Below are 113,285 nucleotides of genomic sequence, written 5' to 3'. Positions count from 1 at the left end.
GTCATGTTGCGATCGTAATGTCGTGCACGCCACCATCCGATTTATCCACACCCCTCGCTGCACGTGTTCCGGCGACGCACACGCGCAGCGAGGCCACTCGGGATATCGTGCGTTCATGCCTGAGGACGCCCGCAATCGCTTCGCGGAGGATGTGTTCGGCCACGTCGTCACCAAGGACGGCAAGGTCCTGATCTCGTGGCAGGGCAGGACCGTCACGACGGTCGCCGGCAAGGCCACCGACAAGCTCACCGCCCGGCTCGCGACCGCCGACCGACGCGAGGTGCAGCATCTGCTCGCCCGCGCCACCGGGCACTTCAAGCACTAGAGCCTCACCCACCGCCCCCGGCGCCCGACCTGCGAAGACGGCGGGTCGACGCTAACGTAGGCGCCCATGACGACCACTCGGGGGCGTTACAGCTCGGGGGAGCAGACCCGTATCCGGCTCGTGGAAGCCGCCGAACGTCTCTTCGCGCGTCACGGCTACGACGGCGTGACCCTCGCGGACATCCGTAAGGCCGCCGGCCAATACAACTCGTCGGTGATCGGCTACTACTTCGGCACCAAGGAAGGGCTGTTGCTGGCGGTCTTCAACCATCGCCTGCCCGCGGTGGACTCCGATCGCGACGCGCTGCTGACCGAATTGCTCGCAGCGAAGGGCAGATTGTCGACGCGGGATGCGTTGTGGGCGATCGTGAAACCGCTCGCCGGGACGATCGGACGTAACAATCATTACGTCGCCCTCCTGGACCGGCTGATGCACAGCGACCGGTTGCACGTTCCCGGAGCACATCCCGCGTCGGGGGAGACGGGACAGGACGCCGATCTCGCACTGCGCACGTCGATCGGGCACCTGCCGACCGACATCGGAAACCAGCGGCTCGACCTGGTGTACGCCAGCATCCTCGGGCGTCTCGCGCACTACGACCGCGGTGGACTTCCGCCGACACGCACCGAATTGATCGCTCTCGTCGACGCGTGGGAGGCGTTGCTTCTCGCACCGGTTTCGGCGGAGACGCACGATGCCCGTCGTGCTTCGTGAATGCCAGACCTGCTCCGCAACTGGACACCCGCGCGTTCTGGCGTTAAGTTTGCCCTCATGTCGGTCGGCCCCACCTCCACTCCGCGCGTCACGTATGTGACCGCCGCGCTGGGATCACGGCTGCCTCTGGCGCGCGAACTCTGTTGTCGCTGCTGCGGAAAGTAACTCCGCGCCGATTCTGATCCGGTTCCACGGATCTTCGTCCGGACGTGTCCACACGTCGTCGGTATTCGGTGCGTCGACCTCGTCTTTCGCCTTCCCGGATGTCGATCACTCCCCGGGGTCAGCAGCAAGGAACAGCCGTGAGCGCTCCCACTCTCTCTCCGTCCGCACTTCTCTCCCCGAGGTCTGCTCCGCGCGGTGTGGCGCGGACCGCCGCACCTGCCCGCGGCCGGACCCCGGCTCGCACCACGTCGTCGCAGGTCAGGATCGTTCCGCCCGATCTCCGGATCGCCGACGGTACGGGCGCCTCGGTCTTCCGTGTCGTTTCCAATCGTGGTCCCATCTCCCGCGATGTGATCGCAAAGGTGACCGGCGCGAGCGTTGCCACCGTCAACCGGCAGGTCACCGCGCTCCTCACCGCGGGTCTGCTCCGTGAACGCGCCGATCTCGCCGAATCCGGTGCGATCGGCCGGCCCCGGGTACCGGTCGAGGTCGATCACGAGCGGTACCTCACCGTCGGTATCCATATCGGAGCCGTGACCACCGGCATCGTGGCGAGCGATCTGCGCGGGCGCATCATCGGTGCCGTCGAGGTGCCCACACCGTCCGGCGACCAGAACATCGCCCTGGCCTCGATCACGGCCAGCGCCAGAGCTTTTGCCGCCCGCTGGCATCGCCGAACCCCGCTGTGGGTCGGAGTCGCGCTGGGAGGGCGCGTCGATTCGGTCACCGGACTCGCAGACCATCCCCGGCTGGGGTGGTCCGGTGCGCGTGTCGGTGCCGTCATCGGTGGTGGTTTCGGCCTGCCGATCTCCGTCTCCGCACACGTGGAGGCGATGGCGGCGTCCGAACTCCTCCTCACCCCCGAGCGGGACGCCACCGACCCCAAGGGCACGAGCCTGTACTTCTATGCACGTGAAACGGTCGGCGTCGCCCTCACATTCGACGGCAAGGTACACACGCCGACCGGCGGTCCGGGCTCGATTTCACACCTACCCACCGGGTCGTCCGCCGCGTGCACATGCGGGGCGGTCGGCTGCCTCGAGACGACGGTCAGCGACCGGGCGGTGGCGCTGCGTGCGCGCGCCGAAGGGGTCCTCGCCGACGGCGACGAGACGACCGTTCAGGCCGTGTATCGCCTCGCGCGGGCAGGGTCCGCACCGGCTCACGACCTGCTCGTCGAGCGGGCCACCGTCTTGGGGCGCACCGTCGGGATGCTCCGGGATCTGTTCAACCCGGACCGCGTGATCCTCGGTGGTCAGGCGTTCACCGAATACCCGGCCGCGGTGCCGCACGTCGCCGACGCATTCACGCGGTCGTCGACCTTGCCCCGCAAAGATATCCGCATCACGGGGTTCGGAAACCGGGTGCAGGCACACGCGGCAGGGGTGGTGTCGCTGAGTTCGCTGTACTCCGATCCGCTCGCCGCGATGCGACGAGCAGCAGCGGGGTAGGTGCCGGCGCGGCGCCGGTCAGACGAGGGGAGGTCCGTCCGTGGCGGCGGAGTCCGCTCCCCGCCGGTCGAGTTCGGCCCGGGCCCGGTCGAGACCACCGTGTTCGAGTGCGGCAAGACGGGACTCGCCGGACCACACCGTCTTTCCGCGTTCGCGCACGGTAACGGACATCGTTCCCGCGAGGTGTTCGATCGCGCCGGGGACGTTGCGCCTCTCGGCGGGCAGCGGGACCGGCAGGACGTGGGCCGATCCGATGGGTGAGGTCGCCTCGATCTCTATGCTCCATCGGCGGTTCCGTCCCTGCAACGACCAGGTCTCGTCGGTGACGTCGGCGCGCACCGGTGAGGTCACGGGGTTACCCAAGCGCACGACGCGCCCGTCCGGCAGGGCCACCACGACGGCGGTCACCTCGGTGCGCAGGGGGCCGGAATGCACCTGGCCGCCGGCGAACGCCACACACGCCTCGGAATCGGCGAACCCCTGCGCCTGTCCCCACCACCACGATTCGGGGAATCCGCCCTTGCCCCAGTTCTTCTCGCCGTAGACCTGGGCACCGTCGAGGTCCCACTTCTCGTCCCCGAGCACCGCGTACCCTTCGGCGCGGGCCCCGAGAAGCCACGGATGCCAATACTGGTTCAACGCCGGCACGGACTGGAACACGCTCGACCCGCCGAAACGGCGCCGGGGCCAGGGAAGCGTGGGAACGATCCGGACGTCGATTCGCCCGTCCTCACCGAGGTCCATCAGGACGCGGTCCGGGTCACCGCGGAACGCCGATCCTGCCGTCGCTCCCAGTTGCCCGACGTCCGCTGCCGCTTCGGGATGCGTAGTCGTACGCAGGAATCCGTTGGGATGCGCGGCGAGGCCCAGAGTGGCCCAATGCCCGTCGTCGGAACGGTTGACGCCGCACAGCGCGATGATCACCCGCCCGGTGTCGGGCTGGGTGAACCGCCAGAAGTAACCCTCCATCGCGACGCCGTGTGCGACGAGGGGATTGCCGAACGGAAGATCCGCGCCGGTCGCGCGATAGCGCTCGAGCAGAGACCTGTTGTTGCTCTCACGTGTCGCTCGGCGTCCTCGATGGTCCATCGGTTCTCCTTCTCGTCGGGTACGGCACGTCGTATCTCTAGAGTGGAAGCGAAGTTTCGTGGAGACCGGGCGGAGCCCCCCGCCGCCGGAACCATTCGGTGCCGAACGCGGCCCTCAACTCTTCGTCGCTCATACCCAGCATGGGGCCGAAATCGCCGATCTGCGACTCGTGTGCGTGCATCGCCGCGCGTTTGGCGGCGATGGCCGCGGACACGTCGACCGCGGTGGTCAATTCGCTCTCCGGCAAACCGAACGTGTCGAGGTCCGGCGGACGGGCGCCCTCCACCATCTCCGGGACCGCCGCGAACAGACGTTTCAGGTGATCGCGGTTCATGGAGGACTCGTATACGGCGTCGTGACCTGTCCGCGCCTCGGCGCGGACACCGACACGGTGCACCTGCACGTGGTCGGGGTGTCCGTATCCGCCGTTCGGGTCGTAGATCGTGACGGCGTCGGCTCCCTCCTCGTCGATCACGGCAGCGAGACGCGCGGCCGCCTCGTCGATGTCGACGTTCGCGAATGCACCCGGAGCGTTGTTGGCCGGTGTGCCCGCCATCCCGGAGTCGGCGTACCCGAAAGTCACCAGCCGCGACACCCCGAGGGCATCGGCGGAACGCTCGAGTTCGCGCAGCCTGCGCTCGGCAAGGGATTCACCGGGGGCGAGTAACCCGTCCGGGTGCTCGCCCTGCGCGCCGTCGGTGGCCACGACGAGTACGACCCGGTGCCCGGCGTCGGCCGCGAGCCGCATCGCACCGCCGGTGGTGAACACCTCGTCGTCGGGGTGAGCGTGAAAGCATAAGAGGACGCCCATACCGTGAATGCTGGCACGGAAAACTGATCCGTGGGGTTACCCGAGGTCGGAGGCGACCCGGGAGAGCGAAGAGAACGAGAGCACACGTGTCACAGAGGCTGGGCGGCTCGTACCGCGAGTTGTTCACCGCGCCGGGATCGGTCGCGTTCTGCGCTGCCGGATTCGTGGCGCGGTTGCCGATCGCGATGGTCGGGATCGGAATCGTCACCATGTTTTCGCAACTGCGAGGCAACTACGGACTCGGCGGTGCGTTGTCCGCGGTGTTCGCCTTGTCGTATGCGTTGTTCACACCGCTGGTGTCGCGGGCCGTCGACAGGCACGGGCAGCGACGGGTCCTGCCCGCCGCCGCGATCGTCAGCGCCACGGCGATCGTCGCGATGCTCGCGGGCGTACGACTCGAGGCTCCCGTCGCGTTGCTGTTCGTGTGTGCGCTTCCCGCGGGCCTGATGCCCACGATCGGGGCGATGGTCCGTGCCCGATGGACCGAGCTGTACGGCGGTACAGCCCAACTCCGGACGGCGTTCGCGCTCGAAGCGGTGATCGACGAGGTGTGCTTCATCGTCGGCCCGGTGCTGTCGGTGGGGCTCGGTGTGGCGCTGTTCCCCGAAGCCGGTCCGCTGCTCGCCGCGGTCCTGCTGCTCGTCGGCACGTTCACCCTCGCAGGTTTGCGGAAGACCGAACCGCCCGTGCACCGGCACCGCTCGGACACCCCCGGCGTCAAGCTGCTCCGCTTGCCCGCACTGCTGGCGATCATCGCGATGATGGTTGCGATCGGTGTGGTCTTCGCGGTGATCGACGTCGTGGCGGTCGCGTTCACCGCCGAGCGGGACGCCCCCGGCGCTGCGACCTTCGTGATCGCGTTGTTCGCGACGGGCTCGGCCCTGAGCGGTCTGGTGTTCGGCTCACGGGTGGCGAACTCCGCGCCGGCCCGCCAGTTGCTGATCGCGACGGCCGCGCTGTCGGTGTTGCTGTGGCCGCTGCTGCTCGCCGATGCGGTGCCCGTCCTCGCGGTGCTCTATCTGATCGCGGGTTGCGCGATCTCGCCCGCGATGATCGTCGCGACCTCCCTCACTCAGCAGATCGTGCCCGCGAGACAGCTCACCGAGTCCATCACGTGGACGGTGGCCGGGCTCGGGGTCGGAGTGGCCCTGGGATCGGCCGCGGTGGGCCAGGTCATCGATCACATCGGCGTCACTGCGGGGTTCGGTGTCGGCATCGCCGCCGGGCTGGTCGCGACGGGTTGCGCCGCGGGGATCCATCTTCGCTCCCGGATACAGTGACGCGCATGACAGTCCGCGAAGTTCTCAGCGCCGACGGCACCACCCTCGTCTACCGGGCATTCGGCCCGACGGCCGCTCAACCGCTCGTGCTCCTCCACGGCTGGGCGCAGTCCTCGAAATGCTGGGGGGATGGGGTTCTCGACGCGCTCGCCCAGAGCTTCCGGGTGATCGCCGTGGACCTGCGCGGCCACGGTTACTCCGGGGTGCCCGAGAGCGGCTACGACGACAGCAAGGCCTGGGCCGCGGACGTCGACGCGGTGTTCGTCGCGGAGGGCGTGTCCGAGCGCAACCCGGCCGTCCTGCTCGGATGGTCCTACGGCGGACTCGTGATCTGCGATTACCTCGCCACCCACGGTTCCGGCGCGGTGAGCGCAGTGATCCTGGTCGGCGCCGTTACGAGCCTCGGACGGGGAGAGAAGGGCGGACGGGTCGGCGCGGCGATGCGTGCCGCGATTCCCGCCGCGATGTCGGAGGACCCGCGCGAGGCGGTCCGCGCCCTGGGTTCGTTCGGGGACGCGCTGACCGGTCCGCCCGAAGGGAAGGGCGTCGTCTCCCAGGCCCTGTTCGGCACGAGCCTGACAACACCGCCGCGCGTGCGGGCCGCGCTGTTCGCCCGCACGGTGAGCAACGACGAGTTGCTGTCGGCTCTGGAGGTTCCCGTCCTCGTGCTCCACGGATCCGACGATTCGGTGGTCGACGTGTCGGCTGCGCACCATGTGGCATCGCTGGCACCGCGCGTCACACTCTCCATCTGGGACGGGGTCGACCACGGACCGTTCGTCGAGGATCCGAACCGGTTCGCCGACGAGGTCGCGCGATTCGTGTCGTCCGTCTAGCGGCAGCGCGCGGGGTGGCACCGGAGCCCGGTACGCGAGAGGTCGCTGCTCGCGCCGAACACCCGCAGGGCAGTATGGAGGGGTGACCTCCCAGCCCAGCCGTCCGCATCGCGTGGCCGTGATTTCGGTCCACACCTCACCGCTGGCACAGCCCGGCACCGGGGACGCGGGAGGCATGAACGTGTACGTGCTGCAGACCGCGATCGAGCTCGCACGTCGCGGAATCGAGGTGGAGATCTTCACCAGGGCGACCTCCTCGTCGGACCCGGCGGTGCAGCACGCCGCACCCGGCGTTCTGGTCCGCAATATCGCGGCGGGACCGTTCGAAGGGCTCGACAAACACGACCTGCCCACCCAGCTGTGCGCGTTCGCAGCGGGTGTTCTGCGCGAGGAAGCACGCCATCCCCAGGGGTACTACGACCTGGTCCATTCCCACTACTGGCTTTCCGGCCAGGTCGGCTGGCTCGCGCGCGACCGCTGGGGAGTGCCGCTCGTCCACACCGCCCACACCCTCGCCGCGGTGAAGAACGCGTCCCTCGCCGCAGGCGACACCCCGGAACCGGCAGCCCGCCAGATCGGCGAACAGCAGGTCGTCGCGGAGGCGGACCGGATGGTTGCGAACACCACCGACGAAGCTGCCCAGCTCGTGCGGATCTACGGTGCCGACCCGTCACGGATCGACGTGGTGGCGCCGGGAGCCGACCTGTCGCGCTACCGTCCGGGCGACCGCGACACGGCGCGCGCGGAACTCGGTCTCGATCCCCGTGAAACCGTCGTCACCTTCGTCGGCAGGATCCAGCCGCTCAAGGCTCCGGACGTGCTGCTGCGGGCGGCTGCTCAGGCCGTCGCCGACGCTCCGGATCTGCCGCTGCGGGTGCTCGTCGTCGGAGGACCCTCCGGCACCGGACTCGAGCGTCCGGACGCATTGATCGAACTCGCATCCGAACTGGGCATTGCGCCTCGCGTCACCTTCATGCCGCCGCAGCCGGCCGACCGTCTCGCCCAGGTGTATCGCGCGTCGGACCTGGTGGCCGTACCGAGCTATTCGGAGTCGTTCGGACTCGTCGCCATCGAAGCGCAGGCGTGCGGCACGCCGGTGCTCGCGGCGAACGTCGGCGGACTGGGCGTCGCTGTCCGGGACGGACAGACCGGCGTGCTCGTCGACGGGCACCGTATCGACGACTGGGCTGCGGCGCTGCGGTCGCTGGTCGGTGACCCCGCACGGTTGAAGACTCTCGCGGCGGCAGCGCCGAAGCATGCCGAGGGCTTTTCGTGGGAACACACCGCAGACGGATTGATCGACAGTTACCGGAAGGCAGGCATGAGGCGAAATCGTGCGTTCGGGACGAGTGAGCATGCACTTCGGCGGCAGCGCGGACTGTGGAAGCTTCGGCGCACCGGGGGAGTGAAGGCATGACCGCACGACTCGTCGAACTCATCGAGGCCACCCTTCGCGACCGGGAAATCGAGTACTCCCTCAAAGAGGGCGGGCACGTCGTCGTCGACCTGCCGGGTGAGAACAAGCTCAAGACCACCGTGCTGCTCTCGGCAGGTAACCACGGTGTTCGCGTCGAAGCGTTCGTATGCCGCAAACCCGACGAGAACTTCGAAGACGTCTTCAGGTACCTGCTGCGGCGCAATCGTCGCCTCTACGGCGTGGCGTACACGCTCGACAAAGCGGGCGACATCTATCTCGTGGGCCGGATTGCCGAGCACGCCGTGACTCCCGAGGAACTCGACGCAGTGCTCGGGCAGGTCCTCGAAGCGGCCGATTACGACTTCAACATCATTGTCGGTATCGGATTCATCTCGTCGATCAAGCGGGAGTGGGAATGGCGGGTCTCGCGCGGTGAACCGCTGCGAAATCTGGAGCCTTTCCGGCACCTCATCGAGGAGCAAACCGGGGTCGCATTCGACCCCGAAATCGGCGACAGCGAACCCGGAGAAGGAGTTTCGCGGGCGTAAGCCCTGCCCGGTTTGCGAGGCATACTCCGGTTGAGATTGTGACGCTGCTCACATAAAGCGGAGAGATTTACGGTCCCCAATCGACTCGGTTCTTCCGGTCGAACTGGGGATTTTCCGTATCACGGCCAGATTTCCTGGACGGGTGTGCAAGAAAACTTTGCCGTGACCGCTCCGTAACGAGCGCCTATCGTCGTTGTAGTCCCGAAATGAACGGGCGTTACCAACCGGCCCCGCCGCGCCGCCATCTCTGCCCCGCGGGTTGTTCGGAAATCACATGAAGTCAGGGCAGAGCGAGATCTGCGATCACCGGTTCGGAAACACGTCGACCGGGTCGCCGGGCGTAAGCCGTCTCGTACGCAGCAGGAGAGGATTCACCCCACATGGCCAAGTTCGACATCAAGCGCACCCTCGGCACCGTCGCTGCCACCGCAGCCCTCGTTGCCACCCCCTTCGCTCTGGGAACCGGTACTGCGAACGCAGCGTCCGGGAACTGGGACGCGGTCGCTCAATGCGAGAGCGGCGGCAACTGGGCTATCAACACCGGTAACGGCTACTACGGCGGTCTGCAGTTCTCGCAGAGCACCTGGGAGGCCTACGGCGGTACGGGCTACGCGCACAACGCGTCCCGTGAGGAGCAGATCCGTATCGCCGAGAACGTGCTGGCGGGCCAGGGCCCGGGCGCGTGGCCAACCTGCGGTCAGTACCTCTGATCCTTCGGGTCGAGAGTTCCGACCTTCGGTCGACCGGAGCCCTGTGCGCGACATCGTTCGCGCACAGGGCTTTTCGGTGTTCCGAGCCGTTCCGACCCTCCGGCGGGGACTGTGACGAGCATGCTGTGATCGCCCTCACATCCTTGCGGTATGGTTGCGCGCGACCCAACGGCACGCGTGCCGACGCAGCACGGAGGAGAAAACATGAGTTTCCGCAGCCCTTTTCCCGACGTCGACATACCTGCGCTGAGTGTGTACGACTTCCTGTTCGGCTCGATCGAGGAAGCCGACCTCGACAGACCGGCGCTGATCGACGGCCCGACCGGGGCTGTGACCGACTATCGGACGCTCATCGCACAGGTGGACGGGATCGCCGGAGCGCTTGCGGCACGAGGAATCGGTGTGGGGGACGTCGTCGGCCTTCTCTCGCCCAACGTTCCGGCGTTTGCCGCGGTGTTCCACGGCATCCTGCGGTCCGGCGCGACCGCCACCACGATCAACGCGCTGTACACCGCCGCGGACATCGTCAAGCAACTCGAAGACTCGGGCGCAAAAGCCCTCCTGACGGTCTCGCCGTTGCTCCCACAAGCGGCAGAGGCGGCAGCGGCGGTGGGGATCCCCGCCGACCTGCTCATCGTTCTCGACGGCGCCGAGGGCCATCCGTCGCTGCGTGACCTGCTCGCCGAGGGTGCACATGCGCCCGACGTGAGCTTCGACCCGGCGACGCACCTTGCGGTGCTGCCGTATTCGTCGGGTACCACCGGCCGCCCCAAGGGCGTGATGCTGACGCATCGCAACCTCGTCGCGAATGTGTGCCAGATCAATCCCCGGATGGGCATCGGACGCGACGACCGGGTGCTCGCGGTGTTGCCCTTCTTCCACATCTACGGCATGACCGTGCTTCTCAATGCGGCACTGTCGAAGCGGGCGACGCTGGTGACGATGCCGAAATTCGACCTCGTCGAGTTCCTCACCCTGATCTCCGAACGCAAGTGCACGTACATCTTCATCGCTCCGCCGGTCGCGGTGGCGCTCGCGAAGCACCCGCTCGTCGATCAGTACGACCTTTCGAGCATCCACACCGTGTTCTCGGGGGCGGCGCCGCTCGACAAGGTGCTGGGCGGTGCGGTCGCGGCGCGCCTCGGGTGCAATGTTCGTCAGGGTTACGGAATGTCCGAAATGAGCCCGGTGTCCCACGCGATCCCGTTCTACGACAACGACACCGAGTTGGATTCCGTCGGGTTCACGGTGCCGAACATGGAATGCAAGATCGTGGATCCGGCCACCGGTGAGGAAGTCGAGTATCCCACCGGGGACGGGGTCTCCGAGCCGGGCGAACTGTGGTGCAAGGGGCCGAACATCATGGCCGGATACCTCGGAAACGACGCGGCGACCGCCGAAACGCTCGACGCCGACGGCTACCTGCACACCGGGGACATCGCCACCGTGGATGCGCACGGAGTGGTCCGGATCGTGGACCGACTGAAGGAACTGATCAAGTACAAGGGTTATCAGGTGCCGCCCGCGGAACTCGAGGCGCTGTTGCTGACCCATCCGCAGATCGCAGATGCGGCCGTGATCGGTGTCTCCGACGAGGACGGGGAAGAAGTTCCGAAGGCATTCGTTGTGCGACAGCCCGATTCGTCGCTGACCGAGGACGAGGTGATCGGGTTCGTCGCCGAACGGGTCTCCCCGTACAAGAAGGTCCGGCAGGTGCAGTTCATCGACATCGTCCCGAAGTCGGCTGCGGGCAAGATTCTCCGCAAGGATCTGCGGACGCCGACCGCGTAGGCGCCGGGGAATCGAACCGGGTCCGGCCGCGAAATCGCTCGCGGCCGGACCCGCATTCATGGGGTGGGCCCGCGGAATCAGCCCGCCAGAATGTGGGGCAATCCGGCGCGATACCGGTCGGCGTCGACGCGCCGGAACGGTTCGAGTTCGGGTGGCTCGTGGAGGCGATACATCGCCGGGGGCGCAGCGGGGGAACCCGCGACGGCGAGCAGGGCCGACACGGCGGCCCGCGCCGACTCGTTCGCGGATTCCATTGTGGCCAGGTCGATATCGGTCCGGACGTAGTCACCGGCGAGAAAAAGGTTGGGAATCGCCGTGTGTGCCTCCGGCCTGTTCTTCCGCGACCCGGCGGTGTTGATGAGCAGCGGCGTGTCGTTGGTGTTCCGCCCGGTCGCGGCGTTCCAGCGCACCCCGGGGTCGAGGAACCACGACACGAGGTCCTCGTCCCGGAGCACGGGTTCGCCCACGTCGTTGAGGCACTTCTGCATCTGTACCCAGGTCTCGCGTGCAATCTCCTCGGGTGTGCATTCCTTGGCGATCTTCCCGTAGAGGATGCCCGGGGTGTCCCAGTCGGAGATGTCGACCGACAGGCAGTCGTGGGCACTTCCGTCTCCGTAGCGCGCCGCGAAGTCGCCTCTCCAGAACTGTGCCTGGCTGATCGAGGTCAATGCCCACGGAGTGCCCAGATAGGCCACGTGTCCCTGCGCGATCCGAGTGGGTGTGCGGAGGAAGTACTGGACACCCACCATCCAGTCGGTGACCAGATTGCGCATGAGTTCGAGCCGCGGGTCGGCGTCGCGGATGCTCGGCGACCACAGCGGCACCGCGCGCTCGACCGGCATGGCGGATACGAACCAGTCGGCGTCGGCCACCGCCCGGGTTCCCGAACCGTGCGCCATGCGGGCGCCGGTGATACGGCCTCCGGAGTAATCGAACGCTTCGGCGCGCCAACCCATTTCGATCTTCACCCCGTGGTCTTGCAGGAGTTGCGCCCAGGGGTCGATCCAGGCTTCGTTCGTGGGGGCGGAGAGCAACCTGTCGAGGTGCCCGTAGGCGGGGACGGTACCGAGAGCGTTCCAGACGAATGCCTGACCCATGACGCCGATGGTGCGGGTGGAGGCGGACTGTGGCCGTGCCGCGACGAGTTGTCGTGTGAGCGCCGAGACGAGAATGTCGCGGTAGCCCTGCGACTTGCCCTCCGCTTCGAGAGTCTGTGACCACGTCTGGTTCTCCCACTCGTCGTCGCGCCGTTCGAGGCAACTCGTCAGGAACATCACGAGTTTGCGTGCGAACAGGGCGAGTTCGTGGGGTGGAATGGCGCCGCCCAGGGAGAAGGCGGCGCCGAGGGACTGCTGCAGCGAGTCGAGGTCGTAGACGTCGAGTCGCAGCGGCGAAATCGAGGCGGGGGCGGTGAGGTCCGGCCCTCCCGCAATCGACATCCGGAAAGCCGGTCCGGCAACGAGATTGTCGAACACGCCGTTCGCGTTGCCGGGAAAGGGTATACGCCGCATCGTATCCGGGATGTGCTGGTAGAAGCCGGGAAAGAAGCGGAACCCGTGTTCTCCCGGGAGGTCGAGACGCCCGCCGGCGCTCGTGTCGGGCGACGGGATGCTGCGCGCCTTTCCGCCGAGTGCGGTCGGCTCGTAGACCGTGACATCGAACCCGCGCTCGACGAGTTCGTGAGCGGCCGCGAGCCCGGCCATTCCGCCGCCCAGGATCGCGACGCGGCGGCCCGTGGAGTGGACCGCCGGTGCCCGTCGTCCCGGGCGGGTCGCCGCGCCCGGCGGACGGGCCCCGGCGGCGGCCGGGAGCGCCGCGGCGGCGCCGAGGGCGCCCAGCGCGGTGAGGACGGAGCGACGGGACAGGCGTGCGTCTGACATGGAACCCCCCAGGTCGGCAATGACGACGATGACCGAACCGTGCGTCCCCCGGTCGATAGTGGCAACGCACGTTGTCGAATATGGCCGATAATTGCCCCTCCCGTGGGCGAAATCGCTGTCGCAGCGTGTCAGGATTGGACCATGAGTATCGGAACACTGGTTCTGCTCCGCCACGGCGAGAGCGAATGGAACGCGATGAACCTGTTCACCGGCTGGGTGGACGTGCATCTCACCGACAAGGGCGTCGCCGAGGGCAAGCGCGCCGGCGCGCTGCTCGCGGAGCAGGGCGTGCTGCCCGACATCGTCTACACCTCGCTGCTGCGCCGTGCCATCAGCACGGCGAACTTCGCGCTCGACGCCGCCGACCGGCACTGGATCCCCGTGGTCCGCGACTGGCGGCTCAACGAGCGTCACTACGGCGCGCTGCAGGGCAAGAACAAGTCCGAGATCAAGGACGAGTTCGGTGAGGAACAGTTCATGCTGTGGCGCCGCAGCTACGACACCCCGCCGCCGCCGATCGAGCCCGGCTCGAAGTACAGCCAGGACACCGACGTCCGGTACTCGAACCTCGACGAGGTTCCGCTCACCGAGTGCCTGAAGGATGTCGTCGAGCGTTTCGTTCCCTACTGGGAGTCGACGATCTCGCAGGATCTGCGGGCGGGAAAGACGGTGCTGATCACCGCGCACGGCAACTCGCTGCGCGCGCTCGTCAAGCACCTCGACGGCATCTCCGACGAGGACATCGCCGGGTTGAACATTCCCACCGGTATTCCGCTCCGGTACGACCTGGACGAGAACCTGCGCCCGCTGAACCCGGGTGGCACCTACCTCGACCCCGAGGCCGCAGCGGCCGGCGCCGCGGCAGTGGCCAACCAGGGCGCGAAGAAGTAATGCCGTCGCCGCGCCCGCGCGACGCTTTCGTACGGGCGCGGCAAACGGTGGATGAACAACCGGACAATGCCCGCAAAATAGGGTGTGACGTGCGGTGAACGTCGTCGACCCGGTGTCGTCCGCCGTGCAGGTGTTACTACGATTCTCATCGTGAGTGTTACGCAGGCGGTCCTGCTGGCAATCGTTGCCGCGGTCCTCGGCGCCGTTCTCGCCCTGACGGTGTCGCGGTCCACCCGGCGACGCCGCGCCGCCGAGCGCACCGAAGCCGGGCCCACCATGGCGGACGTCCTGGATCGCGTGGTCTACAGATCCTCGACCGGAATCGCCGTGGTCGACAAGTTCCACGACGTGATTCTCTTCAATCCCCGGGCCGAAGAACTCGGCCTCGTCCGCAACCGCCTCATCGAGGATCGTGCCTGGGCGGTGGCAAACCGGGTCCTCGAGACGGGCGCGCCCCTCGAACTCGACCTCAGCCCCAAGACTCCCCACGGACGCGACCACATCTCGGTGCGCTGCACGGCGCGGATCCTGCTCGAGGACGACCGCCGGTTCGTCGTTCTCTACGCACAGGACGACTCCGAACACGTGCGGATGGAAGCGACCCGCCGTGACTTCGTCGCCAACGTCAGTCACGAGTTGAAGACCCCGGTCGGCGCGATGGGCCTCCTGGCCGAAGCACTCCTCGAGTCCGCCGACGATCCCGACAGCGTCCGGCACTTCGGCCGGCGGGTGCAGAGCGAGGCGGTGCGCCTCGGCAACCTGGTCACCGAACTGATCGCCCTGTCGAAGCTCCAGGGGGCGGAGAAACTGCCCGACCTCGAGGTCGTCGACGTGGACGCGGTGATCGAGGAGTCGCTCGCGCGTACGCGGCTCACCGCGGAGAACGCCGACATCGACATCACCACCGACAAGCCCTGCGGATACGAGGTGCTGGGCGACCGGACCCTTCTCGTGACGGCGCTGACCAACCTGATCGCGAACGCAATCGCCTACTCGCCTCCGGGCTCGCCCGTGTCCGTGAGCCGCTCACTGCGCGACGGAAAGGTCGCGATCGCCGTCACCGACCGGGGGATCGGCATCGAGAAGGACTATCAGGAGCGCGTGTTCGAACGGTTCTTCCGCGTCGACGCGGCACGCTCGCGTGCCACCGGCGGTACCGGACTTGGCCTGGCGATCGTCAAGCACGTCGCCGCGAACCACAACGGCGAGATCACTCTCTGGAGCAAACCGGGGACCGGGTCCACGTTCACGCTGCAAATCCCCGCCCACTTCGAGGGGCCGGACGACGAGAATGCTCTGGCGGACCGAGAAGTCGGAGCCGGCCAGTGACAACCGACGCCGCCCCGCAACCGGGACGGCTCCGAGGAAAACCATGGAGGGCAAGGCAGTGACCCGTGTGCTGATCGTCGAGGACGAGGAATCGCTGGCGGATCCGCTCGCCTTCCTGCTGCGCAAGGAAGGGTTCGAGGCGACGATCGTGGGCGACGGACCTTCCGCGCTCGCGGAGTTCGATCGTGTGGGCGCCGACATCGTCCTGCTGGATCTGATGCTGCCGGGGATGAGCGGAACCGACGTGTGCAAGCAGTTGCGCAGTCGCTCGGGTGTCCCGGTGATCATGGTGACCGCCCGCGACAGCGAAATCGACAAGGTGGTGGGCCTCGAACTCGGAGCCGACGACTACGTCACCAAGCCGTACTCGGCGCGCGAACTCATCGCCCGCATCAGGGCGGTGCTGCGACGTGGCGCCGACACGGAGACCGAGAGCGCGCAGCCCGACGGGGTTCTCCAGGCCGGCCCGGTGCGCATGGACGTCGACCGCCACGTCGTGCTCGTCAACGGCGAACAGGTGTCGTTGCCGCTCAAGGAATTCGACCTGCTCGAATACCTGCTGAGAAACTCCGGGCGGGTCCTCACACGAGGTCAGCTCATCGACCGCGTCTGGGGTGCCGACTACGTGGGCGACACCAAGACGCTCGACGTCCACGTCAAGAGACTCCGATCGAAGATCGAAGCCGATCCGGCCAACCCGCAGCATCTCGTCACCGTGCGAGGACTCGGCTACAAACTCGAGGAGTGACGCCCGCCCCGCGCGACGTCACGAATGGTTGTGCGCGGCGGTGGTTGCCGGGTGGACCGCGACGAGTCCGAGCCCCTGGCGGCGACGGCACAGGCGTGCCAGTTCGTCGTAGGCGGCGGCGCCGAGCAACTCGGTGAGTTCGGGCGCGTACGACTGCCACACCGGGCGCTGACCGACGTGGGCGTCGGGGGAGCCGGAGCAGTACCAGTCGAGGTCGTGCCCGCCCTCGCCCCAGCCGCGACGGTCGTACTCGGTGATGACGGTCCGCAGGATGTCGGTTCCGTCGGGACGTTCGATCCAGTCCTGGGTGCGGCGGATCGGAAGCTGCCAGCACACGTCCGGCTTCATCTCGAGCGGTTCGATGCCGCGACGCAGAGCCATCTTGTGCAGTGCGCATCCGACCCCGCCCTCGAAGCCGGGCCGGTTGAGGAAGATGCACGCACCCTTGTATCGGCGTGTGCGCAGCGCGGGCTCGTCCTCGAGTTCGTCCTCTTCGACGAAACCCTTCTTCCCGAGGCCCTTGTCCATGAACTGCCAGTCGTCGGGCGTGAGATGTTTCACTGCCTCCACGAGCTTGACGCGATCGTCCTCGTCGGAGAGGAAAGCGCCGTGCGAGCAGCACCCGTCGTCGGGTCTCCCGGCGATGATGCCCTGGCAGGCAGGCGTGCCGAACACGCAGGTCCACCGGGAGAGCAACCACGTCATGTCGGCTGCGATGAGGTGCTCGTCGTTGTCGGGGTCGTAGAACTCGACCCACTCACGCGGGAAGTCGAGGGGAACTTCCGGGGCCGGGTCGAGCTTGCGGGCGGCGCCGGGCATACCTGCTGTCACAAGTCCCGACGGTAGACCCAGTAACGTGTTGATGTGCGCTTAGGGGTACTCGACGTCGGAAGCAACACCGTTCACCTACTGGTGGTGGACGCCCATCGTGGCGGCCATCCCACACCCATGAGTTCGACCAAGGCGACATTGCAGCTGTCGGAGAACATCGACGACAACGGCGACATCACCGTGAAGGGCGCAGACCGGCTGGTGGAGACGGTCGCAGAGTTCGCCAGCATCGCCCGGACATCGGGATGTGGCGAGCTCATGGCGTTCGCGACCTCTGCGGTCCGCGACGCCGGAAACTCCGACGACGTGCTCGACCGGGTACGCGGCGAGGCTGGGGTCTCTCTCGATGTGCTGTCGGGCGAGGACGAGGCGCGACTGACGTTCCTCGCGGTCCGCCGTTGGTACGGGTGGAGCGCCGGGCGCATCCTGAACCTCGACATCGGAGGCGGTTCGCTCGAGCTGTCGTTCGGTGGGGACGAGGATCCCGATGTCGCCTACTCGCTCCAGATGGGCGCCGGCCGACTCACCCGCGACTGGTTCCGTGAGGATCCGCCCGGGAAGCGCCGGATCGCGGCGCTCCGCGACTGGCTCGACGCCGAACTCGTCGATCCCACCAAGCACCTGCGCCACGCCGGTGAACCGGATCTGTGCGTCGGGACGTCGAAGACGTTCCGGACTCTCGCACGGCTCACGGGTGCCGCACCGTCGTCGGCGGGCATGCGGGTGAAGCGCACTCTGACCGCGAGCGGCCTCCGGCAGCTCATCGCATTCATCTCCCGGATGACCACCGCCGACCGTGCCGAACTCGAGGGTGTGAGCTCGGATCGGTCGCAGCAGCTCGTCGCCGGGGCGCTGGTCGCCGAGGCCAGCATGCGGGCGCTCGGCGTGGAAACACTGCAGATCTGCCCGTGGGCATTGCGCGAAGGCCTGATTCTGCGGAAGCTCGATACCGACATGGGGGGCGAACTGGTGGTGACTGCCGGATGACCGAGAACCACAGAAGCGACACGGGGCAGGTCTCCGTCGCGGAATTGCTGGCCCGTAACGGCCAGAAGGTGAATTCGCGCAGCGGCGGACGCCGGCGGCGCGGAACGAGCGGCGGAATCTCCGTCGCGGAACTGACCGGCGAAATCCCGATCACCCGCAACTCCGATCCCGCGCCCACGCCAGCGCGATCGGTCGACGAGGCACCGCCTCAGGTCCCGAAGGTCGAGCCCGTCGCGCCGTCGGTTCCGCAGGTGGAATTCGTCGTTCCCGAAACCCCGCGCGTCGAGCCGGTCGTGCCGGTGACTCCCCGCGTCGAGGTGCCGGAACTCGTCACCCCGGCTCCGCCGTCGGCGACGGAGCTGACCACCGTCACCGTGCGGCCCGATTTCGGCACCCCCGCGACTCCGGCGAGCGGCTCCGGTGCCAAACCCACGATCGCGTCCCGCTCGACGTCCTCTCCGCGCAGGAATTCGGCGAGTTCGCTCAGCGCGACGCCTGCCTCGCGAGGTGCTGTCGCGTCGGCGGCTCCCGTCCGTGAGGCCCCGGTCCGCGAGGCTAAAGTTCGTGAGGCCAAAGTCCGTGAGGCCCCGAAGGTCGAATCACCCACGGAGGTGATCCGGCCCGCCGCCCTTCCGCGTCGTGCCCGCGCCCACGTCGGGCTTCCTGCCTCGGAGCCGCAGAGCGCGCCGGTACCCGTGTCGCGCGACAGGGACGTCGCCGAGCCTCGGTTGCTCTCGGGCCCCGCGAGCGACCTGCAAGGTACCGGCACCGAGGACGAGAACGAAGCGACCGACGCCCACGGCTTCTCCGGACCGGTCGAGGCACCCGGGAAGGGCGCGCCGGCGTCGTCCGGTGAGGACGCCGACGGCACCGCACGGGGTGGGAAACGTCGGCGCAAGAGTCGCGACGACGCGAGCGACGCGGTCTCGCCTCGTAGAGCTTCGCCCGTGAAGGTGGGCGCGCCGGACGATTCCCAGCGCGAGCACGACACCCGTGACGGCGAGACGCACGACGGTGCGGACGCCGCGGACGGTGGCAGCAGCCTCAAGCAGTGGGCTCTGCTCATCGCCGAGAGTGTCGGGGCGGTGGCCGCCGGTGCGCTGCTGTTCAAGGGTTTCGAGAAGTTGTGGGACATGATGCCCTGGGTGGCATTCGGTCTCGCGCTGCTGGTGATCGTCGGTCTTGTTGCGCTGGTGCGGATCCTGCGCCGTACCGACGACATCGCCAGCCAGCTCATTGCCTTGGCAGTGGGCGCGTTCGTCGCGTTCGGTCCGCTTCTGTTCCTGATGCCCAACGGGTGACCGGATGGCGACGGCGAACGGTATTCCGGTAGGACTGTCGAGCGCGTCCGTCTATCCGGAGAACACGGAATCGGCGTTCCGGTTCGCAGCGGACCTCGGCTACGACGGTGTCGAACTGATGGTGTGGGCGGATCCGGTCAGCCAGGATCTCGGTGCGGTGCAGCGTCTGACGCACAAGTACGGCGTGCCCGTCCTGGCGATACACGCACCGTGCCTGCTCATCTCCCAGCGCGTGTGGGGCGCCGACCCCGCCGCCAAACTGGAGCGGTCGGTGCGGGCTGCAGAAATCATGGGGGCGGCGACGGTGGTGATCCATCCACCGTTCCGCTGGCAGCGCCGCTACGCGGACGGCTTCGCCGACCAGGTCGCGGAACTCGAGGACACCAGCCACGTGGCCGTCGCCGTGGAGAACATGTACCCGATGCGGGCCGACGTCCTGTTGGGCGGTCGCGAGCGTGGGGTCGAGCGGCTTCGTAGCCGCGGGCCGGGCCGGGCTGTCTCCACCTTCCGGCCCTCCCTCGATCCCACCGACACCGGATTTCCGCACTACACACTCGATCTGTCGCACACCGCGACCGCCGGGATGGACCCGCTGGCGCTCGCCGATCGGATGGGCGACGGACTCACCCACCTGCACCTCGCGGACGGTCGCGGATCGCCGGTGGACGAGCATCTCGTTCCGGGTGACGGCACCCAGCCGTGCGCGGACATGTGCCGCAGGCTCGCGGAGAGCGATTTCTCCGGACAGGTCGTGCTCGAGGTGAGCACCCAGAGCGCCCGCACCAGGGCGGAACGTTCCGCGATGCTCGCGCGGTCGCTCGCATTCGCGCGCCGTCACCTGGACCGGTCCGCGCGTCGTGCGACTCCGTCGGACCCGGAGCGCTCGGCGCCGGGCGGGATCACGCGGGTTCCCTCGCCACCGGACAGCGTCGACGCCGACGACCGGCACGACGACCAGCACTGACGACGCCCGGCCCGGCTCCTGAGCGGCGGCGGAACTGCGCGGCGCCCCTGATGGTGTCGCCACACCGTATTGGATAGCTGTAGTATCCGTTTTCTGGAACGGAGGAGCTCATCGTGCGCATTTCGGAACTCGCGTCGCGCACCCGCGTGCCTCTGCCAACTGTGAAGTACTACCTGCGAGAAGGGCTGCTGATGCCCGGCCGGGCAACCAGTGCCACGCAGGCGCAGTACGACGACCGGCACGTCCGCAGGCTCGGCCTCGTCCGTGCCCTCGCATCCCAAGGACTTCCCCTCGACCGGATCAAAGCAGTCGTCGCACTCGTGGACCATCCGGGCGACGACCTGTTCGAAGTCCTCGGACGAGCGATCGCCGCATTGCCGCCCTATGTCGAAGAGCAGCCCGGCAGCGAAGACGCGACCGGGACCGGCGACCCCGAATACCCCCGCGCACGACGGCTGCTCGACCGGCTCGGACAGCTCTACGACCCCCGGTTCGCCGCCGTCGCGCAACTCGAGCACGCCCTCGCCGCCCTCGACGCCGCCGGCCTCACGATGTCCGAGCGCCGCATCGACGCGTACGGGCAGCACATCCGCGAGATCGCACGGTTCGAGGTCGACGTGCTGCCCACCACCTCGCCGCACACGACCGTCGAGGCCGCGGTGCTCGGCACCGCCCTCTACGAACCGGTCCTCACGGCGATGCGCCGTCTCGCACACCAGCACCTCGCGGCGGGCATGTTCGTGCCGCCGCGCGAACCCCACCGAAATCCCACCGGCAAGTCGAACACCCAGGAGAACCCGTGAGCACGGCCCATTCCCACCCCTTCCGCGACCTCGTCGCCGTCACCTCGACCGGCGAGAACACCTGGCAGGCTCATATCGATCCTCTGTGGACGATCGGCCCGAAGGTGCACGGCGGCTGCATGGTCGCGGTGTGTGCCGCGGCTGCCCGCCGCGCGATCCTCGACGCCGGGGCGGACGCCGCGATGCAACCCCTCGCCGTCAGCGCGTCGTTCGTCTCGGCGCCCGATCCGGGCGAGGTGGAGCTGACCACCACTCTGCGTAAGAAGGGCAGACAGGTCGGAGTCGTCGACGTCGAACTCTCCCAGGGCGGACGTGTCGCGGTGCGCGCGAGCGTGACCCTGGGGACCCCGGACGCCGGCGAGCCGCTCCACACCGTGCCGCACCGCACCGTGTCGATGCCGGTGGAGCCCGTGGCGGATGCGGTGGCGGTCACGCCCGACCATCCGATGGGCAAGATCGTGAACTTCGCCGGGGCCGCGAGCCTGCACATCGACGGGTCCACGGCCCACTTCCTGTCCGGTAGGGAAGGAGAACCGGCGGTGTCGATGTGGACGCGCCCCCACGCCGGCGACGAGACCGACGTCGACACCGCTGTGTTGTTCGCGCTCATGGCAGGCGACATCTCCGCACCCGTCACCATGAACCGCGGCCTGTTCGGCTGGGCGCCCACCGTGCAGCTCACCGTGTACCTGCGGCGCGTGCCCGCCCCGGGGTGGCTGCGGGTGACGGCGGAGAGCAGCGTGCTGGGCAACACCTGGTTCGAGGAGGACCACACCGTCGTCGACTCGACGGGCGCGGTTGTCGCGCAGTCGCGGCAGCTGGCGATGATGCCGCGCTGAGACGGCAACCGCCGGTGGCCGTCGACACCCGACCTGCGATACCGGCCGGGCGACGGGTCGTGGCAGGCTGTCACCCATGACGAGAATTGCTGTGATCGGTGGCGGAAAGATCGGCGAGGCCCTGATCTCGGGACTGCTGCACAACGGCTACGCGACGAAGGATCTCGTCGTGGCCGAGAAGTACCCCGAGCGCGCGGCGGAACTGGCTGCGGAGTACTCCATTCGCGTCACGGACAACACGGCCGACGCTGTGGAGGGCGCGGACGTCGTGGTGGTGGCCGTGAAGCCGAACGATGTGGACGCGGTCGTCACGGCGCTTGCGTCGGCCGACCTCGACAGTGAGAACGAGCAGATCCTCGTTTCCCTCGCGGCCGGGGTCACCACCGCGCGGTACGAGAAGAAACTTCCGGCCGGTTTCCCCGTCGTCCGCGTGATGCCGAATACGCCGATGCTCGTCGGCCAGGGTGCGAGCGTGCTGGCCGCCGGCCGGCACGCACGGCCGCAGCATCTCGACACCGTTCGCGAGATCCTCGCGTCGGTGGGAACGGTGTCGGTCGTGCCGGAAGCGCAGATCGACGCGGTCACCGCCGTCTCGGGATCGGGACCGGCGTACTTCTTCCTGGTTGCCGAGGCCATGATCGACGCCGGTGTGGCAGTCGGGCTCACGCGCGCGGTCGCCACCGAACTCGTCGTCCAGACGATGACGGGTTCGGCGGCAATGCTCGCGCAGTCGGGGGAAAACGCCCCGGACCTGCGGGCGGCCGTCACGTCGCCGGGTGGGACCACCGCCGCAGCAGTCCGTGAACTCGAGCGCGGCGGCGTCCGAACCGCGTTCTACGAAGCGATCGAGGCGGCGCGCGCCCGCTCGGCACAGATCGGCAGCATCGCGGAACCGAGCCCGGGCACCGCGTAGAAACCCTTCAATATGGGGTGTACCTGATTCGCCGTCCTGGAAAATACCGGCCGTCATCGTCGCACAGGAACCATTCGTCACGCTAAGCTCGAATCAGCACGTGCGTGTCTGTTCCGCCGGAGGGGAAGCCGGCGGCGCGGACGTGCCGGAGGTGTGTAATGGTGACAGGAAACACGCCGTCGAAGGGGCAACCCCAAGACGGACAATCGGTTCTCGCCGGTACCCAATTCCTGACCGTCGCCGAAGTGGCGGCGTTGATGCGGGTTTCGAAGATGACCGTATACAGGTTGGTTCACAGCGGTGAACTGCCGGCTGTGCGCGTCGGACGCTCGTTCCGCGTGCATGCGAAGGCTGTTCACGACTACCTGGAGACATCGTATTTCGACGTCGGGTGACCGGACGTCGAAGGCAGTCGAGTCACGGAGCGGACCTCGGTTTCACCAAGGCGTACCCGCCCCGGTACGATTGCTTTTCGTCGTACCGGCGGCCGGTGTCGTGAGGCGCTGAACTCAACGAGGGCCAGCGTCGACTACATCAGGCGTACGTCACCGGCGTGCGTGAACGCTACAAGAAACGTGAGGGATGCCCACATGGGTTCTGTGATCAAGAAGCGCCGCAAGCGCATGTCCAAGAAGAAGCACCGCAAGTTGCTCCGTCGCACTCGCGTGCAGCGTCGCAAACTCGGCAAGTAGATCTGAGCTTGCCGATGCCCGCCTCCTTCCCGGTGGCGGGCATCGCTCGTTTCTGCGTCCATCCGGTCGGCCGCGGCTCCCGGGATCACCCAGCGTGTAATGCGCACTTGCCGAACGAGCCGTATTGTGACCGCATACCGTGAGGACCGCGACAGCGTGAGAGCTCGCTGGTGTCACAGGCAGGGGTGGATGTGAGTTCGCAGGGGCGGGAAACAGAGCAGTCACGCGTGGTGCTGGTAACCGGCGCCAGCCGCTTTCTCGGTGGCTACCTCGTGACGCGACTCGCCCAGAACCCGGACATCGAACGGGTCATCGCCGTCGATACGCAATCGCCGACCAAGAACATGCACCGCCGGATGGGCCGCGCGGAATTCGTTCTCGCCGACATCCGGAACCCGCTTCTCGGCAAGGTCATCCGCAACATGGACGTCGACACGGTCGTGCATGCGTCGGCCGTCGCCAAAGCACCCAAGTCCGGTAGTCGCACGGCGATGAAGGACATGAACATTCTCGGCGCCATGCAACTGTTCGCGGTCTGCCAGAAAGCGCCCTCGGTGCGCAAGGTCGTTCTGCGCTCGTCGTCGGTCGTGTACGGGTCGAGCGCGAAGGACCCGGCGAAATTCACCGAAGAGATGAGCGCCCGGCGCCGCCCCACCGGCCCCTTCGCCCGGGACATGATCGAAATCGAAGGTTACCTGCGAGGGCTGGCGCGCCGCCGCAGCGACATCGCGACGACGATTCTCCGGCTCGCCCCGACGGTCGGCAACCGGTTACCGGGTTCGGTGTCGAGCTACCTCACATCACCGCTCGTCCCGACCGTGCTCGGACGCGACGCGCGGCTGCAACTCCTGCACGAGGAAGATGCGCTCGGCGCACTCGAACGCGCCGTCGTCGGCGGTCCGGCCGGGACGTTCAACATCGCCGGCGACGGAATCGTCATGATGTCGCAGGCCGTCCGCCGGGCCGGGGGCGTGACGGTGCCGATGCCGTACGGACTGTTCCGCACCGCCGGGCACGCCCTCATGGGTTCGGTGATGAAGTCGTTCACCAAGGAAGAACTCGACTATTTCCACTTCGGTTGCGGGCTCGACACCACGCGCATGCGCACCGAGCTGGGATTCGAACCGCGCTGGACGACGCGGGACGCACTCGACGACTTCGCGCGCGGTATCGACCTCACCCGGGTGATGAGAACCGAGTGGGTGGACAAAGCCGAATCGATGGTGCTCTCCGCTCTGGGCGAGCGAACGGAGGTTCGATGACACAGGTAGCCAAGGTGATCCCGCTGCACGCGGGTACACGTCGTCCGGCGGGTGGGCGCGCGCCGGAACCGACCGCTCCACGTCCGGCCGAACGATCCGCGACGCCACAGACCGGGACGAAACACCCCCTCGACAGCGGGGGAGTGCTCGACGGACTCCGCGATGCGCTGATCTCCCAGGTGATCGGGACCGCCGAATTCGTGCGCCGGCGCATGGTCGGCGACTACGAGGTCGACGATTTCGGTTTCGACCCCCATTTCGCCGACAACGTCGTCCAGCCGGTCCTGCGTCCGCTGTTCGAGAAGTGGTTCCGCGTGGAGGTGCGGGGCGCCGAGAACATCCCCGCCGACGGACGCGCACTCATCGTCGCCAACCACGCGGGCACGTTGCCCCTCGATGCGCTCATGACGTCGGTCGCGGTCCGGGACCGCGCGGGCCGGCCGCTGCGGATGCTCGCCGCCGACCTGGCGTTCGACCTGCCCGTGGTCGGAACCGTCGCGCGCAAGGCCGGTCATACCCTCGCGTGCCATCCCGACGCCGAACGCCTGCTGCGCGAGGACCAGGTGGTCGCCGTCTTCCCCGAGGGTTACAAGGGTCTCGGCAAGCCGTTCAAGGAGCGCTACAAGCTGCAGCGATTCGGCCGCGGCGGGTTCGTGTCGGCGGCGCTCAAGACCCACGCTCCGATCGTGCCGTGCTCGATCGTGGGCTCGGAGGAGATCTACCCCAACATCGCCGACCTGTCGTCGCTCGCGCGACTGCTCGGGCTGCCGTACTTCCCGGTCACGCCGCTGTTCCCCGCGTTCGGTCCGCTCGGGCTCGTGCCGCTGCCGTCCAAGTGGTACATCGAATTCGGCACACCGATCACCACCGACGTCTACGACGAGGTCGCCGCCGACGATCCGATGGTGTTGTTCGAGGTCACCGACCATGTGCGGGAGACCATCCAGCAGACGCTCTACAAACTGTTGACGCGTCGCCGCAACGTCTTCCTCGGTTAGCGCCGGTCAGCTGCGGTCGCGACGGCGACCGACCACCACGGCCACCGCGCCGCCCGCCGCCCCGAGGCCCAGCGCGGTGGGCACCCCCACCTTCGCGGCTTTGCGTCCGGTGCGGAAATCCCGGATCTCCCAGCCCCGCGTCCGCGCGACCTGCCGGAGATCGGGGTCCGGGTTGATCGCCACGGCGGTCCCGACGACCGACAGCATCGGCAGGTCGTTGTGACTGTCGGAGTAGGCGGTGCACCGTTTCAGGTTGAGACCTTCGGTGATCGCCAGGGCGCGCACGGCGTGTGCTTTGCCGAGTCCGTGCAGGATGTCGCCGACCAGCCGCCCGGTGAACCTGCCGTTCTCCGCTTCCGCGACGGTGCCGAGCGCACCCGTCAGGCCGAGGCGCTTCGCGATGACATCGGCCAGCTGGACGGGTGTCGCGGTGACCAGCCACACCTGCTGACCGGCGTCGAGGTGCATCTGCGCGAGCGCGCGCGTGCCGGCCCAGATCTTGTCGGCGATGATCTCGTCGTAGATCTCCTCGCCGAGTTGCCGCAACTCCTCGGTGGAACGCCCCTGGACGAAGGACAGCGCCTTGTCGCGGCCGATGGCCACGTCGTGCGCGTTCTCCTTACCGGTGACACGGAACTTGACCTGCTGCCACGCGAACTCGAAGAGGTCCGACTTGCTGAAGTAGTCGCGGGCGACCAGCCCGCGGGCGAAGTGGATGATCGACGCGCCCTGCACCATGGTGTTGTCGACGTCGAAGAACGCGGCCGCGGTGAGATCCCGGGGGACCGGAGCGGCGTCGAGATCGGGCTCGGGTTCGGTGCGGGACTCCTGCATCGCGAGGGCGGCATCGGCGCTCGCCGCGCCCGCGAGATTGGCGCGGACCTCTTCCTCGCTCGGCCCGAACTTCCGCGACAGCAGTCGTCGGCCGGGCCTGATGATCCGCGCCCATGTCTCGCCCATGCCCCAACCGTAGGGAAACGAACCTGCTGGCACTCGCACCTCCGGTGTCGCGACGACAGGGTCCTCACACCCGTCCATGATCACGGGCGACCCGCGCCCAGCGTAGCCCGAACGTCACTCGCACCCCGGTAGGGAACAAGACACAGGCAACAACACGGTGACGAGGGTGTGACGTTCATCTCGACAGCCGATGGCGCACAGTGGACGCATGACCGATGATCGTTCTCGCGCCGCGGACGCGTCCGCACTCCACCACGACGTCACGCTTCTGGTCCGTGCCGGGTGCGCCGCCTGCGGACCGGCGCGACAACAGCTCGAACAGCTCTGTGAAGAGTTCGGCCTGCAGGTCACCTGCATCGATGTGGACGAAGCGGCCGCAAGGGATCCCGAACTTCGTGCCGAATTCGGCGACCGCCTGCCCGTGGTTCTGCTGGACGGGCGCGAGCACAGTTATTGGGAGGTCGACGAGGAGCGACTGCGCGCCGATCTCGCCCGCTGAGTGGACCGTCGCCGGGTGTCACGCAGGTGAGAAGCACATTCGGGGGCCTTCGAGCAACTTTGTGCATGGCTTCACAAGCGGTTACCGTGGGGTGAACGAAATCCCCGGATCACCGTGAGGCCAGACGTGTGTCCACAGGCCGGACGAGGAGCCACGACGTGACGCAGTTGCACCCACCGCAGGGCGATGACGCCCGCGGTACCGCCGACTCCGGCGGGGGTGCCGCTCCCGTTGTCCCGGTGAGGGATATCCCCCAGGCTACTGTGACGCGTCTCGCGACCTATCTGCGGGTCCTCGGAGCACTCGCGGAGGCCGGCACTCTCATCGTGTCGAGCGAGGAACTCGCGTCCGCGGCCGGAGTCGGTTCGGCCAAGCTGCGCAAGGACCTGTCGTTCCTCGGACCGAACGGTGTGCGCGGTGTCGGATACGACGTCGTGCGCCTCCAGTCCCGCATCGAAAACGCTCTCGGCCTCGACCGCGGCCATCGTGTCGTGCTGGTCGGGGTCGGCAACCTGGGCCGCGCGCTCGCCCGGTACCCCGGCTTCGACCGCCGCGGATTCACCATGGCGGGTCTGTTCGACGCCGATCCCACGATCGTCGGAACCCGGGTCGGCGACCTCGTCGTCCGGCATGTCGACGTGCTCGAAGAGGACGCCCGCGCACTCGGTGCCACCATCGGTGTCGTCGCCACCCCCGAAGAGGTCGCCCAGCACGTGTGCGATCTGCTCGTGAGTTCCGGTGTCCGGAGCGTGCTGAGCTTCGCCCCGATCGAACTGGTAGTGCCGGCCCACGTCGAGGTGCGTCGTGTCGACCTCGCTGTGGAGATGCAGGTGCTCTCCTTCAACAGCACCCGCCACGACGAACTGGTCCGGACCGCCGACGGCACCCGGGCCTCCGGGCTGACGCGAGTGTCCACACAGAGGTCCGCCCGGCGAACCCAAACAGGTAAGGCGGGCCCCCTCGGTCCGGCTGTAACCAGAAACGGATCGGTGATCGCCCCGTGAGTGTTCTCCTCGTCGGGATTTCGCACCGGAGTGCTCCGGTCTCGATTCTCGAGAAGGTGGCCGTCGCAGAAACCGACCGCCCCAAGCTCACCGACAAGATGATGTCGTCGGGCCGCATCTCGGAGGCCATGATCGTCTCGACCTGCAATCGGGTCGAGGTGTACACGGTGGTCGACGCGTTCCACGGCGCCCTGTCGACGGTGGGCGAACTGCTCGCCGAGCATTCGGGACTCGACCTGAGCGAACTCCAGAAGCACGCCTACGTCCGGTACAGCGAAGCCGCAGCCGAGCACCTGTTCTCGGTGGCGAGCGGACTCGACTCGATGGTGGTCGGCGAACAGCAGATCCTCGGTCAGATCCGCACCGCCTACGCGTCCGCCGACGCCCAGCAGGCCGCGGGCCGGACGCTGCACGAACTCGCCCAGCAGGCGCTGCGTGTCGGCAAGCGGGTGCACACCGAGACCGGAATCGACTCCGCCGGTGCCTCGGTGGTGTCGGTGGCCCTCGACAAGGCGTCGGCCTTCCTCGGCGGCGGCCTGCAGGGCCGCACCGCGGCGGTCATCGGTGCCGGCGCGATGGGCGGCCTCGCCGTCGCCCATCTCACCCGGTCCGGCATCGGCCGGATCGTGCTCACCAACCGCACCCGGGAGCGCGCCGAGCGTCTGGCCGAAACTGCCCGCGCCAACGGCGTCGAAGCCGACGTCGTCCCCTTCGACGACCTCGCGTCGGCGCTGTCCCAGGTCGATGTGGCGGTGACCTGCACCGGTGCGGTCGGCACGGTGGTCACCCTCGCCGACGCCCACCGCGCACTCGCACAACCGGGCCGGGGCGAACGTCCCCTCGCCATCTGCGATCTCGGTCTCCCGCGCGACGTGGAACCGGCCGTCGCCGGACTCCCCGGCGTCACGGTGTTCGACATGGAGTCGCTGCAGCGCGATCCGGCCGCCGGTGCCGCCTCGTCGGACGCCGAGGCCGCGCGCGCCATCGTCGCGTCGGAACTGTCGCAGTACCTCACCGCGCAGCGCCTCGCCGAGGTCACGCCGACGGTCACGGCACTGCGTCAGCGCGCCGCCGAAGTCGTCGAAGGCGAACTGTTGCGCCTGGAGTCACGCCTGCCGGATCTCGACAACGGACAACGCGACGAGGTCGCCCGAACCGTTCGGCGAGTGGTGGACAAACTGCTGCACGCCCCGACCGTGCGGGTCAAGCAACTCGCGTCGACTCCCGGCGGCGACCAGTACGCGGAAGCTCTGCGTGAGCTGTTCGAACTGCGTCCCGGAGCCGTCGATGCGGTCGCCACCCCGACCAAGGAACTCGGCCCCCTGACCGACCCGACCACCGCGACGGACCTGTCCGCCGCACTCGATCCTGCTATCACCACGGAGCTGCAGGCTCCACGAAAGGACGGCAAGGCATGAGCACCGAAGCCGCATCGGCAACCCGGATCGACGCACCCGGGCAGCGCCGCACCTTGCGGATCGGCACCCGCGGCAGCGTGCTCGCCACCACCCAGGCCGGAACGGTGCGCGACGCGCTCATTGCCGCCGGCCATCCCGCCGAACTGGTCGTCATCACGACGAAGGGCGATGTCACGCCCGGACCGGTCCAGCGCATCGGGGTCGGTGTGTTCACTGCCGAACTGCGCGACGCCCTGCTCAACGATGAAGTCGACATCGCGGTCCACTCGTACAAGGACTTGCCGACCTTCCAGGACCCCCGGCTCGTCGTCGCGGCAGTGCCGCCCCGTGAGGATCCGCGCGACGCGCTCGTCGCGCGCGACGGCCTGGTGCTCGGTGAGCTGCCGCCGGGATCGAGGGTCGGCACCTCCGCACCGCGCCGCCGCGCACAGCTCGCGGCGCTCGGACTGGGTCTGCACCTCGAGCCGCTGCGCGGCAACATCGACACCCGCATCGGCAAGGTCGATTCCGGTGAACTCGACGCCATCGTGATCGCACGTGCCGGTCTGTCGCGGATCGGCCGGCTCGACCGGGTCACCGAGGCACTCGAACCCGTACAGATGCTGCCCGCGCCGTCGCAGGGCGCCCTCGCGGTCGAATGCCGCGCCGACGATCCCGCGACCATCGCGCTCGTCGCGGCCCTCGACGACACGGCGAGTCACGCCGCCGTGGTCGCGGAACGCTCCCTGCTCGCCGAACTGGAAGCCGGTTGCACCGCTCCCGTCGGAGCCCTCGCCGAACTCGTCTCGTCGATCGACGACGACGGCCGCGTCTTCGAGGAGTTGTCGGTGCGAGGCTGTGCCGCCGCACTCGACGGCTCCGACGTGTTGCGGGCGAGCGCGGTCGGCGCACCCGAGCGTGCCGAGGAACTCGGTCGCGCGGTGGCACGCGAACTCCTCGAACTCGGTGCCCGAGGGCTGATGGACGCCGACGGCATAGTTCCCGAACAGGTCACGGCGGATGATTGACGTGGCCGTGTTGTTCCCCCATTTTTCCCTTACCGCAGATTTGACCGCACTGGAGAATGACCGATGAGCCGAGTCCGTAAGAACACTCCCGGACGGATCCTGTTCGTGGGATCGGGACCGGGCGATCCGGCACTGCTCACCGTGCGCGCGCGCGACGTGCTCACGGGTGCCACCATCGCCTTCACCGATCCCGACGTCGACAAGGGCGTCGTCGCGCTCGTCGGGACCGATCACGGCACCGACCCGGAGACCGGGGAACCGGTCGCCGAGGTCCGGCCCGCACTGGGCGAGCCGGCCGAGGTCGCGAAGACGCTCGTCGCGGAGGCCAAGGCAGGACACGACGTCGTGCGCCTGGTCGCCGGCGATCCGCTCACCACCGATTCGGTGATCGCCGAGGTCAACGCTGTCGCCCGCACCCAGGTGGTCTTCGAGATCCTGCCGGGTCTGCCCGCCGGGTCGGCGGTGCCGAGCTACGCGGGCATGGCCCTCGGGTCGTGCCACACCGAGGTCGACGTGCGTGGCGAGGTCGACTGGGCCGCGCTGGCCGCGGCCCCCGGCCCGCTCGTCCTGCACGCCACGTCCGGTCACCTGGCCGAGACCGCGAGCGCACTCGTCGAGCACGGACTCGCCCCGCAGACGCCCGCCGCGATCACCGTGCGCGGCACCACGCGTCAGCAGCGCACCGTCGAGGCGACACTCGCGACGCTCAACGACGCCGGTTCCGAACTCGTCGGATCGCTCGTCGTGACCGTCGGCAAGGTGGTCTCGCAGCGCAACAAGATGTCGTGGTGGGAGTCGCGTGCGCTGTACGGCTGGACCGTGCTGGTGCCGCGTACCAAGGAACAGGCCGGGGAGATGAGCGATCGCCTCGTCACGCACGGCGCCATTCCGATGGAGGTGCCGACGATCGCCGTCGAGCCGCCGCGCAGCCCCGCGCAGATGGAGCGCGCCGTCAAGGGCCTGGTCGACGGCCGTTACCAGTGGGTGGTGTTCACCTCGACCAACGCCGTGCGCGCGGTGTGGGAGAAGTTCGAGGCCTTCGGTCTCGACGCGCGGGCGTTCTCCGGCGTGAAGATCGCGTGCGTCGGTCAGGCGACCGCCGACAAGGTGCGTTCCTTCGGCATCAACCCCGAACTGGTTCCGAGCGGTGAGCAGTCCAGCGAGGGTCTGCTGGCCGAGTTCGCCCCGTACGACGACGTGTTCGATCCCGTGAACCGAGTGCTGTTGCCGCGGGCCGACATCGCGACCGAGACACTCGCCGAGGGTCTCCGCGAACGCGGCTGGGAGATCGACGACGTGACGGCCTACCGGACCGTGCGGGCGGCGCCGCCGCCGGCTGCGACCCGCGAGATGATCAAGACCGGCGGGTTCGACGCGGTGTGCTTCACCTCGTCGTCGACGGTCCGCAATCTCGTGGGTATCGCCGGAAAGCCCCATGCGCGCACCATCGTTGCGTGCATCGGCCCGAAGACGGCCGAAACTGCGATCGAGTTCGGACTGCGCGTCGACGTGCAGCCCGAGACGGCGCAGGTGGGTCCGCTGGTGGAGGCTCTGGCAGAGCACGCCGCCCGGTTGCGCGCCGAGGGTGCGCTGCCTCCTCCGCGGAAGAAGTCCCGAGCCCGCCGCTGACCGGTGTGCGGCGTGGTGTCTGTCCTGGAAGGTGATGTCGTCCGATGATTCCCGAGATCCGTCCGCGCCGGTTGCGCAGTACGCCGGCGATGCGTCGGCTGGTGGCCGAAACCTCCCTGGAGCCGAGGCATCTCGTGCTGCCGATGTTCGTCGCCGACGGCATATCGGAGCCACGTGAGATCACGTCGATGCCGGGTGTGTACCAGCACACGGCAGAGTCGCTGGTCTCCGCAGCGTCCGCCGCGGTCGAGGCGGGCGTCGGCGGTCTGATGCTCTTCGGGGTGCCGCGCCCCGAGGACAAGGACGCTCGCGGGTCGTGCGCGACCGACGAGAACGGTGTCCTCAACCGTGCCCTCCGGTCGCTGCGCAGCGAACTCGGCGATTCGACGGTGCTGATGGCCGACACGTGCCTCGACGAGTTCACCGACCACGGTCACTGCGGAGTGCTCACCGACTCGGGCGTCGTGGACAACGACGCGACGCTCGAGCGGTACGCGGAAATGGCGGTCGTGCAGGCGGAGTCCGGCGCCCACCTGCTCGGCCCGAGCGGCATGATGGACGGCCAGGTGGCTGCGATCCGTGAGGCGCTCGACGACGCCGGGTACAAGGACGTGGGCCAGCTCGCCTACGCCGCGAAGTATGCGTCCGCGTTCTACGGCCCGTTCCGGGAAGCGGTCGGCTCGTCTCTCGAAGGAGACCGCCGGACCTATCAGCAGGACCCGGCGAACCGGCGCGAGTCGCTGTACGAGGTCGACCTCGATCTGGCCGAAGGCGCCGACATGGTCATGGTCAAACCTGCGATGTCGTACCTCGACGTGCTTCGGGAAGTCGCCGACCGGTCGCCGGTGCCCGTCGCCGCGTACCAGATCTCGGGGGAGTACTCGATGATCTCCGCGGCGGCCGCGAACGGATGGATCGATCGCGATGCCGCGATCCTCGAATCGTTGGTCGGCATCCGCCGGGCGGGTGCGGACATCGTGCTCACCTACTGGGCCGCCGAGGTCGCGGGCCGGTTGTCGTGAGCTTTCCTGTGCCCCCGCCGATGTCGGCGGGGCCGGCGCAGCGGCCTGTGCCCGCGGACGTCACTACGGCCTACCAACTGTGGTGCGGGGTACTCAGCCTCGCTGTCGTGACTCTCGTCGCGAGCCTGGTCGACATGGTGGTCAGGCGTACCGATCTGGTCGATCTCATGGTCGAGATGGCGCAGGATCCGGCCTTCGAAGGCGTCACCACCGAGCAACTGGAATCGGCGGTTCCGGTGCTCGTCGGACTCACCGCCGCGCTCGGCCTGGCACTCATCGGCATCCTGTATCTGGTGGTCAGGCAGTTGCGGCGCGCCAAGAACTGGGCGCGGATGCTGTTGACCCTGCTCGGTGTGTTCATGTCGCTCTCGACGCTCCCGACCGTGTTCGGCGTGGGAGTGGGCGGCGGAACCGTGGGCTGGATGCTCGGTTTCGTCGGCATCGTGCAAGCCGTACTCACCGTCGGTGCCATCGTGCTGATGCATCGCAAGGAGTCGAACGAGTTCTTCCTCCGGCTGCCCGGGAATTGAGCAAATCAACAGGTGCGGATCGGGGTCCGGGGATAGTACGGTAAGCGCTGACATCGACGGCCGGACAGGCTGTTTCCCGTCGACCCCGAGGACGTCATGCAGGTGGAACCGCGCCCCTATGGGCGTCGACGCGAACTGGTCCTGATCGCTCTGATCGGTGTGCTCGGCTTGGTGACCACATTGCTGATCGTCATACCCGGAGCGCTCGCCGCTTGACCGGCCCTTCTGCCGCGGGCGACACCGTGGCGCCGCTGTTTCACGAACCCGGTGGCCGCTGGAGGACATTGGCCTACGGTCCGATCCTGTGTGCGGTGGGACTGGTCGCGGAGATCGCCACCGGACCGGTCGTGCACTGGGTCGCGCTGCCGGTCATCGCTGTCGTGCTGACGGGATTCGTCTATCCGATGGTGGTCGCCGCCAAGCGGCACGTCAGCGTCGAACTCAGTCCGACGATCCTGCGGCAGGGCACCGAGGAACTTCCGGTCGGCGAAATCGAAGCCGTGCTGCCGCCGTCGGCGGATCCGTGGAAGCCGGATCGGTGGGAGTCGGCGCGCACGCTCGGCGAACTCTCCGGAGTGCCCCGGGGCCGCACGGCCGTCGGTCTGCGGTTGCGCGGAGGCGGGCTGGTGCGTGCGTGGGCGAAGGACGACGACGCGTTGCGGGCGCGACTGGAGGATCTCGTTCCTTCCCGGGGTACCCCCTAGGGGTATATTTGTGTGTCTCCCCTCCTGAAAGGAACACACATGCAGACCACCTACCACGTCGAAGGCATGACCTGCGGGCACTGCGTTGCCGCAGTCGAAGAAGAGGTCGGAGCGCTCGACGGCGTGACCGCCGCGAAGGCCGATCTCGAGACCGGACGGCTCGTGGTCGACAGCGGCGACGAACCGGATCGGGACGCCGTCGCCGCCGCTGTCGACGAAGCGGGTTACACGCTCGCGCCCTGAAGCGGAACCACCGCACCCTCGCGGTCGAGCATCGCCGAACCGAGCAGGTGATCCGGCACGCCCAGACCCTCGGCCAGCGTCAGCGCATGCGGCCGCAGGGTGCGGCATCGCTCGTTGATACCGCGCGTCACCGCCTTCGCACGCTCGACCGACAACTGCCGGTGCTCCATGAACCAGGCCTTGTCCGCGTCGATGACGGACAGCGCGTAGAGGTCGCACAACTCCGAGAGCAGACCGCACGCGGTCTCGTCGGTGCAGTCACCGATCGCTGCGACGAACGCTTCGAGCACCACGCGGTCGATGTGCGCCTGGGCGGCGCGCAGTACGTGGTCCTGCACGAAGTTGAACGCGTCGAACGCGTTCTCCTCGCGGTTCATGGCGGCCTGGAGGCGTCGCGCCGCGGTCGAGATCAGGTACTGCTCACGGTCCTCGAACATCGTCATCTGTGTACCCCGGTTGAAGAGGCTGCCGTCCTCCTCGTTGTCCTGCCGGGTATCGACGAAGGTCTGGATGATCTGCTGCGCGGCGGTGCGCTTCTTGACCACGTCGGAGATCGTCGTCGCTGCGAAGCGCATCCAGTCCACGGGGCTCATGCCCTGCACCTCGTCGGCGTACGACGTGAGTAGTTCCTTCGCCACGAGCTGGGCGAGGACGTGGTTGTCACCCTCGAACGTGGTGAACACGTCGACGTCGGCGCGCAGTGCGGTCAGCCGGTTCTCCGCCATGTAGCCGGCTCCGCCGCACGCTTCGCGGCACTCCTGGATCGCCTGCGACGCGTGCCACGTGTTGGCGACCTTCAGGCCCGCGGCGCGCCCCTCGAGTTCGCGCTGCTCCTGCGGATCGAGATCCTCCAGCGACATCGACTGGAGACGGTTCATCGTGCCGAGCAACTCGTTCTGGGCGAACCCCAGCGCGTAGGCGCGGGCGATGAGCGGAAGCAGACGGCGCTGATGGACCAGATAGTCCATGATCGGCACCTCCGCGTCGCGGCCGGGCGCGTCGAACTGCCGGCGCTTCTCCGCGTACTTCGTCGCGATGGTCAGCGCGACCCGAGCCGCTGCCCCGGCGGATCCGCCCACCGTGATGCGGCCGCGCACGAGCGTGCCGACCATGGTGAAGAACCGGCGGCTCGGATTGTCGATCGTGGAGACGTAGGTCCCGTCCGGCTCGACGTCGGAGTACTTGTTGAGCAGGTTCTCGCGAGGAATCCGCACCGAGTCGAACATGATGCGGCCGTTGTCGACGCCGGGCAGGCCGCCCTTGTGCCCGCAGTCCGAGGTGGTCACCCCGGGCAGGTCGTTGCCGTTCTCGTCGCGGATCGGAACCACGAAGCAGTGCACACCGTGGGACTCACCCTCCGTGATGAGTTGCGCGAACACCGCCGCCACCCTGGCGTGCTGCGCGGCACCGCCGATGTAATCCTTCCGCGACGACGGAGTCGGCGAATGGATGACGAACTCCTGGGTCGCGGGGTCGTACGTCGCGGTGGTCTCCAGAGCCTGGACGTCGCTGCCGTGCCCGGTCTCGGTCATCGCGAAACAGCCGAGCAGATCGAGGTCGATCAGCGGCCGGATGTACTCCTTGTGATGCCGTTCGGTGCCGAGGTTCTCGATCGCGCCGCCGAACAGTCCCCACTGCACCCCCGCTTTGACCATGAGCGACAGATCCGACATGGCGAGCATTTCGATCGACGCGACCGCGCCGCCCGGGTCGCCGGTGCCGCCCGACTCCACGGAGAAACCGGACGCCGCGTAACCGCGCTCCGCCAGAATCTTCATCTGCTCGAGCGTGATGGCGCGGGCCTTCTCGAGGTCCGGGGTGTAGTGCGGCGCGAAGGCGTCGTGGGCGAGATCGGTGCGGGCGCGGTCACGGGCGTCGTGCCATGCGCCGTCGAGCGCGGTGCGGAGGTGTTCAGCTGTGGTCGGCATGGCCTCGACCCTAGGACGCTCCGACCCCGAAAGGGGAGCCTTTACCAACGGTCAGGGAGAAGAAACACAAGAGGTTTGACCGACTGCTTTTTTGGCAAATCCGGCGAAACTGGGACACTGGAAGTCGTGACTGCGACCCCTGATGCTTCGCCCGACCGCGACACCCGATCAGCCGCACTCTTCCGACGGGCATCGAAGGTCACTCCCGGAGGCGTCAACTCTCCGGTCCGTGCCTTCGGATCGGTCGGCGGCACGCCCCGCTTCATCGCCTCGGGTTCGGGCTGCACCCTCACCGACGTCGACGGTAATACCTACGTCGACCTGGTGTGTTCCTGGGGACCGATGATCCTCGGACACGCTCACCCCGCTGTCGTCGAGGCGGTGCGCACGACCGCAGAATCCGGCTTGTCGTTCGGTGCGCCCACCGACGGCGAGGTCGAACTCGCCGAGGAAATCGTCGCTCGGATCGCGCCCGTCGAACAGGTCCGGCTCGTGAACTCCGGTACCGAAGCGACCATGAGCGCGGTGCGTCTGGCGCGCGGATTCACCGGACGATCCAAAATTGTGAAGTTCGCCGGTTGTTATCACGGTCACGTGGACGCGCTGCTCGCCGACGCGGGCTCCGGACTCGCCACCTTCGGCCTGCCCACCTCACCCGGTGTGACCGGAGCGCAGGCGGGCGACACGCTCGTGGTGCCCTACAACGACCTCGACGCGGTGCGCGCGGTGTTCGAGGCCAATCCCGGTGAGATCGCCGCGGTCATCACCGAGGCCGCCGCCGGCAACATGGGCACCGTGCCCCCGCTTCCCGGTTTCAACGAGGGGCTGAAGTCGCTCACCCGCGAGCACGGCGCGTTGCTGATCATGGACGAGGTCATGACCGGGTTCCGTGCGAGCGCCACCGGTTGGTACGGCATCGACGGGGTCGCCGGCGACCTGATGACGTTCGGCAAGGTGATGAGTGGCGGACTGCCCGCCGCCGCCTTCGGTGGTCGCGCCGATGTCATGGCGCACCTGGCGCCGGCAGGCGCGGTGTACCAGGCGGGCACTCTCTCCGGTAACCCCGTGGCCGTCGCTGCCGGTCTCGCGAGCCTGCGCGCCGCGGACGCCGACGTCTACGCGACGCTCGAACGCAACGCCGCGACACTCGGCCGCCTTCTCGGCGAGGCCCTCGCATCCGAGGGCGTACCGCACCGCATCCAGAACGCCGGCACCCTGCTCAGCGTCTTCTTCACCGAGGACCCGGTAACGGACTACGAGGAGGCCAAGGCCGCGCAGACCTGGCGGTTCCCCGCGTTCTTCCACTCGCTGCTCGAGCACGGCGTGTACGCGCCGCCGAGCGCCTTCGAGACCTGGTTCGTCTCGGCCGCCCTCGACGACGCCGCGTTCTCGCGGATCGCCGACGCACTGCCGCACGCGGCACGCGCGGCGGCTGCCGCGACCGCGCCGTGATCGCACCGCACGACCGCCCGCTCTCGCCCCGCACCTAGCCGTCCTGATCCGTTCGCTCCGCCCATCACCCCGAGGAATACTCACGTGACCGAAGCCGCCCAGTCCGAGACCCGCACCATCGTGCACGTGCTCCGGCACGGTGAGGTGCACAATCCCGACGGCATCCTGTACGGCCGCCTGCCCGGATTCCGGTTGTCGGCAACCGGCGAGGCGCAGGCCCGGGCCGTCGCGGCATCCCTCGCGGACCACGACATCGCGCACGTGGTCGCGTCGCCGCTCGAGCGTGCGCAGCAGACCGCGGGACCGATCGCGGAAAAGCACGGACTCGTCATCCGCACCGACGAAAACCTCATCGAGGCCGCCAACGACTTCGAGGGCCTGAAGGTGGCCGTCGGCGACGGTGCGCTGAGCAAGCCGCGGCACTGGTGGAAGCTCCGCGACCCGTTCACCCCGTCGTGGGGCGAGCCCTACCTGCAGATCGCGCACCGCATGCTCGCAGCCGTCAACGCCGCTCGCGTTGCGGCGGCGGGTCGTGAAGCGGTGTGCGTGAGCCACCAGCTTCCGGTGTGGACGCTGCGCCGATTCCTCGAGGGCGAGCGGCTGTGGCACGACCCGCGTCACCGCCAGTGCTCCCTCGCGTCGCTCACGTCGCTCGTCTACGAGGGCGACACCCTGGTCGACCTCGTGTACTCCGAGCCGGCCGGTGCCTCCGACCCGAATGTCCACGGCGCATGAGAAAGCTCTTCGTGGCGATGTGCGCGGCACTGCTCGGTGCCGGGCTCCTCTCGTCGTGCGCGACCGGCGACGATGCCGTCGCCACCGGCGGGACGTTCGACTTCGTCTCACCGGGCGGGCAAACGCGCATCTTCTACGATCCGCCTGCCGAGCGCGGCACCCTCGGTGAGCTCAGCGGCGACGACCTCATGAACGAAGGCACCACGATCTCCCTCGAGGACTTCGCAGGGCAGGTTGTCGTGCTCAACGTGTGGGGCCAGTGGTGCGCGCCGTGCCGTAGCGAAGCCGACGACCTGGAACAGGTCTACGAGGACACCAAGGACCTCGGCGTCGAGTTCCTCGGCATCAACGTCCGCGACAACCAACGTGACAAAGCGCAGGACTTCGTCGTGTCCCAGCAGGTCGGTTACCCGTCGATCTACGACCCGTCCATGCGGTCGCTCCTCGCGCTCGGCCGCAACTATCCGACGTCCGTCGTGCCGACCACCGTCGTCCTCGACCGCGAACACCGCGTCGCCGCCGTGTTCCTCACCGAACTGCTGGCGAGCGACTTGCAGCCCGTCGTCGAACGGGTCGCGGCGGAATCGGACGAGGGGTAAGCCGTGGGCGGCGCAGTGGGCGCGGGAATGCTGATGTCGGGTACTGCGGATGCGGTGCTCGCCTCCGGAGTCGGCGACTCCTTCCAGAACACGGCGCTCTCCGGGCCTCTGCTGCTCGCCATCGGAGCGTGCATGCTCGCCGGTCTCGTGTCGTTCGCGTCGCCGTGCGTGGTCCCGCTCGTCCCGGGTTACCTCTCGTACCTCGCGGGTGTCGTGGGCGCCGAGGCGCCGGCGGTCACCGCGGATCAGGCCGGTGCGCGCACCACGAAGGTTCGGGACGACGGCCGCTTGCGCGTGGCCGGCGCCGCTGCACTGTTCGTGGCGGGCTTCACCGTGGTCTTCGTACTGGCGACCGCCTCGGTTTTCGGGGCGATCTCGGCGCTGGCCGTCAACCGCGAACTGCTCATGCGCATCGGTGGCGTCGTCACCATCGTCATGGGGTTGGTGTTCATCGGGCTCATCCCGGCGCTGCAGCGCGACACCCGTCCCGAGCCCCGCCGCATCTCGAGCCTGGCCGGCGCTCCCTTGCTCGGCGCGGTGTTCGCCCTCGGGTGGACTCCGTGCCTCGGCCCGACGCTCGCCGGGGTGATCTCGCTCGCGGCGGGTACCGAGGGCACCACCGCCGCACGCGGAGTGACCTTGATCGTGGCGTACTGCCTCGGCCTGGGCCTGCCGTTCATCGTGCTCGCCCTCGGATCGGCCAAGGCCCTGCGCGGAGTGGGCTGGTTGCGGACCCACGCGCGTACCGTGCAAATCGTCGGCGGCATCATGCTCATCGCCGTCGGAATCGCTCTCGTCACCGGGGCATGGGACGTGTTCGTGTCCTGGGTTCGGGACGCCTTCATCTCGGAAGTGACCTTGCCAGTATGACCGCCACAGATACGTCAACTCCCGCGCCGCAGCCGGCACCGCCGCACCAGGGTCCCGTCGGGAGGGCGCTCGCTCTCGTGCGCAACACCTGGCGTGGATTGACGTCGATGCGCACGGCGCTGGTGCTGTTGTTCCTGCTTGCGCTCGCCGCCATCCCGGGCGCTCTGCTGCCGCAGCGCAGCCTCAACTCGGGCAAGGTCGACGAGTACATCGCCGCCCGCCCGACGCTCGGGCCCTTCATGGACCGGCTCGAACTGTTCGACGTGTTCGGCAGTTTCTGGTTCACCGCGATCTACGTCCTGCTGTTCGTCTCGCTCGTCGGCTGCATCCTGCCCCGCTGCGTCGCGCACTACCGCGCGCTGCGCACCCCGCCGGTGCCGGCGCCCCGCAACTTCGCGCGCCTGCCCCACCACGTCGAGACCACCGCCGACGACGCGCCCGACGTGGTGCTCGAGCGGGTCCGCGGCGAGTTGCGCGGATGGAAGGTCGAGCGTCGCGAGGGCGGACCCCGCGCACGCGACGGTGAGCTCACACTCTCCGCGGAGAAGGGCTACCTCCGGGAAGTCGGGAACCTGGTCTTCCACATCTCGCTCGTCGCGCTGCTCGCTGCGGTCGCGATCGGCAAGCTGCTCGGGTACGAGGGTCAGCGCATTCTCGCCGCGAACGGCGAGGAATTCTGCACGACCTCACCGGCGTCATTCGACTCGTTCATCGCGGGTGTGAACCTCGACGGCACAGGGCTCAACCCGATGTGCCTGCGCGTCAACGACTTCTCGGCCGACTACCTCGACAACGGCCAGGCCGAGATGTTCACCTCCAACATCGAATACCAGTACGGCGACGATCTCTCGTCGGACACCTGGCGCGACGCGCAGTTGAAGGTCAACCATCCGCTGCGCGTCGGCAGCGATCGCGTGTACCTCCAGGGCCACGGCTACGCGCCGACGTTCACCATCACCTGGCCCAACGGTGAAACCAGGTCCGAGACGCTGCAGTGGGCGCCGGAAGATGCCACGACCTTCCTCAGCAGCGGCGCGATGCGCTTCGACCCGCCCGGCGACATGTACACCGATCCGGAGCAGCGCCGGAAGAACCAGATCGCGCTCGAGGGACTGTTCGCGCCCACCGCGTCGTTCCACGGCACCCTGCTGTCGTCGATCTTCCCCGCGATGCGCGATCCCGCGGTCGCGATCGACGTCTACAAGGGCGAAGCCGGTCTCGACACCGGCAGCCCCCAGTCGCTGTTCGCGCTGAACAAGGAACTGATCAACCAGGGCCGTCTCGTCAAGCAGGATCGCGTAAACCTCATGCCGGGGGAGAGCGTGACCCTGGCGGACGGCACGGAGGTGCGCTTCGACGGCGCCGTCGACTTCGTGAATCTGCAGGTCTCGCACGACCCGGCGCAGCAGTGGGTGCTGGTCGCCGCGATCGCCATGATGGCCGGTCTGCTGGTGTCTCTCGTGGTGAAACGGCGGAGAGTCTGGGTCCGGGTGTATCCGGCCGGTACAGTGACAGACGGTAAACGACGAACCGTAGTAGAGGTCGGCGGGCTGGCGCGCACCGACCAGGCCGGATGGGGCGACGAGTTCGACCGCCTCGTCGAGCGTCTACTCGGAGATTCCCCCACGCACGCCGGCACTGCACAACACGACGACATCGCCTCCGCCTCGGCGGCACAGGAGAAAAAGGCATGACACTCAACGACACACTCGGGCGGTACAGCGACTGGGCTTTCGAGTCCGCGTTCGCAGTGCTGGTACTCGCACTGATCCTGCTGGTTGCCGAGTACGCGACGTACCGCGCCGACGCCGTCGCCGAGCGCGAACGCGAACGTGCGCTGGTCCCCTCGGGTAACGCTCCCGTCGACGGCCCGGGCCGGGTGTCCGAGCCCACCGGCCGGACGTTCTCCCAGCGTCTCGGCAACATGGGACGCGCGCTCGTCGTCGTTGTCGCCGGTCTTCTGATCGCATCCATCGTGATGCGTGGTCTCGCCACCGAGCGGTTCCCGCTCGGCAACATGTACGAATTCGTGGCAATGGCGTGTACCGCCGCGATCGTCTTCGGTCTCGTCGTGCTCCGCAAGCCGTCGTACCGCATCATGTGGGTATACGTGCTGGTCCCGGTGCTGATCCTCATGTTCCTCGCGGCGACGGTGCTGTACGCCGATGCCGCGCCCGTCGTGCCCGCCCTGCGGTCGTTCTGGCTGCCGATCCACGTCACGATCATCAGCGTGGGTAGCGGCATCTTCCTCGTCTCGGGCGTCGCCAGCCTGCTGTTCCTCCTGCGTATCCGCTTCCCGAAGGGCGAAGCGTCGAGCGGGGGGGTGATGGCCGCGATCGCGCAGCGTCTCCCGGACGCGCAGACCCTGGACCGGCTCGCCTACCGCACGACGATCATCGGATTCCCGCTGTTCGGCGCCGGCATCATTCTGGGCGCGATCTGGGCGGAAGCCGCCTGGGGCCGTTTCTGGGGCTGGGACCCGAAGGAAACCGTCTCGTTCATCACCTGGGTCATCTACGCCGCGTACCTCCACGCGCGTGCCACCTCGGGCTGGCGCAACACCCGCGCGGCCTGGATCAACGTCGCCGGCTTCGTGGCGATGCTGTTCAACCTGTTCATCATCAACATGGTGGTGTCGGGCCTGCACTCCTACGCCGGCCTGAACTGACCGCCGGTCCGAACCGAACTGGCGGGCCGAACCGAACTGGCGGGCCGAACCGACCCGACCCTGCTATCGTCTCGCGTCGCAGACGAACAGCGGGGGGAGACGCGGTGGGGGACGGAACGCAGCTACCGGAGGGTGAGCGACCGACGGCGCGCGATCTCGACGCATCGCTCCTGGTCCGGCCGGTGGCCCCGCCGCCGCGCAAGGGGTGGCGTCGCGCGGTGTTCCAGGCGACCGGTGGCCTCCTGACGATCGGCGACAGCGCCCGTGAGCAACGCCGGCGCGAACTCGTCGAACGGGTGCGCACGCCGTCGCACGGCTGTTCCCGGATCGCGCTGCTGAGCCTCAAGGGCGGCGTCGGCAAGACGACCACCACCGTCACCCTGGGCTCGACGTTCGCGGCCCTCCGCGGTGACCGGGTCGTCGCGGTGGACGCGAACCCGGACCGCGGGACGCTCAGCCAGAAGATCGCCACCCAGACCACCGCGACGGTGCGGACTCTTCTGCGCGACGAGGAGCGTCTCGTCACCTACGCCGACGTCCGCGAATACATGTCGCAGAACCCGCATCGCCTCGAAGTGCTCGCCTCCGACGCGGACCCGGCGGTGTCGGAAGCATTCAGCGGCGAGGACTACGAACACACTCTCGCGGTGCTCGAGCGCTTCTACAGCATCGTGCTCACCGATTGCGGAACCGGACTCATGCACTCGGCGATGGGTTCGATCCTGGGGAATGCGGACACCCTGATCGTCATCAGTTCGGGGTCGGTGGACGGCGCGCAGAGTGCCTCGGCGACGCTCGATTGGCTCGAGGCGCACGGTTATCGGGATCTGGTCGCGGGGTCCGTCGCGGTGGTCAATGCGGTGCGGCCGCGCTCGGGGAAAGTCGATCTGGACCGGCTCGTGGGGCATTTCGCGCAGCGCTGCCGCGCGGTGCATGTCCTGCCGTTCGATCCGCATCTCGAGGAGGGCGCGGACATCGACCTCGGGCACCTGCAGGACGGAACCCGCCGGGCTCTGCTCGAACTCGCGGCCGATGTCGCCGACGGTTTCGTCTCGTCCGGAGCGCGTCCCGCCGGGGGCCGCCCGATCGAGCGGCCACGGGTACAGAACGGTGTGTCATCCGAGAATTTTTGAGGCGGGGGGGGGTTCCGACCGCCGGGGTCTTCGATGGCCGGGCGCCTGTGTGCCCGGCGATTGCAGCACTATCGGGGGTTCGTCACTTCCCGGGCTCGCCGGTGTCCTGCGCCGAATCGTCCGGCGGACGGCGACGCACTTCGCGGTCGACTTTCCAGAGGAATTCGGGGTCGTCGTCGGGACCGACGACACGCGTCGGGGTCGTGCCGGACTTGGGCCCGTATGCCTTCCACAACAAAACGGCCAGTGTCACTGCGCCGATGAGGGCCAACAGGTAGAGCAATACGCACCTCCTTGCCGTGGACGGCACCGTCGGGGGGATCCGGTGCCGGCAGTCCTACGTTCCCACAGTCTATGCGCCCCGGAGATGTGCCCGCTGTGACGGGTGAGTCCCGGTGAACAGGCCCGTGTCCGGGTGGTGGTGCGCAATCCGCAGGTTCGCGCAGCGGTCGGGTCCGCTGCGGGGTGAACCGCGGAGTTTTCAGCGGCGCAGGGTCAGCGCGTGGCTTCGGTCGTCAGTGACCGGAGCAGGGTGAGCACTTCGGACTCGCGGAAACGACGGTGTCCTCCCGGTGTCCGCAGTGAGCCCAGTCGACCCGCATGCGCCCAGCGCGTGACCGTCTTCGGGTCCACGTGGAACAGAGCTGCCACCTGGCCCGGAGTAAGCAGGGATTCTTTAGCGCCGTTGAAAGTGGGTGCACTCATGTTGAAATCCTCCCGGTTGGATTGCCTTGATCGAGGTATTCGATCGTGTTGTCCAATGACATGGTTGCACCGGAACCCCTGGTTGCTCGAACGGTCAGCCGTTGGTAAAGCGGAAGTAATAGACAAAACGGACGAGCATTCGGCTGGGTAGGGGGTCCGTGCCCCGAGTCCGTCCCGCTCCGGCAGTGAGGCCGTGCGGCTCCGGCGGTTACCCTGGTCAGGTGAACGACGAACGCCGCAGGCACTCCCCGGAACACGACTCTGCATCGGATAACCGCTCCGAGGGCATTTCACACCCCACGCCCGGAGCCCGGGTCGAGGGCGCCGGGCGGTCGTCGGGAACGGGCGCGCTCGTCCGCGACGTGGCGTTGTACTCGCTCGCGCGTCTCGGCCTCGTCATCGTCCTCGCCGTGGTGATTCTGTACGTCCCGCGGATCTTCGGTGTCGAGATCCCGCTCCTGGTCGCGGCGCTGTTTGCCGTGCTCATCGCGCTCCCGGTCTCGCTGGTGCTCTTCAAGTCGCTTCGTCGCCGGGTCACCGAGGGCATCGCCGCCGTCGACGAGCGCCGGCGGACCGACCGCGAAGATCTGGAGAACCGGCTGCGCGGTGAGGGTCGCAAGTGACCGATGCGGGCGCCGTGATCGTCGATCGCAGCGAGCCGCGTGACTGGGTGGACAACGCCGTCCGGCTGATCGAAGCCGACGCCCAGCGCAGCGCCGACACCCATCTTCTGCGGTATCCGCTTCCTGCGGATTGGGGCGTCCAGCTGTATCTCAAGGACGAGTCGACGCACATCACCGGCAGCCTCAAGCACCGGCTCGCGCGTTCGCTGTTCCTGTACGGCCTGTGCAACGGCTGGATCCGGCAGGACACTCCGATCGTCGAGGCGTCGTCCGGGTCGACCGCGGTCAGCGAGGCGTACTTCGCGAAACTCCTGGGTCTCGACTTCGTCGCGGTGATGCCGCGCACCACGTCGCCGGCCAAGGTTGCGCTGATCGAGGCGCACGGCGGCCGGTGCCACTACATCGACAGCCCGCCGGAGATGTACAGCGAGGCGCGCCGCCTCGCGGACGAACTCGGCGGGTGCTTCATGGATCAGTTCACAAACGCCGAGCGGGTGACCGACTGGCGTGGGAACAACAACATCGCCGAGAGCATCTATTCGCAGTTGCAATTCGAACAGCATCCGGTACCGGACTGGATCGTGGTCGGTGCCGGCACCGGCGGAACCAGCGCGACCCTCGGCCGATACATCAGGTACCGGCGGTACCGGACCAGGCTTGCGGTGGTCGATCCGGAGAACTCAGCGTTCTTCGGCGGCTACGAGACAGGCTCTGCCGACCACACCACCGGATTGCCCTCCCGCATCGAAGGCATCGGGCGGCCGCGTGTGGAACCGTCGTTCGTCCCGCAGGTCGTGGACCGCATGATCCGGGTTCCGGACGCCGCGTCGATCGCCGCGATGCGGCACGCGAGCGACACGCTCGGCCGTCGCGTCGGCGGGTCCACGGGCACCAATCTCTGGGGGGCGTTCGGTCTGCTGGCCGAAATGCTCGCCGACGGCCGCCGGGGGAGCGTGGTGACGCTGCTGTGCGACGGCGGCGAACGCTACAGCGACACGTATTTCTCCGACGACTGGATCGCTGCGCAGTCGCTCGACCTCGCGGAACCGGGCGCCGTCCTCGAAAAGTTCCTGGCCACCGGAACGTGGAGCCCCACTACGGGCGCGTGAGCGCTCGGCTGGATTCGGTCGATCTCCTTCATCATGTCAACATCCATTGACACACCCGGAGTGTCAACCTACATTGACAACATGACCGAAACCACCGACCTCGCAGCATCTGCCGCGAGCCCCGATCCGAAAGTGGGCCTGCGGGCGGTCCGTGCACTACGACGCCTGCTCGAAAGGCTCGAGACGGTCCAGGTCGAGAACGCGCGCAATCAAGGATGGTCCTGGCAGGCCATCGCCGACGAACTCGAAGTGAGCAGACAGGCCGTCCACCAGAAGCACAACCGGAAGCGCAGGTAATCGTCATGTTCGAAAAATTCGCAGACAGCGCCCGGTCCGCGGTCGTCGCCGCGCAAACCGAAGCGAAACGGCTCGACGCACCACGAATCCACCCATCGCACCTGCTTCTCGGAACCGTCGTCAGTGCGGAGGAACCTCTGCGAACCCTGCTGGCCGACGCCGGGCTCACCATCGACGGGCTCCGGTCCGACTGCGCCGCACAGGCATCCGGCGACGCGCTGGGTGCCGACGACGCTGCCGCACTCGACGCGATCGGCATCGATCTCGACGCGGTGAAGTCCCGGCTCGAGGAGACGTTCGGCGAAGGAGTCCTCGACCCCGATCCGGCCGGACCCGAGGGCACGGGACGGAAGAACCTCTGGGGCCGGTCGGGCCACATTCCGTTCGACAAAGGCGCCAAGAAGGCGCTCGAACTGTCTCTGCGGGAGGCAGTGGCCCGTCACGATCGGGTCATCCGCGCGGAACACCTCCTGCTCGGACTGCTCCGCGGTGACGACCCCCCGACAGCCGCACTCGTCACCCCGCACATCGGCCGTGACGAACTGCGGCAACGCGTCACCGACCTTCTCGACGCCGCTGCCTGAACCTCTGCGAACGCACCACTGGCGGTGTGCCAAAGTGGCTGCATGATTTCACTCGTATTGCGCCTGATCATCAACGCGATCGGCCTCTGGCTTGCCGCCCGACTCGTCGACGGCATCTCGATCACCGAGCCCGGGGGCGCGTCCGAGACCGACCTCGGGACGATCATCACGCTCGTCGTCCTCGCGGTGATATTCACGGCCGTGAACGCATTGGTCAAACCCCTGGTGAAGATGTTGTCGCTTCCCCTGGTGATCCTGACCCTCGGATTGTTCACCCTCGTCGTCAACGCACTGATGCTCTGGCTCACCGCCTGGCTCAGCGGATTCACCGACTACGGGCTGACCATCGCCGGATTCTGGGCCGCGTTCTGGGGCGCGATCATCATCTCGCTCGTCAACTTCGTCCTCGGCCTGGCCGTACCCGACCGCGGCTGAGGGTGATCCCTTCCGGGCGGTCGTGCTGCGGCCGCCCGGAACGGCGCTCAGGCCAGGGCCAGCGCCAGACCGGTCGCTGCCGCCCACACCAGCATCGCCAACCCGGAGTCGCGCAGAGCCGGCACCAGATCGAGTCCTGACGCCCCGGATCGGACCGGGGTGTTGGCGCGCACGGCGAACGGAGCGGCGAGCAGGCCGGCGAGCGCCCACGGCGTCGCTGCCACGAGCGCGACCGACATCACGAACGGCACCGTCACGAGAACGAGATGCAGCACACGTGTGCGGGCATCGCCCAGTCGGACGGCGAGCGTCCGCTTGCCGGTCACCGTGTCGGTGGGAATGTCACGGAGGTTGTTCGACACCAGCACGGCGCTGGAGAAGGAACCGACGGCCACCGCACACGCCAATCCCGCCCAGTCGACGCGTCCCGCCTGCACGAACTGCGTGCCCAGCACAGCGACCAGGCCGAAGAAGACGAAGACCGCGACCTCACCCAGACCGTTGTAGCCGTACGGAGTGCGACCACCGGTGTAGAACCAGGCGCCGGCGATGCACAGCGCCCCGACGACGATCAGCCACCACGCACTCGTCAGTGCCAGCGCGATTCCCGCCGCCGCACCGATCCCGAAGCAGGCGAACGCCGCCCGCTTGACCAGGGCAGGCGCCACCAAACCCGAACCGACGAGCCGCACCGGGCCCACGCGGTCGTCGTCCGTGCCCCGAACACCGTCGGAGTAGTCGTTCGCGAAGTTGACGCCGATCACGAATGCGAGCGCGACGACGAGCGCGAGCAATGCCTTCCACCACACGGCCTCGCCGAGAGCGGCGGCCGCGCCCGTGCCCGCGAAGACGGGTGCGATCGCGTTGGGGAGGGTGCGCGGACGAGCGCCTTCGATCCAGTGACCAGCGGTTGCCATGCATCGATCTTCGCACTTCGGCGCCGGCCGGTTTCACCACCCGTCTCGGGGGTGCGGAGCGGCGCTACGAAAAGCGGGTGACGAGCGCGCGACGATCGACCTTGCCCGGTCCGCGGACGGGAAGGGCGTCGACCACGTGCAGTTCCCGCGGTGCCGCCGTCGGGTCGAGGGACGCGACGGCGTGCTCGCGCAGCGCCTCCAGGGTGGGAACCGCACCGTCCGCGGCGACGACGATCGCGGTCACCCGCTGTCCGAGCCGCTCGTCGGGGAGACCGATGACCGCAACCTCCCGCACCGAAGGATGTTCGGTCAGCACGGCTTCGACGACCTGCGGCACGACGGTGAGCCCACCGGTCGAGATGGCCTCGTCGAGCCGGCCGAGCACCCGGAGCACTCCGCCGTCGAGCACTCCCGCGTCGTCCGTCCGGAACCATCCCGCCTCCGCGAAGGCGGGATGGTCGGGCAGCCCGCGATAGCCGGACGCGAGGGTCGCGCCGCCGAGCCAGACCCGCGAATCCTCACCGACACGCACCCGCACGCCGGGGAGAGCGACACCGTCGTACACGCAGCCGCCGCACGTCTCACTCATCCCGTACGTCCGCACGACCTTCAGTCCGGCGTCGGCTGCACGCCGCAGCACCGAGGCGGCGGCGGCGGCGCCGCCGAGCAGGATCGAGTCGAGTTCCGCGAGGGCTGCCCGTGCACCGGGATGGTCGAGAGCCTTGATCAGCTGGGTCGGAACGAGTGAGGTGTAGCGCCGCGGACCGGCCATCGCCGCGACCGCCTCGGGAAGCCGCCCCGGATCGAACCCGTGTGAGACGTCGACGACGGACGGCTCGGTTTCCGACAGCACGCTGCGGAGCAGTACCTGCATGCCCGCGATGTGATGCGCGGGTAGGGCCAGCAACCACGAGCCGGGACCACCGAGGCGGTCGTAGGTCGCCTCGCCGCTCGCACGCAATGCGGCCGCGGTGAGCTGCGCGCCTTTCGGCACTCCCGTGGTGCCCGAGGTCGCGACCACGAGGCCGATGTTTTCGGCGATCGGCTCGCCGGGGTGCAGAGCGTCGGTGAGTCTCCGTGTCTCCCGCTCGTCCGCAGCGGGAACGGGGAGAAACGGGGGAGCGCTTCCGTCGAGCAGCCGTTGCAGAGTCGGCAGCAAGGTGCGGACGGCGTCGCCCGACGGGACGGGAAGCGTGTTCAGTACGGCGGTCATGCGCGGGACGTGGTCACAGATCGTGGTCCGTCCGGTCCCAGTTGCCGGTGCCGAGATGCCGGTGGACGCGATCGATGTCGCGATCGGACGGCATCTCGTTGGTGATCTTGGTGATGAGAACGGCGATGTCGGTCTTGTCGATCGGGAGATCTCCGTCTTCGACGAGCCTGTCGGCGACCTGATCGACCTCTTCCTCGGACAGTCGCCGGGAGAGCAGCGCGAAGAGCGGGACGTAGTCCTGTTCGGGAACCCCGTCGGGGTAGCCCGCACGGAGCCACTCCACGATGGAGGTGAGGAACGGCGGAAGGATCATAGGGGCCTGCTCGGCAGGCCACCGTGCACCGCGCGGGACCGGACACGATGCGTGAGGACCGGGTTCGGGATCACTGCACTCCTTCCAGCCGACACCCTGCGACGAGGGAACGCGACGTCGGAAAACGCGATGTCAGAAAACGTGGATACCGAAGGTGCCCGACAGGAAGTCTGCAGTCAGAAGCAGGATCCCGCAGATCACGGCGATGGCGACGATCGCGAAGCACACGACCGCACCCCCGATGCCGAGGGGTTGCAGCGCACTCTCCTCCGACGCACGGCCGGCGTGCAGCGACCGCACACCGAGTGCGAACAGTGACGGCAGGCCCGCCCCGAGCACCAGGCCGACGAGAACGACCTGCCACAGCGAATCCAGGGTGTGGGTCAGCATGTTCACGGGCGGCCTTCCTGGACGACGGGTTCCGGCGTGGTTCCGGCGGGGACGAGCGAACCGTCCCACTCCGCCGTCACGTTGGAGGCGTCGATCGGTTCCTTGCGCGAACGCAGCCACATGAAGAGCGACAGTCCGCACAGCAGCGCGAACACCACCAGGACGCCCGCAAGGCCCCCGATCACGTGGGCGAGTGCCCAGCACAGGGCGCCGACGAGCGCCGCGCTCGGGAGAGTGATCAACCACGCGACGACCATGCGACCGGCGACGCCCCAGCGGACTTCGGCGCCCTTGGTGCCGATTCCGGTGCCGAGGATCGAGCCGGTGGCGACGTGGGTGGTGGACAGCGGAAGGCCGAAGTGGCTGGACGTCAGGATGATCGCCGCGGACGACGATTCGGCCGCGAGTCCCTGGGTCGGCGCGATCTCGACGAGACCCTTGCCGAGAGTCCGGATGATGCGCCAGCCGCCGAGGTAGGTGCCCAGTGCGATGGCGACAGCGCAGGCGAACTTCACCCAGAACGGCATATCGGTGTCCGCGGTGATGCTGCCGTGCGCGACGAGCGCCAGGAAGATCACGCCCATCGTCTTCTGCGCGTCGTTGGTGCCGTGCGCCAGCGAGAGCAGCGACGCGGTGCCGATCTGGCCCAGCCGGAAGCCGCGGTCGCGACGCTCTTCGGAGATGTCGCGGGTCAGGCGGCGCATCGACCACGTGCCGACGGTGGCGACCAGGGCGGCGATGACCGGAGCGAGCAGCGCGGGGAGAAGGACCTTGCCGAGCACGCCGTCCCACACCACGCCGTTGACGCCGATGGACGCGAGTGCCGCGCCCACCAGACCGCCGAACAGGGCGTGCGAGGAACTCGACGGAAGGCCGAACAACCAGGTCGCGATGTTCCACAGGATGCCGCCGACAAGGCCGGCGAAGACGATCAGCAGAAGGTCCTCACCGCCGACGGTCCCTAGGTCGACGACGCCTTTTGCGACGGTGGCCGCGACTTCGACGGAGAGGAACGCACCGATCAGATTGAGGACAGCCGACAGAGCGACGGCTACCTTCGGCTTCAACGCTCCGGTAGCGATGGACGTGGCCATGGCGTTGCCGGTGTCGTGGAAGCCGTTCGTGAAATCGAATGCGAGGGCAGTGACGACCACTACCAGTAGGACAACGAACTCTGCGGTCACGTCTTCCAATTCTGCGGTAGCGGACACGGGAAAGTACAGCGACGGCCGGGTGAACAGAGACACCATCCCGCGCCCACGTGCAGGGAGCGGGCTCGCGGGTTCCCCGGTGTGGGGAAGATCACGCCTCGGAGGGGTTTGACGATTCGCCTGCCGGGTTGCGGATATCGCGCCGGAGTGGATGCTCCGCAGGGATCTGTACGAGCACGATGGGCACTCCGTCCGGGTCTTCGATCCACAACTCGTGCAGGCCCCACGGCTCCTGCCGCGCTTCACGCACGATCGGCACCCCGGCGAGGGCGAGTTCGGCCTCGCACTCGTACACGTCGCGGACCTGGAGCCACAGCGCACCCTGGAACGTCTGGTCCGTATCTCCGCGTCCGTGGGCGGCGATCTCGATCAGCGACTGACCGGCGAAGTAGACAGTGCCGGCGGGGTACTCCCGCGCGATCGCAAGACCGAGTTTCCCGCCGTAGAACTCCAGCGCCGCCTCGTAGTCGCGAGGCCGCAGGATCGTGCGACTGCTCAGTATCTCCACATCGAGGCCTTCCGGTGATTGTGCTTCGTCTTCGCCGATCGGGATCGTGCAGACCGCCTTCGCCGATCGTACGGCCGGCCCGGCGGAACCATTTATCGGCCGCGGCCCGGAGTGTGCCCGACGGCACACCTTTCGGCGGTAACGCGGGGGGCGTGTTTGGCGAACCGACAAACGGGACATCATGTCCGGCAGGTGCAGCGCAGTGCCTACACGGCTCGGCAGAGCAAGCCGCCCGCCACGACCGTTACCGGACGACCCAGGAGAACAGCCATGAAGACCGACTACGACGCCCCTCGCACCACCGACGTCCTCGGTGCCGAAACTGCTCTGGACGAACTTGCGCTGACGCCGACCCAGAAGGCCGACGCGGACGAGGCCGAGATCCTCGAGTCGCTGGATCTGCCCGGAGCCGACCTGTCGGGCGAGGAACTGACCGTCCGCGTCCTGCCCAAGCAGTCCGACGAGTTCACCTGCATGAGCTGCTTCCTCGTCCAGCACTACAGCCGGAAGGCTTCCGGCTCCGGCGAGTACTGCCGCGATTGCGCTTGACCGCGTAACGCTCCCGGCAACGAACGCGAGGCGGGCACTTCCCGAACAGGGAGTGCCCGCCTCGCGTCTTGCTCCCTGGTCCGGCCGTCCTTGCGGCTTCCCGCTCGGAACCGCTTTCGCCGAAGGGCGAGCTCAGTCGGCGTCGTTCTCGAGGGTTTCCGGCGCGATGCTCGACAGGTGAGTCAGGGCGCACGCCCATCGCCCATCGCGGCGGACGAAGACGCTGGAGGAGCGCTCGTGCTCGCGGAACGGCCGGCCTCGGTACGCCCCGGCAGAGACGCCCCGAGCCACGACGATCGCGCTGTCCCCGAGGACACGGATGATGGGATCCTCAGTGGTCATTGTGTCGTGCGTCAGATCGCCCGAGGCTATGAGCTCCAGGAACCGCTCGCGGCCGTCGATGCTGCCGTCAGGCGCGACGATGATCCAGTCGTCGGTCATGAAGCTGCCGATCGCCTGGCTGTCGTTGTCGACCATCGATTCGTCCCAGGCGCGGACCAGCTCGATGAGCCCCGTGTGCTCCCTGGACTCCACTCGGACAGTATCGCCGTTCCGCTGGATGCCCGGCAAGCACTGCGCCGCGCCCGAGTGATCTAGTAGTACCAGGGGTACGGGGACCAGTCCGGGTCCCGCTTCTCGAGGAAGCTGTCCCGGCCTTCGACGGCCTCGTCCGTCATGTACGCCAGGCGGGTCGCCTCGCCCGCGAACAACTGCTGGCCCACGAGACCGTCGTCGGCGAGGTTGAACGCGTACTTGAGCATGCGTTGCGCCTGCGGCGACTTGCCGTTGATCTTCTCCGCCCATTCCAGCGCGACGGTCTCGAGCTCGTCGTGCGCGACGACCCGGTTCACCGCGCCCATGTGGTGCATGTCGTCGGCGGAGTAGGTGTCGCCGAGGAAGAAGATCTCGCGGGCGAACTTCTGCCCGACCATCTTCGCGAGGTACGCGCTGCCGTAGCCGCCGTCGAAGCTGCCCACGTCGGCGTCGGTCTGCTTGAAGCGGGCGTGCTCACGCGACGCCAGTGTCAGGTCGCACGTGACGTGCAGGCTGTGGCCGCCGCCTGCGGCCCACCCGTTGACGAGTGCGATCACGACCTTGGGCATGAACCGGATCAGGCGCTGCACCTCGAGGATGTGGAGGCGGCCGGCGCGGGCCTTGTCGACCGTGTCGGCGGTCTCGCCGCTCGCGTACTGGTAGCCGCTGCGTCCACGGATGCGCTGATCACCACCGGAGCAGAACGCCCACCCGCCGTCCTTGGGGCTCGGGCCGTTGCCCGTCAACAACACGACACCGACGTCCGACGTCATCCGCGCGTGGTCGAGCGCACGGTAGAGCTCGTCCACGGTGTGCGGCCGGAACGCATTGCGTACCTCCGGCCTGTCGAACGCGACACGGACGGTGCCCTGGGTGACATGACGGTGGTAGGTGATGTCGGTCAGGTTCTCGAACCCGGGAACCGGGCGCCACAACTGGGAATCGAAGGTCACGTCGTCACCTTAGAGCCCCGGGCCGACGTACGGCGCGACCGTAGGGCGGATAACGTGCATCACATGAGCGAGCAGACCGGCGCAGGTACCGAAGAGGTCGACGGCAAAGACGTAGGCGACGATTACGAGCACCACGGAGGTTTCCCCGTCTACGAGCCGGTGAAGGCGGGTCCGAACTACGGCACCTTCATCGACACGTTCCGGCGCCTGCAGGACCTCATGGTCTCGACCCACGCCCCGGACGACGTGATCGACCGGGCGATCGAGCAGACCGAGGCGCTCGTCGAACTCCTCGAGCCGTACGAGGTGCCCGAGGGCCGGTCACCGGCGGGCTTCAACGTCGAGCTTCCCGGCCGGGGCAGTGCGTTGCTGCTGCCGTGGAAGATCGAGAAGTTCGGCGAGGACGGCGTGCGCGAGCGCGGAATGTTCCGCCGTTTTCATCTCGGCGGGAACGGCGCCGCGCACGGTGGCACGCTGCCGCTGCTGTTCGACGACCTGTTCGGCATGGTCATCCACGCCAACGGCCGTCCGATCGCACGCACCGGCTATCTGCACGTCAACTACCGCAAGATCACGCCGATCGAAACGGAACTGGTGGTCGACGGATGGGTCGACCGGGTCGAGGGCCGCAAGGCCTTCTGCAAGGCCGAACTCCGCGACCTCGACGGCAACCTCCTCGCCGACTGCGAAGCTCTCATGATCCAGCTTCTGCCCGGCCAGCAGTGACCGACGAGCAGTGACCGACCTACCCACAGGGACCGACCCGGCCTTCCCGTCCGCCGACGAGCTTCTCGAGAGCGTCGTCGTCGTCTCGCTGCCCATGAGGGTGCGCTTCCGGGGCATCACCCGGCGTGAGGTGCTGCTGGTGCGCGGACCCGTCGGCTGGGGTGAGTTCGGGGCGTTCCCGGAATACGAAGACGACGAGGCCGTGCACTGGCTCCGTTCGGCAATCGAATCCGCATGGGTCGGTCATCCTCCGGCGGTCCGGTCCGTGGTCCCGGTCAACGCGACAGTGCCGGCCGTCGATCCGGACCGCGTTCCCGAGGTGCTCGCGCGGTTCCCCGGCGCCGACACGGCGAAGGTGAAAGTCGCCGAACCGGGCCAGGATCTCGCGCAGGATCTTGCTCGGGTCCGGGCGGTCCGTGAACTGGTGCCGCGCGTTCGCGTGGACGCCAACGGCGGCTGGACGGTCGACGAAGCTGTCGCCGCGCTGACCGCTCTCACCGCGGACGCACCGCTCGAGTACGCCGAACAACCGTGTGCGACCGTGCCCGAACTCGTCGCTGTCCGGAAGCGCCTACCCGACGTGCGCATCGCCGCGGACGAGAGCATCCGCAGAGCCGAAGACCCGATGCGGGTCGTGCGTGCCGGTGGGGCAGACGTCGCCGTGGTGAAGGTCGCTCCGCTCGGCGGGGTGCGCAGGCTGCTGGCCCTGGCCGACGAACTCGCAGCTCACGGCGTCGAGGTGGTCGTCTCGAGCGCGCTCGATTCCGCTGTCGGAATGAGCGCCGGACTCGCCGCGGCGGGCGCGTTGCCGCAGCTGCCGTTCGCGTGCGGACTCGGTACCGGTGGCTTCTTCACCGCTGACGTCGCGACCGCGCGACGCATGTCCGGCGGCGTGCTTCCGGTCGGAGCGGTGGTCCCGGAAGCCGGGATGCTCGACGCGGTTCGGGCCGCACCGGACCGTGCCCAGTGGTGGTTCGACCGGCTGCGACGGTGCCGCGCCCTGCTGGGCTGAACGCCGAGTATGTACCTGCTACAGAGTCGTATATCGTTCCCCCAGTCCCAACAGTCACAAGTGTCACATTTACGGAGGCAGTGAAAGTGGTTGCAGCTCTGCACGATGCTCTGCTCGGACCCGACAAGTTCCCGGCGGTCAAGGCCGACGTCGAAGCTCTGATCGACGCCGAGGTGTCGGACAAGAAGGGTGCATCGGGCCTCGCCCTCAAGGGCGGCTACGCCGCAGTGAAGAAGGTCGGACCGTCGGTCGTGCCCGGCGCGATCGAGAGCCTGCTCCCCGACTTCGTCGAGCGGCTCCAGCCGTTCTGGATCGAGTACGCCGGTGCCGGTTCGTTCGCCGACTTCCTCGTTGCTCGCGGTGACGCGGTCGCCGACGCACTCCTCGGCGTGACCGACGAGAAGATCGCCGGGTCGTCGAAGACCGCCGTCAAGAAGGTCTACGACTCGCTGCGTCCCTCGGCGAAGAAGCACGTCATCGAGGCTCTGCCCCGTCTGGGCGACCTCGTCCAGAAGCACGCGGGCTGATCCGATCCTGCGGATCGATCCGACGAACGTCGCGGTGACCACCGGCTCCGGCCGGTCGGCACCGCGACGTTCTGCTTTCGTCGCAGGGTTCTCCCGAGGGAGACCTCAGTAGACGGGCTCGCCGTACTTCCAGTAACCCGTGAACGTCACTGCCGACCTGTCCCAGCCGCGCTCGCGCACGAGGTGACGTCGCACCCCGGTCGCGAGATCGGATTCACCGGCGACGAACGCACAACCGCGTGCCGACGGGAGGGTCGCGGCTCGCACCGCTTCGACGGCGAGAACTCCCGGACGCGCCGCTCTGTCGGTGCGGATGAGGGGATGGACCCTCACGTTCGGGCCGGTCGCCAGGTGCTGCGCCGCGAGATCCTCCGGATGTGGAACCTCCACGAACACTTCCGCGACCGCCGCCGGATCAGCCGAGAGGACGGACTCGAGGATGCCCGCGACCGCCGGCAGGGCGCTCTCGTCGGCCACGAGCAACTGCCAGTGCGCGCTCGCGTCGGGGACGTAGCCGATTCCTTCGTCGAGCACACCGATCTCTTCACCGGCCGAGACTGTCTCCGCCCACGCCGACGCGGGCCCCAGGTCGCCGTGTGAGGCGAAGTCGATGTCGATTTCTGCCGTGTCGCCGAACGATCCGGCACCGGGCGCTCGGAAGCGGCGGAACGTGTAGTTCCGCAGCACGGGCCGCTCGTCCTCGGGGATTACCTGGTGTTCGGGCCACCAACGGTCGTCCGTCGCCGAGGGCAGTGTGAAACTGCGCTGACCGGGCGCGGGAAAGAACATCCGGAACCAGTGGTCGTAGCCCATCGGCCCGATGGTCGACACCGCATCGCCACCGATGGTCACGCGTACGAACGTCGGACTGATCCGTGCGGTGGCCAGCACGCGAGCGCGCACGACCTCGCGCGTCGCGGGTTTGACGAATTTCGCCACCTTGCGCGCTGCCTCGGTGCGTTCGGCCATGACCACCCTTCCGGTGCCGCCTTCTACTGAGCCGACCCTAACCCCCGGCTTCGGGCAGTGGCGACGGTGGGCTCAGCCGGTCGGGCGCTCGAGCGACCGCACCGGCGGCGTCAGTCCCCATTCGGCGCGGCCCAACCGGCTCACGGGTGCGAGCGCCGCGAAGTCCGGAGCGCCGTCGTCGGCGAGTACCTCGCTGCGCACCGTCACCGCCACCACGTCGCCCATGACGACGAAGCAGTCGCCCACTTCGATCACCTGCCGCAGCGTGCATTCGATCGACGCGGGTGACTCCGCGACCCGCGGCGGGCGCACACGCTCACTCGGTTCCGCTCGCAGTCCTACCTCCGCGAACTCGTCGACCTCGTGCGGAAAATTCGCCGAGGAGGCGTTGACCTGCTCGATCAGCGGAGTCGTCGCGACGTTCACCACGAATTCCCCGGTCTCCTCGATGTTGCGGAGACTGTCCTTACGGCCCACCGACGTGAACTGCACGACCGGCGGATTGGTGCTGGCCACGGTGAAGAAGCTGTAGGGCGCGACGTTGGCGATCCCGTCGGCCGAGACGGTCGAGACCCACGCGATGGGACGAGGCACGATCGTGGCGGTGAGCAGCCGGTAGAACCGTCCGGGGCTCAGATCTGCGGGATCGAAGACGGTGCGCATCTCCCCATTGTGGTGCTCACGGAGGCGCGGATCGCGGCCGGTCCCGGAACACGGCGCGGCGCGGGGGAGCACGGGCACCGCGGCGGGTCGCACTACCCTGGACGTCGTGAACCCGTCCACAGCCCAGGCCACCGCAGTCGTAGACGAACTCGCCCGAGGCGGCGTCCGAGATGTCGTGCTGTGCCCGGGCTCGCGCAATGCACCGCTCGCGTTCGCGCTGCAGGCTGCAGATGCCGCAGGCAGGCTCCGCTTGCACATGCGCATCGACGAGCGGACCGCCGGGTTCCTCGCGATCGGCCTCGCCCTGTCGTCGAAGCGGCCGGTGCCTGTCGTCATGACCTCCGGGACGGCAGTAGCGAACCTCGCGCCGGCCGTGCTGGAAGCGAACTACGCGCGCGTGCCCCTGGTGGTGCTGAGCGCGAATCGTCCCTACGAACTCCTCGGCTCGGGCGCGAACCAGACGATCGAGCAACTCGGTCTGTTCGGTACCCAGGTCCGCGCGACCATCAGCCTCGGACTGGCCGAGAGCGCCGAGCAGAACAGCGCGTGGCGGTCAGCGGTCAGCCGCGTGCTCGCTGCCGCGCGCGGCACCCGGTCGGGGAACGCGGGCCCGGTGCATTTCGACATTCCGTTGCGGGAACCGCTCGTCCCCGCACCGGATCAGAAGGGATCCGCTCCCGAGGGCCGCCCGGACGGCCAGGCCTGGACCACCACCAGCCACGCGACCCTCGACGTTCCGGTCGAGATCGATCTCACTCCCGACACCGTGGTCGTCTCCGGCCACGGGGCGGCGCTGCGGCCCGAACTCGCGGGCCTGCCCACCGTCGCCGAACCGACCGCGCCGCTGCACGGGATGCCGCTGCATCCGATGGCGTTGCCTCAACTGAAGCCGCGGCAGGCGATCATCACGGGCCGCCCGACGCTGCACCGGCCGGTGTCGAACCTGCTGGCAGACCCGTCGGTGGCCGTCTACGCCCTCACCACGGGCCCGCGCTGGCCCGACGTGTCCGGCAACGTCCTGGCGACCGGCACCCGCGCGGTGATCTCCGGTGCTCCGGACGAGGCCTGGCTCGAGCGGTGCCGACAACTCACCGCCCACACGGACAAGGCGGTGCGGGCCCAACTCGATGCGCATCCGAAGGCCACCGGACTGCACGTCGCCGCGGTGGTCACCGATGCCATGAAGGACGGCGACCAGTTGCTGCTCGGCGCCTCCAACCCCGTCCGGGACGCGGCGCTGGTCAGCTATCCCAAGCCGAACGTGACCGTGCTGTCCAACCGCGGTGTCGCCGGGATCGACGGGACGGTGTCGACGGCGGTCGGCGCTGCCCTCGCATACACCGGCGGCCGCACCGTCGCCCTGCTCGGTGACCTCACCTTCCTGCACGACGCGGCGGGACTGCTCATCGGACCGTCGGAGCCCCGGCCCCGCAACCTCACGATCGTCGTCGCGAACGACGACGGCGGCGGCATCTTCGAACTGCTCGAACAGGGCGACCCGCAGTACGCCGGAGTGTTCGAGCGAGTCTTCGGCACCCCGCACGGAATGGATCTCGGTGCGCTGTGCGCCGCCTACCGCGTCCCGCACCAGCGCGTGGATCTGCAAGGGCTCGCGACGGCCCTCGCCGACACCACCGCCCCCGCGGGCGGGATCCGGGTCGTCGAGGTCACCACCGACAGGGCAGTCCTGCGTGAACTGCATGCGGCGGTGCGGGCTCAGCTGTGACCGGAACCGAACGCGCGCGCCGCGCCGTCCTCACGGTCGCGATCGCGCTCTCCGCACTGGCGGTGGCCCTGTTTCTCGGTGCCCTGCGCAACGACCGGACCATCGAACAGGACATGGGAACCGCGACCGCCGAGGTCCTGTCGGCAGGATCCCTCCGCTCCGCGGTCGCCTTCGTCACCCCCGACGGTGTCACGCACAACCCCGAACTCGGTGTGCTGTATCCCACCGGCCTGACGACGGGCCAGCGCATCGCCGTGCAGTACGCACGCAGCGATCCCGATCTGGTCCGGGTCACCGGTCGCGACGCCCGGGTGGCGCTCATCCCCACCGGGTCCGTCATCGTGATCACGTGGATGATCGCGGTGCCGGTGCTCGTCTACCTGCGACGGCGCACCACCGAGACCACCGGAGACCGCCCGGGTGTCGGAGTGCCGCCACGCGCGGTGGGCTGACCACGAGGTCTCCTCGGCCGCCGTCGGGCGGTGGCCGGGTAACGTTTCGGCCGTGGCAAACACTCACGGATCGCGCGCGTCCCTCGACAAGGATCCGCGCGAGGTCGCGTCCATGTTCGACGGTGTGGCAGCGCGCTACGACCTCACCAACACCGTCCTGTCGTTCGGCCAGGACCGCGGATGGCGACGCGCCACGCGGGCCGCGCTCGACCTGAAGCCCGGTGAGCGGGTCCTCGATCTCGCGGCCGGCACCGGGGTGTCGACCGTCGAACTCGGCCGTTCCGGGGCGTGGGTCGTCGCCACCGACTTCTCCAAGGGCATGTTGGAGGCCGGAGCATTCCGGCAGGTTCCGATGGTCGCGGGCGACGCGATGCATCTGCCGTTCGGCGACGGCGTGTTCGACGCCGCGACCATCTCCTTCGGTCTGCGCAACGTCGGCGACCCCGATGCCGGTCTCCGGGAGATCGCCCGCGTGGTCAAGCCCGGCGGACGTCTGGTGGTGTGCGAGTTCTCCACTCCCGTACGGGAACCGCTCCGCACGGTGTACATGGAATACCTGATGCGCGCCCTGCCGCGTGTCGCGCGTGCCGTGAGCAGCAACCCCGACGCCTACGTCTATCTCGCCGAGTCGATCAGGGCGTGGCCGACGCAGGAAGAACTTGCGGTGCGTATCGGCGCGGCGGGCTGGCGCGATGTGAAGTGGCGGAATCTCACCGGAGGAATCGCGGCGCTGCACAGCGCGGTGCGCTGAAGCGGCTCGGCGCTGAAGGCTGCACAGCGCGTCAGGCGAACAGCGGCCGGCGGTCCCACCGCATGGACATGCGCCCGCTCGTCCGCCACGCCTTCGCCACGAGGTCGGTGTCCTCGTCGGTCACCAGGTTTCCCATCACACGCACGGCGACGTTCATCATCGCCCGCGACCGCATCGCGACCGGACCGGTCGTGGGCAGGAACCTCGGCACGGTGAGCAGGCCCGCCAACCGGCGCGCGGTCGAGAACGCGGCGCCGTAGTGCTCGCGGAGCAACGCTGGCCAGACGGTGGTCAGATCGTCGCTGTCGAGAACCTCTGCGAGCAGGCGACCGCCCTCGAGTCCGTAGTCGATGCCTTCGCCGTTGAGCGGATTGACGCACGCGGCGGCGTCACCGACGAGCGCCCAGTTCTCTCCCGCCACGCCCGACACCGCACCACCCATGGGCAGCAGTGCCGACGCGACGCGGGTCACCTCGCCGAGCCCCCACTCGGTGCGACGCTTACCGGCGTACAGCTCGATCAGCGGCCGCAACGATCCCTGTGCGGGACGTGCGGCGGTGGCGAGAGTGCCCACACCGATGTTGACCTCACCGGTCCCCAGCGGGAACACCCAGCCGTAGCCGGGTTGCATTGCTCCCGCATCGTCGCGTAGTTCGAGATGCGAAGTGATCCAGGGGTCGTCGCTGCGTGTCGACGTGGCATAGGCGCGAACCGCGACGCCGTAGGCGGTGTCGCGATGCCATTGGCGTCCGAGCACCTTGCCCAGCGGCGAACGCACCCCGTCGGCGACGACGAGCCGCCGGCACGACACCGCGCGCGGACCGTCTTCGGTGCGGAAGATCACGGAGGTCACCCGGCCACCGTCACGCTCGACGTCGACGGCCTTGGCGCCTTCGACCATGTGAGCGCCGGAATCCAGGGCGACCCGGCGGATCCGGTCGTCCAACTCCATGCGCGGCACGGCGCTGCCCATCGAAGGAAACGAGGACTCTGGCCACGGCAGTTCGAAGCGGCCGCCGAAGCCTTCGAGTCGCAGCCCGCGGTTGACGGTGTGGGTACGCAACCAGTCACCCAGGCCGAGCCGGTCCAGTTCCGCGACTGCGCGCGGGGTGAGCCCGTCGCCGCACGTCTTGTCGCGGGGGAAGGTCGCGGCGTCGACGAGCAGCACGTCGTGCCCGGCGCGGGCCGCCCATGCCGCAGCCGACGAACCGGCGGGACCGGCACCGACGACGAGAACATCGGTAGTGTCGGGAACGCAGGACCGGGATTGCCGCGGCTCTCTCGCGGAGTTTTCGCTAGCCACGTATCCATCCTCTCAGGCACGACTTTGCCGCCTCGACGAGGTGGTCTGGTGGTGTAGCGGCTAGGTTCACTACCGTGAGGCCGAGGCGACAGAAGAGGATGGGTACGTCATCGTGAGCACTGAGGGGGCGGCACGGACCGCCGGTCCGGCCGATGCGGTATCGAACACCGTCGTTGCCGGTGTGGAACTCGGCGACGCGGGTCTCGCGGCCGGCGTGCGCGACGGACTCGCGAACGTCGAGGCGCTGCTCGTCCAGGAGTTGTCGGACGGAGAGGACTTCCTGACGGAGGCGGCCCTGCACCTCGCGAAGGCGGGTGGCAAGCGGTTCCGGCCCCTGTTCACGATCCTGACCGCGCAACTCGGCCCCAACCCCACCGACCCGTCGGTCGTGACGGCGGCGACGGTGGTCGAACTCGTCCACCTCGCGACGCTCTACCACGACGACGTGATGGACGAGGCGACGATGCGTCGCGGCGCGCCGAGCGCGAACGTGCGCTGGAACAACAGCGTCGCGATTCTCGCCGGCGACTACCTGTTCGCTCATGCGTCCCGCCTGGTGTCCACCCTCGGCCCGTCGGCGGTGCAGATCATCGCCGAGACGTTCGCCGAACTCGTGACCGGCCAGATGCGCGAAACGATCGGTGCGCGGCAGGAGCAGGACCAGGTCGAGCACTACCTGCGGGTGGTGTGGGAGAAGACCGGGTCCCTGATCGCGGCGAGCGGCCGATTCGGCGGAACCTTCTCCGGCGGCGACGAGGAACACGTCGCGCGGCTCGAGCGACTCGGCGACGCGGTCGGCACCGCATTCCAGATCGTCGACGACATCATCGACATCTCCTCGGTCACGTCCGAGTCGGGCAAGACCCCCGGTACCGATCTCCGCGAGGGCGTACACACCCTGCCGGTGCTCTACGCGCTGCGCGAGAGCGGGCCCGACGCGGACCGCCTTCGTGAACTGCTCGTCGGGCCGATCGAAGACGAGGCAAAGGTCGCCGAGGCTCTCGACCTCCTCGTCCGGTCGCCCGGCATGGACGCCGCCAAGCGGACCCTCGACACCTACGCCCAGCGCGCGCACACCGAACTCGACGCGTTGCCCCAGGGGCCCGCCAACGAGGCGCTGCGGCAACTCGTCGACTTCACCATCGCCAGGGTGGGCTGACCTCTTCCGGCCCCGCTCCGGCCGCCCTCCGCGGTGGAACCGGTACGCCTCGCCGTTCGTTGACCTGACGAACAGTCCACCGCCGTGCGAACACGTCCGGCACGGGGTGGGGGAGGAGCGTCACGTGCACGGGTATGCGAACCGTCTGAAGACGGTGGGACTGCTGGTGGGAATGTCGGCGCTGATCGTCTTCATCGGCGCGTTGTTCCAGAATTCGACGATCCTGCTGATCTCGGTGCTGCTCGCGGTCGGTGTGAACGGGTACGCGTACTTCAACAGCGACAAGCTCGCGTTGCGTTCGATGCACGCGCAGCCGATCACCGAAGTGCAGGCACCGGTGATCTACCGGATCGTCCGTGAACTGGCGACGGCGGCACATCAGCCGATGCCGCGTCTGTACGTCAGCCCCACCAACGCGCCCAACGCGTTCGCCACCGGGCGGAATCCGCGCAACGCCGCTGTGTGCTGCACCAGCGGCATTCTCGAGATCCTCAACGAACGCGAATTACGCGCCGTCCTCGGACACGAACTGTCGCACGTCTACAACCGCGACATCCTGATCTCGTCCGTCGCCGGCGCCATGGCCGCGGTCATCTCCGGTCTCGCCAACTTCGCGTTCTTCGCAGGGGCATTCGGCGGCAACCGGGAAGGCGGCGCGAACCCGATCGCGCTGCTGCTGGTGTCGTTGCTCGGGCCGATTGCCGCGTCCGTGGTGAAGCTCGCGGTCTCCCGGTCGCGGGAGTACCAGGCGGACCAGTCCGGCGCCGAACTGACGGGGGATCCGCTGGCCCTGGCGTCCGCCCTGCGCAAGCTCGAGCGCGGCACGCAGGCCGCGCCGCTGCCACCCGAGCCGCAACTCGCCGCGCAGTCGCACCTGATGATCGCCAACCCCTTCCGGGCGGGCGACAAGATGAGCCGGCTGTTCTCCACCCATCCGCCGATGGAGGAGCGCATCGCCCGGCTCGAAAAGATGGCGGGACTGCGGTGAGGCCGCAGCACCGGTAACCACCCTCGAACAGGCACCGCCCGCGCGTACGACGCGCGGGCGGTGCCTGATGTCCGGTGGGGTGGTTTTCAGCGGTAGTTGACGAACTGGAGTGCGACGTCGAGATCGGCGTTCTTGAGCAGCGCGATGATCGCCTGCAGGTCGTCGCGCTTCTTGCTGCTCACTCGCAGTTCGTCGCCCTGGATCTGTGCCTTGACGCCCTTGGGGCCCTCGTCGCGGATCAGCTTGGTGATCTTCTTCGCATTCTCCTGGCTGATGCCCTGCACGAGGGTGCCGGTGAGCTTGTAGACCTTGCCCGACTGCATCGGATCGCCGGTCTCGAACGACTTGAGGGACAGATCCCGCCGGATCAGCTTCTCCTTGAACACGTCGAGCGCCGCCTTGACGCGGTCTTCGGTGTCGGCGGTGATCACGATGCTCTCGTCGCCGGACCACTCGATGCTCGCGCCGGTGTTGCGGAAGTCGAAGCGGTTCGCGATTTCCTTCGCCGCCTGGTTCAGGGCGTTGTCCACTTCCTGACGGTCGACCTTGCTCACCACATCGAACGACGAATCAGCCACGTCTATCTCCACTTCGGATCGGTCTGTACGGGGTTGTCATGCCGACGCTATCGGGTCGTTCGCGCCCGTAACCACCCGGTTTGCATTTCAGGGGGGTATGCGTTGTATTCTTCCAAGCGCATCAGGGACACGGTCCCGAGAGCACCCGGCAGGTTGCCCGAGCGGCCAATGGGAGCGGACTGTAAATCCGTCGGCTTACGCCTACGTAGGTTCGAATCCTACACCTGCCACCACACAGCCCCGGTTCTTCGGAACCGGGGCTGTCGTGCGTTCGGGGGTGGATTCCCGGGAGGGTCGCGGCCGGTGCGGTCGGTGGTGCGCGCCCGCCACACCGGTCGCCGAAGCGCCGGGCACCAGCCGGCGTGTGACCGTGGAGGCCCGCGCGGGAAGTGGCGTCCGATCGTTGCTTTTGGCGCCACTACCTGCTGATTTTGTGCTGACGGCGAGTGTGTGTAATCTTTTGGAGGCCGCAGCGAGCAGAGATGCTCAGGCGGCCGCGCCCCCTTAGCTCAGTCGGCAGAGCGTTTCCATGGTAAGGAAAAGGTCGACGGTTCGATTCCGTCAGGGGGCTCGCTGGATTGTGTGCCTTGATTCCGCGCGGCACATGACACCGAGGCGGTGTAGCTCAGTTGGTAGAGCAAACGACTCATAATCGTTGTGTCGCCGGTTCAAGTCCGGCCATCGCTACCAAAGTTGAAAGAACCACCTGATCGATCCTGGTCAGATTTAACCGAAAGAAGGCATCCCGTGGCCTCCTCTACAGACGTCCGGCCGAAGATCACCCTGGCCTGCGAGGTGTGCAAGCACCGCAACTACATCACCAAGAAGAACCGTCGCAACGACCCCGATCGGCTCGAACTGAAGAAGTTCTGCCCGAACTGCGGTACGCATCAGTCGCACCGCGAGTCGAAGTAGCCTGATTCGATAGACGTCGACGCGTAAGGTCTCCGCAATACCGACCGCGCCTGTTGGCGTCCTGGGCGGAATTGCGGAGGTTTTTTGCGTATGACGGACGCACTCGTATCCGAAGACTCTGTGGACGTGACGGAACAGGCCGGGATCCAGTTCGACGTCGCCGCGCATGCGAAGTCCATGGTCGGACACCACTACCGTGTCGACGATTTCTACGAGGTCGGTCGCGAGAAGATTCGCGAGTACGCCCGCGCTGTACTCGACGGACATCCTGCGCACCACGACGAGCAAGCAGCCAAGGGCCTCGGCTACGACGGCCTGATCGCACCGCTCACGTTCATCTCGATCGTCGGCATGATCGCGCAGCGCAAGCTGTTCGAGGAAGTCGTCACGGGTTACGACCTCAGCCAGATCATGCAGACCGATCAGCGGCTCGTGTTCCACCGGCCGATCCAGGCGGGCGACCGCCTGTTCTGTGACGTGTACCTGGAGGAGTTCCGCCAGGCGGCCGGCAGCGACATCATCACCACGAAGAACATCATCACCGATCAGTTCGACAATCTGGTGCTGACGTCGTGGACCACCCTGGTGGGTCGTACCGGTGGCGAGGTGGACGCCAATATCGCGCATGCGGTCAAGGATGTGATGATGCATGACCCTTCGTAGCTTCGAAGACGTCCTGGTCGGGGAAGAACTTCCCACCAAGGTCGTGACGCTCACGCGCGGTAATCTCGTCAACTATGCCGGTGTTTCGGGTGATCCCAATCCGATCCACTGGAGCGACAACGTCGCCGAACTTGCCGGCTTGCGCGGCGTCGTCGGTCACGGCATGCTCTCCATGGGCATCGGGGCCGGCTTCGTCACGGAGTGGCTGGGAGACCCCGGTGCGGTGAAGGAATACAACGTTCGCTTCACCAGTCCGGTATTCGTGGAGGCCGACGCGGCCGCCGCGATCGAGTTCAACGGCAAGATCAAGGCGTTGGACCCGGAAAGCAAGACAGCAGTGGTCGCGATCGTGGCGAAGTCGGAAGGTCGTAAGATCTTCGGGCGGGCTACGGCAACGGTTCGCCTGGCCTGACGGCCGGGCGGATTGGGTTTGTTCCGGGGCAATGCAGTACACTAAAGCTTCTGGGATCGTATAGCGCAGCGCGCTGCTCTTCGGTGCTCGTACAAGCCGATGGGGTAGCGCGCGTGTCATGTGATCGCAGATGGGTCGATCGACAAGGTGCTCGCACGAGACACTGCGGATCGACCAAAGGGGCGTAGCTCAATTGGCAGAGCAGCGGTCTCCAAAACCGCAGGTTGCAGGTTCAAGTCCTGTCGCCCCTGCCCCCGGACTGCCAGCGACCGAGAGGAACGATGTGAGCGAGGAGCGCGGTAAGCGCCTCAGCGACACCGGAGGGTTCACCCCCCGCGACGCTGGACCGGCAACCGGCGCAACCCCCGACGATTCCTCTGCGGTTGCGAGGCCGAGCGGCAAGCGTGTCGCTCGCGGTTCGTCCGATGGTGGACGGGTTTCCGTCGTCAAGGATTCCGATCGGGCGGGTTCGCGCCCTACCAGGTCCGCCACCGCGACCGGTGAACGCTCCGGGGACAAGAAGCCCGAAAACATCTTCAAGCGCCTGCGCCGCTACTTCCGTGAGGTCATCGCCGAGCTCCGCAAGGTGATCTGGCCGAATCGCAAGCAGCTGACCACCTACACGATCGTCGTGGTGGTGTTCGTGGCTGTGATGACGGCGTTCATCTTCGGGTTGGACCTGGCGTTCGTGCAGGGCGTCAGCTGGTTGTTCGGCTAGCGCACGCGCGCCTGCAAATTTGATCGACGAGAGGAAAAGTGCCGGTGAGCACCCCCGAGAACGACTCCTACGAGGCTTCGGCCGAAGAGCACGTTTCGGACGAGGTTTTCGTTGACGACGCGGCATCCGCCGAGTCCGTCGATGCCGACGCAGCGCCCGAGAACGTCGACGATCCCGCCGCTGCGGCCGAGGATGCCGACGCACCCGCCGAAGGCAGCGAGCCCGAGGCCGAGGTCGATCCGGCCGTGGCTCTCGAGAAGCAGCTCCGCCTCGAGCCCGGCGACTGGTACGTGATCCACTCCTACGCCGGCTACGAGAACAAGGTGAAGGCCAACCTCGAGACCCGCGTGCAGAACCTGGACCTGAGTGAGTACATCTTCCAGGTCGAGGTGCCCACCGAAGAGGTCACCGAGATCAAGAACGGGCAGCGCAAGCTGGTCAACCGCAAGGTTCTGCCCGGTTACATCCTGGTTCGCATGGAACTCAACGACGAGTCGTGGGGCGCCGTGCGCAACACGCCCGGCGTCACGGGTTTCGTCGGTGCGACCTCCCGTCCGTCGCCGCTGACGATCAAGGAGGTTGTGAAGTTCCTCCTCCCGCAGCAGGCGAAGAAGAAGCCGGCGTCCGGAACCTCGCCCGCCGGCGACCAGTCGACCGCCGCGTCGTCGAAGCCCACCATCGAGGTGGACTTCGAGGTCGGGGAGTCGGTGACCGTCATGGACGGTCCGTTCGCTACGCTGCCCGCGTCGATCAGCGAAGTGAATGCCGAGCAGCAGAAGCTCAAGGTCCTGGTGTCGATCTTCGGTCGCGAGACGCCCGTGGAGTTGTCCTTCACGCAGGTTTCGAAGATCTGACGCACGAAAGCTTGCAGTAGCAATACGCAAGAACCACACCGAGCAAGAAACTAGGAACAGAGATGCCCCCCAAGAAGAAGAAGATCGCCGGGCTCATCAAGCTCCAGATCCAGGCCGGCGCGGCCAACCCGGCTCCGCCGGTCGGCCCCGCACTGGGTCAGCACGGCGTCAACATCATGGAGTTCTGCAAGGCGTACAACGCCGCGACCGAGTCGCAGCGCGGAAACGTCGTGCCGGTCGAGATCACGGTCTACGAAGACCGCTCGTTCGACTTCAAGCTGAAGACGCCTCCGGCTGCCAAGCTGCTGCTCAAGGCTGCAGGCGTGCAGAAGGGCTCCGGCGAGCCGCACAAGACCAAGGTCGCCACGGTGACCATGGATCAGGTGCGCGAGATCGCCAAGACCAAGCAGGAAGACCTGAACGCCAACGACGTCGAGGCCGCCGCGAAGATCATCGCCGGCACCGCGCGTTCGATGGGCATCACGGTCGAGGGCTGAGAATCCCTCACCGGTCGGAAGGGACAAGTTCCCGTCCGGCTGCAGCACCACCCCGTGGGAGGGCCGGCCAGGTCCGCAACCACTCCCGAACCATTCACCGCAGGGTGAGAAGTTAGGAAAGAACATGGCAAAGCGCAGCAAGGCATACCTCGCCGCCGCCGAGAAGATCGACGCGAACACCCTCTACAGCCCCCTCGCAGCTGCGAAGCTCGCGCAGGAGACGGCCTCGAAGAACAGCGACAGCACGGTCGAGGTCGCGATGCGTCTCGGCGTCGACCCCCGTAAGGCCGATCAGATGGTCCGCGGCACGGTCAACCTGCCGCACGGCACGGGTAAGACCGCTCGCGTCATCGTCTTCGCCGTCGGCGAGAAGGCTGCCGAGGCAGAGGCCGCAGGCGCCGACGTCGTCGGTGCAGAGGATCTGATCGAGCGGATCCAGGGCGGCTGGCTGGATTTCGACGCCGCGATCGCGACGCCGGACCAGATGGCCAAGGTCGGACGTATCGCGCGTGTCCTCGGCCCGCGCGGTCTCATGCCGAACCCGAAGACCGGCACGGTCACTCCCGATGTCGCGAAGGCTGTCACCGACATCAAGGGCGGCAAGATCAACTTCCGCGTCGACAAGAACTCCAACCTTCACTTCGTGATCGGCAAGGCGTCCTTCGGCGACACGAAGCTGGTCGAGAACTACGCGGCTGCCCTCGACGAGGTGCTCCGTGCGAAGCCCTCCAGCGCAAAGGGCCGCTACATCAAGAAGATCACGGTCGCTACGACCACCGGACCGGGCATCCCGGTGGACCCGTCGCGCACCCGCAACCTTCTCGAGACCGCCGAGTAGTCACTCGGTTCGCGGAAGAATCAGTACCCGAAACGGCCGGCACAGGATCCTGTGCCGGCCGTTTTGCATTCGGCCCGTGCGGTCGGCTACAGTAATCGGGTAGTTCGGCATTGTGCCGATCTCCACCCCGATCATGTTCTACCGAAGACCGTTGGTCACCGAAGTTGTTCGCAGCATCGGTTGAAGGTCCGGATTCATCCGGCGGCCCACGCAGGAGGACGAGGTTAGGGGAGATGCGAAACATGATCGCCTTCGCGTGATCCTGATCCTTCTCTCAACGCCCCGTGTGCCCTGCGCCGGGGCGTTTGTCGTTCCCGGCCCGACGGTTCCCAGTGGGACGTCCCAATCGGGACACCGGGAAAACGACTGTTACTGAGAGGAGGCGAAGTATGGCAAAGCCCGAGAAGGTTTCCGCGGTTGCGGAGATCACCGAGCAGTTCAAGAGCTCGACGGCCGCCGTGATCACGGAATACCGTGGTCTGTCGGTGGGAAGTCTGACTGAGCTGCGTCGCGCTCTCGGAGAGGGTGCTACCTACTCCGTCGCCAAGAACACCCTGGTCAAGCGCGCCGCCGCAGAGGCGGGCGTCGAGGGTCTCGACGATCTGTTCGTCGGTCCGACCGCCATCGCGTTCGTCAAGGGCGAGCCGGTGGACGCAGCGAAGGCCATCAAGGCTTTCGCGAAGGACAACAAGGCACTCGTCATCAAGGGCGGGTACATGGACGGCAATCTGCTGTCCGTGGATCAGGTCAACCAGATCGCGGACCTCGAGTCCCGCGAGGTGCTGTTGGCCAAGCTCGCCGGCGCGATGAAGGGCAACTTGGCTAAGGCCGCAAGCCTGTTCAACGCTCCCGCTTCGCAGGTGGCTCGCCTTGCTGCCGCCCTGCAGGAGAAGAAGGAAGCCGAACAGGCCGCCTGACGCTGATCCGCATAACCGCGTATCGCTGAACAAATCCACGCACGCTCCGGCGTGCACCATCCCATCCGGTCGCGGATCAGCGACATGGGACTTACAGGAAGGACCGCCATCATGGCGAAGCTCACCACCGAAGAGCTGCTCGACGCGTTCAAGGAACTGACCCTGCTCGAGCTCTCGGAGTTCGTGAAGGCATTCGAGGAGACCTTCGAGGTCACCGCTGCTGCTCCGGTCGCCGTTGCTGCTGCCGGCGCTCCGGCCGCCGCTGCCGACGCTGCTGAAGAGCAGGACGAGTTCGACGTCATCCTCGAAGGTGCCGGCGAGAAGAAGATCCAGGTCATCAAGGTCGTTCGCGAGATCGTCTCCGGCCTGGGCCTGAAGGAAGCCAAGGACCTCGTCGAGGGTGCTCCGAAGCCGATCCTCGAGAAGGTTGCCAAGGACGCTGCCGAGGCTGCCAAGGCCAAGCTCGAAGAGGCCGGCGCCAAGGTTTCCGTCAAGTAAGACGGTTTCTTCGCACGGGCGGGACGACTTCGTCTCTCCCACGCGGCGTTGCTCCGAAGACCGCCCCCACGGAATTGCTTCCGTGGGGGCGGTCTTTTCTCGTTTTCGGGGCGCCGCGGCCGTAATCGGCTCGCGGACCGGAGAAACGTCGTGGACAGGTCCTCGTTCCCGCAGGTCAGGGCATAAGTCAGCCTATGTGGTTCTTGGTAAACCCTTTACTTACTTTGGAGTAGGGTCAATTGTCACAGGTGACACGTCGATGCGATAGAGTGGCGCAACCCACATGGGGAACGGGATCGAACAGCGCGGAGGTAATCGTGGGCGTCGAGGTTTCCGTCGAGGGGCTTACCAAGTCCTTCGGCTCGCAGCGCATCTGGCAAGACGTGACGTTGACCCTGCCGCCCGGCGAGGTGAGTGTGCTGCTCGGGCCCTCCGGTACGGGTAAATCCGTCTTCCTGAAGTCGCTGATCGGCCTGCTCCGACCGGAACAGGGATCGATCATCATCGACGGCACCGACATCCTGCAGTGCTCGAGCCGGGAACTCTACGAGATCCGCAAGCTGTTCGGCGTGCTGTTCCAGGACGGCGCACTGTTCGGGTCGATGAACCTCTACGACAACGTCGCCTTCCCGTTGCGCGAGCACACCAAGAAGTCCGAGTCCGAAGTCCGGCAGATCGTGATGAGCAAGCTGGAACTGGTCGGTCTGCTCGGCGCCGAGGACAAACTGCCCGGCGAGATCTCCGGCGGTATGCGCAAGCGCGCCGGCCTGGCCCGCGCGCTGGTGCTCGATCCCGAGATCATCCTGGTCGACGAGCCGGACTCCGGCCTGGACCCGGTGCGCACCACCTATATTTCCCAGACGCTGATCGACATCAACGCCGAGATCGATGCGACTATCCTCATCGTGTCGCACAACATCAATCTCGCGCGCACGGTGCCCGACAACATCGGCATGCTCTTCCGCCGTCAGCTGGTGATGTTCGGTCCACGCGAGGTGCTGCTGACGTCGGACGAGCCGGTCGTCAAGCAGTTCCTCAACGGCACCATGATCGGTCCGATCGGCATGTCGGAGGAGAAGGACGAAGCGCAGATGGCTCACGAGCAGGCACTCGTCGACGCCGGCCACCACGCCGGCGGCGTCGAGGATGTCGAGGGCATCGTGCCGCAGATGAAGGCCACGCCCGGCATGCCCTTCCGTCAGGCCGTCGCACGCCGCAAGGACCGTGTGCGGCAGATCCTGCACACGCTTCCGTCCGCCGCCCAGAGCGCAATCATCGAATCGCTCGACGAAGACGACACACCCACGCCCGCACCGGGACAGCAGCAACACACGTCCGACTACCACGACCACGACGCAGTTACACAGGTGATTCCCGTGTACTCCCCTGAGCAGCACGGTCAGCCGCAGGGCCAGAAGTAGGAGATTAGATGGGGGCTGGTAGTTCGCTGTTGCGTCCCGCGCACGGCGCACTCACCCAAGCCGGGAATATCGTCGAGCTTTTCGTCGACGTCGTGAAGAACACTTTCCGCCGACCGTTCCAGTTCCGCGAGTTCGTCGAGCAGGCGTGGTTCATCGCCAGCGTGACGATCCTGCCGACGGCGCTCGTCGCGATCCCGTTCGGCGCCGTCGTTTCGCTCCAGACCGGTTCGTTGATCAAGCAGCTCGGCGCCGAATCGTTCACCGGCGCCGCCAGCGTGCTGGCAGTGATCCAGCAGGGCAGTCCGATCGTGACGGCGCTGCTGATCGCGGGAGCGGCGGGCTCTGCCGTCACCGCCGACCTGGGGTCACGGACGATCCGTGAGGAAATCGATGCGATGGAGGTGCTGGGTATCAACCCGGTGCAGCGTCTCGTCGTGCCCCGGGTCCTGGCCATGGTGCTCGTGGCGTTGCTGCTCAACGGGCTCGTGTCCGTCGTGGGTATCGCCGGCGGGTACTTCTTCAACGTCGTTCTGCAGGGTGGTACGCCGGGCGCCTATCTGGCCTCCTTCTCCGCGCTGGCGCAGCTACCGGATCTGTACGTTGCCGAGCTCAAGGCCGCGGTCTTCGGTCTCATCGCCGGGGTGGTCGCGTGCTACAAGGGGCTGCACCCCGGGGCAGGGCCGAAGGGTGTGGGGGATGCCGTGAACCAGACGGTCGTCATCACGTTCCTGTTGCTCTTCTTCGCGAATCTGATCTTGACGATGGTGTATCTGCAGGTCGTGCCTGCGAAGGGATCTTGACGCCATGACAATCTCCAAAGGCCGCGGAGATCTCGTCCTTCTCCGGGGTCGTAAAGTGCTGCGCGCTCCTCTGAATATGCTCGATCGCGCCGGTGAGCAGATGTCGTTCTACGCGCGCGCCGTCGCGTGGACTCCGCGCACCCTCACCCACTACCGCAAGGAAGTGCTCCGGCTGCTCGCCGAGGTCACCTTCGGTAGCGGGGCGCTCGCGGTCATCGGAGGCACCATCGGCGTGATCGCGATGATGTCGGGCTTCACCGGCGTCGTGGTGGGTCTCCAGGGTTTCGCGGCGCTCGAGCAACTCGGGTCCTCCGTGCTGACCGGCTTCCTGTCCGCGTACGTCAACACACGCGAACTCGCCCCCGTGGTCGCGGCGCTCGCCCTGTCTGCCACCGTCGGGTGTGGGTTCACCGCTCAGCTCGGCGCGATGCGCATCAGCGAAGAGATCGACGCGCTCGAAGTGATGGCTGTGCCGTCGGTGCCGTTTCTGGTGACCACGCGCATGATCGCCGGCTTCGTCGCGGTCATCCCGCTCTACATCATCGGGCTACTCGCGGCGTATCTCGCGACGCGCGTGATCAGCACCCTGTTCAACGGGCAGTCCAGCGGTTCGTACGACCACTACTTCTATCTCTTCCTCCCACCCGAGGACGTTCTCTACTCGTTTGCGAAAGTGCTGATCTTCGCCTTCGTGTTGATCTTGATCCACTGCTACTACGGTTTCCACGCGAGCGGCGGCCCGGCCGGCGTCGGCGTGGCGGTGGGCCGCGCGGTCCGCACCGCGATCGTCACCATCGCGGTGCTCGACTTCTTCCTCAGCCTCGCCATCTGGGGCACCACGACGACGGTGAGGATTGCCGGATGAGCGAGCCGACTTCGGTGCTGCGCCGACGCGTCCTCGGCCTGGTGTTCTTCCTCGTCGTAGGACTGTTCCTGTATTTCACGGTCGCCGTCTACAACAAGACGTTCACCAAGATCGTCGAAGTGGACGTCCTCACCGACAGCATCGGTAACGCCCTTCCGCAGAACGCCGACGTCAAGGTTCGCGGCGTGAACGTGGGGGAGGTGCGTGGGACGAGCGCGAAGGACGGCACGGTGACCGCGCACCTCGCACTCGACCCCGCCATGGTCGACAAGATCCCGTCCAACGCGACCGCCCAACTGCTCCCCAAGACACTGTTCGGTGAGCGGTACATCTCGCTGCTCATCCCGGACGACCCGGCCGATCCCGTGCAGCCCGGCGACGTGCTGAGGCAGGACACCAGCGCCCGCACCGCGGAACTGAGCGACGTGCTCGACGGACTGCTGCCGCTGCTCCAGGCCATCCCGCCGCAGGATCTCGCGAACACCCTCGGCGCCCTCGCCCAGGGCTTGAGCGGACGCGGCGAAACACTCGGCCGCACCGTCGAACAGCTCGAGCAGGTGTTCCGTGAAGTCAACGTCGAACTGCCCACTCTGCAGGAAGATCTGCGGGGGCTCGCCGACTTCTCCCAGACCTACGCGGACGCGGCGCCCGATCTCGTCGACGCGCTGGACAACTTCCGCACCACGGGCGGAACCGTTGTCGAGCAGCAGAACCAGATCCGGACGCTGCTCGCCAGCGCCACGGGATCGTCGTCGGTGACTGCAGATTTCATCGACACGAACGCGAACTCGATCATCAGCCTGTCGGCCGACTCGAAGGAGGCGCTGCAACTGCTCGCCCGATACTCCCCGGCGTTCCCGTGCACGTTCAAGGGCTTCGCCGACGCGTTGCCCGCGGCGGCCGGAGTGCTCGCGGTGGACGACCCGTTCCCCGGTGTGCGCGCCAACATCCAGTTCACCAACCCCAAGGGCCGCTACCTGCCGAACCAGGACGAGCCGCGACTGCTCGACGACCGCGGACCGGCCTGCTACCTCGACGTCGCCGAGCCCGGCCGCAAGTTCCCGCAGTACCCGGGCGGCTCGGTCAACGACGGGTCCTACCAGGTCCCCTCCCGTAACCCCGGGCCGGCGAACCTCCCGATCTTCCCGGCGCCCGAGGGTTCCGGAGTGCCGGATGCGGTGAGCGAGATCATCGGCACCTCGCCCGACACGGCGTCGACGGTCTCCTACGCGGGTTCGGCCGCCGAACAGGACACACTCGATGTCATCTACGGCCAGGCCACCGGTATGGAGCCAGAAGACGTGCCCGCCTGGACCACGCGACTGGGCGCGCCTGCGATGCGCGGAACGGAGGTGAGTATCGAATGAGAGGTCTCGTCGCTCCTTTGGTCAAACTCATCGCCTTCGCCCTCGTGACGATCGTCGCGACCGGCATCCTGGCAGCCACGATCGCCAGTGTCGGCGGCGGTGGCGGTACCAAATTCCACGCGGTCTTCTCGGACGTGACCTCGCTCAACGAAGGTGACGACGTCCGGATCGCAGGTGTGCGGGTCGGGCAGGTCGACAAGATCGCGGTCGTCAACGACCGCGAAGCCCGTGTCACCTTCTCGCTCGAGCAACGCGACTGGCTCCCCGCCGGCGCCACCGCGACGATCAGATTCCGGAACCTGGTCGGCCAGCGCTACATCGCGCTCGCCGAGGGCGAGAGCCGGCAGGGACTGAAGATGAATGCGGGCGAGACCATCCCGATCGAGCGGACCCGGCCCGCCGTCAACCTCACCACGCTCTTCGACGGATTCCGGCCGCTTTTCCAGACGCTCAGTGCCGACGACGTGAACAAGCTGTCGTACCAGATCATCCAGGTGTTCCAGGGTGAAGCCGGTACCGTCAGCGACCTCGTGCGCAGCACGGCGAGTCTGACGAACACCATCGCAGACAAGGACCGGGTGATCGGCGCGGTGATCGACAACCTCAACACCGTTCTCGCGACGGTCGACGAGCGCGATCGGCAACTCGACTCGCTGCTGGTCAACACGCAGGCACTGGTCAGCGGCCTCGCCGAGGACCGGGAGACGGTGGGGTCGGCGGTGCAGTCGCTCGCCGGACTGACCGACGCCGTCTCGGACGTCCTCGAGCCGACGAGGCCTTCGATCTCGCAGTCCATCACCGCGCTCGAGCAGCTCTCTTCGACGCTCAACTCGAACCGGGACGACCTCGACAAGGTGCTCGAAACGCTTCCTGTGAAGCTGGACAGACTGGCCAGGGTCGCAAGCTACGGTTCGTGGTTCCAGTTCTACCTGTGCGGCATCGACGTCGTGGCCGGCCCCGGATCGGTTCCGTACCTGAACCTGCCGACGGGTCTGCCCACCGTGAACCAGCCCATCTACACGAATGCTGCGCAGCGATGCACGCAGGACGGGATGCAGGAGTTGCAGGGACGATGAGCAAACGCCGCAGTCCGGCCGCAGCCGGTGCCCTGGGCATCGTCATAGTTCTGCTGGCCACAGTGTCCGCCTTCTTCCTCGGTTCGCTGCCGATCCTCGGCGCAGGAGTCACCTACGAGGCCGAATTCAGTGAAGCCGCGGGGCTTCGGCCCAGCAACGAAGTACGCATCGCCGGGGTCAAGGTCGGTCAGGTCACCGGCGTCGACCTCGAGGGTGATCGCGTCGTCGTCTCGTTCAAGGTCCAGGACGCCTGGGTCGGAAACGACACCTCCGCCTCGATCCAGATCAAGACGATCCTGGGGCAGAAGTACCTCGCCCTCGACCCGCGTGGTACCGAGGTGTTGCGCGCCGACACCAGGGTTCCGCTGGAACGCACGGTCGCACCGTACGACGTGATCGAGGCGTTCTCCTCCGCCGCCACGACGCTGGGCGAGATCGATTCCGACCAGCTCGCGACGAGCTTCTCGGCGCTGTCCGAGGCGTTCTCGGAGACCCCGGACGACTTCCGGGCGTCGCTCGACGGCGTGAGCCGGCTGTCGGAGACGGTTGCCAGCCGCGACCAGGAGCTGAAGAAGTTGCTCGGTGCGACGAGCAACGTCTCGAAGGTTCTCGCCGACCGCAACGTCGAGTTCAACCGTTTGCTGAGCGACGGCGCGTTGCTCGTCGCCGAGCTGAACAATCGGCAGCAGGCGATCTCTCAGCTGCTCGACGGCACCAAACGGCTCTCCACCGAGCTGTCGGGTCTGGTGCAGGAGAACGAGGAATCCATCGGTCCGGCGTTGCAGCAGCTTCGCGGAGTCGTCCAGATCCTCCAGGACAACAACGACAATCTCGCCCGTGCGATCGAGCTGTACGAGCCGTTCGTGCGCGTGTACACCAATGTCGTCGGTAACGGCCGCTGGTTCGATCAGGTCATCGTCAACCTGACCCCGCCGGGGCTGCCCGACATTCCGGGCTATCGCGAGCCCGTTCGCCAGATGGAAGGGGTGAACTGATGGCGCACTCCGAAGACGGCGGCACCCGGTCCGGTCGCGGCCGCATCGCGATCATCGCCCTCGTCGTGGCAGTGGTGGTCGCGGCCGGTGCCGGCGGATGGTGGTTGTGGACTCGTGCCGGTACGACGAACATCACCGCGTATTTCGACAACAGTGTCGGTATCTACCAGGGGTCCGGCGTGCGCGTGCTGGGCGTGGAGGTCGGGTCGGTGACCTCCGTCGAACCGCAGGGCGACGTCGTGAAGGTCGGTATCCGTGTGGACCGCGGTATCGACATCCCCGCCGACGCGCGTGCCGTGCAGATCAGTCCCTCCGTGGTGGCCGATCGCTACGTCCAGCTCACCCCTGCCTACTCCGGGGGCGAGAAGCTGGAGAACGGTGCGGTGATCGAACGTGACCGCACCGCCACCCCCGTCGAGGTCGATCAGCTCTATGCGAGCATCGACGAACTGTCGCGTGCGCTCGGACCCGAGGGTGCCAACCGCGACGGTGCCCTGACCGAGTTCGTCGAGGTGGGTGCCGACAATCTCGCCGGCAACGGCGCTGCGCTGGGACAGAGCATCGATCAACTCTCCTCGGCCGCACGGACTCTCAACGAGTCCCGCGGCGACCTGTTCGGCACGATCGAAAACCTCCAGATCTTCGTGAGCGCACTGGCTGCGAACGATCAGCAGGTTCGCGAGTTCAACACTCAGCTCGCGGACCTGTCCGGGTTCCTGGCAGGCGAACGCGAGGATCTCGGCCAGGCGGTGAACCAGCTGTCGATAACGCTCGGGGAGGTCGCGACATTCGTGCGCGACAACCAGACTGCGCTGAAGGACAACGTCGATGCACTCGTTCCGGTCACCACGACGCTGGCGGAGCGCCGGGAAGCACTGCTGGACTCTCTCACCCTGCTGCCGCTCGCGGTGAGCAACCTCGTCAATTCGTACGACGCGGAAGCCGGTGTCCTGGCGTCGCGTTTGGTCCTCACCGATCTGCAGGATCCTGCGGGTGCGGTGTGTGGCCTCATCGACCTGGGCCGGCTGGTTCCCGGTGATCCGCGTTTCGAGCAACTCGGCAGGCAGATGCAGCCGCTCATCGATCGGTGCGACATGATCGCGGGACAGGTGACGGCGGCTCAGAAGACGCCGGATCTGATCCTCCCGTTCGGGATTCTCAGCGGTGAAAACATTCAGCGTCAGGTGGTTCCCGGCACGGTGCCGGGTGTCGAATCACCCCGGCTCGATCTCAACGATCAAGGGGGCGGCCGATGAGCGGCACGGTGCGGACGGCTCGAATCACCGTTCTCGGTGCGAGTGCGTGCGTGGTGGCTCTCGCCGTGTCGGGCTGTGGCGGGCTCTCCGGTGTTCCGCTGCCCGGCGGAACGGATATCGGTAGTTCGCCGATCCGCGTCGGTATCCAGTTCGAGGACGTCCTCGACCTGGTTCCGCAGTCGACGGTGAAGGTCGACGGCGTCCCTGTGGGTCGCGTGGAGTCGATCGGTGTGGCTCCGAACGACGGCTGGACCGCAAAGGTCGAGATCGTGCTCGACTCGGCGGTCGACCTGCCTGCCAATTCGATCGCCTCGGTCGAGCAGTCCAGTCTGCTCGGCGAAAAGTTCGTCGAGCTCACTCCGCCCGAGGGTGAACCGCCGGCGGGCAGGCTTTCGGACGGCGACGTCATTCCGCTCGATCGAACCCAGCAGGCCACCGAGATCGAACCCGTACTCGGTGCGCTGTCGCTGCTGCTCAACGGTGGTGGCGTCGGGCAGATCGCGCCGGTGGTCAAAGAACTGTCCAGTGCGTTCGACGGCAGGGAAGGCACGACACGCAGTCTGCTCGAACAGGCCGAGACCCTGATCACCGGTCTCGACGAGCAGCGCAACGACATCACCCGGGCGCTCGACGGGCTCGACGCGCTCACCGTGCGTGTCGTCGAACAGAACGACAAGATCGCCGCGGTCCTCGACGAGTTGCCCGTGGCCACGGAAGTGCTCGAACAACAGCGCCCCCAGCTGACCGAACTGCTCGCCCAGCTCGACAGACTCGGTGTCGCCGGTGTCGATGTCCTCGAACAGTCGAAGGAAGACCTCATCGCGGATCTGCTCGCACTGCGCCCCACCCTGCAGCAACTCGCGGCGTCGGGAGACGACCTCGTCGAGGCGCTGCCGTTCATTCCGACCGTGCCGTTCCCGGACGGCGTGGAGAAGGTCGCGCTCGGTAGTTCGGTCAACCTGTTCCTCGCCGTCGACCTTCAGATCGGCGACGCGCTGGCCGCGCTCGGTGTGGGGCAGGGTGAGCCGGTGTACCGGCAGCCCCAGTTCGGCAATCCGAAGCCCGTGGTGGATCCGTCGAATCCGTACTACAACGGCAACGGCCCCGCGGTGGGCTGGCCCACGGTGTCGCTGGTTCCGCCGCTGCCTCTGCCGACGCTGCCCGGACTCCCGTTGCCGGAGGGGGTGGCGCTGCCGGACGGCATCGAAATCCCGGGCCTCGGTGAGGCCGGAGCGGGCGCCGGCGACGGTCCCGGCACCGACGGGGCAGCACCTGCGCCCTCGAACCCCCTGGAGGGATTGTTGAACGGCCTCGGATTCGGGGGTGGACAGTGAGATCACGTCTCGTGCGGTTCCAGTTGGTCGCCTTCGTGGTGATCGCCGTCCTCGGCGTTCTGTACGTGGGCGCTCGTTACGTGCGGCTCGACAACCTGATGGGCTTCGGGCAGTACACGGTCAACGCCCGGTTCCCGGACTCGGGCGGCGTTTTCGAGAACGCCGAGGTGACCTACCTCGGTGTCCCGGTCGGCCGGGTCGGCCCGCTGACCCTCACCGAGGACGGCATCGACGTCGAACTTCGGCTCGACAACGGTGGACCGTCCATCCCGGCGGCGACCCGCGCTGTTGTGGCCAACCGGTCGGCGATCGGTGAGCAGTACGTCGATCTCCGGCCCACGAGCGACGAGGGTCCGTATCTCGTCGAAGGCTCGGTCGTGGAGTCCACCGCCGAGGATCTGCCGACCCCGGTCGAGGAACTGCTCGTGAGCACGAACGGACTCGTGAATTCGGTTCCGCTCGAGCCGCTGCGCACCGTGGTCACCGAACTCGGGGCCGCGCTCGACGGACGAGGAGGCGATCTCCAACTGCTCGTCGACTCGCTCGACGGACTCAGCGAGTCGGGCGTACAGTACCTGCCGCAGACCCTCGCGTTGATCCGTGACAGCCAGACGGTGCTCGACACCCAGTCCGAGCAGTCGTCGTCGATCCGGCAGTTCAGTTCCGACCTCGAACTCGTCACGGCACAGTTGCGTGACAGCGATCCGGACATCCGCCGGTTGATCGAGACCGGAACGGATGCGAGCGACCAACTGTCCCAGCTCATTTCCGGTTCGGGGCCCGGCCTCACCGCGAATCTCACCAATCTCGCAGCGCTCGGGGAAACACTTGCCCCGCAAGCGATCGCGCTGCAACCGATCCTCGCCTTCCTGCCTGCGATCGCCGGCAGTTCGAGTACGGTCGCGCCCGGCGACGGCACGGTGAAGCAGGGCATCATCCTCGAGACGAACAACCCGCCGTCGTGCACCATCGGGTACGAGGGAACACACGAGATCCTGGCGCAGATGCGCGCGGAGAACCCGAACTTCGACGACACCCAGCAGGACTTCCCGCTCAACACGAACGCGTCGTGCGAGGTGCCGCAGGGCAGCGTCACCGGTGTGCGCAGCGCCAACCGGATCATCTTTGCCGATCCGGCGACCATTCAGCCCTGGGACTTCACACCGAAGAAGGACCCCGACCGTCTGAACCTGAACCCGGTGGCGACGCAACTGGCGCCGCTGCTCGGAGTTACCCCCAAGTGAGCAGTGAGTAGGTTGTTGGAGTGAGTGCATCAGGATCCTCCGTCGTCGCGCCCGACGAGCCCACGACGTCCCCGGAGACGCAGTCGCGCCGAGAGGGCCGCGGGCGGTCGCACAAGACGGTCACGGCAATCGTGAGTGTGCTGGCGGTGATCGCCCTCGGCGCAGCAGTGTGGTTCGGATTCGGCTGGGGTAAAGCCCTGTTCGTGGATCGGCCGGTCGCCGACGCGCGGGACGCCGCCCTGTCGGGTGCCTTCCAGGCGGCGATCAATCTCAACAGTGTCGACGCCCAGAACGTCGACGCGTCGATCGAGAACATGCGTTCGTCGATCACCGGTGAGGCGCTCGAGAACGATCTTGCGGCCACCGAGCAGCAGATCCGCGATCAGGTCGCCCAGACCGGGACGAGCATGTCGGGTGAGGTGCTGTTCGGAACCCTCACCGAGTTGAACACCGATGACGACGTCGCGAAGGCGCTGGTGGTGCTTGCCGTACGCACCACGACACCGGAGAATTTCGTGACCAACAAGGTGTCGGTGAACGTGTCGCTCCGGGAGGACGACGGCGTATGGAAGGCCGAGACGATCGAGCCGCTCGGCTCGGTGCAGATGGAGGCCGGACCCGTCCCGGGTGCCGCACCGTCCGAACCTGTCCCGTCCGAACCCGCTCCGGCGGGTCCTGCACCGGAGGCGCCCGCCCCGGAGGAGCCTCAGGGACCGTGAGACCCGCCTCCCGCCCCGCGGGAACGAGTCTGCTCGAACCGATGAAGGAGTGTGTGTAGTGCCACCGCAGCGACGGAAGTCCGGACCGGTCGGGCCGGCGCGTCGACGTCCGAAGATCGCAGGGTCCACGCGTGCCCGTTCGTCGGATCCTTCGGTCGACCGTCCCGAAGCAGAGACGCCCGAAGCAGAGACGCCCGCAGCCGAGTCTCCCGCAGCCGAGTCTCCCGCAGCAGCGAGGGGGGCAGCAGCGACATCCGGCGCGGAGACCTCCACGGAGGACGCTTCAAGCTCGGACACGCCCGCCGACCGCGATACGGAGGCGGCAGGCCCCGAGTCGACCGGTAGCGACCTCACGCGCGACACGGCCGACGACGCAGCCGATGCGACGCCCGACGAGGCACCTGTTGCCCGGGTGTCCGCCACCGCGTCGTCGGTGGGATCGACGCGCTCCGGAACCCGGAGCATGCGCAGACCGCTGGTGATCGGTGCGGTGGCCGTGATCCTCGCCGTGGTGGCGGTCGTTGCTGCCTTCCGGCCGGGTGCGGACGTGTCCAACACGGCGTGGGTCGATGCGGCAGCCACACGTGAGGTCACCGATGCGGCCAAGCACGCGATCGAAGCGATGCACGGCTACAACTACGAGACCATCGACGAGGATTTCGCGGAGATCCGGAGCCTGCTGACCCCGGAGCGACTGGAGGAGTTCGACGCCACGGCGGAGGTGACCAAACAGGCCGCCATCCAGACGCACACCGTGACCGAGGTGAACGTTCTGCACATCGGCACGTCGGTGCTCGACGAATCACAGGCGGAGGTCGCCGCGTACATCAACGTCAGTGCGACCGGCGACGGCATCGCGCAGGGCAGCGCACAGGCCCCGGTGCTCGTCCGGATGCAGAAAACCGACGGCAACTGGCTGGTGTCGGAGATCCGGGACAGGTGACGAGGGACCGTTCGGCGCGAATTCGCGCGATTTCGATCCGCCGGGAGGCTTGACGCGGCGGTCGCGAACGGTCACTCTATCGGTACACCTGTGCGGTTCGTTCCTTCCAGCGCCGCTTGCCAGGTTTCTTTGAGGCACCCCTGTGGACATCTGCGTTTTCGTGGTGTAGGCTCGTTCTTTGCGCTGGCTGCCTCCTGTCCACTCCTCGATCGTCGAGACGGATTTCGCCCCGAGGGTGAGATCGTTCCCGTAGTTCGGTGGAGTACCAATCGGGTTGTAACCAGCAAAAACGCCCCACAGAAGAAGCAGGTACAGCGGCGGTCGCACCGGTTGGAGCGTCCCGCGTGAGGTGCTGGAAGGACGCATCTTGGCAGTCTCTAGCCAGACCAAGGCAGTAGCCGGAATCCCCGGAGCCCCGAAGAGGGTCTCGTTCGCGAAAATTCGCGAGCCTCTCGAAGTCCCAGGACTCCTCGACATACAGACGGATTCCTTCGAATGGTTGATCGGCTCCGAGCGCTGGCGCGCGAAGGCTGCCGAGCGACTCGACGGCCATCTCGTCGGCGGTCTCGAAGAGATCCTCCACGAACTCTCGCCCATCGAGGACTTCTCGGGCTCGATGTCTCTCTCCTTCTCCGACCCTCGCTTCGACGAGGTCAAGGCCTCCGTCGAGGAGTGCAAGGACAAGGACATGACGTACGCAGCTCCGCTGTTCGTCACGGCGGAGTTCATCAACAACAACACCGGCGAGATCAAGAGCCAGACGGTCTTCATGGGTGATTTCCCGATGATGACCGACAAGGGCACGTTCGTCATCAACGGCACTGAGCGCGTCGTCGTCTCGCAGCTCGTGCGTTCCCCGGGCGTGTACTTCGACAAGTCCGTCGACAAGAGCACCGAGAAGGACCTGCACAGCGTCAAGGTCATCCCGGGTCGCGGTGCATGGCTCGAATTCGACGTCGACAAGCGCGACACCGTCGGTGTCCGCATCGACCGCAAGCGTCGTCAGCCCGTCACGGTGCTGCTCAAGGCGCTCGGCTGGTCCACCGAGCAGATCGTGGAGCGCTTCGGCTTCTCCGAGATCATGATGTCCACGCTCGAGAAGGACAACACGGCCGGCACCGACGAGGCGCTGCTCGATATCTACCGCAAGCTCCGTCCGGGTGAGCCGCCGACCAAGGAGAGCGCGCAGACCCTGCTGGAAAACCTCTTCTTCAAGGACAAGCGCTACGACCTCGCACGCGTGGGTCGTTACAAGATCAACAAGAAGCTCGGCCTGAACTCGGGTCAGCCGATCGAGGCGTCCACCCTCACCGAGGAAGACATCGTCGCCACGATCGAGTACCTGGTGCGCCTGCACGCCGGCGAAAATAAGATGACCGTCCCCGGTGGCGTCGAGGTTCCCGTCGAGGTCGACGACATCGACCACTTCGGCAACCGTCGTCTGCGCAGCGTCGGTGAGCTCATCCAGAACCAGATCCGCGTGGGCCTGTCCCGCATGGAACGTGTGGTTCGCGAGCGGATGACCACTCAGGACGTCGAGGCCATCACGCCGCAGTCGCTGATCAACATCCGTCCCGTCGTGGCCGCGATCAAGGAGTTCTTCGGAACCTCCCAGCTGTCGCAGTTCATGGACCAGAACAACCCGCTGTCGGGCCTGACGCACAAGCGTCGTCTGTCGGCTCTCGGCCCCGGTGGTCTGTCGCGTGAGCGCGCCGGCCTCGAGGTCCGCGACGTCCACCCGTCGCACTACGGCCGCATGTGCCCCATCGAGACCCCTGAGGGCCCGAACATCGGCCTGATCGGTTCGCTGTCGGTGTACGCACGGGTCAACCCGTTCGGCTTCATCGAGACCCCGTACCGCAAGGTCGAGAACGGCATCGTCACCGACGAGGTCGCGTACCTCACGGCCGACGAAGAGGACCGCTACCTCATCGCGCAGGCGAACTCGCCGATCGCTGCTGACGGAACGTTCGCAGAAGATCGCGTGCTCGTCCGTAAGAAGGGTGCGGAGATCGAGTACGTCTCGGCCGACACCGTCGAGTACATGGACGTCTCGCCTCGCCAGATGGTCTCCGTCGCCACCGCGATGATTCCGTTCCTCGAGCACGACGACGCCAACCGTGCACTCATGGGCGCGAACATGCAGCGTCAGGCTGTGCCGCTCGTGCGCAGCGAGTCGCCGATCGTCGGCACCGGCATGGAACTCCGTGCCGCTGTGGACGCCGGCGACGTCATCGTCACCGAGAAGGCCGGTGTGGTCGAGGAGGTCTCCGCCGACTTCATCACCGTGATGGCCGACGACGGAACCCGCAAGACGTACCGTCTGCGCAAGTTCGATCGCTCCAACCAGGGCACCTGCTCCAACCAGCGTCCGATCGTGGACGAGGGTCAGCGCGTGGAGTCCGGCCAGGTCCTCGCCGACGGCCCCTGCACCCAGAACGGTGAGATGGCGCTCGGCAAGAACCTGCTCGTGGCGATCATGCCGTGGGAAGGCCACAACTACGAGGACGCGATCATCCTGTCGCAGCGCCTCGTGGAGGAGGACGTGCTCACCTCGATCCACATCGAGGAGCACGAGATCGACGCCCGCGACACCAAGCTCGGTGCCGAGGAGATCACCCGGGACATCCCGAACGTCTCCGACGAGGTCCTCGCGGACCTCGACGAGCGCGGCATCGTCCGCATCGGTGCCGAGGTGCGCGACGGCGACATCCTCGTCGGCAAGGTCACGCCGAAGGGCGAGACCGAGCTGACCCCCGAGGAGCGCCTGCTCCGCGCGATCTTCGGTGAGAAGGCGCGCGAGGTGCGCGACACGTCGCTGAAGGTTCCGCACGGCGAGACCGGCAAGGTCATCGGCGTCCGCGTGTTCTCGCGCGAAGACGACGACGATCTGCCTCCCGGCGTCAACGAGCTCGTCCGCGTGTACGTGGCCCAGAAGCGCAAAATCCAGGACGGCGACAAGCTCGCTGGCCGCCACGGCAACAAGGGCGTCATCGGCAAGATCCTTCCGCAGGAAGACATGCCCTTCCTGTCCGACGGCACGCCGGTCGACATCATCCTCAACACGCACGGTGTTCCGCGTCGTATGAACATCGGCCAGATCCTCGAGACGCATCTCGGCTGGATCGGCAAGGCGGGCTGGAACATCCAGATCGCCGACGACGGCAGCCGTCCCGAGTGGGCACAGAACCTCGCCGAGGAGATGGTGTCGGCCGATCCCGACACCAACATCGCCACCCCGGTGTTCGACGGTGCCCGCGAAGAGGAACTGACGGGTCTGCTCTCCTCGACGCTGCCGAACCGCGACGGTGAAGTCATGGTCGGACCGGACGGCAAGGCAACCTTGTTCGACGGTCGTTCCGGCGAGCCGTTCCCGTACCCCGTGTCGGTCGGCTACATGTACATCATCAAGCTGCACCACCTCGTCGACGACAAGATCCACGCTCGTTCGACGGGTCCGTACTCGATGATCACCCAGCAGCCGCTCGGCGGTAAGGCCCAGTTCGGTGGCCAGCGCTTCGGTGAGATGGAGTGCTGGGCCATGCAGGCCTACGGCGCCGCGTACACGCTTCAGGAACTTCTCACCATCAAGTCCGACGACGTCGTGGGCCGCGTGAAGGTCTACGAGGCGATCGTCAAGGGCGAGAACATCCCGGAGCCGGGTATCCCGGAGTCCTTCAAGGTGCTCCTCAAGGAACTCCAGTCGCTGTGCCTGAACGTCGAGGTGCTCTCCAGCGACGGCGCGGCCATCACGATGGCCGACGGCGACGACGAGGATCTCGAACGGGCTGCCGCCAATCTGGGCATCAACCTTTCCCGCAACGAGTCGGCCACCGTCGACGACCTCGCGAACTAGGAGCCGAGCCGATGCGGTACGCCACCGAGTAGAACCGGGACGCGTACCGCATCGGGCCCCGGCAGCGATAGCGACAACTAGCAGCAACAAAGCCCGCACAGGGGAAAGGAAGTTACGTGCTCGACGTCAACTTCTTCGATGAACTCCGGATCGGCCTGGCCACCGCCGAGGACATCCGTAACTGGTCGTACGGCGAGGTCAAAAAGCCGGAGACCATCAACTACCGCACGCTCAAGCCCGAGAAGGACGGCCTCTTCTGCGAGAAGATCTTCGGCCCCACCCGGGACTGGGAGTGCTACTGCGGTAAGTACAAGCGTGTCCGCTTCAAGGGCATCATCTGTGAGCGCTGCGGCGTCGAGGTGACTCGCGCCAAGGTGCGTCGTGAGCGGATGGGCCACATCGAACTGGCCGCACCCGTCACCCACATCTGGTACTTCAAGGGTGTGCCGAGCCGTCTCGGTTACCTGCTCGACCTCGCTCCGAAGGATCTCGAAAAGATCATCTACTTCGCTGCGTACGTCATCACCGCAGTCGACGACGACCTGCGTCACAACGAACTCTCGACCCTCGAGGCCGAGATGGAGGTCGAGAAGAAGGCTGTCGCAGATCAGCGCGACGCCGACCTCGAGGCCCGTGCGCAGAAGCTCGAAGCAGACCTGGCCGAGCTCGAGGCCGAGGGTGCCAAGTCCGATGTCCGCCGCAAGGTCAAGGACGGCGGCGAGCGCGAGATGCGTCAGCTGCGCGACCGCTCGCAGCGCGAACTCGATCGTCTGGACGAGATCTGGAGCACCTTCACGAAGCTGAAGCCGAAGGATCTCATCGTCGACGAGATGCTCTACCGCGAGCTGCAGGACCGCTACGGGGAGTACTTCACCGGTGCCATGGGCGCCGAGGCGATCCAGAAGCTCATCGAGAACTTCGACATCGACGCCGAGGCCGAGTCGCTGCGCGAGACCATCCGCAGCGGCAAGGGCCAGAAGAAGCTGCGTGCGCTCAAGCGACTGAAGGTCGTCGCGGCGTTCCAGCAGTCCGGCAACTCGCCCATGGGCATGGTGCTCGACGCCGTTCCGGTGATCCCGCCGGAGCTACGTCCGATGGTTCAGCTCGACGGTGGCCGTTTCGCGACGTCCGACCTCAACGATCTGTACCGCCGTGTCATCAACCGCAACAACCGCCTCAAGCGACTGATCGACCTCGGTGCACCCGAGATCATCGTCAACAACGAGAAGCGGATGCTGCAGGAGTCCGTCGACGCGTTGTTCGACAACGGTCGTCGTGGCCGGCCCGTCACGGGTCCGGGCAACCGCCCGCTCAAGTCGCTGTCCGATCTGCTCAAGGGCAAGCAGGGCCGCTTCCGTCAGAACCTGCTCGGTAAGCGCGTCGACTACTCGGGCCGTTCGGTCATCGTCGTCGGTCCCCAGCTGAAGCTGCACCAGTGTGGTCTGCCGAAGCTGATGGCGCTCGAGCTGTTCAAGCCGTTCGTCATGAAGCGCCTCGTCGATCTCAACCACGCGCAGAACATCAAGTCTGCCAAGCGCATGGTCGAGCGTCAGCGCGCTCAGGTGTGGGATGTCCTCGAAGAGGTCATCAGCGAGCATCCGGTTCTGCTGAACCGTGCTCCCACGCTGCACCGTCTGGGCATCCAGGCGTTCGAGCCGCAGCTCGTCGAGGGCAAGGCCATTCAGCTCCACCCGCTGGTGTGTGAGGCATTCAACGCCGACTTCGACGGTGACCAGATGGCCGTGCACCTTCCGCTGTCCGCGGAGGCGCAGGCCGAGGCCCGCATCCTGATGCTGTCCTCGAACAACATCCTGTCGCCGGCTTCGGGTCGTCCGCTCGCCATGCCGCGTCTGGACATGGTGACCGGTCTGTACCACCTGACCCGTCTGCGTGAGGACGCTCCGGGTGCGTACCAGCCGTCCACCGGCGATCAGGCCGAGCAGGGCGTGTACTCGTCCCCGGCCGAGGCGCAGATGGCTGTCGACCGCGGCGTGCTCTCGGTTCAGGCTCCGATCAAGGTGCGGCTCACGCATCAGCGTCCGCCGCGTGACCTCGAGAACGAGCTGTTCCCCGAGGGCTGGAAGTACGGCCAGGCGTGGACGGCGGAGACGACCCTCGGTCGTGTCCTGTTCAACGAGCTCCTGCCGGTCAACTACGGCTTCGTCAACGACATCATGCCGAAGAAGCGTCAGGCCGCGATCATCAACGATCTCGCCGAGCGCTACCCGATGATCGTCGTCGCGCAGACCGTCGACAAGCTCAAGGACGCGGGCTTCTACTGGGCCACTCGTTCGGGCGTGACCATCTCGATGGCGGACGTGCTCGTTCCGCCGGAGAAGAAGGACATCCTCGAGCGTTACGAGGGCCAGGCAGACGCGATCCAGCGGCAGTACGACCGAGGAAAGCTCTCCGAGGACGAGCGTCGCGATTCGCTCGTCAAGCTGTGGCAGGAAGCGACCGAAGAGGTCGGTCAGGCCATGGAGGCGCACTACCCGGACGACAACCCGATCCCCACGATCGTCAAGTCGGGTGCTGCGGGCAACATGACCCAGATCCGCTCGCTGGCGGGTATGAAGGGCCTGGTGACGAACCCGAAGGGCGAGTTCATTCCTCGCCCGATCAAGTCCTCGTTCCGTGAGGGCCTGACCGTCGCCGAGTACTTCATCAACACGCACGGTGCGCGTAAGGGTCTTGCCGATACCGCTCTGCGTACCGCCGACTCGGGTTACCTGACCCGTCGTCTGGTGGACGTGTCGCAGGACGTCATCGTCCGCGAGGTCGACTGCGGTACGCCGCGTGGCATCGAGATGGTCATCGCCGAGCCGGAGCGCGACGCCGAGGGCAACGAGACCGGCAAGCTGGTCCGCGACGCCCACATCGAGACGAGCACGTACGCCCGTACGCTCGCCACCGATGCGGTCGACAAGGACGGCAACGTCGTCGTCGAGCGTGGTTCCGATCTCGGTGACCCCGCGATCGAGGCACTGCTCGAGGCCGGTATCCGCAAGGTCAAGGTCCGTTCGGTCCTGACCTGCGACACCGGAACCGGCGTGTGTGCCACCTGCTACGGCCGCTCGATGGCGACCGGCAAGCTCGTCGACATCGGCGAGGCCGTCGGTATCGTCGCCGCACAGTCGATCGGTGAGCCCGGTACGCAGCTGACCATGCGTACCTTCCACCAGGGTGGCGTCGGTGAGGACATCACCGGCGGTCTGCCCCGCGTGCAGGAGCTGTTCGAGGCCCGTGTCCCCAAGGGCAAGGCCCCGATCGCCGATGTGTCCGGCCGTATCCGCCTCGAGGACGACGATCGTTTCTACAAGATCACGATCATCCCCGACGACGGTGGCGAGGAGGTCGTGTACGACAAGCTGTCCAAGCGTCAGCGTCTGCACGTCATCCGCAAGGCCAACGGCACGGAAGGCGTCCTCGCGGACGGCGACCACGTGGAAGTCGGCCAGCAGCTTCTCGAAGGTGCTGCCGATCCGCACGAGGTGCTGCGCGTGATGGGTCCCCGTCAGGTCCAGGTTCACCTGGTCCACGAGGTCCAGGAGGTGTACCGGAGCCAGGGTGTGTCGATCCACGACAAGCACATCGAGGTCATCGTGCGCCAGATGCTGCGTCGCGTGACGATCATCGACTCGGGCGCAACGGAGTTCCTGCCCGGTTCGCTCGTCGAGCGCAGCGAGTTCGAGGCTGCGAACCGTCGTGTGGTTCAGGAAGGCGGCGAGCCGGCTGCCGGCCGTCCGGTCCTCATGGGCATCACGAAGGCGTCGCTGGCGACCGATTCGTGGTTGTCGGCAGCGTCCTTCCAGGAGACCACTCGTGTGCTCACCGACGCGGCGATCAACTGCCGCTCGGACAAGCTGATCGGTCTCAAGGAGAACGTGATCATCGGCAAGCTGATCCCGGCCGGTACAGGCATCAACAAGTACCGGAACATCCAGGTTCAGCCCACCGAGGAGGCACGTGCGGCCGCCTACGCCATCCCGGCGTACGACGACCAGTACTACTCCCCGGACGGCTTCGGCCAGAACACCGGTGCCGCGGTTCCGCTGGACGACTACGGTTACTCCAACGATTACCGGTAGCCCGGTGGTCTAGGGCAGCGATGCCCTAGGACAGTGGTGCTGCAGAACGACAGAGGTCCCGCCCCTATCTCTTCGGGGGCGGGACCTCTTCGTCGTCCGTGACCTGATCGTGCGGGGGACTATCGGGGGATGTGGAAGTCGACGAGTTCGGCCCGGCCCCTTTCGAGTTCGCTCCAGCGGCCACGGACGGTGAGGACGGCGACCGCCGATGTGGGGAACTTTTCGGCGACCTGCTGCGCCGCGTCCGTGCCGTGGTCGCTGATCAGATCCAGCACCGTCGCCGACAGGGTCGGCTCGTGCCCGACGACGAGCAACGTCCGGACGTCCTTCGGGACCGACCGGATCTCGTCGACGAGTGCGGCAGGGCTGGTGAGGTACAGGCTGTCCCGGTAGTCGACCGGCGCGTCGATACCGGCTTCGGTCAGTGTTCTGCGGGTACGGGTGGCCGACGAGCACAGCACCGCATCGATCGGGGGCGCGGAAGCTCTGATCCACCGTCCTGCGAGTCCGGCCTCGCGGCGTCCGCGCGGCGACAGGGGACGCTCGTGGTCGTCCACGTCGTCCGGGTACGCGGACTTGCCGTGTCGCAGCAAGATCAGAGTGCGGGTCATGGGTTCACCGTAGGGCGTCAGAGGTGCACGACCCGGGCGACCGCGCGGGCGCGCTCGTCCACCGTGAACCACAGGATGAGGCCGTCCACGTCGTCGACGGCATGCAGGACGAGGGTCTCGCCGGTTTCGATGGGCCGCAGATGCTCGATGATCGCGCGGTAGGGGGAGGCCTGCAGGTGGGGGCGCAAGGCCAGCAATTCTTCGACCCCGTGCCAGTAAACGGCATTGTTCACGTGTCCGAACGGGTCGAAATCAGTTACCCGAAGCGGGAACTCGCGGGTTTCGGTGGCCGCTCCGGTCGGTGCCGCCGGCAGCCACGCGCGCCATTTGAGCCGGGTGTCGTGCGCGTAACGGGACATGTGGTCGAACAGGGCGTCGCTGATACGGGTGGGAGCACCGGTCGTGGGACCGATGTCGATCCAGAAGGCCGACGTTTCGATGAAAGGACCGATGTCGTCGCGGTTGGGGTCCTCGAGTCGCACGCGCACGTTCGCCCACCGGGTGGAGAGCGCATCGCACCACCGGCTGAGGCGGAGGTGCTGGGACAACCGGGCGGGACGGTGCACGTCGATCACGGTGCGCCGGACGATCCACAGTGGATCGGTGGCTGTGGCATCGACCGCTTCGAGATTGTCCGTGCCGATGTCCTGGAGGTACCGCGCGACCCCGTCGAGTCGTAGGCGTTGCGAGGTGTCGACGTCACCGGTGCGGACGGTGCGGACGGTGTGGAACGGGTCGGCCTCGGCGGGGAGCGCCCCGAGTGGTCGGGCCCATGGCGTGTCGTCCGTGGATGTTGCTGTCGCCACTGCGTAGTCCCCCTGTGTCGGATATCCGATCGTGCGATTCTCGCAGGTGGTCGCGGGGCTCGCAGCGCGTCTTGCGAACCAGGTGTGGCGCCGACTACAGTCCTATTAGTGTTACGGTCTGTTACATGAACTTGGCGGTCGTGCCGCCCCCGCCTTTTCGAGGACATCGTCATGGCCTACGTGATCACCCAGACATGCTGCAACGACGCGAGTTGTGTCGCGGTCTGCCCGGTGAACTGCATCCATCCCTCGCCCGACGAACCCGGGTTCGCGAGCGCCGAGATGCTCCACATCGATCCGGAGGTCTGCATCGACTGCGGTGCGTGCGCTGACGCCTGCCCAGTCGAGGCGATCCTCCCGAGCGACCAACTCGCGCCGTCGCAGGCACGCTTCGCCGATATGAACGCCGAGTACTACCGGAACCATCGGTCGCCCGACGGGTGGCTTCCGCTTACGCCCACCCAGGCTCCGCCCCGCGGGCGGGGCACCTTGCGCGTCGCCGTCGTCGGTGCGGGTCCCGCCGCCTGTTACGCCGCGCAGTCGCTGCTCGAGCGTTCCGACGTCGAGGTCGAGATGTTCGATCGCCTGCCGACCCCCTTCGGGCTGGTGCGCGCCGGCGTCGCTCCGGATCATCCCGGCACGAAGAGCGTCACCGATTCGTTCGAATGGTCTTTCCGCCGCGACGCGTTCGCGCTCCACCTCGATACGGAGATCGGCCGCGATCTGACGCATGACGAACTCCTCGACCATCACCACGCGGTCGTCTATGCGGTGGGGGCATCGGCGGACCGCCGCCTCGGAATCGCGGGCGAGGACCTCCCCGGAAGCCACGCCGCCACCGAGTTCGTCGCCTGGTACAACGGGCACCCCGATTTCGCGGACCGCACGTTCGACCTGTCCGGGGAGCGCGCCGTGATCGTCGGAAACGGCAATGTCGCACTCGACGTCGCCCGCATCCTCACCATGGACGTGGAAGAACTCGCTCGCACCGACATCGCCGACCACGCTTTGGACGCGTTGCGCAACAGCAACATCCGTGAAGTCGTGTTGCTCGGACGGCGTGGCCCTGCCCAGGCGGCATACAGCAACCCCGAATTCGTCGCATTTGCCGATCTCCACGGGGTCGACGTCGTCATCGACGAGGCGGATCTCGACCTCGATCCGGTGAGTGCCCGTGCCGCCGAGGAAGATCCCGTGGTGGCGTCGAAGGTGCGTCTCGCCCGGGAGTACGCGCAACGTCCGCTCCGGCCCGGCAACCGGCGCATCGTGTTCCGGTTCTTCGCCGCTCCCCACGAACTGCTCGGCGACGAGCACGTCACGGGTGTGCGGGTCGCGCGCACCGAACTCGACACCACAGGTGGGGTGGTCGCGGTCCGGCCGACCGGCGATCTCGACGACCTCCCGGCGACCCTCGTGCTCCGGTCGATCGGATACCGGGGTGTTTCGATCCCCGGAGTTCCCTTCGACGAGGTCCGCGGAGTCGTCCCCCACACGGAGGGGCGTGTCGAGACCGGCGTGTACGTCGCCGGGTGGATCAAGCGGGGACCGAGCGGCGTCATCGGCACCAACAAGGGGTGTGCCCGCGAAACGGTGGCCGCCCTGCTGGCCGATTTCGACTCCGGCGCACTGCGGGAACCGCGGGGTGATCGCCGGGCCCTGCACAAGTTGCTCGCCGAGCGGCGACCCGACCGTGTCGACCTCGACGGGTGGCGGGCGATCGACGCCGCCGAACGCAAGGCGGGTATCGCTCAGGGCCGTCCGCGAGTGAAGATCACCGACCGCAAAGCGCTCGTCGAACTCGGGCGCCGCCGGCGGCGACTGCCGCTCATCGGGGCGGTCCGCCGGTAAATCGGTTGGGGCACGGGGGACGGGGTCGTTAAGATCATCCGGCGTTTCGCGGTCGCCATCGATGCCGACTTCCGTTCTGGTGACCGGATCCTCGCGCGACGTTCGTTTCCTACCGCGTGGGTGCTCGCCTGCGCCGACCCTGGAGTAACCGCATGACTGCGCCGCCCGACAAATCCCCAGCTCAACCCAGTGACAAGCTCGACGCCGCCGTACTGAAGATCGCCTCGGTCGTCGTGCTCGGCGCCATCATGTCGATTCTCGACGTCACGGTGGTCTCGGTGGCACTGCCGACGTTCATGTCGGAGTTCCAGTCCACCTACGCGACCGTCGCATGGACCATGACGGCCTACACCCTGGCACTCGCCAGCGTGATTCCGCTCACGGGCTGGGCCGCGGACCGGTTCGGGACCAAGCGGCTCTACCTGACCGCGCTCGTCCTCTTCGTCGCGGGTTCGGTGCTGTGCAGCGTCGCGTGGGACGTGACGTCGCTGATCGCCTTCCGCGTCGTCCAGGGCTTCGGCGGCGGCATGCTCATGCCGCTCGGTATGACGATCATGACGCGCGCGGCCGGCCCGCACCGAGTGGGCCGCGTCATGGCGGTGCTCGGAATCCCGATGCTGCTCGGTCCCATCGGTGGCCCGATCCTCGGCGGCTGGCTCATCGATGTCGCGACCTGGCACTGGATCTTCCTCATCAACCTGCCGATCGGGATCGTCGCGCTGATCGTGGCTGTGGTCGTGCTCCCCAAGGACGCACCGAAGGCGTCGGAGTCGTTCGACTTCAAGGGAATGCTCTTGCTCTCACCGGGGCTTGCGCTGTTCCTCTTCGGCGTCTCTTCCATCCCGGAAACCGGCACCGTCGTCTCCGCGCGGGTGCTGGTCAGCGGATTCGTGGGTCTCGCGCTCATCGCTGCGTTCGTCGTCCACGCACTGCGCACCGATCACCCGCTGATCGATCTGACGCTGTTCCGCAACCGTCAGCTGACGTTCGCCGTCCTGACGATGTCGGTGTTCGCCATCGGGTTCTTCGGTGCCGGACTGCTTTTCCCGAGCTACTTCCTCCAGGTGCGCGGTGAGAACACTCTCGCGGCCGGGCTCCTGCTCGCACCGCAGGGCATCGGTGCGATGCTCACCATGCCCATCGCGGGACAGTTGGTCGACCGCATCGGGCCGGGGAAGATCGTGCTCACCGGCCTGGCTCTCATCGCCGTCGGGATGAGCGTGTTCACGCAGGTCGGTGTGGACACCGGTTACCCGCTACTCCTCGGCGCGCTGTTCGTGATGGGCATGGGTATGGGCTGCACGATGATGCCCACCATGACCGCCGCCCTGCAGACGCTCACCGACAAGAGCATCGCGCGTGGCTCGACACTGATGAACATCGTCCAGCAGGCCGCCGGATCCATCGGCACCGCGGCCATGTCGGTGATCCTCACCAGCCGGATCATCGCGCCGGCGGGTGCGCCCGAGGGCTCGTCCGGTCAGCCGGACGCCGAGATGCTCGCGCAGCTTCCGCCCGAGATGCAGCAGTCGGTGCTGAGTTCGCTGGCCGAGGCGTTCGGGTTCACCTTCCTCATCGCGACGATCGTCATGCTCTTCGCGCTGATCCCGGCGGCGTTCCTACCCCGGAAACGGGCCGAGAAGCCCGAGGGCACAGGCGTGCCGGTCGTGATGCACTAGTCACGCGGACGGTGCGGTGGTGCATCGAACATTTCCGTGGCGCGGGGGCCGTGACTCAGGTCGCGGCCCCCGTTCGCGTTCCCGGATAGGGTCGGCGGGAGCAGAAACAGCAAACGAAACGGACACGTGCATGAGCCTCGAATCTTCCGACCGGACCTCCCTGCCCCGGCGCACACTGCTCGGCGGAGCCGGAGCGGCAGCGGCCGTCGCCGCCCTCGCGGCGTGTGGTGCGTCCACCGATTCCGCAGGCGACGCTCCGCAGGCACAGACCCCGACGACGACGGCGCGACCCGGCCCCGACGCCGAAGTGGTTGCCGCGGTCGCGGATGTCCCGGTCGGCGGCGGAGTGCTTCTCGAGGGCAGACGACTGGTCCTCACGCAGCCCGTCGAAGGCGACTTCTGTGCGTTCCTCGCCCTGTGCACGCACCAGGGCTGCAACATCACCTCCGTCGAGGGCGACACGATCGTGTGCGCATGCCACGGCAGCAAGTTCGCTCTCGACGGGTCGGTGGTGCAGGGTCCCGCCAAGCGCCCGCTGAAGGCGCAGCCCGTCGAGGCCCGCGGTACCGATCTCGTCGTCGGCTGACCCGGCCCGCCGGACCGGCCGGCGGGATAGGGTCCCACTCGTGGACCCGTCCGGAGAGCAGCGTTGGCGCCCGAAGGCACTGCGAGTCGGCACCGACCCCGACCCGCGATTCACACTCGCCAACGAGCGCACCTTCCTCGCGTGGATACGGACGGCGCTGGGCCTGATCGCCGCCGCAGTGGGGCTCGAGGCCTTTGCCGGTGACGTCATCGGCTCCGCCCTTCGCACCGCGTTCGCCTGTGCGCTGCTGGTCTGCTCCGCAATTCTCGTAATTGTGGCGGTGGCCCGCTGGCTCAGTGTCGAGCAAGCAATGCGCACCCAACGCCCGCTCCCGCTGCCGTGGGCGTCCTTCCTGCTCGCCGCTCTGCTCGCGACGGCCGGCATCGGGCTCGCCGTCGCGATAGCGGTGTGACCTCCGCATGAGGCACGACGACCCCGGACTCCAGCCCGAACGTACGAGCCTCGCCTGGATGCGCACCGGGGCCGTCCTCGGCGCCGTCGTGCTGCTGTTCATGCGGTTCGCTCCGGGGCCGGGTCCGGTCGTCGCGGCCGTGGGCCTGTTGTGTCTCCTGCCCGCCGTGATCGTCTTGCTCTCGGCCAGGTTCCGTCACCGTGCCCGCGTGCGAGATTTCGTCGCGGGGGAGGTGGACTATTTCTGGTGGCGCAACATCCTGGTCGCGGCGAGCGTCCTGGTGCTCGCGATCACGGCGGCGGTACTCATCGCTGTCTCCGGATCCGCGTGAGCGCTCGGCCTCGACCGTGCGCCGTCGCGTCTCCAGGCCGCCTGTCTACCAGGCGAGTACGCCCGTCTCGTCCTGGAGTGTCCCCGTGGGTCCGTCGGTGCCGATCGTCGCCAGACGCACGACCGTCCGGGCGCTTTCCTCGACGGAACGACCACCGGACATGCCCAGGGCGGCAGTCATGTCGGTGTCGGTGAAACCGGGTTCGAGCGCGTTGAACTTGATGCCGGGCTCGGCTTTCGCGTACTGAACCATGAGCATGGTCGCGGCCGACTTGGACGCCGAATAGAGCGTGGCAGGCAGCGCGAACTCCGGCCGTTCCGGATTGTTCACCGCCCAGAACGAACCGGCGCTGCTGGACACCGTGACGACGACCGGATTCTCCGACTTCCGGAGCAAGGGGAGTGACGCCTCGGTGACCCGGACGATACCGACGGCATTGGTGTCGAATAGGCGTAATGCAGTGGGACCGTCGACGATTCCGTCACCGGAGATGCCGGCATTGTGCACGAGCACGTCCAGGCGACCCTCGGCCGAGTCGATGGTGGCTGCCGCCGCGGCCACCGACGCATCGTCGGTCACGTCGAGTTGCACGAACCGCGCACCTACTTCGGCGGCAGCCTTCTCACCACGCTCGGCATTGCGTGCCCCGATATAGACGGTATGCCCGAGGCGTGTCAGTTGCGCGGCGGTCTCGAACCCGATGCCCTTGTTGGCTCCGGTGATCAGTGTGACGGTCATGTGTTTCTCCTCTTCGGCGCAGCACCTGGAAAGGGGCTGTGAAGGACGCTAGGGGCGGCCGCGCGTCGGGGGCAGTGCCCTAGCGGTCCCGGGTAGTGGCAGGACCCCTCTCCGTCGCCCCGGAGGCTCTACTTTGGATTCATGACGAACCGGCCCAACACCTTGGGTGAATACCTCCGTGCACGTCGCGGACTCGTGACACCGCAGCAAGCGGGCATTCCCGACGTCGGAGTGCGGCGGGTACCGGGTCTCCGGCGAGAGGAGGTCGCGATGCTCGCCGGGATCAGTGCCGACTACTACCTGCGCCTCGAGCGTGGCCGCGACCGTAATCCGTCGACCCAGGTCCTCGAGTCGATCGCCCGCGTGCTGCGTCTCGACGACGATCACCTCGCCTACCTCATGACGCTCGTGGCGGAGAAGCCCCGGCAGAGCAGGCGGAGGGTCCCCAAGGAGATCGTGCCGTCCGGCGCCCTGAAACTCTTGGAGTCTCTGGAGCAGCCTGCCTACATCGAGGGACGGTATTTCGACATCCTCGCCTCGAACCCGTTGGCGGTGGCGCTGTCTCCCCGATTCACCGTGGGAGGCAATCAGCTCAGGGACATGTTCCTGGACCCCGCCGAGCAGGCGCTCTATCCCGATTGGCAGAACTCGACGCAGTGTCTGATCGGGAATCTACGGCAGTCGGTGGGCACCGACGTCGACGACGCGCGGTTCATCGAACTTGCCGGCGAACTGGCACTCGCGAGTCCCCGGTTCCGCGAACTCTGGGCGCGGCACGACGTGAAGGGACAGTTCGGATCACCCATGCGATTCGATCATCCCCAGGTCGGCGACATGACCCTCAATCGTGAGAGGCGCGGCATCGACGGTGCCGAACACCTCCACCTCGTCGTCTTCCATGCCGACGCCGGTAGTGCGGACGCAGACAAGCTCGCCCTGCTGGCATCAGCGGCCCTGCCCTCCTCGGCCGCCGTGCATCGCCGCGAACGAGCGGACATGTAACCCGGCAGCGACGCAAAAGTTTCCGCGCTCAGGCGATCACGAGGACGCCGGCCAGTGCGATCGCTGCGACCCACATCGTCGCTGCGGTGGCCAGCACCAGCGGGCGCCATCCCAGTCCGCGGATGACGTCGCGGCGCACGCCCGTTCCCAGCGCGAACATCGCGACGGTGAGCAGGGCGACCTGAACCCAGTGGGCGACCTCGAGTGCCTGCGGCCCGATCACGCCGGTCGCGCGCACGGCGACGAGGACGAGAAACGCCACGAGAAATGCGGGTACGAGCGGAGGAGTGTGTTCGTCACGGCGTGCGTTCCCGCTGCGCCGTGCCACCGCGCCGACGACGGCGACCACCGGGGCCAGCAGCGCGACTCGCGCGAGCTTGACGGTGACCGCGACGGCGAGCGCACCGCCGGCGGCTGCCGTCGTGGCGTCGAGGGCGGATCCCGCTGCCACCACCTGCGCAACCTCGTGAATCGCTGCGCCCGCCCACATGCCGGCTTCGGTCGAGTCGAGTCCCAGGGCACCCGACAGGGTGGGAAGGATCGGGATCATCGCGGTACCGAACACGACGACGAGTGCGACGGTCGTGACGAGTTCTCGTTTGCGAGCATCGATCACGCCGTCCACTGCGGCGGCCGCGGCGGCACCACAGATCGAGAACCCGCACGCGATGAGCATCCGCTCGGACCATCCCACGCCGAGCCACTTCCCGAACAACAGTGCACCGCCGATCCCTGCGGTGACCACTGCGGCGGCGACACCCATCGCGCCCCAGCCGAGTCCGACGACATCCGATATCGCCAGTTGCAGTCCGAGCAGCGCGACACCGATTCGAAGGAGCCGTTTCGACGCCAGCGTCAGACCCGGTTCGAGCACAGCCAGGCGCGGTGCAGCGTTGGCCACGACGACTCCGAGCACGATTGCGATGAGCAGCGGACTGGCGCCGGAGAACAGGTTGGCGGCGGCCAATGCGACCGCTGCGCCTGCTGCGGCTACGAGCAGGCCGGGAACGGCAGGACGCATGCGCGCGAGCAGCGGCTCGGGGCGGAGCGCAGCGGTGACGGCAACCATGTCTCCAGCCTGGCGCGACCGGCGCCCTCCGGCTAGCCGCCGATCCGGCATGTCGTCATATCGAACCGATATGGATCGCCGCAGCGGCATATCGTATTCGCATGAAGGATTGGCCGGACCTGGCAGCATTGGACCTGCTCGTCGGTATCGACGACCACGGGGGACTGGGTGCGGCCGCGCGGAGGGCCGGCATCGCCCAGCCCAATGCGACCCGCATGTTGCGACGGCTCGAGAAGCAACTCGGCGCCGTGCTCGTCCGCCGCGGGCGCACGGGATCGGCGCTCACTCCGGAGGGCACGGTCGTCGCGCACTGGGCACGGGAGGTGCTCGCCGACACCGCTCGCATGCTCGACGCCGCTGCCGCGTTGCGTGTCGACGCTCCTCCCGAACTCGTTGTCGCCGCGTCGATGACGGTGGCCGAGCACCTGATCCCGCGCTGGCTCGGAGAGTTCCGGGCGGTCCGCAGCGACGTGCAGATCCAGTTGCAGGTGCACAACTCGATGCAGGTGTGTGACGCAGCGGCCGCGGGTGAGTGCGATGTGGGCTTCGTCGAGGGGCCGTCGGTGCCCCAAGGGCTCTACAGCACGCCGGTGGCTCGGGATCGGCTCGTGGTGGTCGTGGCACCGGGCCACCCGTGGGCGCGCAGACGCCGCCCGCTGACCGTCGCGGAGTTGGCTGCCACTCCGCTGGTCGTGCGGGAAGTCGGATCGGGTACCCGTCGCACGCTCGACCTGGCGCTCGAGGAATACGACCGCCCGCCTCCCCTGCTCGAACTCGGGAGCAGCGCCGCCGTACGGACGAGCGTGCTCGGTGGCGTGGGTCCCGCGGTTCTCAGCACGCTCGCGGTGTCCGAGTACCTCGACTCCGGGCGATTGCGTGCGGTGGACGTCGACGGGCTCGACCTCTCCCGGGTGCTGCGCGCGGTGTGGCGGCCGCCGCGTGTCCTCACCGGACCGGCAGGCGAACTGGTCCGGTTGATCACTCGCGGTCGGTGACCTCCGCGAGTGGTGTCACGGCGGCCCGGGGCCGCGAATTGCGCAACGCTCCGATCCCGGCGGCCACGACGAGCGCGATGCCCGCGGCGGAGAGGGGGTCGAGGAACTGGCCGAGCACGATCACGCCGGCGAGGGCGGCGGCTGCGGGTTCGAGTGCGATCAGGATCGAGAAGACGTTCTTGGACAGGTCCCGCAGAGCGCGGATTTCGAGGCTGTACGGGATCACCGACGACAGCAGTGCCACGGCGAAACCGGCCGCGAGGAACGTCGGGGAGAGCATCTGGGTTCCGGCGGAGAAGATGCCGAGTGGCAACACCGCCACTGCTGCGATCGCCGTTGCACCAGCGAGGCCCGCGGTGCCGGAAAGTGACGAGCCGGCAAGTGACGTCGCGACGTGCGACCCGGCGACGATGTATCCCGCCCATGCGGCCGCCGCGACGAGCGCCAGCGCGACGCCCACCGGATCGAGACCCGCAGCAAGCCCGTCGCCGTGGGCCGCGCCGAGACACAGGATCCCGGCGAGTGCGAGCAGCACCCACACGCCGTCTCGGACCCGCCGCGACAGCACGGCCGCGACGGTGAGCGGCCCGAGGAATTCGATCGTGACCGTGGTGGCCAGGGGCAGTCGCGTGAGGGCTGCGTAGAAGAACGTGTTCATCACCGCGAGGCTCGCTCCGAGTGCGAGCACTCCCTGCCACTCGACGCGGGTCCACCGGTGGACCGGGGGGCGCGCGATCGCACACAACACCAGTGCGGCGAAGAGCAGTCGCACGGTGACCGTGCCCGCCGCACCCGCCTGATCGAACAGGGTCGTCGCAAAAGCGGCCCCGAACTGCATCGACAGCACGGCCCCCAGCACCGCCACGACGGGCAGCGCGGTGCCCCCCTGATCCTTGTCGGCCATCCGTCCTCCGCAGTCGTCGTTGTCGTGCGCCCTGTCATGTCGTGGCCCAGTCTCGCCGACCGTGCGGACACCCGCGCGACTGAAAACAAGCATGACTGCTTGATTCTTGCGCGCGCACGTGTGACCCTTGTCGCATGGTGGAGTTGCACAATCGCGCTGCGGACCTGCACGCCCTGCTCGACGACCTCCGGGCCGAGGGGGACGCACTGGACGATCTCGTCGCCGACCTGCCCGCCGATCGGTGGGCCGACGCCACACCCGCGCAGGGCTGGACGATCGCGCACCAGATCGGCCACCTGCTGTGGACCGATCGCGCTGCCCTCACCGCCATCCGTGATCCCGACGCCTTCCGAGCCGCAGTCGCCGAAGCGTTCGCCGACCCGCTCGGTTTCGTCGACTCCGGAGCCGCGGAACTGGCACAACTCCCGCCGGCCGACCTGCTCGGTGACTGGCGAGCGGCGCGCCACGAACTCACGCTCTCTCTCGCCGACGTTCCGCAGGGCACGAAGATCCTCTGGTACGGGCCGCCGATGTCGGCTGCGTCGATGGCGACGGCACGGCTGATGGAGACATGGGCTCACGGCGGCGATGTCGCCGACACCCTCGGGGTCGTACGAACGCCCACCACCCGGCTACGGCACATTGCTCACCTCGGTGTCCGCACTCGCGACTTCGCGTACATCATCCGTGACGAGACGCCGCCCGCCGAGCCCTTCCGTGTCGCTCTCACCGCACCCGACGGGAGCGAATGGACCTGGGGACCCGACGACGCGCGTCAGACCGTCACCGGACCGGCACTCGACTTCTGCATGCTCGTCACGCAACGGGTGCACCGCGCCGACACCGCGCTCGTCGCCACCGGCGCCGACGCCGACGCCTGGCTCGACTTCGCCCAGGCGTTCGCCGGGCCGCCCGGGACGGGGCGTGCGCCCGGCGGGGCGGTGTCGTGACCTCGGTGCGCATCGGCAACTGCTCCGGCTTCTACGGGGACAGGCTGTCCGCGATGCGCGAGATGCTCGAGGGCGGCGAACTCGACTACCTCACCGGCGATTACCTCGCCGAGCTGACCATGCTCATCCTCGGCCGCGACCGGATGAAGGATCCCGAACTCGGATACGCGAAGACGTTCCTGCGCCAGCTCGAGGAATGCATGGGTCTCGCGCTCGACAAGGGCGTCCGGATCGTGACGAATGCCGGCGGACTCAACCCGGCCGGGTTGGCGACCGCGGTGCGTGAGCTTGCCGAACGGCTCGGTCTCGACGTCCGCGTAGCACACGTGGAAGGCGATGACCTGCTTCCGCGCATCGACGAACTCGGCCTCACGGGTGATCCTCGGCCGATGACGGCCAACGCCTATCTCGGCGCGTGGGGCATCGTCGGGTGCCTTCGTTCGGGTGCTGACATCGTCGTCACCGGGCGCGTGACCGACGCGTCCCTCACCGTCGGGCCCGCGGCGGCCCACTTCGGCTGGGACGCACACAACTTCGACGCACTTGCCGGCGCGGTCGTGGCGGGACACGTCATCGAATGCGGCGCCCAGGCCACCGGTGGCAACTACGCGTTCTTCACCGAACTCGACGACCTCGCGCGTCCGGGCTTCCCGATCGCCGAGATCGAAGCCGACGGTTCGTCGACCGTCACGAAACATCCCGGCACCGGCGGCGCCGTCACGGTGGGTACGGTCACCGCGCAGCTGCTCTACGAGATCGGCGGACCCCGCTATCTCGGTCCCGACGTGACCGCCCGACTCGACACCGCGATCCTCGCGGACAGCGGACCCGACCGGGTACGCATCTCCGGCGTACGGGGCGAGGCACCACCGCCCACGCTCAAGGTCTGCCTGAACGCGCTCGGGGGCTTCCGCAACACCGCGGAATTCGTGCTCACCGGGCTCGACATCGAGGCGAAGGCGGCGCTCGTGCGCCGCCAGATCGAAGCGAACCTCCCCGCGCGGCCGGCCGAACTCGAATGGACGCTCGCGCGCACCGACCATCCCGACGCCGACACCGAGGAAGCGGCCAGCGCACTGCTCCGATGCGTCGTCCGGGATCCGGACCCCGCTGTGGCCGGACGCCAATTCACCTCGACGGCCGTGGAATTCGGGCTGTCCGGGTACCCGGGCTTCCATCTCACTTCGCCGCCGGCGCAGGGCAGCGCGTACGGCGTGTACACGGCAGGATTCGTCGATGCCGCGCAGGTGCCGCACATCGCCGTCCCGGCGGACGGCGCCCGCGTCGAGGTGCCCAGGGTCGCCGAGGCGCCAACACTCGACCCGGTACCCGAACCCCCACTGCCCGAGCCACTTCCGTCCGGACCGACACGGCGCGCACCCCTCGGCACCGTCGTAGGCGCGCGCAGCGGAGACAAGGGCGGCGACGCCAACGTCGGTGTGTGGGCACGGGACGACGACGCGTATCGCTGGCTCGTCCACGCGCTCACTGTCGACACCTTCAAATCCCTGCTTCCCGAGACAGCGCCGCTCGCCGTGACCCGCCACGTGCTGCCGAATCTGCGGGCGGTCAACTTCGTCGTGACGGGCATCCTGGGACGCGGTGTCGCATCCCAGGCACGATTCGATCCCCAGGCCAAAGGACTCGGCGAATGGCTGCGCTCCCGGTACCTGGACATTCCACTCGATCTCTTGGAGGACGCGGCGTGAGCATCTGGACAACCGACGAGCGCAAGTCGCTGCGCGACACCGTGACCGGGTTCGTGCGCCGCGAGATCCTGCCGAACCTCGACGACTGGGAACGCGACGGCGAACTTCCGCGCGATCTCCACAAGAAGGCAGCCGACGTCGGTTTGCTCGGGATCGGTTTCCCGGAATCGGTCGGTGGGTCCGGTGGTGACGGTGCCGATGTCGTCACCGTGTGCGAAGCGTTCCACGAGGCCGGTGCGTCCGGCGGTGCGTTCTCGTCCCTGTTCACGTGCGGGATCGCGCTGCCACATCTGATCGCCGCCGGTGATCCGGAACAGATCGATCGCTGGGTGCGGCCCACGCTCGCGGGCGAGATGATCGGTTCGCTCGCCATCACCGAACCGGGCGGGGGATCCGACGTCGGGCACCTGACCACGACCGCGGTGCGCGACGGAGACCATTTCGTGGTCAACGGCGCGAAGACCTACATCACCTCCGGATGCCGCGCCGACTTCGTCGTCACCGCCGTTCGCACCGGTGGTCCCGGTGCCGGTGGAGTGTCGCTCCTGGTGATCGAGAAGGACACCCCGGGGTTCACCGTCTCCCGCAAACTCGACAAGATGGGCTGGCGCGCCTCCGATACCGCCGAGTTGTCGTTCGTCGATGCCCGGGTTCCGGTGACCAACCTCGTCGGTGCCGAAAACTCCGGGTTCATGCAGATCGCAAAGGCTTTCGTATCCGAGCGCATCGGCCTGGCGGTGCAGGCGTACGCGAGTGCGCAGCGCTGCCTCGACCTGACCGTCGCGTGGTGCCGAGACCGTGAGACATTCGGCCGCGCGCTCATCACCCGCCAAGCCGTGCAGCGCACGCTCGCCGACATGGCCCGCCGGATCGACGTCGCGCGGGTGTACTCACGGCACGTCGTCGAACGCGCGGTGGACGGCGACACCGATCTCATCGCCGAGGTGTGTTTCGCCAAGAACACCGCCGTCGAGGCGGGGGAGTGGGTCGCGCACCAGGCCGTGCAACTGTTCGGCGGACTCGGATACATGGCCGAATCGGAAGTCGAGCGCCAGTACCGCGACATGCGCATCCTCGGAATCGGGGGAGGAACCACCGAGATCCTCACCGAACTCGCCGCGAAACGTCTGGGGTACGGAGCGTGAGCATCCTGACGTCGACTCTCGACGTCGCGTCGTCGCAGTACGGTGCGGCGGCCGAGGCGATGCGGAACAAACTCGCCGAACTCGACGCCGAACACACCAAGGCGCTCGGCGGGGGCGGGGAGAAGTACGTGCGTCGCCACCACGAGCGCGGCAAACTGCTGCCGCGTGAGCGCATCGAACTGTTGCTCGACCCCGACTCGCCCTTCCTCGAGCTCTCGCCGCTCGCTGCCTGGGGCACCGAGTTCCCCGTCGGAGCCAGTACGGTGACCGGCATCGGTGTCGTCCACGGCGTGCAGTGCGTGATAGTGGCGAACGATCCCACCGTCCGTGGCGGCACGAGTAATCCCTGGACTCTGCGGAAGACACTGCGCGCCAACGATATCGCGCTCCAGAACCGGCTTCCCATGATCAACCTCGTCGAGTCGGGAGGTGCGGACCTGCCGACTCAGAAGGAAGTTTTCATCCCCGGCGGGCGGTTGTTCCGCGACCTCACGAGACTGTCCGCGGCGGGCATCCCGACCATCGCGCTGGTGTTCGGCAACTCCACCGCCGGGGGTGCCTACGTACCGGGCATGTCCGACCACGTGGTGATGATCAAGGAACGATCCAAGGTCTTCCTCGCCGGACCCCCACTGGTGAAGATGGCTACCGGCGAGGAATCCGACGACGAGACACTCGGTGGCGCGGAGATGCATGCGCGTGTCAGCGGCCTGGCCGACTACCTGGCGGTCGACGAGGAGGACGCCATCCGCCTGGGCCGGGACATCGTCCGGCGGCTCGAGTGGGTGCGCCTCGGACCGGACCCGAAACCCGATGTGTCAGAACCTCGCTACAGCCCCGAGGACCTGATCGGCATCGTTCCCGACGACTTGCGGATACCGTTCGATCCCCGTGAGGTGATCGCCCGCGTGGTCGACGATTCCGACTTCGACGAGTTCAAACCGCTCTACGGATCGTCACTCGTCACGGGCTGGGCCCGAATTCACGGGTATCCCGTCGGCATACTCGCCAACGCCCGGGGCGTGCTGTTCAACGAGGAATCTCAGAAAGCTGCGCAGTTCATCCAACTCGCGAACCGATCGAACACGCCGTTGTTGTTCCTGCACAACACGACCGGATACATGGTGGGGCGCGAGTACGAGGAACGCGGCATGATCAAACACGGTTCGATGATGATCAATGCCGTATCGAATTCTCGCGTCCCCCACATCTCTGTCCTCATCGGTGCCTCGTACGGTGCCGGGCACTACGGGATGTGCGGCCGCGCCTTCGATCCGCGTTTCCTGTTCGCCTGGCCCAGTGCGAAATCCGCGGTGATGGGCGGTGCCCAGCTCGCGGGAGTCATCTCGATCGTCGGGCGCGCCGCTGCCGAGGCGCGCGGCCAAGCGGTCGACGAGGCCGCGGACGAGGCGATGCGTGCCGCCGTGGAAAACCAGATCGAGGCCGAGTCGCTGCCGATGTTCCTCTCCGGCAGGCTCTACGACGACGGCGTGATCGACCCGCGTGACACACGCAACGTGGTCGGATTCTGCCTGTCCGCAGCCGCATCGGGACCGATCGAGGGCGCCGGTGACTTCGGCGTCTTCCGGATGTGAGGACACCGTGACCCACAGCGCCACCGTGACGACCGTATTGGTCGCCAACCGTGGAGAGATCGCCCGAAGAGTCTTCGCGACGTGCCGTCGTGCGGGACTCGGCACGGTGGCGGTCTATTCCGACGCGGACGAACACAGCCCCCACGTCCACGAAGCCGATGTCGCGGTCCGGTTGCCCGGCGCGAGCCCGTCCGACACCTATCTGCGCGGTGACGCGATCGTCGCCGCCGCGCTCGCCGCAGGCGCAGACGCTGTGCATCCCGGGTACGGATTCCTGTCCGAGAACGCCGAATTCGCGAGACAGGTGCTCGAGGCTGGTCTCACCTGGGTCGGTCCGTCGCCCGACTCCATCGCCCGGATGGGTTCGAAGATCGAGGCGAAGAAGATCATGGCCGCAGCCGGCGTGCCGGTCCTTCCCGAACTCGAGCCCGGCGCGGTCACCACGGACGACCTGCCGGTGCTCGTGAAAGCCTCGTCGGGAGGCGGCGGACGGGGCATGCGTGTCGTGCGTACGCTCGACGAACTGCCCGCCCAACTCGCCGCGGCGAGTCGCGAGGCGGGCGCGGCCTTCGGTGACCCGACAGTGTTCTGCGAACGGTATCTGGAACACGGCCGCCATATCGAAGTGCAAATTCTCGCCGACCGGCACGGCACGGTCTGGACGCTCGGCGAACGCGAATGCTCGGTGCAGCGACGCCATCAGAAAGTCGTCGAAGAAGCCCCGTCACCGCTGGTCGAGGCGACCGACGGCATGCGCGCCGCATTGTTCGACGCGGCCCGGCGCGCGGCCACGGCGATCGGGTACGAAGGTGCCGGAACCGTCGAGTTCCTTGCGTCCGGTCCTGCACGGGGATCCGATACGGGAGAGTTCCACTTCCTCGAGATGAACACCCGCCTGCAAGTCGAACATCCGGTCACCGAATGCACGACCGGTGTGGATCTGGTGGGGCTGCAGATCGATGTCGCATCCTGTGGGGAACTCGCACCCGAACCGCCTCTGCCCTCGGGTCATTCGATCGAGGTCCGTCTCTACGCGGAGGACCCCGCCCACGACTGGCAACCCCAGTCCGGCGTGCTGCACCGGTTCGCCGTGCCGGCCGCGACCGAGGAGTTCGCACCGCTGCGTACACCGGGGATTCGGGTCGATGCGGGCGTGGTCGACGGCTCCGATATCGGAGTGCACTACGACCCGATGCTCGCGAAAGTGATCTCCTGGGCGCCGACGCGGGCTGCCGCGGCACGCATGCTCGCGCGCGCCGTGGCCGATGCGCGGCTGCACGGACCGAGGACGAACCGTGATCTCCTGGTACGCGTGCTCAGGCACCCCGCATTCCTCGCCGGAGACACCGACACCGCATTCTTCGATACCCATGATCTGGCGGTGCTCGCCGCGCCGCTGGCCGATGCCGGGTCCGAACGGGTCGGGGCCCTCGTCGCCGCCCTCGCCGACGCAGCGGCCAATCGCGAATCTGCTACCGTCGCAAGGACGTTGCCCGGAGGGTGGCGTAATCTCGCGTCGTCGTTCCAGGTGAAGACGTACGCGGGCGACCGGGACGAGCACGAGATCCGCTACCGGTTCGGTCGCGACGGACTCGTGACCGATGCCGTCGACGACGTCCGGGTTCTCGCATACGACCCGCACCGCGTGGTCCTCGACATCGACGGACTCCGTCGCGAGTTCGAGGTCGCGCGGTACGGCGACGTCGTGCACGTCGACTCGTCGCTGGGCCCGGTCTGCCTGCGCGCGATTCCGCGATTCACCGACGCTGCGGCGGTGGTGCCGACCGGATCGTTGCTGGCACCGATGCCCGGCTCGGTGATACGGCTCGGCGCTGCCGTGGGCGACACCGTCACCGCCGGACAGCCGGTGCTCTGGCTCGAAGCCATGAAGATGGAACACACCGTCACTGCCCCCGTCTCGGGAACCCTCACCGTCCTGGACGTCGACATCGGCACCCAGGTGGCGATGGGATCCGTCCTCGCGGTCGTCACGACCGGTGACGCACCCACGCGTCCCTCCACCGACCCGTCCGAAACCTCCACAGAACCAGCCACATCCACAGTTTCAGCCCCATCCGAAGACCCTCGTACCCCCGGAGAGATCTCATGAGCGTCATCGAAACCGAAGAACAGAAGGAACTGCGCGCCTCCGTCGCCGCACTCGCCGAGCGTTACAACTACGTCGACTACGTGCTGCCCAAGTCGCGCCGGCACGAGCCGCTCACCGAACTGTGGAACGAAGCGGCCAAGCTCGGGTTCCTCGGCGTCAACCTTCCCGAGGAATACGGCGGCGGCGGTGCCGGGATCTACGAGTTGGCGCTCGTGCAGGAAGAACTGTCGGCGAAGGGCGCCGGTCTGTTGCTGGTCGTGGTTTCGCCCGCCATCTGCGGCACGATCATCTCCAAGTACGGCACCGACGACCAGAAGCAGGAGTGGCTACCGGGTCTCGCCGACGGCTCGAGGATCATGGCATTCGGTATCACCGAAGCCGACGCCGGATCGAACTCGCACAAGATCACCACCGTCGCGGCGCGCGACGGGGACGACTGGATTCTCTCGGGCAGCAAGGTCTACATCTCGGGCGTCGACCAGGCCGACGCGGTGCTGGTGGCCGCCCGCACCGAGGACGCCAAGACCGGCAAACTGCGGCCCGCACTGTTCATCGTGCCGACCGATACCCCGGGGTTCGTCAAGACCCCGATGGAGATGGACATCATCGAGCCGGACTACCAGTTCAGCCTGTTCTTCGACCAGGTGCGGCTGCCGTCGACGGCACTGGTCGGCGAGCCGGAAGCGGCACTGATGCAGTTGTTCGCGGGCCTGAACCCCGAACGCATCATGGGTGCGGCGATGGCTGTGGGAATGGGCCGCTTCGCGATCGACTCGGCGGTGCGGTACGCGAAGGAACGCACCGTCTGGAAAGCTCCGATCGGTGCGCACCAGGGGATCGCGCATCCGTTGGCGCAGCGCAAGATCGAGATCGAACTCGCCAAACTGATGATGCAGAAGGCCGCCGTGCTCTACGACAACGGTGACGATTTCGGTGCTGCCGAAGCCGCGAACATGGCCAAGTACGCCGCGGCGGAAGCGGCGATCGGCTCGCTCGACCAGGCGATCCAGACGCACGGTGGTGCCGGCCTGACCCGCGAGTACGGACTGTCCGCCATGCTCGGGGCGGCACGCATCGCGCGGATCGCGCCGGTGAGCCGGGAGATGATCCTCAACTTCGTGTCCCAGCATTCGCTCGGGCTGCCGCGGTCGTACTAGGAGGCGAGATGCCGGACCCCGATATCGCCGGGCACGCGTCGGCCCCGGTCGTGCGGTACTCGGTGGCGGAGGGCGCAGCGACGCTCACGCTCGACTCGCAGCACAACCGCAACGCGATCTCGGCCGCGATGGTCGACCAACTGCGCGGGGGTCTCGACGCGGCCGCTCGCGACCCCGGTGTGCGCGCGGTCGTGCTGACGCATCGCGGCGGAACATTCTGCGCAGGAGCAGATCTCGGTGAAGCCTCCGGTGATCCGGGCGAGGCGGCCGCGCAGCGGACCCACGACATGGTGGGTCTGCTGCGCGGCATCCTCGAACTCCCGAAGCCGGTGATCGGAGTGATCGACGGCCACGTCCGAGCCGGGGGAATGGGCTTGATCGGAGCCTGCGACATGGTCGTTGCGGGACCCCGCGCGACGTTCGCACTCACCGAGGCCCGGCTCGGCCTGGCGGCGTCGATCGTCTCGCTCACCGTTCTGCCGAAAATGACGCCGCGCGCCGCGGGCCGTTACTTCCTCACCGGAGAACGCTTCGGGCCGGAGGACGCGGCGGCACACGGACTCGTCACGCTCGTGTCCGAGGATCCGGCGACGCGGGCAGCAGACGTGATCGCGGATCTGCGGGGGTGCTCCCCGCAGGGCCTCGCGGAGTCGAAGCACTTGCTCACCATGCGGATGCTCGACGATTTCGATCGATACGCCGAGGGACTGGCCGCGCAGTCCGCGCGGTTGTTCGGATCGGCCGAAGCGGTGGAGGGCGTCACCGCCTTTCTGCAGAAACGGCCCCCGTCGTGGTCCCCGGGACGGTGAGGGATGCCGGCCCCTACGCTGGTCGGCATGATGAGTGCGCCGAGCGAGCCCCGTCGACGCGCGGAGCAGCAACGCGGCCGTGCCACCCGCGTCACCATCCTGGATGCCGCTGTGTCCGTACTGGTCGAACACGGATACTCGAACGCCACCACCGTCCGTATCCAGGCTGCGGCGGGCGTCTCCCGCGGACGTCTGCTCCATCACTTCCCCAGTCGCGATTCGCTGCTGGTCGCGGCGGTGCATCACCTGGCCGCCCAACGGGTCCAGGATCTCGGGCACGATCAGGAGTGGCCCTCCGATCCGGTCGCGAGGGTCGCGGTGGCAGTGGATCTGATGTGGCTGCACTTCCGGCAGCCGTATTTCTGGGCCTCGATGGAACTGTGGCTCGCGGCCCGCTCCCACGAAGAACTCCGCCGCGAATTGATACCGCTCGAACGCACACTCGGCGGGATGATCAAGGCGCAGACCGATCGGTTCTTCGGCAGCGACTTCATCGGGCTCCCGCGCTACCGCGTGGTGCGCGATCTCGTCTACAGCAGCATGCGGGGGATCGCCCTCGGTTATGCGATCGATCCCCGCGATCCGGACGCGGACCCGAATCTCGTGGTGTGGCGTGAACAGTTCGAGGATCTTCTGCGGCGGTGATCCGTCACCGGGTGTCGACGACATCCTCGAGTACCTGCGACAACACCCGGTTCAGCGACCATCGCAGGACGGAGACGTCCTGAGCGGGAAGAGTTTGCTGATAACCGATCAGGGCGAACATCGCGAGATGCGCGAATCTGTGCGCGTCGTCCCCCGGGCCGAGGATCGCGGCGGTGGACTCGGCCACCACGTCGAATCGCTGCCGGTCCACGAGGGCCTGGATGTCGCGCACGGCGTGATCGCTGTACGCCCAGCCCCGGATCGCCGATTCGGCGGGATGCGGAAGCTTGCACGCGAAGTCGATGAGCATCTCGAGCCGGCGCCGGGGAGAACCTTCGAGCCGTGCGGTCTCGGCCAGTTGCAGGGTCTGCCTGTCGAGCCAGTTCTGAAGGAACTCTTTCTCGAAGTCGGCCCAGCTCGCGAAGTAGTTGTAGAACGACCCGGTGGTGACCTCGAGGTGTGCGCACAGGCGTGCCTGCTTGAGTCCCGCGTGGGCGTGCGTCGCAAGAATGTCGAGGGCGGCGGTGAAATAGTCTTCGCGCCTGACAATCGTCGCCACGTGGGTTCCCCTTTCGTCCGGTGCGTCGTCCCGCTGTTCGGGCAGGCTACGTTCGTACGGTCTCGACGTGATCTCATTCCGTCGGGTCGTGGGACATCGAGGCGGCGTTCCGGGCGCCGAATGCTCTCCGGCGGGCATCCCTGCGGGGCGAGGATCGAGGAGGACGGGTGACGCGCGA

At 67.4% G+C, this 113,285-nt stretch carries 116 protein-coding genes, 4 tRNA genes and 1 pseudogene (2 of these 121 cut by a window edge); 94 read left to right on the top strand and 27 right to left on the bottom strand.

The window, feature by feature from the left end; genetic code table 11:
* Window positions 1–5, bottom strand: partial view of an SDR family NAD(P)-dependent oxidoreductase gene (locus AC0B44_RS08525; RefSeq protein ID WP_471902454.1) — the 5' portion only. 745 nt of this gene lie to the left of the window's left edge; only the first 5 of its 750 coding nucleotides appear in the window; it begins with the start codon at window positions 3–5; its stop codon lies beyond the left edge, outside the window.
* A 110-nt stretch (window positions 6–115) separates the two neighbouring features.
* Between AC0B44_RS08525 and AC0B44_RS08520 the strand changes: the two genes are divergently transcribed.
* The 3 genes from AC0B44_RS08520 (at window position 116) to AC0B44_RS08510 (ending at window position 2,655) form a co-directional block, all read left to right on the top strand.
* The gene (locus AC0B44_RS08520) at window positions 116–325 is read left to right on the top strand and encodes a hypothetical protein (RefSeq protein WP_471902453.1); all 210 of its coding nucleotides are present in this window, start codon (window positions 116–118) and stop codon (window positions 323–325) included.
* Window positions 326–391: 66 nt separating this feature from the next.
* Window positions 392–1,039, top strand: a complete 648-nt coding sequence (locus AC0B44_RS08515) for a TetR/AcrR family transcriptional regulator (RefSeq protein ID WP_471902452.1) — start codon at window positions 392–394, stop codon at window positions 1,037–1,039.
* 302 nt (window positions 1,040–1,341) lie between these two features.
* Window positions 1,342–2,655, top strand: coding sequence for an ROK family transcriptional regulator (locus tag AC0B44_RS08510; RefSeq protein ID WP_471902451.1), 1,314 nt, complete (start codon window positions 1,342–1,344; stop codon window positions 2,653–2,655).
* Between the two features lie 18 nt (window positions 2,656–2,673).
* Here the strand turns inward: AC0B44_RS08510 and AC0B44_RS08505 are convergent, their stop codons facing one another.
* Both AC0B44_RS08505 and AC0B44_RS08500 read right to left on the bottom strand, forming a co-directional pair.
* Entirely contained in the window at window positions 2,674–3,744 is a 1,071-nt protein-coding gene (locus AC0B44_RS08505) for a tocopherol cyclase family protein (RefSeq protein ID WP_471902450.1), read from the bottom strand.
* A 37-nt stretch (window positions 3,745–3,781) separates the two neighbouring features.
* Entirely contained in the window at window positions 3,782–4,555 is a 774-nt protein-coding gene (locus tag AC0B44_RS08500) for a PIG-L family deacetylase (protein WP_471902449.1), read from the bottom strand.
* A 98-nt stretch (window positions 4,556–4,653) separates the two neighbouring features.
* Here AC0B44_RS08500 and AC0B44_RS08495 point away from each other — a divergent pair, with 98 nt between their 5' ends.
* From AC0B44_RS08495 to AC0B44_RS08470, 6 genes and pseudogenes are all read left to right on the top strand, one after another.
* The gene (locus tag AC0B44_RS08495) at window positions 4,654–5,835 is read left to right on the top strand and encodes an MFS transporter (RefSeq protein WP_471902533.1); all 1,182 of its coding nucleotides are present in this window, start codon (window positions 4,654–4,656) and stop codon (window positions 5,833–5,835) included.
* 5 nt (window positions 5,836–5,840) lie between these two features.
* On the top strand, window positions 5,841–6,671 hold the full coding sequence (locus AC0B44_RS08490) for an alpha/beta fold hydrolase (protein WP_471902448.1): 831 nt from the start codon (window positions 5,841–5,843) through the stop codon (window positions 6,669–6,671).
* A gap of 82 nt (window positions 6,672–6,753) precedes the next feature.
* On the top strand, window positions 6,754–8,088 hold the full coding sequence (gene mshA, locus AC0B44_RS08485; RefSeq protein WP_471902447.1) for a D-inositol-3-phosphate glycosyltransferase: 1,335 nt from the start codon (window positions 6,754–6,756) through the stop codon (window positions 8,086–8,088).
* Window positions 8,085–8,636, top strand: a complete 552-nt coding sequence (locus tag AC0B44_RS08480; protein ID WP_471902446.1) for a type III secretion system chaperone family protein — start codon at window positions 8,085–8,087, stop codon at window positions 8,634–8,636. The genes mshA and AC0B44_RS08480 overlap by 4 nt, the downstream gene beginning before the upstream one ends.
* Window positions 8,637–9,016: 380 nt before the next feature.
* Window positions 9,017–9,343 (top strand): annotated as a pseudogene (locus AC0B44_RS08475) (transglycosylase family protein); the annotation flags it as partial.
* A 207-nt stretch (window positions 9,344–9,550) separates the two neighbouring features.
* Complete coding sequence (locus AC0B44_RS08470) at window positions 9,551–11,137, top strand: 4-coumarate--CoA ligase family protein (RefSeq protein ID WP_471902445.1); 1,587 nt, start codon at window positions 9,551–9,553, stop codon at window positions 11,135–11,137.
* 77 nt (window positions 11,138–11,214) lie between these two features.
* Here the strand turns inward: AC0B44_RS08470 and AC0B44_RS08465 are convergent, their stop codons facing one another.
* Window positions 11,215–13,017, bottom strand: coding sequence for a hydroxysqualene dehydroxylase (locus AC0B44_RS08465; RefSeq protein WP_471902444.1), 1,803 nt, complete (start codon window positions 13,015–13,017; stop codon window positions 11,215–11,217).
* 141 nt (window positions 13,018–13,158) lie between these two features.
* Here AC0B44_RS08465 and AC0B44_RS08460 point away from each other — a divergent pair, with 141 nt between their 5' ends.
* The 3 genes from AC0B44_RS08460 to AC0B44_RS08450 all read left to right on the top strand — a co-directional run bounded on the left by AC0B44_RS08460 (window position 13,159) and on the right by AC0B44_RS08450 (window position 15,985).
* Window positions 13,159–13,908, top strand: a complete 750-nt coding sequence (locus tag AC0B44_RS08460) for a phosphoglyceromutase (RefSeq protein ID WP_471902443.1) — start codon at window positions 13,159–13,161, stop codon at window positions 13,906–13,908.
* A gap of 150 nt (window positions 13,909–14,058) precedes the next feature.
* Window positions 14,059–15,237: a sensor histidine kinase gene (locus tag AC0B44_RS08455; protein WP_471902442.1), complete on the top strand. Its 1,179-nt coding sequence runs from the start codon at window positions 14,059–14,061 to the stop codon at window positions 15,235–15,237.
* Between the two features lie 58 nt (window positions 15,238–15,295).
* Complete coding sequence (locus tag AC0B44_RS08450; protein ID WP_471902532.1) at window positions 15,296–15,985, top strand: winged helix-turn-helix domain-containing protein; 690 nt, start codon at window positions 15,296–15,298, stop codon at window positions 15,983–15,985.
* 18 nt (window positions 15,986–16,003) lie between these two features.
* Here AC0B44_RS08450 and AC0B44_RS08445 read toward each other — a convergent pair whose 3' ends face one another.
* On the bottom strand, window positions 16,004–16,804 hold the full coding sequence (locus AC0B44_RS08445; RefSeq protein WP_471902531.1) for a DUF3109 family protein: 801 nt from the start codon (window positions 16,802–16,804) through the stop codon (window positions 16,004–16,006).
* Between the two features lie 45 nt (window positions 16,805–16,849).
* Between AC0B44_RS08445 and AC0B44_RS08440 the strand changes: the two genes are divergently transcribed.
* The 10 genes from AC0B44_RS08440 to AC0B44_RS08395 all read left to right on the top strand — a co-directional run bounded on the left by AC0B44_RS08440 (window position 16,850) and on the right by AC0B44_RS08395 (window position 25,575).
* Window positions 16,850–17,803: a Ppx/GppA family phosphatase gene (locus AC0B44_RS08440; protein WP_471902441.1), complete on the top strand. Its 954-nt coding sequence runs from the start codon at window positions 16,850–16,852 to the stop codon at window positions 17,801–17,803.
* Entirely contained in the window at window positions 17,800–19,104 is a 1,305-nt protein-coding gene (locus AC0B44_RS08435) for a hypothetical protein (RefSeq protein WP_471902440.1), read from the top strand. The genes AC0B44_RS08440 and AC0B44_RS08435 overlap by 4 nt, the downstream gene beginning before the upstream one ends.
* 4 nt (window positions 19,105–19,108) lie before the next feature.
* Complete coding sequence (locus tag AC0B44_RS08430) at window positions 19,109–20,068, top strand: sugar phosphate isomerase/epimerase family protein (RefSeq protein ID WP_471902439.1); 960 nt, start codon at window positions 19,109–19,111, stop codon at window positions 20,066–20,068.
* A 113-nt stretch (window positions 20,069–20,181) separates the two neighbouring features.
* Window positions 20,182–20,871, top strand: coding sequence for a MerR family transcriptional regulator (locus tag AC0B44_RS08425; RefSeq protein WP_471902438.1), 690 nt, complete (start codon window positions 20,182–20,184; stop codon window positions 20,869–20,871).
* Window positions 20,868–21,710, top strand: a complete 843-nt coding sequence (locus AC0B44_RS08420; RefSeq protein ID WP_471902437.1) for a thioesterase family protein — start codon at window positions 20,868–20,870, stop codon at window positions 21,708–21,710. The genes AC0B44_RS08425 and AC0B44_RS08420 overlap by 4 nt, the downstream gene beginning before the upstream one ends.
* A 76-nt stretch (window positions 21,711–21,786) precedes the next feature.
* Window positions 21,787–22,623: a pyrroline-5-carboxylate reductase gene (proC, locus tag AC0B44_RS08415; protein ID WP_471902436.1), complete on the top strand. Its 837-nt coding sequence runs from the start codon at window positions 21,787–21,789 to the stop codon at window positions 22,621–22,623.
* A 158-nt stretch (window positions 22,624–22,781) separates the two neighbouring features.
* Entirely contained in the window at window positions 22,782–23,018 is a 237-nt protein-coding gene (locus AC0B44_RS08410) for a helix-turn-helix domain-containing protein (RefSeq protein WP_072704281.1), read from the top strand.
* 195 nt (window positions 23,019–23,213) lie between these two features.
* Entirely contained in the window at window positions 23,214–23,315 is a 102-nt protein-coding gene (locus AC0B44_RS08405; RefSeq protein ID WP_003402602.1) for a 30S ribosomal protein bS22, read from the top strand.
* Window positions 23,316–23,545: 230 nt separating this feature from the next.
* Entirely contained in the window at window positions 23,546–24,577 is a 1,032-nt protein-coding gene (locus AC0B44_RS08400; RefSeq protein WP_471902530.1) for an NAD-dependent epimerase/dehydratase family protein, read from the top strand.
* Complete coding sequence (locus tag AC0B44_RS08395; protein WP_471902435.1) at window positions 24,574–25,575, top strand: lysophospholipid acyltransferase family protein; 1,002 nt, start codon at window positions 24,574–24,576, stop codon at window positions 25,573–25,575. The genes AC0B44_RS08400 and AC0B44_RS08395 overlap by 4 nt, the downstream gene beginning before the upstream one ends.
* 6 nt (window positions 25,576–25,581) lie before the next feature.
* Here the strand turns inward: AC0B44_RS08395 and AC0B44_RS08390 are convergent, their stop codons facing one another.
* Window positions 25,582–26,535: an HAD family hydrolase gene (locus tag AC0B44_RS08390; RefSeq protein ID WP_471902434.1), complete on the bottom strand. Its 954-nt coding sequence runs from the start codon at window positions 26,533–26,535 to the stop codon at window positions 25,582–25,584.
* Window positions 26,536–26,743: 208 nt separating this feature from the next.
* On the opposite strand from AC0B44_RS08390, the gene AC0B44_RS08385 reads away from it, so the two are divergent.
* The 9 genes from AC0B44_RS08385 (at window position 26,744) to AC0B44_RS08345 (ending at window position 34,591) form a co-directional block, all read left to right on the top strand.
* Window positions 26,744–27,034: a glutaredoxin family protein gene (locus tag AC0B44_RS08385; protein WP_471902433.1), complete on the top strand. Its 291-nt coding sequence runs from the start codon at window positions 26,744–26,746 to the stop codon at window positions 27,032–27,034.
* Window positions 27,035–27,192: 158 nt separating this feature from the next.
* The gene (locus tag AC0B44_RS08380) at window positions 27,193–28,038 is read left to right on the top strand and encodes a redox-sensing transcriptional repressor Rex (RefSeq protein WP_471902432.1); all 846 of its coding nucleotides are present in this window, start codon (window positions 27,193–27,195) and stop codon (window positions 28,036–28,038) included.
* Window positions 28,035–29,456, top strand: coding sequence for a glutamyl-tRNA reductase (locus AC0B44_RS08375; RefSeq protein WP_471902431.1), 1,422 nt, complete (start codon window positions 28,035–28,037; stop codon window positions 29,454–29,456). Before AC0B44_RS08380 ends, AC0B44_RS08375 begins: the two co-directional genes overlap by 4 nt.
* The gene (gene hemC / locus AC0B44_RS08370) at window positions 29,453–30,463 is read left to right on the top strand and encodes a hydroxymethylbilane synthase (protein ID WP_471902430.1); all 1,011 of its coding nucleotides are present in this window, start codon (window positions 29,453–29,455) and stop codon (window positions 30,461–30,463) included. Before AC0B44_RS08375 ends, hemC begins: the two co-directional genes overlap by 4 nt.
* Before the next feature lie 63 nt (window positions 30,464–30,526).
* On the top strand, window positions 30,527–32,092 hold the full coding sequence (locus tag AC0B44_RS08365; protein WP_471902429.1) for a bifunctional uroporphyrinogen-III C-methyltransferase/uroporphyrinogen-III synthase: 1,566 nt from the start codon (window positions 30,527–30,529) through the stop codon (window positions 32,090–32,092).
* 44 nt (window positions 32,093–32,136) lie between these two features.
* Complete coding sequence (hemB, locus tag AC0B44_RS08360) at window positions 32,137–33,114, top strand: porphobilinogen synthase (RefSeq protein ID WP_471902428.1); 978 nt, start codon at window positions 32,137–32,139, stop codon at window positions 33,112–33,114.
* A gap of 107 nt (window positions 33,115–33,221) precedes the next feature.
* The gene (locus AC0B44_RS08355) at window positions 33,222–33,644 is read left to right on the top strand and encodes a hypothetical protein (RefSeq protein ID WP_471902427.1); all 423 of its coding nucleotides are present in this window, start codon (window positions 33,222–33,224) and stop codon (window positions 33,642–33,644) included.
* A 212-nt stretch (window positions 33,645–33,856) separates the two neighbouring features.
* A complete protein-coding gene (locus tag AC0B44_RS08350) occupies window positions 33,857–34,348 on the top strand; it encodes a hypothetical protein (RefSeq protein ID WP_471902426.1) in 492 nt (163 codons plus the stop codon).
* A gap of 39 nt (window positions 34,349–34,387) precedes the next feature.
* Entirely contained in the window at window positions 34,388–34,591 is a 204-nt protein-coding gene (locus tag AC0B44_RS08345) for a heavy-metal-associated domain-containing protein (RefSeq protein WP_471902425.1), read from the top strand.
* On the opposite strand, the gene AC0B44_RS08340 is transcribed toward AC0B44_RS08345, so the two are convergent.
* The gene (locus AC0B44_RS08340) at window positions 34,573–36,519 is read right to left on the bottom strand and encodes an acyl-CoA dehydrogenase family protein (protein WP_471902424.1); all 1,947 of its coding nucleotides are present in this window, start codon (window positions 36,517–36,519) and stop codon (window positions 34,573–34,575) included. The genes AC0B44_RS08345 and AC0B44_RS08340 overlap by 19 nt on opposite strands.
* Window positions 36,520–36,645: 126 nt before the next feature.
* Here AC0B44_RS08340 and hemL point away from each other — a divergent pair, with 126 nt between their 5' ends.
* The 7 genes from hemL (at window position 36,646) to AC0B44_RS08305 (ending at window position 43,976) form a co-directional block, all read left to right on the top strand.
* Window positions 36,646–37,971, top strand: coding sequence for a glutamate-1-semialdehyde 2,1-aminomutase (hemL, locus tag AC0B44_RS08335; protein ID WP_471902423.1), 1,326 nt, complete (start codon window positions 36,646–36,648; stop codon window positions 37,969–37,971).
* A gap of 84 nt (window positions 37,972–38,055) precedes the next feature.
* Entirely contained in the window at window positions 38,056–38,706 is a 651-nt protein-coding gene (locus AC0B44_RS08330) for a histidine phosphatase family protein (RefSeq protein ID WP_471902422.1), read from the top strand.
* The gene (locus AC0B44_RS08325) at window positions 38,703–39,305 is read left to right on the top strand and encodes a TlpA disulfide reductase family protein (RefSeq protein WP_471902421.1); all 603 of its coding nucleotides are present in this window, start codon (window positions 38,703–38,705) and stop codon (window positions 39,303–39,305) included. The genes AC0B44_RS08330 and AC0B44_RS08325 overlap by 4 nt, the downstream gene beginning before the upstream one ends.
* Before the next feature lie 33 nt (window positions 39,306–39,338).
* Window positions 39,339–40,175: a cytochrome c biogenesis CcdA family protein gene (locus tag AC0B44_RS08320; protein WP_471902529.1), complete on the top strand. Its 837-nt coding sequence runs from the start codon at window positions 39,339–39,341 to the stop codon at window positions 40,173–40,175.
* A complete protein-coding gene (gene resB / locus AC0B44_RS08315; protein WP_471902420.1) occupies window positions 40,172–41,869 on the top strand; it encodes a cytochrome c biogenesis protein ResB in 1,698 nt (565 codons plus the stop codon). The genes AC0B44_RS08320 and resB overlap by 4 nt, the downstream gene beginning before the upstream one ends.
* Window positions 41,866–42,843: a c-type cytochrome biogenesis protein CcsB gene (ccsB, locus tag AC0B44_RS08310; RefSeq protein WP_471902419.1), complete on the top strand. Its 978-nt coding sequence runs from the start codon at window positions 41,866–41,868 to the stop codon at window positions 42,841–42,843. Before resB ends, ccsB begins: the two co-directional genes overlap by 4 nt.
* Complete coding sequence (locus tag AC0B44_RS08305; protein WP_471902528.1) at window positions 42,840–43,976, top strand: MinD/ParA family ATP-binding protein; 1,137 nt, start codon at window positions 42,840–42,842, stop codon at window positions 43,974–43,976. Before ccsB ends, AC0B44_RS08305 begins: the two co-directional genes overlap by 4 nt.
* Window positions 43,977–44,058: 82 nt before the next feature.
* Here AC0B44_RS08305 and AC0B44_RS08300 read toward each other — a convergent pair whose 3' ends face one another.
* Entirely contained in the window at window positions 44,059–44,259 is a 201-nt protein-coding gene (locus AC0B44_RS08300) for a hypothetical protein (protein WP_471902418.1), read from the bottom strand.
* A gap of 212 nt (window positions 44,260–44,471) precedes the next feature.
* Window positions 44,472–44,681 (bottom strand): BldC family transcriptional regulator, encoded by a 210-nt coding sequence (locus tag AC0B44_RS08295; RefSeq protein ID WP_072704338.1) that lies wholly within the window; start codon window positions 44,679–44,681, stop codon window positions 44,472–44,474.
* Between the two features lie 287 nt (window positions 44,682–44,968).
* Between AC0B44_RS08295 and AC0B44_RS08290 the strand changes: the two genes are divergently transcribed.
* The 5 genes from AC0B44_RS08290 to AC0B44_RS08270 all read left to right on the top strand — a co-directional run bounded on the left by AC0B44_RS08290 (window position 44,969) and on the right by AC0B44_RS08270 (window position 47,729).
* Window positions 44,969–45,304, top strand: a complete 336-nt coding sequence (locus tag AC0B44_RS08290) for a DUF4229 domain-containing protein (protein WP_471902527.1) — start codon at window positions 44,969–44,971, stop codon at window positions 45,302–45,304.
* A complete protein-coding gene (gene cds1 / locus AC0B44_RS08285) occupies window positions 45,301–46,413 on the top strand; it encodes an L-cysteine desulfhydrase Cds1 (protein ID WP_471902417.1) in 1,113 nt (370 codons plus the stop codon). The genes AC0B44_RS08290 and cds1 overlap by 4 nt, the downstream gene beginning before the upstream one ends.
* Window positions 46,414–46,494: 81 nt before the next feature.
* On the top strand, window positions 46,495–46,710 hold the full coding sequence (locus tag AC0B44_RS08280) for an HTH domain-containing protein (protein ID WP_358474840.1): 216 nt from the start codon (window positions 46,495–46,497) through the stop codon (window positions 46,708–46,710).
* 5 nt (window positions 46,711–46,715) lie between these two features.
* Entirely contained in the window at window positions 46,716–47,294 is a 579-nt protein-coding gene (locus AC0B44_RS08275) for a Clp protease N-terminal domain-containing protein (RefSeq protein ID WP_471902416.1), read from the top strand.
* 42 nt (window positions 47,295–47,336) lie between these two features.
* On the top strand, window positions 47,337–47,729 hold the full coding sequence (locus tag AC0B44_RS08270; protein WP_471902415.1) for a phage holin family protein: 393 nt from the start codon (window positions 47,337–47,339) through the stop codon (window positions 47,727–47,729).
* 47 nt (window positions 47,730–47,776) lie between these two features.
* Here the strand turns inward: AC0B44_RS08270 and AC0B44_RS08265 are convergent, their stop codons facing one another.
* The 6 genes from AC0B44_RS08265 to AC0B44_RS08240 all read right to left on the bottom strand — a co-directional run bounded on the left by AC0B44_RS08265 (window position 47,777) and on the right by AC0B44_RS08240 (window position 52,281).
* Entirely contained in the window at window positions 47,777–48,646 is an 870-nt protein-coding gene (locus AC0B44_RS08265) for a 1,4-dihydroxy-2-naphthoate polyprenyltransferase (RefSeq protein WP_471902414.1), read from the bottom strand.
* A 64-nt stretch (window positions 48,647–48,710) separates the two neighbouring features.
* The gene (gene menE, locus AC0B44_RS08260; protein ID WP_471902413.1) at window positions 48,711–49,859 is read right to left on the bottom strand and encodes an o-succinylbenzoate--CoA ligase; all 1,149 of its coding nucleotides are present in this window, start codon (window positions 49,857–49,859) and stop codon (window positions 48,711–48,713) included.
* Between the two features lie 13 nt (window positions 49,860–49,872).
* Window positions 49,873–50,172 (bottom strand): DUF3349 domain-containing protein, encoded by a 300-nt coding sequence (locus tag AC0B44_RS08255; RefSeq protein WP_471902412.1) that lies wholly within the window; start codon window positions 50,170–50,172, stop codon window positions 49,873–49,875.
* A gap of 132 nt (window positions 50,173–50,304) precedes the next feature.
* Window positions 50,305–50,568: a hypothetical protein gene (locus tag AC0B44_RS08250; RefSeq protein WP_471902411.1), complete on the bottom strand. Its 264-nt coding sequence runs from the start codon at window positions 50,566–50,568 to the stop codon at window positions 50,305–50,307.
* Complete coding sequence (locus tag AC0B44_RS08245; protein ID WP_471902410.1) at window positions 50,565–51,746, bottom strand: inorganic phosphate transporter; 1,182 nt, start codon at window positions 51,744–51,746, stop codon at window positions 50,565–50,567. Before AC0B44_RS08245 ends, AC0B44_RS08250 begins: the two co-directional genes overlap by 4 nt.
* Before the next feature lie 118 nt (window positions 51,747–51,864).
* Entirely contained in the window at window positions 51,865–52,281 is a 417-nt protein-coding gene (locus AC0B44_RS08240; RefSeq protein WP_471902409.1) for a VOC family protein, read from the bottom strand.
* Between the two features lie 270 nt (window positions 52,282–52,551).
* Here AC0B44_RS08240 and AC0B44_RS08235 point away from each other — a divergent pair, with 270 nt between their 5' ends.
* Complete coding sequence (locus AC0B44_RS08235; RefSeq protein WP_169619468.1) at window positions 52,552–52,830, top strand: DUF4193 domain-containing protein; 279 nt, start codon at window positions 52,552–52,554, stop codon at window positions 52,828–52,830.
* 132 nt (window positions 52,831–52,962) lie between these two features.
* On the opposite strand, the gene AC0B44_RS08230 is transcribed toward AC0B44_RS08235, so the two are convergent.
* A complete protein-coding gene (locus AC0B44_RS08230; RefSeq protein WP_471902408.1) occupies window positions 52,963–53,364 on the bottom strand; it encodes a nuclear transport factor 2 family protein in 402 nt (133 codons plus the stop codon).
* 59 nt (window positions 53,365–53,423) lie between these two features.
* Window positions 53,424–54,317, bottom strand: coding sequence for a 1,4-dihydroxy-2-naphthoyl-CoA synthase (locus tag AC0B44_RS08225; protein ID WP_471902407.1), 894 nt, complete (start codon window positions 54,315–54,317; stop codon window positions 53,424–53,426).
* Window positions 54,318–54,380: 63 nt separating this feature from the next.
* Here AC0B44_RS08225 and AC0B44_RS08220 point away from each other — a divergent pair, with 63 nt between their 5' ends.
* The 3 genes from AC0B44_RS08220 to AC0B44_RS08210 all read left to right on the top strand — a co-directional run bounded on the left by AC0B44_RS08220 (window position 54,381) and on the right by AC0B44_RS08210 (window position 56,582).
* Complete coding sequence (locus AC0B44_RS08220) at window positions 54,381–55,043, top strand: PaaI family thioesterase (protein ID WP_471902406.1); 663 nt, start codon at window positions 54,381–54,383, stop codon at window positions 55,041–55,043.
* A 10-nt stretch (window positions 55,044–55,053) separates the two neighbouring features.
* Window positions 55,054–56,055 (top strand): o-succinylbenzoate synthase, encoded by a 1,002-nt coding sequence (locus tag AC0B44_RS08215; protein WP_471902405.1) that lies wholly within the window; start codon window positions 55,054–55,056, stop codon window positions 56,053–56,055.
* A gap of 86 nt (window positions 56,056–56,141) precedes the next feature.
* On the top strand, window positions 56,142–56,582 hold the full coding sequence (locus AC0B44_RS08210; RefSeq protein ID WP_296551267.1) for a DUF6918 family protein: 441 nt from the start codon (window positions 56,142–56,144) through the stop codon (window positions 56,580–56,582).
* A 105-nt stretch (window positions 56,583–56,687) separates the two neighbouring features.
* On the opposite strand, the gene AC0B44_RS08205 is transcribed toward AC0B44_RS08210, so the two are convergent.
* Entirely contained in the window at window positions 56,688–57,551 is an 864-nt protein-coding gene (locus tag AC0B44_RS08205) for a siderophore-interacting protein (RefSeq protein WP_471902404.1), read from the bottom strand.
* 72 nt (window positions 57,552–57,623) lie between these two features.
* Window positions 57,624–58,214, bottom strand: a complete 591-nt coding sequence (locus tag AC0B44_RS08200) for a flavin reductase family protein (protein ID WP_471902403.1) — start codon at window positions 58,212–58,214, stop codon at window positions 57,624–57,626.
* 106 nt (window positions 58,215–58,320) lie between these two features.
* Between AC0B44_RS08200 and menD the strand changes: the two genes are divergently transcribed.
* From menD to AC0B44_RS08185, 3 genes are read left to right on the top strand one after another with little or no spacing between them, the layout of a single operon-like run.
* Window positions 58,321–59,940 (top strand): 2-succinyl-5-enolpyruvyl-6-hydroxy-3-cyclohexene-1-carboxylic-acid synthase, encoded by a 1,620-nt coding sequence (gene menD, locus AC0B44_RS08195; protein WP_471902402.1) that lies wholly within the window; start codon window positions 58,321–58,323, stop codon window positions 59,938–59,940.
* Window positions 59,937–60,392: a DUF3592 domain-containing protein gene (locus tag AC0B44_RS08190; protein ID WP_471902401.1), complete on the top strand. Its 456-nt coding sequence runs from the start codon at window positions 59,937–59,939 to the stop codon at window positions 60,390–60,392. Before menD ends, AC0B44_RS08190 begins: the two co-directional genes overlap by 4 nt.
* 52 nt (window positions 60,393–60,444) lie before the next feature.
* Entirely contained in the window at window positions 60,445–61,143 is a 699-nt protein-coding gene (locus AC0B44_RS08185; RefSeq protein WP_471902400.1) for a demethylmenaquinone methyltransferase, read from the top strand.
* Window positions 61,144–61,174: 31 nt separating this feature from the next.
* On the opposite strand, the gene AC0B44_RS08180 is transcribed toward AC0B44_RS08185, so the two are convergent.
* Window positions 61,175–62,446: a geranylgeranyl reductase family protein gene (locus AC0B44_RS08180; protein ID WP_471902399.1), complete on the bottom strand. Its 1,272-nt coding sequence runs from the start codon at window positions 62,444–62,446 to the stop codon at window positions 61,175–61,177.
* A 112-nt stretch (window positions 62,447–62,558) separates the two neighbouring features.
* Between AC0B44_RS08180 and AC0B44_RS08175 the strand changes: the two genes are divergently transcribed.
* Both AC0B44_RS08175 and htpX read left to right on the top strand, forming a co-directional pair.
* Complete coding sequence (locus AC0B44_RS08175) at window positions 62,559–63,605, top strand: polyprenyl synthetase family protein (protein WP_471902398.1); 1,047 nt, start codon at window positions 62,559–62,561, stop codon at window positions 63,603–63,605.
* A gap of 124 nt (window positions 63,606–63,729) precedes the next feature.
* Entirely contained in the window at window positions 63,730–64,593 is an 864-nt protein-coding gene (htpX, locus tag AC0B44_RS08170) for a zinc metalloprotease HtpX (RefSeq protein WP_471902397.1), read from the top strand.
* Between the two features lie 86 nt (window positions 64,594–64,679).
* Here the strand turns inward: htpX and AC0B44_RS08165 are convergent, their stop codons facing one another.
* The gene (locus AC0B44_RS08165; RefSeq protein WP_471902396.1) at window positions 64,680–65,171 is read right to left on the bottom strand and encodes a YajQ family cyclic di-GMP-binding protein; all 492 of its coding nucleotides are present in this window, start codon (window positions 65,169–65,171) and stop codon (window positions 64,680–64,682) included.
* A 147-nt stretch (window positions 65,172–65,318) separates the two neighbouring features.
* Here AC0B44_RS08165 and AC0B44_RS08160 point away from each other — a divergent pair.
* The 26 genes from AC0B44_RS08160 to AC0B44_RS08035 all read left to right on the top strand — a co-directional run bounded on the left by AC0B44_RS08160 (window position 65,319) and on the right by AC0B44_RS08035 (window position 91,447).
* Window positions 65,319–65,404, top strand: a tRNA-Tyr gene (locus AC0B44_RS08160).
* 265 nt (window positions 65,405–65,669) lie between these two features.
* A tRNA-Thr gene (locus AC0B44_RS08155) sits at window positions 65,670–65,742 on the top strand.
* A gap of 43 nt (window positions 65,743–65,785) precedes the next feature.
* A tRNA-Met gene (locus tag AC0B44_RS08150) sits at window positions 65,786–65,861 on the top strand.
* 57 nt (window positions 65,862–65,918) lie between these two features.
* Window positions 65,919–66,086 carry a 50S ribosomal protein L33 gene (gene rpmG / locus AC0B44_RS08145; protein WP_003941903.1) on the top strand — a complete coding sequence of 56 codons (168 nt, stop codon included), beginning with the start codon at window positions 65,919–65,921 and terminating at the stop codon, window positions 66,084–66,086.
* Window positions 66,087–66,176: 90 nt separating this feature from the next.
* Window positions 66,177–66,749: a (3R)-hydroxyacyl-ACP dehydratase subunit HadA gene (gene hadA / locus AC0B44_RS08140; RefSeq protein ID WP_471902395.1), complete on the top strand. Its 573-nt coding sequence runs from the start codon at window positions 66,177–66,179 to the stop codon at window positions 66,747–66,749.
* On the top strand, window positions 66,736–67,161 hold the full coding sequence (gene hadB / locus AC0B44_RS08135) for a (3R)-hydroxyacyl-ACP dehydratase subunit HadB (protein WP_471902394.1): 426 nt from the start codon (window positions 66,736–66,738) through the stop codon (window positions 67,159–67,161). Before hadA ends, hadB begins: the two co-directional genes overlap by 14 nt.
* Window positions 67,162–67,339: 178 nt before the next feature.
* Window positions 67,340–67,412 (top strand) — tRNA-Trp (locus AC0B44_RS08130).
* Window positions 67,413–67,444: 32 nt separating this feature from the next.
* The gene (gene secE / locus AC0B44_RS08125; protein WP_471902393.1) at window positions 67,445–67,879 is read left to right on the top strand and encodes a preprotein translocase subunit SecE; all 435 of its coding nucleotides are present in this window, start codon (window positions 67,445–67,447) and stop codon (window positions 67,877–67,879) included.
* 44 nt (window positions 67,880–67,923) lie between these two features.
* A complete protein-coding gene (gene nusG, locus AC0B44_RS08120) occupies window positions 67,924–68,733 on the top strand; it encodes a transcription termination/antitermination protein NusG (RefSeq protein ID WP_471902392.1) in 810 nt (269 codons plus the stop codon).
* 62 nt (window positions 68,734–68,795) lie between these two features.
* Window positions 68,796–69,230 carry a 50S ribosomal protein L11 gene (rplK, locus tag AC0B44_RS08115; RefSeq protein WP_169619492.1) on the top strand — a complete coding sequence of 145 codons (435 nt, stop codon included), beginning with the start codon at window positions 68,796–68,798 and terminating at the stop codon, window positions 69,228–69,230.
* 124 nt (window positions 69,231–69,354) lie between these two features.
* Entirely contained in the window at window positions 69,355–70,068 is a 714-nt protein-coding gene (rplA, locus tag AC0B44_RS08110) for a 50S ribosomal protein L1 (protein WP_471902391.1), read from the top strand.
* 389 nt (window positions 70,069–70,457) lie between these two features.
* The gene (rplJ, locus tag AC0B44_RS08105) at window positions 70,458–70,985 is read left to right on the top strand and encodes a 50S ribosomal protein L10 (RefSeq protein ID WP_471902390.1); all 528 of its coding nucleotides are present in this window, start codon (window positions 70,458–70,460) and stop codon (window positions 70,983–70,985) included.
* A gap of 111 nt (window positions 70,986–71,096) precedes the next feature.
* The gene (gene rplL, locus AC0B44_RS08100) at window positions 71,097–71,483 is read left to right on the top strand and encodes a 50S ribosomal protein L7/L12 (RefSeq protein WP_072704422.1); all 387 of its coding nucleotides are present in this window, start codon (window positions 71,097–71,099) and stop codon (window positions 71,481–71,483) included.
* A gap of 314 nt (window positions 71,484–71,797) precedes the next feature.
* Window positions 71,798–72,904 carry an ABC transporter ATP-binding protein gene (locus AC0B44_RS08095; protein ID WP_471902526.1) on the top strand — a complete coding sequence of 369 codons (1,107 nt, stop codon included), beginning with the start codon at window positions 71,798–71,800 and terminating at the stop codon, window positions 72,902–72,904.
* A gap of 8 nt (window positions 72,905–72,912) precedes the next feature.
* A complete protein-coding gene (locus AC0B44_RS08090) occupies window positions 72,913–73,704 on the top strand; it encodes an MlaE family ABC transporter permease (protein WP_471902389.1) in 792 nt (263 codons plus the stop codon).
* A gap of 4 nt (window positions 73,705–73,708) precedes the next feature.
* The gene (locus AC0B44_RS08085; protein ID WP_471902388.1) at window positions 73,709–74,569 is read left to right on the top strand and encodes an MlaE family ABC transporter permease; all 861 of its coding nucleotides are present in this window, start codon (window positions 73,709–73,711) and stop codon (window positions 74,567–74,569) included.
* Window positions 74,566–75,936 carry an MCE family protein gene (locus tag AC0B44_RS08080; protein ID WP_471902387.1) on the top strand — a complete coding sequence of 457 codons (1,371 nt, stop codon included), beginning with the start codon at window positions 74,566–74,568 and terminating at the stop codon, window positions 75,934–75,936. Before AC0B44_RS08085 ends, AC0B44_RS08080 begins: the two co-directional genes overlap by 4 nt.
* Window positions 75,933–77,012, top strand: coding sequence for an MCE family protein (locus AC0B44_RS08075; RefSeq protein ID WP_471902386.1), 1,080 nt, complete (start codon window positions 75,933–75,935; stop codon window positions 77,010–77,012). The genes AC0B44_RS08080 and AC0B44_RS08075 overlap by 4 nt, the downstream gene beginning before the upstream one ends.
* Window positions 77,009–78,007, top strand: a complete 999-nt coding sequence (locus AC0B44_RS08070) for an MCE family protein (RefSeq protein WP_471902385.1) — start codon at window positions 77,009–77,011, stop codon at window positions 78,005–78,007. The genes AC0B44_RS08075 and AC0B44_RS08070 overlap by 4 nt, the downstream gene beginning before the upstream one ends.
* Entirely contained in the window at window positions 78,007–79,263 is a 1,257-nt protein-coding gene (locus AC0B44_RS08065) for an MCE family protein (protein ID WP_471902384.1), read from the top strand. Before AC0B44_RS08070 ends, AC0B44_RS08065 begins: the two co-directional genes overlap by 1 nt.
* Window positions 79,260–80,597 (top strand): MCE family protein, encoded by a 1,338-nt coding sequence (locus AC0B44_RS08060; protein ID WP_471902383.1) that lies wholly within the window; start codon window positions 79,260–79,262, stop codon window positions 80,595–80,597. The genes AC0B44_RS08065 and AC0B44_RS08060 overlap by 4 nt, the downstream gene beginning before the upstream one ends.
* A complete protein-coding gene (locus AC0B44_RS08055) occupies window positions 80,594–81,841 on the top strand; it encodes an MCE family protein (RefSeq protein ID WP_471902382.1) in 1,248 nt (415 codons plus the stop codon). Before AC0B44_RS08060 ends, AC0B44_RS08055 begins: the two co-directional genes overlap by 4 nt.
* A gap of 128 nt (window positions 81,842–81,969) precedes the next feature.
* Window positions 81,970–82,560, top strand: a complete 591-nt coding sequence (locus AC0B44_RS08050; protein WP_471902525.1) for a hypothetical protein — start codon at window positions 81,970–81,972, stop codon at window positions 82,558–82,560.
* Window positions 82,561–82,618: 58 nt separating this feature from the next.
* Window positions 82,619–83,503 (top strand): Tim44 domain-containing protein, encoded by an 885-nt coding sequence (locus AC0B44_RS08045; RefSeq protein WP_471902381.1) that lies wholly within the window; start codon window positions 82,619–82,621, stop codon window positions 83,501–83,503.
* A gap of 349 nt (window positions 83,504–83,852) precedes the next feature.
* Window positions 83,853–87,359, top strand: coding sequence for a DNA-directed RNA polymerase subunit beta (rpoB, locus tag AC0B44_RS08040; RefSeq protein ID WP_471902380.1), 3,507 nt, complete (start codon window positions 83,853–83,855; stop codon window positions 87,357–87,359).
* A 116-nt stretch (window positions 87,360–87,475) separates the two neighbouring features.
* Window positions 87,476–91,447 (top strand): DNA-directed RNA polymerase subunit beta', encoded by a 3,972-nt coding sequence (locus AC0B44_RS08035; RefSeq protein ID WP_471902379.1) that lies wholly within the window; start codon window positions 87,476–87,478, stop codon window positions 91,445–91,447.
* Between the two features lie 119 nt (window positions 91,448–91,566).
* Here the strand turns inward: AC0B44_RS08035 and AC0B44_RS08030 are convergent, their stop codons facing one another.
* Window positions 91,567–92,058 carry a SixA phosphatase family protein gene (locus AC0B44_RS08030; RefSeq protein WP_471902378.1) on the bottom strand — a complete coding sequence of 164 codons (492 nt, stop codon included), beginning with the start codon at window positions 92,056–92,058 and terminating at the stop codon, window positions 91,567–91,569.
* A gap of 17 nt (window positions 92,059–92,075) precedes the next feature.
* Window positions 92,076–92,864: an acyl-[acyl-carrier-protein] thioesterase gene (locus AC0B44_RS08025; protein WP_471902377.1), complete on the bottom strand. Its 789-nt coding sequence runs from the start codon at window positions 92,862–92,864 to the stop codon at window positions 92,076–92,078.
* A gap of 171 nt (window positions 92,865–93,035) precedes the next feature.
* Here AC0B44_RS08025 and AC0B44_RS08020 point away from each other — a divergent pair, with 171 nt between their 5' ends.
* The 5 genes from AC0B44_RS08020 (at window position 93,036) to AC0B44_RS08000 (ending at window position 97,720) form a co-directional block, all read left to right on the top strand.
* Window positions 93,036–94,712, top strand: a complete 1,677-nt coding sequence (locus AC0B44_RS08020; protein WP_471902376.1) for an FAD-dependent oxidoreductase — start codon at window positions 93,036–93,038, stop codon at window positions 94,710–94,712.
* A gap of 152 nt (window positions 94,713–94,864) precedes the next feature.
* Window positions 94,865–96,391: a DHA2 family efflux MFS transporter permease subunit gene (locus AC0B44_RS08015; protein ID WP_471902375.1), complete on the top strand. Its 1,527-nt coding sequence runs from the start codon at window positions 94,865–94,867 to the stop codon at window positions 96,389–96,391.
* A gap of 130 nt (window positions 96,392–96,521) precedes the next feature.
* The gene (locus tag AC0B44_RS08010) at window positions 96,522–96,977 is read left to right on the top strand and encodes a Rieske (2Fe-2S) protein (RefSeq protein WP_471902374.1); all 456 of its coding nucleotides are present in this window, start codon (window positions 96,522–96,524) and stop codon (window positions 96,975–96,977) included.
* A 40-nt stretch (window positions 96,978–97,017) separates the two neighbouring features.
* Complete coding sequence (locus AC0B44_RS08005; protein WP_471902373.1) at window positions 97,018–97,389, top strand: YidH family protein; 372 nt, start codon at window positions 97,018–97,020, stop codon at window positions 97,387–97,389.
* A 7-nt stretch (window positions 97,390–97,396) separates the two neighbouring features.
* Window positions 97,397–97,720, top strand: a complete 324-nt coding sequence (locus tag AC0B44_RS08000; protein WP_471902372.1) for a DUF202 domain-containing protein — start codon at window positions 97,397–97,399, stop codon at window positions 97,718–97,720.
* Between the two features lie 45 nt (window positions 97,721–97,765).
* Here the strand turns inward: AC0B44_RS08000 and AC0B44_RS07995 are convergent, their stop codons facing one another.
* The gene (locus AC0B44_RS07995; RefSeq protein ID WP_471902371.1) at window positions 97,766–98,458 is read right to left on the bottom strand and encodes an SDR family NAD(P)-dependent oxidoreductase; all 693 of its coding nucleotides are present in this window, start codon (window positions 98,456–98,458) and stop codon (window positions 97,766–97,768) included.
* A 141-nt stretch (window positions 98,459–98,599) separates the two neighbouring features.
* On the opposite strand from AC0B44_RS07995, the gene AC0B44_RS07990 reads away from it, so the two are divergent.
* Entirely contained in the window at window positions 98,600–99,460 is an 861-nt protein-coding gene (locus AC0B44_RS07990; protein WP_471902370.1) for a helix-turn-helix domain-containing protein, read from the top strand.
* Between the two features lie 28 nt (window positions 99,461–99,488).
* Here AC0B44_RS07990 and AC0B44_RS07985 read toward each other — a convergent pair whose 3' ends face one another.
* Complete coding sequence (locus AC0B44_RS07985; RefSeq protein WP_471902369.1) at window positions 99,489–100,529, bottom strand: YeiH family protein; 1,041 nt, start codon at window positions 100,527–100,529, stop codon at window positions 99,489–99,491.
* 101 nt (window positions 100,530–100,630) lie between these two features.
* Here AC0B44_RS07985 and AC0B44_RS07980 point away from each other — a divergent pair, with 101 nt between their 5' ends.
* On the top strand, window positions 100,631–101,524 hold the full coding sequence (locus AC0B44_RS07980) for a LysR family transcriptional regulator (RefSeq protein WP_471902368.1): 894 nt from the start codon (window positions 100,631–100,633) through the stop codon (window positions 101,522–101,524).
* Here AC0B44_RS07980 and AC0B44_RS07975 read toward each other — a convergent pair.
* Window positions 101,508–102,428, bottom strand: coding sequence for an EamA family transporter (locus tag AC0B44_RS07975; protein ID WP_471902367.1), 921 nt, complete (start codon window positions 102,426–102,428; stop codon window positions 101,508–101,510). The genes AC0B44_RS07980 and AC0B44_RS07975 overlap by 17 nt on opposite strands.
* 134 nt (window positions 102,429–102,562) lie before the next feature.
* On the opposite strand from AC0B44_RS07975, the gene AC0B44_RS07970 reads away from it, so the two are divergent.
* Genes AC0B44_RS07970 through AC0B44_RS07935 form a run of 8 tightly spaced genes read left to right on the top strand, consistent with a single transcriptional unit; the run spans window position 102,563 to window position 112,548 of the window.
* Window positions 102,563–103,378: a TIGR03084 family metal-binding protein gene (locus AC0B44_RS07970; RefSeq protein WP_471902366.1), complete on the top strand. Its 816-nt coding sequence runs from the start codon at window positions 102,563–102,565 to the stop codon at window positions 103,376–103,378.
* Window positions 103,375–105,087, top strand: coding sequence for an acyclic terpene utilization AtuA family protein (locus tag AC0B44_RS07965; protein WP_471902365.1), 1,713 nt, complete (start codon window positions 103,375–103,377; stop codon window positions 105,085–105,087). The genes AC0B44_RS07970 and AC0B44_RS07965 overlap by 4 nt, the downstream gene beginning before the upstream one ends.
* Window positions 105,084–106,232, top strand: a complete 1,149-nt coding sequence (locus AC0B44_RS07960) for an acyl-CoA dehydrogenase family protein (RefSeq protein ID WP_471902364.1) — start codon at window positions 105,084–105,086, stop codon at window positions 106,230–106,232. Before AC0B44_RS07965 ends, AC0B44_RS07960 begins: the two co-directional genes overlap by 4 nt.
* Window positions 106,229–107,827 (top strand): acyl-CoA carboxylase subunit beta, encoded by a 1,599-nt coding sequence (locus AC0B44_RS07955; protein WP_471902363.1) that lies wholly within the window; start codon window positions 106,229–106,231, stop codon window positions 107,825–107,827. Before AC0B44_RS07960 ends, AC0B44_RS07955 begins: the two co-directional genes overlap by 4 nt.
* Before the next feature lie 7 nt (window positions 107,828–107,834).
* Window positions 107,835–109,937, top strand: a complete 2,103-nt coding sequence (locus AC0B44_RS07950; protein ID WP_471902362.1) for an acetyl/propionyl/methylcrotonyl-CoA carboxylase subunit alpha — start codon at window positions 107,835–107,837, stop codon at window positions 109,935–109,937.
* Complete coding sequence (locus tag AC0B44_RS07945) at window positions 109,934–111,094, top strand: acyl-CoA dehydrogenase family protein (protein ID WP_471902361.1); 1,161 nt, start codon at window positions 109,934–109,936, stop codon at window positions 111,092–111,094. Before AC0B44_RS07950 ends, AC0B44_RS07945 begins: the two co-directional genes overlap by 4 nt.
* Before the next feature lie 8 nt (window positions 111,095–111,102).
* The gene (locus tag AC0B44_RS07940; protein ID WP_471902360.1) at window positions 111,103–111,903 is read left to right on the top strand and encodes an enoyl-CoA hydratase family protein; all 801 of its coding nucleotides are present in this window, start codon (window positions 111,103–111,105) and stop codon (window positions 111,901–111,903) included.
* Window positions 111,904–111,933: 30 nt separating this feature from the next.
* On the top strand, window positions 111,934–112,548 hold the full coding sequence (locus AC0B44_RS07935) for a TetR/AcrR family transcriptional regulator (protein WP_471902524.1): 615 nt from the start codon (window positions 111,934–111,936) through the stop codon (window positions 112,546–112,548).
* 4 nt (window positions 112,549–112,552) lie between these two features.
* Here the strand turns inward: AC0B44_RS07935 and AC0B44_RS07930 are convergent, their stop codons facing one another.
* The gene (locus AC0B44_RS07930; protein ID WP_169619522.1) at window positions 112,553–113,107 is read right to left on the bottom strand and encodes a TetR/AcrR family transcriptional regulator; all 555 of its coding nucleotides are present in this window, start codon (window positions 113,105–113,107) and stop codon (window positions 112,553–112,555) included.
* 167 nt (window positions 113,108–113,274) lie between these two features.
* On the opposite strand from AC0B44_RS07930, the gene AC0B44_RS07925 reads away from it, so the two are divergent.
* Window positions 113,275–113,285, top strand: the 5' end (the start) of a protein-coding gene (locus AC0B44_RS07925) for a TetR/AcrR family transcriptional regulator (protein ID WP_169619523.1). 619 nt of this gene lie beyond the right edge of the window; the window shows 11 of its 630 coding nt (coding positions 1–11); its start codon is at window positions 113,275–113,277; its stop codon lies off the right edge, out of view.

Source organism: Rhodococcus sp. NPDC019050, assembly GCF_055664235.1.
The sequence above is the reverse complement of the archived record's forward strand: the minus strand, read 5'-3'. Positions and strand labels throughout refer to the sequence as shown.

Coding starts and splice junctions, on each gene's coding strand:
- AC0B44_RS08520 (WP_471902453.1), top strand. CDS start 116: ATGCCTGAGGACGCCCGCAATCGCTTCGCGGAGGATGTGTTCGGCCAC.
- AC0B44_RS08515 (WP_471902452.1), top strand. CDS start 392: ATGACGACCACTCGGGGGCGTTACAGCTCGGGGGAGCAGACCCGTATC.
- AC0B44_RS08505 (WP_471902450.1), bottom strand. CDS start 3,744: ATGGACCATCGAGGACGCCGAGCGACACGTGAGAGCAACAACAGGTCT.
- AC0B44_RS08500 (WP_471902449.1), bottom strand. CDS start 4,555: ATGGGCGTCCTCTTATGCTTTCACGCTCACCCCGACGACGAGGTGTTC.
- AC0B44_RS08490 (WP_471902448.1), top strand. CDS start 5,841: ATGACAGTCCGCGAAGTTCTCAGCGCCGACGGCACCACCCTCGTCTAC.
- AC0B44_RS08480 (WP_471902446.1), top strand. CDS start 8,085: ATGACCGCACGACTCGTCGAACTCATCGAGGCCACCCTTCGCGACCGG.
- AC0B44_RS08470 (WP_471902445.1), top strand. CDS start 9,551: ATGAGTTTCCGCAGCCCTTTTCCCGACGTCGACATACCTGCGCTGAGT.
- AC0B44_RS08465 (WP_471902444.1), bottom strand. CDS start 13,017: ATGTCAGACGCACGCCTGTCCCGTCGCTCCGTCCTCACCGCGCTGGGC.
- AC0B44_RS08460 (WP_471902443.1), top strand. CDS start 13,159: ATGAGTATCGGAACACTGGTTCTGCTCCGCCACGGCGAGAGCGAATGG.
- AC0B44_RS08445 (WP_471902531.1), bottom strand. CDS start 16,804: ATGCCCGGCGCCGCCCGCAAGCTCGACCCGGCCCCGGAAGTTCCCCTC.
- AC0B44_RS08435 (WP_471902440.1), top strand. CDS start 17,800: ATGACCGAGAACCACAGAAGCGACACGGGGCAGGTCTCCGTCGCGGAA.
- AC0B44_RS08430 (WP_471902439.1), top strand. CDS start 19,109: ATGGCGACGGCGAACGGTATTCCGGTAGGACTGTCGAGCGCGTCCGTC.
- proC (WP_471902436.1), top strand. CDS start 21,787: ATGACGAGAATTGCTGTGATCGGTGGCGGAAAGATCGGCGAGGCCCTG.
- AC0B44_RS08410 (WP_072704281.1), top strand. CDS start 22,782: ATGGTGACAGGAAACACGCCGTCGAAGGGGCAACCCCAAGACGGACAA.
- AC0B44_RS08405 (WP_003402602.1), top strand. CDS start 23,214: ATGGGTTCTGTGATCAAGAAGCGCCGCAAGCGCATGTCCAAGAAGAAG.
- AC0B44_RS08395 (WP_471902435.1), top strand. CDS start 24,574: ATGACACAGGTAGCCAAGGTGATCCCGCTGCACGCGGGTACACGTCGT.
- AC0B44_RS08390 (WP_471902434.1), bottom strand. CDS start 26,535: ATGGGCGAGACATGGGCGCGGATCATCAGGCCCGGCCGACGACTGCTG.
- AC0B44_RS08385 (WP_471902433.1), top strand. CDS start 26,744: ATGACCGATGATCGTTCTCGCGCCGCGGACGCGTCCGCACTCCACCAC.
- hemC (WP_471902430.1), top strand. CDS start 29,453: ATGAGCACCGAAGCCGCATCGGCAACCCGGATCGACGCACCCGGGCAG.
- AC0B44_RS08365 (WP_471902429.1), top strand. CDS start 30,527: ATGAGCCGAGTCCGTAAGAACACTCCCGGACGGATCCTGTTCGTGGGA.
- hemB (WP_471902428.1), top strand. CDS start 32,137: ATGATTCCCGAGATCCGTCCGCGCCGGTTGCGCAGTACGCCGGCGATG.
- AC0B44_RS08345 (WP_471902425.1), top strand. CDS start 34,388: ATGCAGACCACCTACCACGTCGAAGGCATGACCTGCGGGCACTGCGTT.
- AC0B44_RS08340 (WP_471902424.1), bottom strand. CDS start 36,519: ATGCCGACCACAGCTGAACACCTCCGCACCGCGCTCGACGGCGCATGG.
- AC0B44_RS08325 (WP_471902421.1), top strand. CDS start 38,703: ATGAGAAAGCTCTTCGTGGCGATGTGCGCGGCACTGCTCGGTGCCGGG.
- AC0B44_RS08320 (WP_471902529.1), top strand. CDS start 39,339: ATGTCGGGTACTGCGGATGCGGTGCTCGCCTCCGGAGTCGGCGACTCC.
- resB (WP_471902420.1), top strand. CDS start 40,172: ATGACCGCCACAGATACGTCAACTCCCGCGCCGCAGCCGGCACCGCCG.
- ccsB (WP_471902419.1), top strand. CDS start 41,866: ATGACACTCAACGACACACTCGGGCGGTACAGCGACTGGGCTTTCGAG.
- AC0B44_RS08295 (WP_072704338.1), bottom strand. CDS start 44,681: ATGAGTGCACCCACTTTCAACGGCGCTAAAGAATCCCTGCTTACTCCG.
- AC0B44_RS08280 (WP_358474840.1), top strand. CDS start 46,495: ATGACCGAAACCACCGACCTCGCAGCATCTGCCGCGAGCCCCGATCCG.
- AC0B44_RS08275 (WP_471902416.1), top strand. CDS start 46,716: ATGTTCGAAAAATTCGCAGACAGCGCCCGGTCCGCGGTCGTCGCCGCG.
- AC0B44_RS08270 (WP_471902415.1), top strand. CDS start 47,337: ATGATTTCACTCGTATTGCGCCTGATCATCAACGCGATCGGCCTCTGG.
- AC0B44_RS08265 (WP_471902414.1), bottom strand. CDS start 48,646: ATGGCAACCGCTGGTCACTGGATCGAAGGCGCTCGTCCGCGCACCCTC.
- menE (WP_471902413.1), bottom strand. CDS start 49,859: ATGACCGCCGTACTGAACACGCTTCCCGTCCCGTCGGGCGACGCCGTC.
- AC0B44_RS08255 (WP_471902412.1), bottom strand. CDS start 50,172: ATGATCCTTCCGCCGTTCCTCACCTCCATCGTGGAGTGGCTCCGTGCG.
- AC0B44_RS08235 (WP_169619468.1), top strand. CDS start 52,552: ATGAAGACCGACTACGACGCCCCTCGCACCACCGACGTCCTCGGTGCC.
- AC0B44_RS08220 (WP_471902406.1), top strand. CDS start 54,381: ATGAGCGAGCAGACCGGCGCAGGTACCGAAGAGGTCGACGGCAAAGAC.
- AC0B44_RS08205 (WP_471902404.1), bottom strand. CDS start 57,551: ATGGCCGAACGCACCGAGGCAGCGCGCAAGGTGGCGAAATTCGTCAAA.
- AC0B44_RS08200 (WP_471902403.1), bottom strand. CDS start 58,214: ATGCGCACCGTCTTCGATCCCGCAGATCTGAGCCCCGGACGGTTCTAC.
- hadA (WP_471902395.1), top strand. CDS start 66,177: ATGACGGACGCACTCGTATCCGAAGACTCTGTGGACGTGACGGAACAG.
- hadB (WP_471902394.1), top strand. CDS start 66,736: ATGACCCTTCGTAGCTTCGAAGACGTCCTGGTCGGGGAAGAACTTCCC.
- rplK (WP_169619492.1), top strand. CDS start 68,796: ATGCCCCCCAAGAAGAAGAAGATCGCCGGGCTCATCAAGCTCCAGATC.
- rplA (WP_471902391.1), top strand. CDS start 69,355: ATGGCAAAGCGCAGCAAGGCATACCTCGCCGCCGCCGAGAAGATCGAC.
- rplJ (WP_471902390.1), top strand. CDS start 70,458: ATGGCAAAGCCCGAGAAGGTTTCCGCGGTTGCGGAGATCACCGAGCAG.
- rplL (WP_072704422.1), top strand. CDS start 71,097: ATGGCGAAGCTCACCACCGAAGAGCTGCTCGACGCGTTCAAGGAACTG.
- AC0B44_RS08090 (WP_471902389.1), top strand. CDS start 72,913: ATGGGGGCTGGTAGTTCGCTGTTGCGTCCCGCGCACGGCGCACTCACC.
- AC0B44_RS08085 (WP_471902388.1), top strand. CDS start 73,709: ATGACAATCTCCAAAGGCCGCGGAGATCTCGTCCTTCTCCGGGGTCGT.
- AC0B44_RS08080 (WP_471902387.1), top strand. CDS start 74,566: ATGAGCGAGCCGACTTCGGTGCTGCGCCGACGCGTCCTCGGCCTGGTG.
- AC0B44_RS08075 (WP_471902386.1), top strand. CDS start 75,933: ATGAGAGGTCTCGTCGCTCCTTTGGTCAAACTCATCGCCTTCGCCCTC.
- AC0B44_RS08070 (WP_471902385.1), top strand. CDS start 77,009: ATGAGCAAACGCCGCAGTCCGGCCGCAGCCGGTGCCCTGGGCATCGTC.
- AC0B44_RS08065 (WP_471902384.1), top strand. CDS start 78,007: ATGGCGCACTCCGAAGACGGCGGCACCCGGTCCGGTCGCGGCCGCATC.
- AC0B44_RS08060 (WP_471902383.1), top strand. CDS start 79,260: ATGAGCGGCACGGTGCGGACGGCTCGAATCACCGTTCTCGGTGCGAGT.
- AC0B44_RS08030 (WP_471902378.1), bottom strand. CDS start 92,058: ATGACCCGCACTCTGATCTTGCTGCGACACGGCAAGTCCGCGTACCCG.
- AC0B44_RS08020 (WP_471902376.1), top strand. CDS start 93,036: ATGGCCTACGTGATCACCCAGACATGCTGCAACGACGCGAGTTGTGTC.
- AC0B44_RS08015 (WP_471902375.1), top strand. CDS start 94,865: ATGACTGCGCCGCCCGACAAATCCCCAGCTCAACCCAGTGACAAGCTC.
- AC0B44_RS08010 (WP_471902374.1), top strand. CDS start 96,522: ATGAGCCTCGAATCTTCCGACCGGACCTCCCTGCCCCGGCGCACACTG.
- AC0B44_RS08000 (WP_471902372.1), top strand. CDS start 97,397: ATGAGGCACGACGACCCCGGACTCCAGCCCGAACGTACGAGCCTCGCC.
- AC0B44_RS07995 (WP_471902371.1), bottom strand. CDS start 98,458: ATGACCGTCACACTGATCACCGGAGCCAACAAGGGCATCGGGTTCGAG.
- AC0B44_RS07990 (WP_471902370.1), top strand. CDS start 98,600: ATGACGAACCGGCCCAACACCTTGGGTGAATACCTCCGTGCACGTCGC.
- AC0B44_RS07985 (WP_471902369.1), bottom strand. CDS start 100,529: ATGGTTGCCGTCACCGCTGCGCTCCGCCCCGAGCCGCTGCTCGCGCGC.
- AC0B44_RS07980 (WP_471902368.1), top strand. CDS start 100,631: ATGAAGGATTGGCCGGACCTGGCAGCATTGGACCTGCTCGTCGGTATC.
- AC0B44_RS07975 (WP_471902367.1), bottom strand. CDS start 102,428: ATGGCCGACAAGGATCAGGGGGGCACCGCGCTGCCCGTCGTGGCGGTG.
- AC0B44_RS07970 (WP_471902366.1), top strand. CDS start 102,563: ATGGTGGAGTTGCACAATCGCGCTGCGGACCTGCACGCCCTGCTCGAC.
- AC0B44_RS07945 (WP_471902361.1), top strand. CDS start 109,934: ATGAGCGTCATCGAAACCGAAGAACAGAAGGAACTGCGCGCCTCCGTC.
- AC0B44_RS07940 (WP_471902360.1), top strand. CDS start 111,103: ATGCCGGACCCCGATATCGCCGGGCACGCGTCGGCCCCGGTCGTGCGG.
- AC0B44_RS07935 (WP_471902524.1), top strand. CDS start 111,934: ATGAGTGCGCCGAGCGAGCCCCGTCGACGCGCGGAGCAGCAACGCGGC.